We start from the raw sequence: 113,680 nt of genomic DNA on the forward strand, positions 1-113,680 counted from the left end.
ATAGCCGTGGAAAGCTCGTTTTTGAGGCTATATCGGGTGGTATAGGCGAAAAAAGCGTGTACGAAATGAGCTTCCAGCGGATTTTTGCTTTCAGAGAATGCAGGCGGTGGAAATTCAGGGATTTTTCACCACCCTGTTAAGGATACGGATCACCGCCATCGCCCGCTCGCTGTCCAGCGGCGCGGTCGGCTCATCCGCCAGAATCACCGGCGGCCGGTTGACCAGGCCGCGCGCAATCGCTACCCGTTGCTGTTCGCCCCCGGAAAGCTGTGACGGCATGGCCTTGGCCCGGTGCTGCACATCCAGCGCCGTCAGCAACTCCAGCGCTCTGGCCCGCGCCGCCCTGTTGGAGACACCCGCCAGCATCGGCAGCAGCGCGACATTGTCGGTGACATCCAGAAACGGAATCAGGTACGGGGCCTGAAAGACAAAGCCGATCTTGTCCCGGCGCAACGCCCGCAAGTCACGCGCCTTCCAGCCGTTGTCGTAAATGACCTGATCGCCCAGCACCATGCGCCCGGCGGTGGGGTCAATCACCGCCCCCAGACACTTCAACAGCGTGCTCTTGCCGGAACCGGAAGGGCCGATCAGCCCCACCACTTCGCCCGGCGCCACGGCCATGTTGACGCCCTTCAGCGCATCCACGGCTGTGTCGCCACTGCCGTAACGCTTGGTCAGCCCCTCAATCAGAATGCCGTTGCCGCTCATCTCAACCTCCAATGGCTTCCGCCGGATCAACCCGTAGCGCCATGCGGATCGACACCAGGCTGGCCAGCACGCAAATGGCCATCACCACCAGAAAGCCGGTGATGGAGTCCTGCGGCACCAGCAACACGTATTTGGGAAACAGCGGTGCGGCAAAGGTGGCGGTGATCTTGCCGACCACGAAGCCGATGAGCCCCAACGCCACGGCCTGCTGCAAAATCATCGCGGCGATGGTGCGGTTGCGGGTGCCGAGCAGCTTCAGCACCGCGATTTCGCGGATCTTGTCCATGGTCAGGGTATAGATAATGAAGGCGACAATGGCGGCGCTGACTACGGCCAGGATCACCAGGAACATGCTGATCTGCTTGGCGGAGGTGGCAATCATCTTGCCGACCAGAATCTCCTCCATCTGCGGCCGCGTATACGCCGTGAGGCGCTGCCAGCGCCGGATACCGGCGGCGACGGCTTCCGGGGCTTGGCCCGGTTGCAGGCGCACCAGCACGGCATTGACGTAGGCGTTACTGGTCTGGGATGCCATCACCGCTTCCAGCAGGCCGGGTGCGCCGGGGTGGTTGAAGGCCGGGTTGGCTTCGGTGCGGCGGCGGCCTTGAAGCACGGCGTCGTTATCCTTGAGGAATTGCGCGGTCTGGGCATCCTTGAGCGGAATGAACACCATGGGATCGCCGCCGGACGACACCATGCGCCGGGTGAGCCCGACAACGGTGAACAGGTTGCGGCGGATGCGGATGCGGTCGCCAAGCCGGAAACGGGTGGCGAGATCCGCCACGGCTTCGTAATGGCTGCGCGTCATGTGCCGTCCGGCCACCAGATACGGCGGCCGTCCGGGGGTGTCCGCTTGTCCGGGAGCCATGCCGACCACCATTGAGCGCACATCACGGTCGCCCTGCCGCACCTGCATCGTCTGGTAGGTGACATTGGCCGCCTGCGCCACACCCGGCAGGCCGAGCAGGCTGAGATAGACGTCATCGCGGATACTGGAGGATTCGGCATACGGCCCCAGAGTGTCCTGCTGCACCACCCACAGGTCGGCGCCGCTGTTATCCAGCAGGGCGCGGCCGTCATCCACCATGCCCCGGTACACCCCGGCCATGATCAGCGTCACGCCGATCAACAGCCCCAGCCCCATGCCGGTGAAGACGAACTTGCCCCAGGCATGGAGAATGTCCCGCCCGGCAAGGCTGATCATTTTCCGGCTCCGGGGATGCGTTCCACGATCGTGATCCGGCTGTCCGCCTTCAGCGCCTTTGCGCTGTAAACCACCACCCGGTCGCCGCGCGCAACGCCGGACAGCACCTGCACCCGGCCCTCCAGATCACCGGCTCCCAGTTGCACCGGGGTGAACCGGACTCCGCCCTCCACCACCTTCCAGACCCCGGTTTCCCTGCCGTCCCGCCGCACAGCGGCATTGGGCAGAACCGGTGTTGCCGCCAGTGACGGCAAGGCCAAGGTGACTTCGGCCAACTCCCCCAGAGGCGGCAGGGGCGCAGGCAGTGTCAGGAACAGCACCTTGGCCCGGGTTTCCTCGGTCACGGCGTCAGCCATCGGCTCCACCCGCAATACGCGGCCGGCCAGTACCTGTCCGGCCCGCGAGCGCAGCTCGATGCGGGCGGGCAACCCGGCGCGGAGACCGGCGGCGGTTACCTGATCAAAACGGGCGTTGACCCACAATCCGGCGGGGTCTATGACTTCGATCACGGCTTGTCCGGCAACGACGGTGGCGCCGGGGTCGGCATGCCGCGCCACCACAAGACCGTTCACCGGCGCGGTCAGTTGCAGGTTCCGCTGCTGCGCCGCCAGCGCCCCCCGATCAGCCGTGATCCGGCTCTGGTCTTCATGCAGGGCGGCCAGTCCGGCATCGGTAATCTGCAACTCCTGGCGCTTGGCGGCCAGCATTTCCTCACTGGTCAGGTTCGCTGCAAACAACTGCTCGTAGCGTTTCGCCTGGGCTTGTGCGTAGGTCTGCCGGGCCCGCGCTTCGCGAAGCTGGGCCTGGATGCGGCGGAATGCGGCGTCCTGAGCAAGCAGCCGCTGTTCCAGGTCCACCGGGTCCATGCCGCCAATCACCTGCCCGGCCTGCACACTGTCGCCCACATCCACTTCCAGCCGTTGCAAACGACCGGCGGCGGTGGGGCCAATGCTGACGAGATGACGGGACTCGACAACTCCCAGGCCAAAGAGCGACGGCGTCACGGCCGCCGTTTCCACCGTCGTCACCGTAACGGCCACCGGCGCAAGCGGCCCGGAACGCAGGGCGACAAAAATGAACAGGCCCAGCAGCGGCAGGATGACGGCCAGCAGCGCCAGCGCGCGGCCGGAGAAGGGAAAGCGTTTCATGCCGGACTCCGGATACCGCGCAGGTAAATGGCAAAGACCTTGGGCGCATCACGGCCAATGCGCTCCTCATCCCCGGCCAGCAGGGACTGCATCACCAGCCCCTGCAGCGTGCCGATAAACAGCGTGGCCGCCGCCCCGGCATCCAGAGTTTCCGGCAGCTCCCCGCAGGACTTGCCCTGCGCAATCAGTCGGTGCAGGCGTTCGCTGTACCCGCCAATCAGCCGTAATACCCGGTTTTTGGCGGGGGTGTCTTCCGCGTGCTGCAACTCGCCAAAAATCATCCGGGGCACGCCGGGATGCTCCACCACAAAGGCGGCATGGGCCAGAAACATCGCTTGCAGGGCTGCCAACGGTGAATTCGGCCCTTGTGCTGCCTGGTCCAGACGTTTCATCAGGTGTTCCGCCACCCAGTCCATCACCGCCAGCCACAGTTCATCCTTGGTGGGAAAATGACGGAACAGCGCGCCTTGCGTCAGACCCATGTAACGGGCGATTTCGGTGGTGGTGATGTCGGCGGGATTTTGCCGGGCGGCCAGTTGAATGACGGTTTGTATAGTGAGGGATCGCCGCTCTTCTGCGGGAAGTTTACCGGAGGTCATGCAGGGCGCCTGCGCTATAGTAAGTGACTTATTACTTACTATAGCATTGATGGATTAAAGTTCAAGGTGAAAAACGGGCTGGCCAACTTTATATGGCAGGAAACCTATAAGTGCTTTTTGACTCTACAGCCCGTCAACTGGAATGCGGCAACCCCCAGCGCCACCAGAACCAGCCCTGCCGCCACCGAAAAGGTGGCACTTAAACCACTCGTCATCGCCAGCGGCACGTCCGGCAAAGCTCTTTCCGAAGCCCTTACAAACACAGCACCCATCACCGAAGCCCCCGTCACAAAACCCAAATTGCGAGACAGGTTTAGTAAACCGGAAATGACGCCGCGCTGCTCCGGCCGGGCCTCGGCCAGCACTGCCGTATTATTCGCCGCCTGAAACAGCGCAAACCCCGCAGTCAAACTCATCAACGGCAACACATAACCGGAAACTCCCCACCCGGAGGGCGCCATTGATAGCATCACTACCCCGCTCAACATCACCATCAGTCCAGCCAATGTCATCAACGGCGCGCCAAAGCGGTCAACCAGGCGGCCGGACGGCACCCCCGCCAGCGCAGCCGATGCAGGTCCGGCGGACATGACCATTCCCATCATAGACGTCGACAAGTCCAGACTGCAGGAGAGATAAAACGGCCCCACCACCAGCGTCGCCATCATCACCGTTGTCACCAGAGCGCTCATGATGAATCCGCTGCTGAATACCGCGTTCCGGAACAACGACAATCGGATAAGCGCTGAATCGGTTCGGGTTTCCACCCACAGAAACAAGGCCAGTCCGACCGCTGCAGCCATCAGAAGCGGCAGGTTGATCAAGCCTGCATTTCCCCGCCCCGTGGTCATGGCCAGCGCATACGCCGCCAGTGTCATAGCCAGCAGCATCATGCCGGGCAGGTCTAAACCGGCACGGCCGGTTCTTGCTGCAGTCTCATCGGCCGGAAGGTAACGGGAAGCAAGCCATGCAGCAATAAGACCCAATGGAAGATTGATCACAAACAGAAACCTCCAGTCGAACGTGGCAATCATCAGCCCGCCCAGCGTGGGCCCCAGTGCAGTGCCTACGGCTGACATGGCGCCCAGAAAGCCCATGGCGCTGCCTGTCCGTTGCTTTGGCACTGTCTCACCGACCAGGGCCAGAGTCAGTGCCATCATCACGGCAGCTCCCATTCCCTGCAGTGCGCGGGTGGCAATCAGCCATCCCAGCGACGGGGCCAGACTGCACAGAGCCGAGGCCACCGTAAACACCCCTATACCGGTCAGCAGCACGCGCCGACGGCCCAGCAGGTCGCCCAACCGGCCCGCACTGACTACCAGCGTAGTGACTGACAGCAGATAGGCAATAACCACCCACTGGACATCGGCAAAGGGCGCATCAAACACCCGCGCCAGTGTCGGCAAGCCAACATTGGCGATACTGGATGCCAGCGAGGACAACAGCACGATCAGCGACAGGCTGGCCAGCGGCCGGTTGCTACGGGATTCGGCTCCAAGGTGCGTGGCGGTCTTGGGGAGAATGGATAAGGACATGGTGGCTGGCTCCTGAAAAATTCATGGTTTCCAGCAGCCTAATGCTCCATCTGTCGTGGCGGAAGACGCAGCATTTGCAGTTTAATAGTGCACTAAACGCCATATATTCGAAATTTGCCTGAGGAATGCATCATGTCATCGCCGGATTTCAATCTGCTGCTAACGCTGGATGTGCTGCTGGCGGAAGGCAATGTGGCGCGTGCGGCGCGTCGCTTGCGACTGAGTCCGTCCGCCATGAGCCGGGCGCTGGCGCGCTTGCGGGAAACCACCGGCGATCCTCTGCTGGTGCGGGCCGGGCGCAGCCTGACGCCCACGCCCCGCGCCCTGGAGTTGCGGGCACAGGTCAGCCGTCTGGTGGAAGAAGCAGAAACGTTGCTTCGACCGGCGGAACAGCCGGATCTGAAGCAGGTGGTGCGCAGTTTCACGCTGCGCACCCGCGAGGGCTTCGCCGAAAATTTCGGTCCGCCGCTGATCGCCCGCGCCGATCAGGAAGCTCCGGGTGTGCAGTTATGCTTCCTGCCGAAACTGGACCGGCATAGCACCCTGCTGCGCGACGGCACGGTGGATCTGGAAACCGGGGTGGTGGATGCGGCGCTGGGGCCGGAGTTGCGGGCGCAGGCCTTGTTCCACGACCGTTTTATCGGCGTGGTGCGCGAGGGGCATCCGCTAAGCCGGGGGAAGGTCACGGTGGAACGTTATACCGGCGGGCGGCATGTCGGCGTGTTGCGCGATGGTATGGATCACGCACCGATTGACGCAGCGCTGAATCCGCTGGGGCTGGAACGACGAGTGGCGACGATGGTCGGCGGTTTCGCCACCGCGCTGGCGCTGGCGCGGTCATCCGATCTGATCGCCACGGTGCCGGAGCGGCATTCGGGCAATCTGCGGCAGGGCATGTTCAGTTTCACGCTGCCGGTGGCGGTGCCGGAGTTCGCGGTGTCGCTGTTGTGGCATCCGCGCCTGCAGGCGGACCCGGTGCATCGCTGGCTGCGGGAGATGGTCAGGGACGTGTGCGCCGGGGAATAGTCCGGACTTCCACAAGCCCCCCCATCCCGGGGGTACACGCCCCACACCTCCCTTCTTACACTTCCCTTACCCACACGGGCCCCACGCCCGTCTTCAGGGCGACCGGCCGACCGCAACGGCGCCCTTCTATTTGGAAGTCACGGAGACTGATCATGCCCAACAACAAAAATCTTCTGGCCGCCGCCATTGCTGTCGCTCTGGTCACTCTCGTCAGCGGTTGCGTGTCCAACGCCGCCAAGACCGGAGGCGCGGACAGTGCGGCCCCGGCGGCTACGGCCACACAGTCCGCACAGGCTCCGGCAGCGGCCTCCGTCAGCAAGGGCAACGCCTCCGGGATTTCCGTACCTGTTACCGCCGTCAACCCGGAAGACCTTCTCGACTACAACAAGACCATCGTGGTGCCCACGGCCTACGTGAAGTTCGTGGTCGATGGCAAGGTGGGGGTTTCCAAGCAAGGCAGCGCCCTGTCCACGCTGGGCGGCGGCAGCGCCAATTCGGTCAAGGCCAGCGCCAAATACCATCTCAGCGGCCTCGACAAGTCGCTGGCGCAGTCCATCGCCAAGAAAGCCTATGACGATTTCGTCGGCCAACTGCGCGCCGCCGGATACACCGTGCTGACCTGGAACGACATCAAGGGCCGCGATTACCTGCAAGGCATTGCCTTGGCCAAGACCGACGCCAAGTGGGGGCTGCCGGTGGAGTCGCCGGTGGGCAGCCCCGATACCCTGCTGGTGGCCGCGCCCAGCGATGAACAACAGATCAAGATAGGCTTTACCGGTCCGTTCTCCGAGTTCATCAGCATGGGCAAGCCGAAGATCAAGGATGCCACCATCCTTATTCCTACTTACACCATCGTCGCCCCGCAAATTTGGGGGGAAACTGGCGCTTCTTACTCCACCATTTCCGCCGGTATCCAGACCGCGCCGGGCATGAACCTGCAAGCTGCGTCGGTCACCTGGATGGGCAAGCCGAAAACCCGCATGATGCGTGGCATTCCCGGCGTGGCGACGAAAGCGCCAGTGCTGAATATCAGCACCAATGCCGGGACACTCAGCAAGACTGACACAACCTCCAATGCCGCCAATGCGCTCAGCAAGGGGCTGTCATTGTTGTCCGGTGCGGGCAGCATTTCCTCCACCAGCGCCGATTACACCTTCACTGTCAATCCAGCGGCCTACACCAACGGCGCCATGAAGGGTATTGCCGCTTTCAATGCCGAAGTGGCGAAGGTGGCTCGCGAGGCCAAATAAACACGGCCATTCAGCCAACAAACGGGCGGCCCTTGAGCCGCCCTTTTCATGTCCGGTCGGCCGGACTATTTGCGGATCAGCCCCAGGCGCGAGGCGCTCAGGCTGGCTTCCGCACGCGAGGAAATTCCCAGCTTGCGGTAGATGTCCTTCACATAACCGCGTGTGGTGTGTGCGGAAATGCCCAGGCTGGCAGAGGCCTCGGCCACGCTCAGCCCGTTGGCGATCAACACCAGCACTTCCTTCTCGCGTCCGGTCAGCTTTTCGGCTTCCGGGTTTTCGCGCAGGCGTTCCTGCTGCACGAAGAAATCCATCATCCGCCGGGCGACGCTGGGGGAAATCGGCGGCACACCTTCGCGAATTCCGGCCAGGGCGCGTTCAATGTCATCATCGCCCTGATCCTTAAGCAGATAGCCGCCCGCCCCGGCCCGCAGGGCGCTGAAGATGTGGGCGTCATCGTCGTAGATGGTGGCCACCACCACGGTGATGTTGCGTACCGCTGTCAGTTCCGGAATCAGTTCGACGCCGTTGCCGTCCGGCAGACCCAGATCCACAATCGCCATACCGAAGCTTTCGCGCTGCAACAGTTTGCGCGCAGCCGCCAGCGTGTGCGCCTGCCGCACCGTCCGGGTTGCGCCGCAGGCGGCCAGCACGCGCGCGGCCAGCCAGTCGGCCGTTTCCTTCACGTCCTCTACAATCAGCACCTGTTCGCGGTCTGTCATGTTGTTTCTCCTTGTCCTTCTGTCCGCACCGCCACCGGAATCCGGATATTCACCCGGCAACCGCCCTGCGGCGACGGACGCCACTCCGCCTGCCCGCCCAGTTCATCCACGCGGGAATGAATAATGTGATGCCCGCGCCCGCCAAGTTCCAATTGCGCAGGGTCGAAGCTTCCGTCATCGCTGACGGTCATGCACAGCCAGTCGTCTTCCAGCGTCATCGCCAGCTCCAGCCGCGACGCACCGGAATGCTTGATGGCGTTGGTGATGCATTCGCGCACCATGCGTTTCAGGTTGGCATACTGCCGTGCCGACAGCATGACGCCCGACATGGCCTGCACCGGCGGCAACCTGATACCGAATGTGATCCCGGCGCGTTGCAGCCGCTCCGACGCTTCCTCGCGCATCAGCTGCGCGGCTTCGCTCAGGATGACGCTGCGTTCATCCAGCGTCGCCAGCATTTGCCGCAAATCGCGGATCGCCAGCCGCGCTTCCTCGCGCATGCCCGCTTCCTGACGCCCGTGCAAGATCGACAGCAGTCGCGCGCCCAAGTCGTCATGCAGGTCGCGTTTGATGCGGTCGCGTTCCAGTCGCGCGCCCTGCTGTCGGGCCGCCAGCGCCTCGCGCGCATGGCGGGCAATACCGTACAGTTCGCGGGCGGTGGCCAGATCGTCACGGTTGAACAGGCGGCCGCCGCGTTCGCAATAGGACAGCATCACATGCCGCCCGTCCTCGACATCCGGCAGGCATAGCAGCAGGCCGTTGTCGGTCACCATGAAATCGCGGTCACCGTCGCGCCGTTCCATCACCAGAGGGCTGAAAATGCTGCGTATCACATCCGGCCAGTGCGCGCACAGCGCCTCGTCGGTCGGCAGGTCGAACAGGTGGCGGATGGCGCCCGCCTGCAGTTGTCGCGTCGAATTCCCACGCTGCAACAGACGCTCCACCAACCATTGCCGCAGCGGGAAGTACAGCCATCCTGCCACCCCGACGGCCAGGCTCAGCGCCATCCAGCCGTCGGTGCGCAGGAACCACACGGCAATGCCGTCCACCAGCAGCACCAGGATGCCGCCGAACAGCCAGCTCCATGCGGCCAGCCACCAATGCTCCAGCTGGAACAGGCGGTACCTGCTGATCCCGGCCGCCAGCCCCAGATACACAATCAGGAACACTCCCGATGACAGGCTTTGCGGCACCGGCGTCTTTACGCCCATCATCAGTGGCACCACTTGCAGCGCCACAAACGCGCCGCTGCCCAGCAGGAAGGACAGCAACAGCCAGCGCAGGGCCATGCGCGACACCGGGTCGCGGCGTGACAAGCGCCACTGTTGCCAGGCACACCCCGCCCCCATCAGGAAAATCACCAGCAACCACAGATAGAAGCCTTGACTGAAGGTATCCGTCACCTGCCGGATATCCGCGACCCAGGCCAGCAGCCCCAGCAGCAGCGCCAACACTGCCACCGGCCGGCGGGCCAGTGGCCGGGGGTAACTCCACAGCAGCGCCAGCATGGCGCAGTCAAACAGCAATGCGCCGCCATGATTGATGATGGACAGCAAGCGGAACAGGTCCGGATGCATCAGCAACTCGCGCGAGCTGTACAGGCTGGCCGACCAGGTGCCCGCCGCAAAACCAGCTGCCGTCAACAGCAGCAGGTTGACCACGCGCTGGCGCGGCCGGAATACCCAGATGCCGCAACCGATGCCCAGCGCAATGAGTCCGAAGCCCAATTGCAGCCAGAAAACGGCAGGAATATCCAGCGGTCCGCGCGGCCGCATCACCACCGGAAGTTCGCGGCCGTCCTGCAGCACCAGCCGTGCGCGGCCGCTTTGCCATTCCGCCAGCAGCGGTGCCTGGACCTTCATCAGGGTGTTATAGGCGCTGACCTTGTCCAGAAAGTCAGGCTCTTCCACCGCCAGCCAGGACGGCAGGGGCCGCAGGCGGCCGTCGGACTGGCGCAGTCCCGCCACGGCGGCTGGTTGCGGCTGGGATTCCGTGCTGACCAGCAGCACCTCGCCGTCGGCATGAAACCGGAATCCGGCCCAGGGCTGCAACAGCATGACACGCACCAGCCCGGTCACCATGATCGCCAGCAGGAAGGCAAGCACAAACCCGCGCGAAGCGGGAGACATACCGTGCCGGGCCTCTGGCGTAGCCGTTGATGCCGGGGATTGGGGTTGAACCGGGAGCATGAATAGTTCCGTTGTGCTGATGGTCAATGCTGACAGCATGGCAAATCGGGAAGCACCCCGCAAACTGGGGGGGCAATTCAGTGGTGTACCCGCCAATCCGTAGTCAATCGGTGGAAGAGTCACGCTTCAAGGAGGCAATAAATATCGCCGCCAGAATCAGCGCAGACGCCACCGCAAACGTCATCCGCATGCCCGCTGCCACTGCCTCCGGTGCTGTCACCTGCGCATTCACCATCGTCCAGGCAAAAACTGCCCCCATCACAGTCGCCCCAGTGATAAAGCCCAGATTGCGCGAGAGGTTAAGCAGGCCTGAAATTACCCCGCGCTGTTGCGGCCCGGTGTTGGCCAGCACTGCCGTGTTGTTTGCCGCCTGAAAAAGTGCAAACCCTGCCGTCAGGCACATCAGCGGCGCCACATAACCGGGAATTCCCCAGGTGCCAGATAGTATCGACAGCAGCATCGCCCCGGCCAGCATGGCTGCCAGTCCGCAGACCGTCATAGGGGTTGCGCCAAAACGGTCCACCATCAGGCCAGACGGCACGCCCGCCAGCGCCGCCGCCGCCGGTCCGGCGGACATGACCAGACCCGTCAGCACTGGGGACAAGCCCAGCGCTCCGTCCAGGTAGAACGGTCCCACCACCAGTGTCGACATCATCACCGTTGTCACCAGGGCGCTCATGGCGAATCCCCTGCTGAATACCGCCTGCCGGAACAGAGACAGCCGGATCAGCGGAGCCACGGTTCGGGATTCCACCCACAGAAAAAGGCCCAGCCCGACAGCGGTTGCCGTCAACAGCAGCAGAAGGACCGACTCGTCGCGTACCGTGGTCATGGCCAGGGCATACGCCACCAATGTCACAGCCAGCAGTACGGCGCCCGGCACGTCGAAACGGATGCGTCGGGTCTTCGGTAAAGTTGCATCCTGTGGCAGATAACGCGATGCCAGCCACACAGCCAGCAGTCCCAGGGGCAGATTGATGACAAACATAAATCGCCAGCCAAATCCGGCAATCAGCAGCCCGCCCAACACCGGCCCCATCGCGGTGCCGACGGCGGACATCGTGCCCAGAAAGCCCATGGCGCTGCCGGTTTTCGCTTTGGGTGCTGTCTCGCCCGCCAGTGCCAGGGTCAGCGCCATCATTACTGCCGCGCCGATGCCCTGCACCGCCCGGGCGGCAATCAGCCAGCCCAGCGATGGGGCCAGGCCGCACAGTACCGAAGCCGCTGTAAACAGCCAGATGCCGGCCAGCAGCAAGCGGCGGCGGCCCATCTGGTCGCCCAGCCTTCCCGCACTCACCACCAGAGCGGTGACAGACAGCAGGTAGGCAATCACCACCCACTGCACGTTGGCAAAGCTGGCATTGAAGACCTGCGCCAGCGCCGGCAGACCGACATTGGCAATGCTGGACGCCAGCGACGACAGCAGCACAATCAGCGAAAGGCTGGCCAGCGGCCGGTTGGCCGCAGAGCCAGTAGGCCGGCCGGTGGATGCAACGGCTGGAAGATTTATTCGCATGGCGGGAAGCTCCTGAGTGGGAATGTTCAGAAGCGTAGTCAGTTGCAGGTAGTGGCGGAAGACGCACCATTTGCAGTTTAATGGTGCATGAAACGCCATCTGTCCGTACGGTCTACCTTGGGAGTCACACCATGTCTTCACCGGATTTCAACCTGCTGCTGACGCTGGATGTGCTGCTGGCGGAAGGGAATGTGGCGCGTGCGGCCAGACGTTTGCAGCTCAGTCCCTCGGCCATGAGCCGGGCGCTGGCGCGACTGCGGGAAACCACCGGCGACCCCCTGCTGGTGCGCGCCGGTCGCGGCTTGGCGCCCACGCCGCGCGCTTTGGAACTGCGGGACCGGGTCAGCCGTCTGGTCGAGGAAGCCGAAGCCGTACTGCGTCCTACGCAACAGCCTGACCTGCGGACCGTGGTCCGCAGCTTCACGATCCGCACCCGGGAGGGATTTGCTGAAAATTTCGGTCCGGCGCTGATTGCGCGTATTGGCGAAGCTGCGCCGGGGGTGCAGTTGTGCTTTCTGCCCAAGCTGGACCGGCAAAGCACCCTGCTGCGGGATGGAACGGTGGATCTGGAAACCGGGGTGGTTGATGCCGCAATGGGGCCGGAATTGCGCACACAAGCCTTGTTCAGGGACCGTTTCATTGGCGTGGTGCGCGCAGGACATCCGCTTTGCGAGGGGGAAATCACCCCGGAACGGTATACCGGCGGCAGGCATATCCAAGTATTCCGGGACGGGGCGGATTATGGGCCGATTGATGAGGCTCTGAACCCGCTGGGCCTGGAGCGCCGGGTGGTGACGATGGTCGGGGGCTTTGCCACGGCGCTGGCGCTGGCAAGGTCGTCCGACCTGATTGCCACGGTACCGGAACGGCATTCGGGCAATCTCCGGGACGGCATGTTCAGTTTTGCGCTGCCGGTTCCGGTGCCGGAATTTGCGGTTTCACTATTGTGGCATCCGCGACTGCAGGCAGACCCGGTGCATCAGTGGTTGCGCGACCGGGTGCGGGAGGTTTGCGCCGGGGGATGACGAACAAGCCACGGCGCACGGTCCATCCCGGTTGAAATCGAATCAGACAGAACAATCACTTTCTCACGGGGCCACCACACAAAACCAACAGCCCAACCGAGACTTCAAGCAGCGAACTTCCGGCACTCCCGGACACAAGCCTCGCAACTCTCCATGCAGGCTTTGCATTCCGCATGTTTTTCCGCAAATTTCTTGCACTCCTCACCGCAGTCCCTGCATGTCTCCAAGGCAAGTTTCGCCATTAGCGGCAGGTATTTTGACTTTGCGTTAGCCAGGCTTTGCAGCGCGCCGCACACCGACAGCAACTCCATGACCGACCGGGCGCAAGCCGCCATGCTCTTGTCACCCTGGTTCAGCAGCACCAGACAATGGTTGAGGCAAATCTGGCCGGTTTGCACGCAATCGGCTGCAGCGGTCGCCAGACCAGCTGTCTGCGGTCCCATGTCATGATGGTGGTGTTCGTGGCTACCGGCCTCAGCCGCTGTGGCAGTTTTACTCAGCGCCAGTGATGCCAGGGCGGCAGCGCCGCCCGCCAATAATTCCCGACGGTCCATGATGAAGCTCCTCGCATTATTGATGTCGGTTTTCATCATGGCACCGGGTAAGGACGGATGCAATATTCAGTCCCTTCTATCCTTAGGGTTACAGTCAGGCTATTCACCAGGCATGATGCTGGCCAGTGTCGCCCGGCAGCACACCAGAAACCGGTACAATCCCCAACCGGCCGCACCCGCTACCAGCAGCAATAACCTGACAGAGTGGCTGGAGAAGACTGTGGGGGGATTGTGTATCTGGCGTGGAAACGCGAAGATAACAGCCGGGTTAAACCACTGATGATTGTCAGGCTGTTGTGTGGCTTATTTGGAGATGGATATGGAAGTGGAAATAACATGGGGTAGGGTTTTTCGCATTTGGTGGGCATATTTATGGCGAAATTTGATTGCCATTATTGCAGCCATGATAATTGGCGGAATTATAGGCGGCATTCTTGGTGCTATATTGGGGGCCATGGGAGTATCACTTTCAACCATTCAAATGATTGCCGGACCGATAGGGCTTATTTGTGGCTTGATGATTTCAGTTTTCCCAATAAAAATGATATTGGGCAAGGATTTCGGTGACTTCAGATTGGTCTTGATTCGTAAGTAACCAAAGCCTGCTTGGATCATAGCAGGCTATTTGCCGGGGGGGGGGTGCTGCCCAGTTGCACGCCCAACAGCATCACCAGCCCCAGCAAGACGGCTTCCAGCAGGGCAATCAACATGAAGCGATTCTGAAGCTTGGACGACGCCCCTACCCCCGGCATCACCAGAAACCGGTTCAATCCTCCCAAACCGGCCGCACCTGCTGCCAGCAGCAGTTTCACACCCAGGTCTGCCGCATAGACAGAGGTGAGGAACGATGTCTTTCCGGAAGCCTCAACTATCCGCAGCACATCCGCCAGTCCGGTAAACATCACCGTCAGCAGGCATAACAAAGCCATTTCCGAAAGGTAGCGAATTACTTCGCCATGATTGGCTAAAGCCGCCTTGTTGCCAAGCGTCAGGTACGCCACCAGCAAGCCTGACCAGCTGCAGGCGGCCACAATATGCAGGGTGTGGATCATGACGGCTGCCGTGTACAAGCCGCTGTCTCCGGCATGTCCGCTTGCCGCACGCGCCCAGGCGGCCAGGACAAAGCCGCTTAATGCCGCAACCACGGCCGCAATCCGGGAAATGCGTCCGGAGACCGCCATGATCATGAGCAGCCAGCCCGCGATCAACGGCCAAACCAACCGCCCGGTCTGGGAGTGCGTCAGCACCAGCGGAATCTGGCCTATGGCATTCGGTAAGGGCTGGTCGGTGAACAATGCCGCTGTCGCCAGCAAGTAAACCGGAATCATCACCGCCAAAAGCATGAGCCCGGCAATGGCAAGCTTTCGCAAGCGCAGGTGTTTGGCTTTGACATAGAGGATTCCGCTTCCCGCCAGCAAGGCCAGCGACAGGTCCATCAGCCAGATGCAAATGGTTCTGGCGGTTTCCACATCGGGAAAGTTCATTTCACGCCGAAGGTGTACTGGCCTTTGATGCGATGACCGTCAACGGAGACCACAGCCCATTTCACCGTATAGCTGCCCGGGGCCAGTTTTGGCACAGGAACACTCAGGGTTTTATGGGTGGCTTCGTCCACGCCGGCTTTTTCAGTGGCAACACGGACTCCTTGCGAGTCCAGTACGGTCAGTTGCGAGAAGGCGGGTTCCAGGGCTTCGTTGAAGCTGACCGAAACGGCTGCGGGAGCATCAACTACCGCATGGGCGGCGGGATAGCTTTGCATCAGCTTGGCATGGGCCAGGGCCGTCCCCGCATGCAGTCCGGACATCAAGATCAGGGCAACGGAAAGTTGATGGCGGTTCATGGAAGTTCCCCTGAAGTATAAAAACCTGAATCCAGGTCATTATCTCACAGCATGAATGCCTGCACCGGCAGGCATTCATGCCCTGTGTTGCTATTGCGGCGGTTGCAGGTCTGCCGGAAGTACATCCCCGGCAGGCGGTGTATCCAGCGCGGCAACATCGGCCCCGGGTGTCAAGGTATCCAGTGGAGTTGCCACCGCAGGAGGTGTAGTTGTGTTCTGGGGAGTGTCGGCATTGTCGTCCCAGAAACAACCGGACAAGGCAATGCCCGCCACCGCCAGTATCATTAGTCGGATCATGACCGCCCCGCCTTAGTACTTGACCAGGATTTCGGTGTTGGCGGGAACCTGCTTGAGTTCCAGGCCCTTCTTCTGGATCAGTCCCAGCGTCAGCGGGTTGATGCTCCAGGCGGATTTACCTGACCAGACGATCTGCGCGTCGCTCAGGAAGCTTTTGTCGGCGCCCGTCAAATCCAGGGCGACCGGGGTAATGTACTTGTTCCAGCCGGGGGTGCGGCCGGGTACGGTGCGGAGGGTCGGTGCGTCGGCGCCGGACCAGGTCTGGGTCAGTTCATTGCCGGAGCCGTCGCGGCAGTACTGGACCGTGGTAAAGGCTACGGACTTGAAGGCGGTGCCCGGCATGGTGCCGCGGAAGGTGAATTGGTAAAGCTGGCTGTCATCGGCCAGGATATCGCTGTCGGTCTTGGTCCAGACCAGCTTGGTGACGTTGCCATTGCCATCCTTCAGAACACCGGCCTTGCCAAACACCGCGCTCATGGGACGAACGCCGCCGAACTCGGCGGGAATGCTGATTTCCACCTTGTAGGAATCATATTGCTTGGCATTGGCGTCCTCGCAGCCATGCGGCACATTCAGCGTGGCCACCATGCTTTTACCGGCCGTGCCGGTGGAGGTGACAAAACTGGCGTGGGCAAAGGCGGCCCCGGCGTGAAGCAGGGCGTAACTCAGGATGGTGAGGGAAAATACGGGGCGAATCATGGCGGCAGGTCTCCGATGCGGTTGTGAATGAGACGCATTCTATAGGCCACTGGGAAGGTCTGGGATGTGACATGTTGTCGCACCCCGGCTTGACCTACGGCATTTTCCGCTTGGACAACCAACCCCCCAAATCCACCTGGTAGCGGGTCAGAAAAATCAGGTTGGCCTTGGCAGCGCCGGTATCTTCCTGATGCACCTCCAGACTGATCCGCTGGACGGAATCCGGCCGCCAGTTCAAGCCCAGGCCGACCCGGGTCAGGGTGTTGTCAGCATTACCGAGTCCCGCTTCATTCGCCACCAGCGCCGACCCGGGGCCGTTCAGGCGATGATTGGCGCTCATGCCCTCCCCCCGCAGCATGGCTTGCCAGCCGGTACAGAATGTCCAGTGGGCGGTAACCCAACCGCCTTCAACGGTTCCCTTATATTCGGCATTGCCATTGGTGCTGAACAAATCGCCGGTTTCCCGCTTGATCCAGGCCTCGCCATCCAGCGACACCGGCCATTGCCGGGAGGTCCAGACCCCTGCCAGGGACGCCAGCTCACTGCGTCCTTCCAGACAGACTTCATTGGCCACGGGGGCATGGCAAACGCTCTGCCCGTGTGAATGTCCAATCAGGCTGGTGCTTTTGGTCGGGCGTCCGTCCGCTTCCAGCCGGGCGAAGCTGACCATGAGTTTGGCATCGTCCTGTTCCCAGCCGCCTTGTAACAGCGCGGCTCCGGGGCCGGATGCGGATGCACCGGGGAAACTGTCACCGGCGTAGAGACCGCCGCCCGCAAACCAACCGGATTCCCAATCCAGGCGGGCATTTAATCCGTCATCCCGCCAGCCTTCGCCAATTGCGGCCCTGTAGACCAATGGAGCCAGACCGAAATCATGGTTGTGGGCGTGTTCGCGGTTCAGCAGGCCAAACGGAACCTGTGAACGACCGGCGCGGACCGCCAGTTCCCGGTCCTCACCCGCTGCAACACTCCGCTGCACCCACGCTTGCTCAATCGAAAAGTCATTGCCGCCATCGGGTCCGTGCCAGGAGCCCTTCAGCATCGCCCGCCACTGCCGCCAGTCCGCCTGCACACCGATATCGGCATATTCCTCTGCCAGCCCCTGTTTCCAGGCCGCCTGACTGCCGCTTTCCAGCACGCCCGGCAGCCGCGCACCCGGCCAAGGCAGATCGGAATCTAGATAGCGCGCGCCCACGGTCAGGATCGGGGTGAAGGAATGACCGGCATCCGGTGCGGTCTCATGGGCCTGTGCGGTCACGCTGCCCAAGGCCAGCAACAGGCACAGCCAATCAAGGCGCAGCAAAGGGGTCGGCAAATCGCGGGTCATGGATAAACTGCTCGTCGGTCAGGGTCTTGAGGAAGGCAATGATGTCAGCCTTGTCCTGGTTGGTCAGCTTGATGAGGCCGATCAGGTCGCTCTTGTGCGGGTTACGGCGGCCGTCTCCAGCCTCGGGGCCGCTGGTGATGTTGCGGCCCCCGGCGGCATAGAAATCCAGCACTTCTTCCAGCGTGGCCAAGGAGCCGTCATGCATGTAGGGCGCGGTCAGGGCAATGTTGCGCAGGCTTGCGGCGCGGAACTTGCCCATGTCTTCCGGCTTGCCGCTGGTCTCGAAGACCCCGCGGTTGGGAAACGGAAATTCCCCCGTGCCGCCGATATTGAACAGCCCGGTGTTGTGGAACGGCGTTTCCACCACGCGGCTGCCTGCGTGGACTATCTGGTCATTGAAATTGAAGCTGCCATGGCAATGGAAGCATTCTGCCTGTTCGCCGTTGAACAGCTGCATGCCACGCTCCTCCCCGGGGGTCAGCACGGTTTCGCGGCGGAGATACTGGTCATAGCGGGAATTGCCGGAAATCAGCGTGCGCTGGAAGGAGGCAATGGCCTGGATCACATGTTCGTAGGTGACAGGGTCCGCATCGGCAGGCCATACCGCGCGAAACCTCGCGGCATAGGCAGCATCCGCCTTGATGCGGTCCAGCACGGTGGCCTTGTTGCTGTCATTGATACCCATTTCCACCGGGCTTTCCCCGAACAGCGGCACCAGCATCTGTTGCTCCAGCCGCGTCAGCGCCGGGTTGGCCCAAGTCAGGGTGGCGTTGTAGACGACGTTGTGCAACGGTTGCGAGTTGCGCGGATGAAGATCGCCGGTGGAGCCGATGGCGACCCGGCGGCCGTCCGTAAAGGCTTTGGCCTGCAGGTGGCAGGAGCCGCAAGACTGCGTGCCGTTGCCGGACAGGCGCTTTTCATAAAACAGGTGACGGCCCAGTTCCACCTTGTCAGCGGTCAGCGGGTTGTTCTCGGGAACCTTTGGGGTCGGGAAGAAAGCCGGAAGACTCCAGGTCCAGCCCGATGCCGTCAGGGAGGGGTCGGTGGTGGTGGTTCCGGTGTTGCAGGCTGAAAGGCCGAAGCCCAGCAAGCCGGGTAACAGCATTCGGGCGATATGGCGCAGCATGCTGGGCGCATCCTCCTTGGTGAAGTTGAAATGCGCCGGGCCGTCGCTGACGGCCCGGGTGCTACATGATGACCGTTTAAGGCTTATTTGGCGACAGCCTTGAAGACAGTCTGTGACGTTCCCAGATTGATTGGCTGGCCGTTCGCCTGATCGATCTGCATGGCCGTAAAGATGGGCGTGCACTCAGCATCAGCGCCTGACATGCAGCCAACCGGGCCGCCCTCGTCCTTGGTCAGGTTTGAGTTACCCAGCAGGCCGTTCAGGTCCAGGGCCGCCTTCTGGGTGGCGATGTTGAAGGAGGTCAGTCGAACGCTCATGCGGTTGGGCTTGGTGCAGGTCACCGCCTCGCCACCCGCCGGGTTGCCGGTGCAACCGGTGGAGCCCAGATGCACGTTGAATGTCGGCGCCACCGTGGTGTCGGGCTTGGTGACGCCGCCCACGGGATTGACTTCCAGCTTGAGGAACTTGCGGCCGGACTGCCAGCTCCAGGCCAGCGCCTGTGAGTCCAGCGGAGCCGGTGCGGTGGCGTAATCGCTGTGGTTGAGCGAGACGGTCTTGCCGTCGGCATCAACGGCGCTAACCGGCACACCGACGGTAAACATCAGGCCGGTGTAGGTGCCTGACGGAACTTTACCGGTGATGGTGGTATTCGTTTCAGCCGAGCCGCCCGCGCAACTGTTCAGGCCGTTTTCAAAATCCAGCATGGCCACATTCAGGTATTGGTTGGGGTTGACTGGGTTCTGGTCCAGCTTGACCGCCACTTCTTCACCTTTGTTATTGATCAGGCGCACATCGGAAACATAGTAGCGCAGGTCCTTGAGCGTCATGGCGGGGTTGCCCGCGCTGATGGCGGCGATGTTGCTGGCACAGGTGATGTCAGCGCCATTGGCCTGTGCGGCAAACTGGATGCTCACGGCTTGGGTGGTGGTTACGACAGCCGTGCTGTTGGAGTCCGAGGAGCCGCCACAGGCAGCCAGAAAAAGGGAAGGAATGATAGTGGCGGAAACGAGAGCGCGCATACAGCACCAAGGTTGAGGTTAATTGATGCTGTATATCTTAAGGGTGCGGCCATTCGGGGGGAATGCGACATGTTGTCGCAGGGGGGTTATGTGACCCTTACATATTCCGGAAATAACCGCTGATTACGATCCGGATACCGGACTTCCGGTGTCACAGCCATCACCCGCTCCAGCACCACCGCCAGTTTTGCCCTGTTTTCCAAGGACATCGGCAGCATGGGCAGGCGTAATTCTTCCCGGATGAGACCCTGCATGGCCAGTGCGGCTTTAACAGGACCGGGATTCGGCTCGCTGAACAACGACCGGATTAAAGGCAGCAAGGCGTTGAAGATCAATCGGGCTTGCCCGATTTCCCCTTCTTGCACCAGATCAAACACCTGTACAAACAAATCAGGTCGAATATGGGCTGCCGCCGCAATCGCGCCATGACCACCCAGCCGAAGCATCTCGAAGAGTGAGGCGTCATCACCGGACAACACCGTCAACGGGGTTCGGCTGAGCAGATCGGTCACCGACGAATGATCAATGCCACCGCACTTCTTGATGGCGACAAACTGTGGGTTCGCCGCCAGCGTGGCTACCGTCGCCAAGTCCATCGCTACGCCTGTTCTGGCGGGAATGTCATAAAGAATGATGGGGCGAGTGGTCGCCGCCGCCAGCGCCTGAAAGTGCAGGATGACTCCTTGCTGAGACGGGCGGACATAGGCAGGCGGCGAAATCAGAAAGCCGTCAACGCCAAAATGGTCCAGATACGCCACTCTTTTGGTCATTGCCCTCGTGTCGCTGCCACTGATACCCATGATCACCGGGCAGCGTCCGCCAACGGCTTCCTGTACGGCCCGCAATACAGCGGTCTGTTCGTCATCGTCCAGCAGTGCGGCTTCCCCGGTTGTGCCGCAGGCAACCAGACCGTGTACGCCCTTGTCTGCCATACGTGCGGCCAAGCATTGCACTGTATCAAGGTCAACCGCTCCTTCCCGGTACGGTGTGACCAATGGCACCCAGATGCCGCCAAAGAATGGAGTCGCAGTTTTGGAAACCATAGTGATGATCATCCGGTCAGGCTTGCGTGATTCGGCCGAATTCGGCGCTGGGCAGACCACACATGACAGTATGCATGATCGAATCGATGATGGTTTTTTTCAGGCTGAGGAGCACCTGGATTTTCTCGGAGCGGGCGACCGGCTCTGCGCGAATGAACGCGGCCTGATCGCCGCAGGTCCCCTTCAGCAGTTGTTGAAGCGGTGTGACCAGGCCCGGCTCAAGAGTGATGGTCATCAACAGTTCATGGGCGACCGGGCAAGTGTTCGGACTGGCCAGGGAATGAACTGATTGTTGATTGCCTGTGGACGTCGGTGTAATTAGTCCCGGCGTCATGAACGTGGTTTTGATTTGTGAAGACATGCCTGCGGCAAGGGGGGAATTGCGGGTGGATCTGGCGGAATACGGTCGGGATCTGTCGGCTCGCACCGGGGAACGGGATTGCGACCGGATCGTGCGGTTCATTTCAAACCTCTGCTTGTTGTGATCGATGCGCCGAGATTAACCACCTTCCTGTAAAAATTTTCTAAAAATAGCGATCTCTGACCGGTATCAATTTTTGCACCCTTTTTACACCCCGACTTCTACAGTTACCCCATGGCTGCCACCCGGCAGCGCCTGTTAACCACGGGGTGACCTGAAAATGACTTACTTCTACTGGCTGGGCGGCATCACGTCGGCCCTCCTGTTCGGCTATCTGCTTTACGCCCTTTTCCACGCGGAGGATCTGTGATGACAGCTATGTCCTGGGGCTTGCTCCTTATTTTTCTACTGACGTTGTTGATGCTGGCCTTGCCCTTGGGGCGCTATCTGGTCAAGGTGGCGGATGCCGGCTGGCGGCCACGGGTGATTGGGGCGGCTGAAGGTCTTCTGTACCGCACCGCCGGTGTAGCGCCGCAGGCGGACATGACCTGGAAACAGTATGCCGGGGCGGTGCTGGTCTTCAACGTCCTGGGCATCCTGGCGGTGTTTGCCGTGCAGATGGCTCAGGCCGCCCTGCCGCTTAACCCGCAGCAATTCGGCAACCTCACCTGGGATTCCGCGCTCAACACCGCCGTCAGCTTTGTCAGCAACACCAACTGGCAGGGTTATGCCGGTGAAACGACCATGAGCTACCTGACGCAAATGATGGCGCTGACGGTGCAGAACTTCCTGTCCGCCGCGACCGGCATTGCTGTCGCCTTTGCGCTGATTCGCGGTTTCGCCCGTCGTCAACAGCCGGGTGTAGGCAATTTCTGGGTGGATGTCACCCGCATCACTTTGTACGTGCTGTTGCCCGTTTCCCTGGTCTTTGCGCTGGTGCTGGTCTCGCAGGGCGTCATCCAGAATTTTGACCCTTACGTGAGTTACACCACGCTGGAAGGCCATGCACAAACGCTGGCGATGGGACCGGTGGCTTCACAGGAAGCCATCAAGATGCTGGGCACCAACGGCGGCGGTTTTTTCAACGCCAACTCCGCCCATCCCTTCGAAAACCCGAGCGAGCTGACCAACTTCCTGCAAATGCTGTCGATCTTCGTCATTCCGGCCGCGCTGTGCTTCACCTTCGGCAACATGACCGGCGACCGTCGTCAGGGCTGGGCTGTCCTCGCCGCCATGACGCTGATCTTCGTGCTGGGCGCTGTGGCATTGACCTCCGCCGAGCAACAGGGCAATCCGCTGTTCACCCCGTTGGGCGTGGATCAGCAGGCCGGGTTGCTGCAATCGGGTGGCAATATGGAAGGCAAGGAAGTGCGTTTCGGCATCGCCGCCAGTTCACTGTTCGCCACCATCACCACGGCGGCCTCGTGCGGGGCGGTCAACGCCATGCACGATTCACTGACCCCGTTGGGCGGCATGGTGCCGACCCTGATGATGCAGTTGGGTGAAGTGGTGTTCGGCGGCACCGGTTCCGGCCTGTACGGCATGCTGGCGCTGGCAGTGCTGGCTGTGTTCGTCGCCGGGCTGATGATCGGCCGCACCCCGGAATACCTGGGCAAGAAAATCGAAGCCTTCGACATGAAGATGGTGGCGCTGATTATTCTGGTGACGCCCTTGCTGGTGCTGACCGGTACCGCGCTGAGTGTACTGGTCGAGCCGGGTCTGGCAGGCATGCTCAACCATGGCGCGCATGGCTTCTCGGAAGTGCTGTATGCGCTGTCTTCCGCGGCCAACAACAACGGCAGCGCCTTTGCCGGGCTGTCCGCCAACACGCCTTATTACAACCTGTTGCTGGCCGTGGCCATGTTCGTCGGCCGCTTCGGCGTCATCCTGCCGGTGCTGGCACTGGCCGGGTCGCTGGCCGCCAAGAAGTATGTCCCGGTGTCGGCCGGTTCGCTGCCTACGCACGGCCCCTTGTTTGTCGGCCTGCTGGTGGGTGTGGTGCTGCTGATCGGCGCACTGACCTATCTGCCCGCGCTGGCGCTGGGCCCCATTGTCGATCATCTGCAGTTGCACGGCATTCGCTGAAATATCCGGAGGCCCTTCCGGGCCCCGGATCACCATAATTTGGAGTGTAAATCATGAAAAGCTCAATTCCTGGAATCGCAATGCTGCTGGCCGGTGCTGTCATGTGTTCCGCATCCGCCCAGGCCGCCGATTCCGCCATCACAACTTCGGCCAGCGTCGCCTTAACTTCTGACTACCTGTTCCGGGGGGTGTCGCAAACGTCCAACAATGCCGCCGTACAAGGGGCGATGACGATCAATCATGCCTCCGGCGCTTATCTGTCGTTCTGGGCATCCAGCATCGCCAGCGCCGCCGGCGGCCAGGAACTGGATTCGCTGCTAGGGTATACCGGCAAGTCCGGGGATATGGGTTATGACCTGGGGGTCATGCGCTACAACTATCCCGGCGCCAATAAAGCCAGTAACGGCTTCAACCCCGATTACAACGAGATTTACGCTTCCATCAGCGGGCTGGGCGGCAAACTCGGTCTGAACTACAGCCCTGACTACTACCAGCAGTCCGATGCCTACCTGTATGTCTACGCCGGGTATGGCGCGGACGTCGGCGGAGTGACGGTTTCCGGTTCCCTGGGCCTCAACCGTTTTGACAGCCCCGCCATGATGACCCGTGCGCTGGCCCTGAATCCGGCCAACAGCAATGACTCCTACATGGATTACAAGCTGGCAGTGGCGAAGACGGTCGGTGGTTTCGGCATCGAGGGCGCCATCATCGGCTCTGATATCGACGAGGTGGATTGTGACGGCGGGCTTTGTGACGGTCGCTTTGTTGTGACCATCTCCCGCAGTCTTTAAGGAGTACCCGCCATGAGCCAATCCAGTCTTCCCCTATTCGACAAGGCCCTGCTGCGGCAGGCCGTTTATGCTTCTTTCGCCAAGCTGTCGCCACGCGTGCAGTTTCGCAATCCGGTCATGTTCGTGGTCTATATCGGCAGCCTGCTGACCACCGCGTTATGGGTGCACAGCCTCACAGCCGAAGGCGACGCCTCCAGCGGCTTCATCGCCGCCAACGCCATCTGGCTGTGGTTTACGGTATTGTTCGCCAACTTTGCCGAAGCGCTGGCGGAAGGCCGCAGCAAGGCCCAGGCCGCCAGCCTGCGCGGTTTGAAAGGCACCGTCTGGGCCAAGCGTCTGCATGAGCCGAAACACGGCTCCACCTGGTACACGGTGCCCGGTGATGAGTTGCGCAAGGACATCGTGGTGCAGGTGGATGCCGGGGAAATCATTCCCTGTGACGGTGAAGTGATTGAAGGCGTGGCCTCGGTGGATGAAAGCGCCATTACCGGTGAATCCGCGCCGGTAATCCGCGAGTCCGGCGGCGACTTTTCCTCCGTCACCGGCGGCACCCGCGTGCTGTCGGACTGGCTGGTGATCCGCTGCACCGTCAATCCCGGCGAAACTTTCCTCGACCGCATGATTGCCATGGTGGAAGGCGCGAGCCGCCGCAAAACCCCGAACGAGATCGCCCTGACCATCCTGCTGATTGCACTGACGCTGGTGCTGCTGCTCGCCACCGTCACCCTGCTGCCGTTCTCGTACTACGCCGTCACAGACGCCGGACACGGACAGGTGGTGTCGATGACGGTGCTGGTGGCGCTGCTGGTCTGCCTCATCCCCACCACCATCGGCGGCTTGTTGTCGGCCATTGGTGTGGCGGGCATGAGCCGCATGCTGGGGGCGAATGTCATCGCCACCTCCGGCCGCGCCGTCGAAGCGGCGGGTGACGTCAACGTACTGCTGCTGGACAAGACCGGCACCATCACCCTCGGCAACCGTCAGGCCTCCGACTTCTTTCCGGCGCCCGGCGTGACCGAAGAGGAACTGGCGGATGTGGCGCAGCTGTCCTCCCTGGCCGATGAAACCCCGGAAGGCCGCAGCATCGTTATCCTGGCCAAGAAACTGTTTAACCTGCGCGAACGTGATATCCATGCCATTGGCGCGACATTCGTCCCGTTCTCGGCGCAGACCCGCATGAGCGGCGTCAATGTCCTGCACCGCCAGATACGTAAAGGTGCGGTCGATGCCATCCGTCAACACCTGATCCTGCAAGGCTCCGCCCTGCCGGCGGAGGTGTCCCGTATGGTGGACGATGTGGCCAGGCGCGGCAGTACACCGCTGGTGGTCGCTGATGGTTCCCGCGCGCTGGGGGTCATTGAGTTAAAGGACATCGTCAAGGGCGGCATCAAGGAACGCTTCGCGGAACTGCGGCGCATGGGCATCAAGACAGTGATGATTACCGGCGACAACCGCCTCACCGCCGCCGCCATCGCCGCCGAAGCCGGAGTGGATGATTTCCTGGCCGAAGCGACGCCGGAAGCCAAGCTGAAGATGATCCGCGACTTCCAGCAACAAGGGCAAATGGTGGCCATGACCGGTGACGGCACCAACGACGCCCCGGCGCTGGCGCAGGCCGACGTCGCGGTGGCGATGAACAGCGGCACCCAGGCCGCCAAGGAAGCGGGGAACATGGTCGACCTCGATTCCAACCCCACCAAGCTGATTGAAGTGGTGGAAATCGGCAAGCAGATGCTGATGACGCGCGGTTCACTGACCACGTTCAGTATCGCCAACGACCTGGCCAAGTACTTCGCCATCATCCCGGCTGCTTTTGCCGCCACTTACCCGGAACTTAACGTACTGAACGTGATGGGGCTGGCGACGCCGAATTCCGCCGTGTTGTCGGCCGTGATCTTCAACGCCCTGATCATTGTGGCGCTGATCCCGCTGGCGCTGCGCGGGGTGGCTTACCGGCCGCTGGGCGCGGATGTGCTGCTGCGCCGCAACCTGCTCGTCTATGGCCTGGGCGGCGTGCTGCTGCCTTTCATAGGCATCAAGCTGATTGACCTGACGCTGGTCGGCCTTGGCCTCACCTGAACCCGGAGAACGAACATGAACCTGAAATCCACATTACGCCCCGCCCTGGTGTTGTTCACCGGCCTCACGCTGCTGACCGGGCTGGTCTATCCTCTCGTGGTCACCGGCCTCGGCCAGGTGATGTTTCCTGCCGCCGCCAACGGCTCGCTGGTGCAGTCGGACGGAAAAACGCTGGGTTCCGGACTGATCGGCCAAAGCTTCACCCGGCCGGACTATTTCTGGAGCCGTCCGTCCGCCACGGGGCCGGAACCCTATAATGCTGCCGCTTCCGGCGGTTCCAACCTGGGGCCGAACCACCCGGATCTGCGCAAGGCGGTGGCGGAGCGGGTAGCCGCCCTGCGCGCCGCCGATCCGGGCAACCTTCGCCGGGTCCCGGTGGATCTGGTCACGACTTCGGCGTCAGGTCTGGACCCGCATATCAGCCTCGCGGCGGCGGAATACCAGCTGGGCCGGGTTGCGCGGCTGCGCGGTGTTCCCGAATTGCAGCTGCGCCATTTGCTGGGCGGGCTGGCCACGCAAACGGTCTGGGGCGAAGCCCGTGTTAATGTCCTGGCGCTGAATATGGCGCTGGACCGGCAATATCCCGTACGCTCACAGCCGTCTGATGCGACACCGAGGACTTGAACATGGTGGATGAGGGACAACGCCCCGATCCGGACCGACTGCTGGCGGAAGTGACTGCAGAACGGGAGAAAGCCGCCCGCGGCCGCCTGAAGATTTTCTTCGGCGCCTGCCCCGGCGTCGGCAAGACCTACGCCATGCTCACCGAAGCCACACGATTGCGCGAGCAGGGACTGGACGTCGCCGTCGCCATTGTCGAAACCCACGGCCGCGTCGACACCGCCGCCCTGACGCAAGGACTGGAGATACTGCACCGCCGGTCCGTGGCGCATCAGGGCCGGCCGCTGGAGGAAATGGACTTGGAGGCGGTATTGCGCCGCCGGCCGGCGCTGGTGCTGGTGGACGAGCTGGCGCACAGCAACGCGCCCGGCTCGCCGCACCCCAAACGCTGGCAGGATGTCGAAGAGTTGCTGGCGGCGGGTATTAATGTCTACACCACCCTCAACGTGCAGCATCTGGAAAGCCTGAACGACATTGTCGGCCGTATCACCGGCATCCAGGTGCGTGAAACCCTGCCCGATCATGTTTTCGACGAAGCCGACGAGATCATGCTGGTCGATCTGCCGCCCGACGACCTGCTGCAACGGCTCAAGGCCGGTCAGGTTTACATGGGCGAACAGGTCGAGCGCGCCGCCGGCAACTTCTTCCGCAAGGGCAACCTGATGGCCCTGCGTGAACTGGCGCTGCGCCGCACGGCCGAACGGGTGGACCACGCCATGCGCGCCTACCGGCAGAAGCAGCCGGGGGCCGAAGTCTGGCCCGCTGACGAGTCGTTGCTGGTGTGCATCGGCCCGCAACCGGGCATGGACACGCTGGTGCGGTCCTGCGCCCGGCTGGCCACCCAGCTCAACGCCCGCTGGCATGCCCTGTCGCTGGAAACGCCGGAACTGCAATCCCTCAGTGAGCAGGACCGCAAGACCATTCACGATGCCCTGCATCTGGCGGAAACCCTGGGCGCGGAAACCGCTATCCAGACTGCTCAGAGCGCGGCGGAAGGCACCATCCGCTACGCCCGCCAGCACAATCTGTCGCGGGTGGTGCTGGGACGACGGCGCGGCGGACCCGGACGCTGGTGGCGGAGCAGCCTGGCCGACCGCATTGCCACGGAAGCGCCCGATCTGGATATCGTCTGGATTTCCCGGGGCAAGGAAACCCTATCTTCGGCCCCCAAAGCCAAAGATGCCGTCCGGATGGTCTGGCGTCATTACCTGCTGGCCATGCTCATCCCGGCCGTCACCACGGTGCTGGCCATGCCGGTGTTCCGGCTGTTCGACATCGCCAACATTGTTATGTTGTTTCTGGTCGGGGTGGTGGCTGCCGCCATGCGTTGGGGCCGTGGACCGGCGGCGCTGGTTGCTGTGCTCAATGTCGCCGCCTTCGATTTTTTCTTCGTGCAGCCGCGCTTTTCCTTCGCGGTCACGGACGTGCAGTACCTGTTCATGTTCGCGGTGATGCTGCTGGTGGGGCTGGTGATTGGCCAGTTGACCGCCCGGTTGCGGTTTCAGGCGGAATCGGCGGGACTGCGCGAACAACGCGCCACCGCCCTGTATGAAATGGCCCGCGAAATGTCGTCCACCCTTACGGATGACAGTGTGGCTGAAATAGCCACCCGCCATCTGTCGCGGGTGTTACAGGCACGTGCGGCGCTTTACCTGCTCGACCTGAGCGATCAACTGGTGCTGATTCATCAGGACGCAAACCCCATCGCCACCGACGACGCCATTGCCCGCTGGGTGCTGGACCACACCGAACCGGCGGGCTGGGGCACCGACACCCTGCCCGCCACCCCGCAGCTGTACATGCCGTTGCGCGCGCCCATGCGCACGCGCGGGGTGCTGGTGATTGACAGCGAGCAACCGGAAAACCTGCGCAACCCCGAGCAGTACCGGCTGCTGGAAACCTTTGCCGCGCTGACGGCCATGGCTTTTGAACGGGTGCATTTCGTCACCGTGGCCCAGCAGACACTGGTCAATATTGAGTCCGAACGCCTGCGTAACACTTTGCTGGCGGCGCTGTCTCATGATCTGCGCACACCGCTGACCACCCTGGTCGGTATTTCCGAGAGCATGGCGCTGGACCCGGCGCTGACTTCCCCGGCGTTGCAGGCCCAGGCCAAGACCCTGGCGATGCAAGCGCGCGGCATGGCGCGGCTGGTGCACAATCTGCTGGACATGGCGCGCCTGCAATCCGGAGAGCTGCAACTGAAACCGGACTGGCATTCCTTCGAGGAGCTGGCGGGCAGTTCGCTGGCGCTGATAAGAAGGCAACTGGGTGAACGGGAAGTCCGTTTGAATCTGGATCCGGATCTGCCGCTGGTGTGGTGTGACGGCATCCTGATGGAACGGGTGCTGGTCAACCTGCTGGAGAATGCCGCCAAGTACACCCCGGTGGATGCCTCTCTTGGGCTGGATGCCTGGGTTGAAGGCGAGTCGGTCTGCTGGCGGGTGTGGGATAATGGGCCGGGCTTTCGCGTGGAGAATCCGGAAAGCCTGTTTGGCAAGTTTGTGCGCGGCCAGCCGGAATCCGCCGTGGCCGGGGTTGGTTTGGGGCTGGCCATCTGCCGCGCCATCCTGCAGGCGCATGGCGGCTCCATACGGGCGTTTGCGCATCTGCCGTCCGGCGCGGCTTTTGAGTGTCGGGTGCCGCGTAAGGAACCCCCTGTTTTTGAGTTGGAATGCCCGGCCGAACCGGGACAGGACAAATAATGGAAACGCCATTCACCGTGTTGCTGGTTGAGGACGAGGGAGAAATCCGCCGTTTTGTGCGTTCGGTGCTGGAACAGCAGGGATTCCGGGTGTTTGACGCCGAAAATCAGCAACGCGGCCTGATTGAAGCTGGTTCGCGCAAGCCGGATCTGATCATTCTTGATCTGGGGTTGCCGGATGGCGACGGCATGGACGTCATTTCCGGCGTGCGGGCGTGGTCTCAACTGCCAATCCTGGTGCTGTCGGCGCGGGTGGATGAAACCGACAAGGTCGCGGCGCTGGATGCCGGGGCGGATGACTTCCTGACCAAACCGTTTGGTGTTTCGGAGTTGCTGGCGCGGGTGCGCGCCCTGCTGCGCCGCCGCGCGTCCAGCGTGGATGCAGAGTCTCCGGTGCTGCAGTTCGGGACAGTGCGTCTGGACCTTGCCAACCGGGTGGTGGAACGTGACGGTGAGCCGGTGCACCTCACCCAAGTGGAATTCCGGTTGTTGCAAATGCTGGCCACCCACCCCGGCAAGGTGCTGACTTACCGGCAGTTGTTGCGGGAGGTATGGGGACCGCAGCATGTTGAAAGCAACCACTATGCGCGTATCTACATGGGGCATCTGCGGCAGAAACTGGAGGAGAACCCGGCCCAACCCCGGTTCTTTCTGACGGAAACCGGGATTGGGTATCGGTTTATGCCGTGAAAGCGTTCCTCAGGTTTGTTTCCCCCCTTGAAACACGATGATGGCCTCACGCCCGCTACTTGAAAAGAGAGGTAGTGAGATTATGCTCTCTTTGGCTAATGGGCGTCCCTATTTTCTTGATGCTGGCACCAGGCAAAGGCCCGGATTGCAATGCGGACGAATAACTGGCGGCTGAGGCGGTGTTGCTTGTCCACGCGGTACATTTCGCCAGCCAGGGCGGACAGCAGGATAAGCAGGCACACGAACCAGACCGGGGCGTCTTGTACCTGGTCTTGCAGGGTGGCTTCGGGCATGGTGGTTCTCAGGGGGTTTGCAGCCAGGCGCGAACATCGAAGCAGGGGCAGTCTTTGGCGACGTTGGGAAAGTCGCGGTGGCCCTGGACGATGGCTTGCGGGTAGCGGGTTTTCAGTTCGGCCAGCAGTTGCCGCAGGGCGTCGAGCTGGGCCGGGGTGAAGTTGTTCTGTGCCTTGCCCTGGCAGTCGATGCCGCCCACCAGGCAGATGCCCAGGGCTTTGCTGTTGTAACCTTCCACATGAGCGCCTGCGTTGCGTTCCGGCCTGCCCTTTTCCACGGCTCCGCTGCGGCGGATGACGTAGTGATAGCCGATGCAGGCGAACTTGCGGGCGCGGTGCATGGTGTCTATGTCGGCGGCGCCGATGTTGGCGGTGGGCCGGGTGGCGCTGCAATGCACGGCGATGTACTGGACGCGCTCCATGAGGGCCAGGCGCATTAGCGGCAGGCTTACGGGGCACGGCAGGATTGTCATGGGGGCGTTCCTCGGGCATAAAAAAACCCGCCAAGACAGACTGTGTAAAAACACTCGCAGTTTGAATAATGAGCGGCGACAATGCCCGTACACCAGTACGGGCATTGTCATTTATGAGCTATGTCAAAGGCGAAGCGCCGGGCCAAACCAGCCTGTTCCCGGTATCCCTCGATGAGCTGATTCCGGAAGATCATCTGGTCCGTGTCATCAGCGCCTATGTCGGCCACCTTGATCTGCCCGCCCTGGGCTTCACAAGGACCTCGCCCAAGCGTACCGGCCGTCCGCCTTACGATCCCGCCGATTTGCTCAAGCTTTATCTGTACGGCTACCTGCACCGCATCCGCTCCTCGCGCCGCCTGGAAGCGGAGTGCCAGCGCAACGTCGAGGTCATGTGGCTGCTGGGGCGCTTGGCTCCGGATCACAAGACCATCGCTGACTTTCGGCGCGACAATCACGCGGGCTTCACCGCCCTGTGCCGGGCTTTTGTCCGCTTCTGCCGTCAGGCCGGTCTGGTAGCGGGGGAACTGGTCGCCATTGACGGCAGCAAGTTCCAGGCCGTCGCATCGCGGCGGCAACTGGTCACCCCGGCCCGACTGGAGCGGCAAGAGAAAGCGCTGGAGAAGCGCATCGCCGACTACCTGCAACAGATGGAGGAAGCAGACCGGCAAGAGGCGCGTACCGAGATTGACCGGCGGGCGATGAAGGAGGCCTTGCAGTTGCTGAATGACCGGCGCGCCGATGTCCAGGCCACCCGCGCCCTGATGGCGGAGTTGGGGTTGAACCAGTTGGTCGCCACCGAACCGGACGCCCGCGACATGCGGACCGCGCAGGGGCAACGCGTGGCCTATAACACGCAAACGGCGGTAGACGGACAGCACGGGCTGATCATCCATCATGAGGTGACGCAGGCGGGGAGCGATAACACGCAGCTGGAGCCGATGGCCAAGGCGGCGATGGCGGTGCTGGAGCAGGAGGCGTTGCGGATGCCGGGTATTCCAACCTGAACCAGTTCCAGAACTGCGAGGATGCCGGAATTACCCCGTATGTACCGCCCAACCGGTCGGTCAACACCCAGGAGGACGGCCGGTTGTTTGACCGTTCACGCTTTGACTACGATGCGGAGCAGGACGAGTATCGTTGCCCGGCCGGCCACCGGCTGGTGTTGAAGCAGCAGAATGCGCGTGACCGGAACCGTATTTATGCGGCCAACGCGGCAGATTGTTCGGGATGCCCGCTAAAGTCGCAATGCACGAAGGCGGAACGGCGTCATGTCAGTCGCCATGAACACGAGGCGGCAGGCGAGCGCATGGCGGCGAGGATGGCGGGATCACCGGACAAGATGGTGGCGCGGCGATCCCTGGTGGAACACCCGTATGCGGTATTGAAGTATTGGATCATGGGGCACGGCCGCCTGCTGATGCGGGGGCTGCGGGGAGCGGGAACCGAGATGGCTTTGGCGGTTAACGTATTTAACCTGAAACGGGCGATCAATATCCTGGGCGTGGCCGGTATGCGGGAAAAGTTGCTGTCAGCGGCCTGAAGTCGTGCGGTAGATCCGGATCCGGCCGGAAACCCTGCCAATGACGGAGCTTCCAGCCTGATACGGATGCGTGGGCAGGCAGGAAGGCTGATGAAGGTCGTTCGTCCGAAAACAGGAACGCCCCAATAATGATGGGGCGTTCTGTTCAGCCGCTAAACGAGACAGTGTTTTTACACAGTCTGAAGAGGCGGGTTGATGGGGTTACAAGTGCGTTGGACGGACTTGTCCGAGGGTTATGCTACGACAGGACGGGGTTCTACGGCGGATGTTGAATATATTAAGGATGGAAGTTAGACTCAGAAGAATCTATGAACATCAAATTGCAAGGAGCACCCATGGCCTAGATATCAATTCGCTTCGACGGAGACTTGGTCACCAACAACCAAATCTCCATGCGTACACTTGGTAAGACGCTTCAGAACTTGCAGACTGTTTTTGATCGCGCTGCAATCGAATACCATGAGAAGAAGCTCGAAAAAAACAAAAAAATGAACCCGAAATATTATTCTGATGTTGAGTTCATTGTACAACAACCAAGACCCGGCAGCTTTATACTTGACCTTACATCAATTAGTACTACAACCAAGAAGATAATTGATCGGGTTGCTAATGTTTTAAAAGCATCTTTCGATGATGCGATGGGAGATGGAATCAAAGAAGCAAATGCAATCACCAATCAAATTCATGAAATTAAGGCAAAATTAGCAATCGGAAATGATCTTATTGATAAACCAACTGAAGATAACGACTATAAAGATTATGCAGAGTATGCTATTGCCAGCAATTTCAATCATATATTATCGATCATTAGGGCTGATTCCTCCGGAAAGACAACTTTTGAAATTACGTTAGAAGGAACCCAAAAAACAACATTGACCTTTGACCGTGAAAAAGCAGAAAAGTTTGGATTGGCCATAACTGAAAGACGCCTTGGCCAGCCAAAGCTTTATATTGCAAAAGTAGAAGAAATGAATAATGTAATGTTGAAGGCAAAGGTTTTTAATGTACAAACCCAAAAGAAATCATCACTCAAATTTGTAGGAGGGGCTGATTTAATATCTGTCATTCCGTACTTTGAAAAAAAGAAGCTGATGAGGTTTGTCGCCTGCCCATTAATACAGTATGATGCAATCGACAACAACGCTGGCGATCTTGTTTTTGTGAAGGTGATTGAAGATGGACTCACTGATCGATAAGTATCTCAATGATATAACCAGTAAGTACCCCCCTCACCGCCTGGTTGTATTCTTTATTTATCTCTTTTCAATATATTTCTACAATTATAGTCAATCAAGCCTCCGGTTGGCACACGAAATTTCCATCTTTAAGGCAGCTGACCTCGGCTCGTTGATCTATGGCGAAGAATCATTCTTCACAATCTTTCATTATATTTTTGCCTTTTTTCTATGTATGGTAACCACGTTTTTCTACAGCAGCTTAAAACTTAGAACCTTTAAAATACTCACTTCATATTTTGAAAAAAGACAATCCTATATTGATGTATTAGTCAATATAATCAAGCCTGAACTTACTGCCAACTCGCCAGCTGTTAATTCCACCATACTCAATCAGACAGCGGCAAGTTTATTAAGGGCCAAACTTGACGTTCAGAGGACTTACGCTTACGGTGAAATTTGCGCAGCATCGTTGTGTGTATTTATTTGGGGTGCCAATAAGTTCATTCTTAATGACTGGTTTTATACTTTGACTCTCTTGGCTCTAGTTTTGTACTTTCAATTTAAAAGTTACAGAATTTATATTTCCAAGCTTACCCCACACCACGTTACTTTGAGCCTTCTACTCAATAGAAAAATTACTTTCGAATATGAAATTGCAGAAATAGCTCAGGATTCTTCCTCAATTTAAATTTTCTTAGCGACATCAATTACCGCATCATTCTTCATCTTTCTTAAAAGTGCTATAAATTGCGACTTCAATTCGGAGTCCATATTTTCTTTATGAAATATCATCAAACGAAGGCAACAAATGCAATCAATCAAGTTGCATCGCAAGGACAACCAAAATATATCCCTGCTAAGCTCCTTAATAGACTCATCAATTGCATGGCTATTACTATAATCCAGCGCAATATTTGCTGTATCAATGTGCTCATGCCCATCAATCATTTCCAAAACCTTCGCTCCATATTTCTCCATTGCCACAAATGCGTCTTTCGTGAATGAATTTGAGCTGAGTCGAAATGCCAATAATGGTGAAACAGGAGCTAGCTTCTTAATAACACCAACATATTCGTCAAAATCTATGTCAGCTTTTTTCCCAATAGAAGCCGCAAAGCCAGCTTTAATTATGGGGGTAAGAAAATTCTTTATTTCGGCGCGATTCACATCGATTGATCGGTCGTCGGGAAAAACTTCTTTGGCAGCCTCAAGATAAATATCGACGCATCGATTCACATCCGGAAGCTTTAATCGATTTAAATTTGCCTGCAGTCGAAGCAATGAATATAAAGACTCATTCAATATTGCCAAGCCATCAAGCCTGCGCTTATAAAAAAATGAAACAAATGATGCAAGTAAACCAAGTACTGCACCAGCAAGCAAATAAAACTCTTTTTCCATTTGTTAACGCTCCATTTTAACTATTATATTCACAGACATTTCCATATTCAGGGCAAATCCGTGTAAGGCTTCACAATCTTTGAATTTTGCCCTGATACCCATGAAATAACAAGAGTAAATTTCAAGCAAAGAATGCCAGTTGCGTCACAACAACCTCTCACCCCAATCCACAACCACCTCCTCCTACCTCCCCGCCGTAGTCGCCTGTCCCGGCATCCCCTCCGCCATCACCTCCTCCAACTCACTGAATAACCCCACAATAAACCCCTTCGCAGCTTCTGGTTGGTGTTCATATCCTTAACAATCCAACAAAGCCTTGATGTAAGCCACTGGACTCCTTTTTGTCAAGCGTTGGCGCACACAAAGTCGATCAAAGCAATCGACTCTGAAAACTTTTCAGTTAGAGGCTTGGCAAAGTATGCAAAGCGATCCTTCGAGATTTCTATGACTTCACCTGTACCAGGTTGCTCTGGACCACCGGGGATGCAATATGTCTTGTTGTGTTGAAGGCGTGCTGTTTCTTTATCCTTACTTAAGACAACGTACTCTTTGACCTCGTAATAGCCTGTCCCAAAGATATGCGACGGTACGTAAACCATTCTACCCACTGAAAAATTTTCATCGTACGACATCTCGTTCACCTATATCATAGTTGTTGACGAAAGACTTAGCTGATCAGTCTGCATAGATTTTGCCGTGTTTTCATGCCATGTCAATCAACTGCAGCGGCATCAAATCTAGGTAGGGATGCTGCCCTGCCAACCTCATGGAAGCGGGCGGTGACCACCGCTCACATTACTAACATCTGGGTTGTAGCTTAGCAGGTGAAGGTAAAGCTGGCGTATCCTCTAACCTGGCGGGTAAGCTCGGTATCGTCTGCCGCTGCAGCCTCTAACCCACCCCAGCTCCAGAATTTCCTTCTCCTGCAAGCCCTCGCAACAACGCGAGATCGTGCCATTTCATCTGTTGGATCCTAGCATTCACCTTCCAGGCGTAATCCATCGGAGAAAGCGCCATTTTCTTGCCAGCATGTCGCCGACGATTGCAGATCGAACACGCCGCCACAATGTTGTCAGCCTTGTCCTTCCCACCATCACAACGAGCATGTAAATGTTCAGCTGTACACTGCAGTCCTTTGACTTGGGCAAGTGTCAAGCCATGAGCTTGGGCGAAGACTTCGGGTTGAGATTGCCACATCGGAAGGCCACAGTAGAAGCAGCGGCCGGATTGACGTTGAAAAGCAGTGATTCGGTGTTTCTGGATAGCGGTTTTCATCGCCGACTCCAATTAAAAAATAATGGAAGTCCGCTCGAAAACTCGCTGTTTCCTGCGGTACCGGCAACGGCTTAGCCTGCCAGCCCTTCAGATTTAGGGGTCTACGCCACCCGATCTAGAGATTTCACGCTTGATAATCTCCGTTCATTAATTTAGCCCACCGACTGGTCATTTGCAAGCAGGTGGGCTCACCCTCACATCAACAACCCCACCTACCCTACCCATCCACCACGCCCCCCAACCATCTTGATTGCTGTTCTGCCAATTCCTAGAATCCGCGCCCTGTCATGGAGACTACTGGATGAACAACATGAAATCGAAGAAGCCGGGGCTTACCCAGGAAGATGTGGTCTTTTTTGTGGCTTTTGGCATGCTAATGCTGATTACCGGGGCATCGGCCTGGTTGGAGTGGATGAAGCAGGAGCTTATGGTGTTGGGCCTTCTATAGCATATTCGACCGTCAAGGTCTGGATGAGCGACTTGGAAACGAAGAAGACCGGACTTACTCCGAATTATTTACTTTGTATTGCAATGTCTTTTTCGCTTGTATTGATAAGTTGGGCTTTCGGGTGTTTGGAATGGATGAATAAAATCATCAATTTCAGATTAAATTGATATTTTCCGACGGGACATGCAAATGAAGTTGAATTTTCTTTATAACTTCCTCAACTTCAGACTCATTATCAATCAAGTACGTTATATTCACTAACTCCTCATTCATAACTTCAACATCATCACAGACAACCCGAGCCACTCTTCTTAAATCCGTATTTAAAATAGGCTCACTCACCACCACCACTTTTCTTTTGAATGACAAATCAAATAATGATCTGATTAATTCGATAGACTCACTCATCAACCCTAATATCATTCCATAATCATCATCATCACTTACAATTGACTCCTCTACAATAATCATGCTTTCAGCCTTTTTCAATTTTTCGTATTCAACTTCGTCAACCACTTTATAATCATGCATGACATCGATTAATTCGCCAGCCGACTTTCTAAATTCTATCGGATGACGTGATCGCCCTAGATAACTTTCTATTGATACTGGCAACCCAATAAACACACAATAATCCTCTATTAAGCCATTCATGGTTCGCCTCATTGACAATATATTCATAGATTTATCTTTAATAATGCCATCAAAATCCTCATCAGCCTTCTTTATTCCTAACGATGTAAAATCAGGAGTTTTAATCTTATCAATTGAATCATCAAATATTCTATTGAAAGCACTTATCAAGTCCAAGGCTTCATCATAATTTCTGCGTGTGAACTCGCGATTGTGAGCAATCAAGTTTCGCAAAGTTTTCAGTCTTTCCCATTGGTATTTTATTTGCTCTTCATTCATACCTTCAACAATATCTTGAAAAGACTGATTCCAATGTGACCTAGGAATAAAATCCAGCAGCTTGTTGATTGTATGATCAGCCGTTTCAACTGAAGCAGATCGCTGGTAATCAACCAACAACTTATCAACCAAATCACAAGACATCCCACGGTAACTATCAAACAAGAATGATGATAACGTTTCGAAATTTGCATTCTGTAGAATATTGTCCCTACCTTTATTTCCATCCGAATCGCCACATTTTTGTTTTTTTTGCAAATCCTCTTTGAAAGCCTTAGGTACTTTAACTGAAGCCCAATTAGAACCATGAGCCTTATACATAATATAAGTTATAAGATGACGAAGCTTATTCTCAATCAGATTAATCTCCGAATAAATTAGACATGAATAATGATGCGATAAATCATCATGAAGCATATCAACCCTAAACCCCAATTGACCAATCACCCTCCTAATTTCATCAATTATTAATCCTGCATTTTCTATTTTCTCCTTGGAAATTTTTTTATGAATACATAGATGAAAACATCTATCATCGCCTGGAAGTTCAAGAACTATAATTTTTAGATTGCATACAAACCCTTTACCACAACTAACGGTGCCTCTCTTGATGATTAATTTTGTGCTTTTCGTACATAGAAGCCGCAAGAAATCATCATTATTATTTAACCCTAAAAATCCGTTATGGCTATTAACCATGAATTCCACTTTGAAATCCATATTACTCACTTTAACCCTGTCGACTAAAATAATTTATAAGCAATTTCCCCGTCATCGCCACCCTCGGCCCCAACGAAGACCTCACCTTCCCTGCCCGCTCCAGATAGTTCAACCGACTGGCCACCCCCGAAGCCTCCACCGCATCCGGCAACGCCCGGCGGATCTCAATAGCCGCCAAAGGACGCCCCGCCACAGCCAGGACTCTCAGAATCCTATCATTCAAACTTTACTCACGCATAGCTCTTTTCCTCCAACTTCTCCAGCACAAACGCCTTCCCACTAACCAGAAGTGCCCTGCTGTGCAGAGCCCATTCCACCGCAGCAAAACCCGCCGCCAATCGCCAGGCATACCCTCCAGCAACCGCTCCACCATCATCCGCAGCGCATCGTCCGCCACCGCCCTCATCCCACACATAGCGGGACGAATGGTCGTTCCACTTCCGCTCGGCACTGCCGCACTCCACCGCCACCTACCGGACAATATGGAGACGGCTAATGGGTGCCCACATTTCCAGTCTTATTCCATTTAGGAACTACCATATCACCCCAAAGTATTTTTAATTATTTAAGGAATTGCCTACATTGCCCTCAAGCGGTCACCACGACCCAGAACAATGATCTTGAGGAATTTTGCAATGAACAAGACCCTGCTGGCATTTGCCCTGACCCTCGGCCTGGCCGCCCCGGTACTGGCCGACGTTTCCCTGCTAAACGTCTCCTACGACCCCACCCGCGAACTTTACCAAGACTACAACGCCGCCTTCGCCAAATACTGGAAAACCAAGACCGGCGAAACCGTCACCTTCAAGCAATCGCATGGCGGTTCCGGCAAGCAGGCGCGCGCCGTCATTGACGGCCTGGAAGCCGATGTAGTGACGCTGGCGCTGGCGGGAGACATCGACCAGATCGCCAACCGCGGCATCATTGCGCCGAACTGGCAAAAGCGTTTGGCCAACAGCTCCTCGCCTTATACCTCCACCATCGTCTTCCTGGTGCGCAAGGGCAACCCCAAGAAAATCCTCGACTGGAACGATGTGGTTCGTCCCGGCGTGGATGTCATCACCCCGAATCCCAAGACCTCCGGCGGCGCCCGCTGGAACTACCTGGCCGCCTGGGGCTACAAGCTGCGTCAGCCCGGCGCCAATGCAGACCAGGCCAAGGACTTCGTGAAGAAGCTGTTCAAGAACGTCAAGGTGCTGGATTCCGGCGCGCGCGGGTCCACCACCACCTTTGTGGAGCGTGGCATTGGCGACGTGCTGCTGGCCTGGGAAAACGAAGCATATCTGGCCGTAAAGGAACTGGGTCCGGACAAGTTTGAAATTGTCACCCCAAGCGTTTCCATCCTGGCCGAACCGCCGGTAACCGTAGCTGACAAGTACGCCAAGAAGCACGGCACCACCAAGGTTGCCCAGGCTTACCTGCAATATCTGTATTCCCCGGAAGCCCAGGAAATTGCCGCCAAGAACTACTATCGCCCCACCGATGCGGCCGTTGCTGCCCGCTACAAACAGCAGTTCGCCTCGGTCAAGCTGTTCACCATCAAGGATTTCGGCGGCTGGTCGGTGGCTCAGGACGCGCACTTCGCCGATGGCGGCATCTTCGACCAGATTTACCAACCGGGCCGATAACCTCAGACTGACGGGAGCACATCATGAAACGACGTGTCTTGCCGGGTCTGCCGTTGACCCTGGGCTACACCCTGACCTATCTGACCCTGATTGTGCTGATTCCGCTCAGCGCTGTGTTCCTGAAAACGGCCACGCTGGACTGGAGCCATTTCTGGGATGTGATCACCGCACCACGGGTTGTGGCTTCGTACAAGCTGACCTTCGGCGCTTCGTTGCTGGCGGCGCTGATCAACACGGTCTTCGGTCTGATATTGGCCTGGGTGCTGGTGCGCTACACCTTCCCCGGCAAAAAGCTGGTGGACTCGCTGATTGACCTGCCCTTTGCCTTGCCAACGGCAGTGGCCGGTATCGCGCTGACGGCGCTGTATGCCCCCAACGGCTGGATCGGCAGCATCCTGGAACCCTTGGGCATCAAGGTGGCTTTCACGCCGCTGGGGGTGCTGGTGGCCTTGATCTTCATCGGCCTGCCCTTTGTGGTGCGCACGGTGCAGCCGGTGCTGGAAGACATTGACAGCGAGCTGGAAGAAGCCGCCGCCAGCCTCGGCGCCAATCGCTGGCAGACCTTCACCAAGGTGCTGCTGCCGATCATCTCTCCGGCGCTGCTGACCGGCTTTGCTCTGGCTTTTGCACGCGCGGTGGGGGAATACGGCTCCGTCATTTTCATCGCCGGCAACATTCCGCTGGTATCCGAAATTACGCCGCTGATGATTATCAGCAAGCTGGAACAGTATGACTATGCCGGGGCGACTGCCATTGCTACGGTAATGCTGGTGATTTCCTTCGTCCTGCTGCTGGTGATCAACGGGCTGCAGGCCTGGACCAAGAAAAGCCGGGAGACCATATAAATGGGAGCCGCCATTGGAGCGCGCCACAAGGTTGGCGCTTACAGCAACAAGCTCGCCACTCGTGAACCGGCCTGGATCAGGGTGCTTCTGTTGACGCTGGGACTGGGTTTCTTCGCCTTGTTCCTGCTGATGCCCCTGATTGCTGTGTTTGGGGAAGCCCTGCGCAAGGGCTGGGATGTCTATGTGGCTTCGCTGGTGGAAGCCGATGCGCTGTCCGCCATCAAGCTGACGGTGCTGATTGCCGTGATTGCCGTGCCGCTGAACCTGGTGTTTGGCGTGGCGGCGGCCTGGACCATCGCCAAGTTCGATTTTCGCGGCAAAAGCATCCTGACCACGCTGATTGACCTGCCGTTCTCGGTGTCGCCGGTGGTGGCGGGTCTCATCTATGTGCTGATCTTCGGCAGCCAGGGCTGGTTCGGGGAGTGGTTTTATGACCATGACATCAAGATCATCTTCGCCGTGCCCGGCATGGTGCTGGCCACGGTGTTCGTCACCTTCCCCTTTGTGGCGCGGGAGCTGATTCCGCTGATGGAAGCCCAGGGCCGTGACGAAGAGGAAGCCGCCGTGGTGCTTGGCGCCAACGGCTGGCAGACCTTCTGGTATGTGACGCTGCCCAACATCAAGTGGGGGCTCATCTACGGGGTGGTGCTGTGCAATGCCCGGGCCATGGGCGAGTTCGGCGCGGTGTCGGTGGTGTCGGGCCATATCCGCGGCGAAACCAATACCATGCCGCTGCATGTCGAGATCCTCTACAACGAATACAACTTCGCCGCCGCCTTCGCCGTGGCCTCCCTGCTGGCCTTGCTGGCGCTGCTGACGATGGTGATCAAGGTCTTCATCGAGTGGCAGGCCAACCGTCAGGCCCAACCGGAATCCGAATGAGGTGATGAAATCATGAGTATTGAAGTCAAGAATATTTCCAAGCGCTTCGGCAATTTCGTGGCCCTGGACAATCTGAGCCTGGAGTTCCCCACCGGGGAGCTGGTGGCGCTGTTGGGCCCGTCCGGATGCGGCAAGACCACCCTGCTGCGCATTATTGCCGGTCTGGAAAGCGCCGATGCCGGTGACGTCTATCTGGAAGGCGAAAACGCCTCCGACGCGCATGTACGTGAACGTCAGGTGGGTTTCGTGTTCCAGCACTACGCCTTGTTCCGCCACATGAGCGTCTATGACAACGTCGCCTTCGGCCTGCGCATGAAGCCGAAGAAGATTCGTCCGAAGGAACCGGAAATCCGCAAGAAGGTCATGGATTTGCTGAAGCTGGTGCAACTGGACTGGCTGGCCGACCGCTACCCGTCACAGCTGTCCGGCGGCCAGCGTCAGCGCATCGCCCTGGCCCGCGCCCTGGCGGTGGAGCCGCGCGTGCTGTTGCTGGATGAGCCCTTTGGCGCGCTGGACGCCAAGGTGCGCAAGGAACTGCGCCGCTGGCTGCGCCAGTTGCATGACGAGCTGCACATCACCAGTATTTTTGTGACCCACGATCAGGAAGAAGCCCTGGAAGTGGCCGACCGCGTGGTGCTGATGAATAAGGGCCGTGTGGAACAGCTGGGCTCGCCGGACGAGGTCTATGACCACCCGGCCACCCCGTTTGTCTACGGCTTCCTGGGTAACGTCAACCTGTTCCACGGCCGCATTCACGGTGACACGCTGCAAACCGATGACGCCATCCTGGCCATTCCCGGCCATGAGCTGAACCATGGGGATGAGGTGGTGGGTTTTGTGCGCCCGCACGATCTGGAAATTGTGGTGGATACCAGGGATGGAACCGGCGGCGTGCTGGCGACCGTGAGCCGGGTGCTGGCCTTTGGCGCCAGCGTACGCGTGGAACTGACCGGTCTGGATGACAAGCTTTATGAAGTTGAACTGACGCGCACCCAGCGCGAAACCCTGCAACTGCGCAGCGGCCAGCAAGTGATTTTGCGCCCGGTGCAGGTCAAGGTGTTTGATAAGAAGGCGGGGTAAGTCAGGGTGAATCCCGTGTTCCGGCACGGGGAATAGAGCGACGCCGGTCTGCTCGGGGTTCGTGTTGCCATTCGGCCTCTCCACCTTATAATGCTAAGCCATCCTTGGGTAAGCCCCCGATGAATAATCCCTACAGCCCCCCTCACAGCCAACTGGAACCGGACCTTTCCAACCACCGAACGCCATCAGTATTCTGGAAGATCTTCTTTTGGTTCAACATCCTGCTCTGCGGAATTGTTTATCCGTTCGCCATTGCCGAACAGACGATGAGTGCTTTGGATACCATAGACATGGTGATGACTTTGGCTGGCCTGGTGGGTATCTATGGCTATATCCGGCAAAAATGGCTGAATTACAGTCGCTTCTGGAAAGGGCTAACCATCGCTTATGTAGTCTGGTTCATGCTGTACACCTGGATTCTCCCCATGGCTTTCGAAACCTTGGTTTATGGCGAAAACCCCGAAATGGATATCATCATGATCATAACGGTCCTGATTAGTGGCTGTACCGTATTCGGCTTGTACAAGTTCGCTTTTACTACTAAATGAAAAAAACAGGAGGGCGCATCGTGTGCGCCCTCCCGTATTCAAAATGCAAATAGCTTACCGATTGGACAAATACTCTACCCTCCAATACTGGTTGCAATCCGTTCCAAGTGCAGGATCAGAATTTGTGATCGAAACCGACGGCCAGCACTTGTTCGTCGATGTCGTTTGCATTGCCCTTCAGCACATCTTCACGCGTGGTGTAAAAGGCAAAGGCTTTGGTCTTGGAGGTGAGGTTATAGTCGCCGCCCAGCGAAATGGACTTGCGTTCGGTGCTCTTGCCGGCGGCGACCTTGGCGTCATCGTCCGAAGCCGCCGTGCTGTATTGCGCCTTCAGAACAAAATCATCCAGCTTGTAGGCAGCGCCCAGCAGGTAGGATGTTTCACCATCCTTGCCGTCATACTTTTCACTGGTGCCGTACAGGGCGTTCAACGTCAGGTCAGATACCTTGTAGGAAACCACCAGACGGATGTTGTCGCTTTCGCGGGTACCGGCCACCAAGGCAGCCTTGCTGTCAATGCCGAAGTCAGCGGCCAGGGCGGCATACAAGCCTTGCTCTTCATTGGTATAGGCCACAGACACAGAGGAGCCGTTCTTGGCGCCGGCAGCCACATCCTGGGTCTGGCTCAGCAAGCCGATCTGAATGTTGGAAAAGACCGGGGCTTCATAGGAAATGACGTTGTTGATGCGGTTTTCACCGGCTACCGTCCACTCAATGTCACCGGAGTAGTCGTTGAACAGGTCAATTTCGCCCTGGGCGGTCTTGACGAAAGTGTCCAACTTGCCGAACTTCAGTGTACCCAGCTTCTTGCTTTTAACACCCAAAAAGCGGTTACGTTCTGACAAATCAGCACCGGTATCGCCGTCAGCGCGGACATGCCATTCAATGCCGTAAACGGCGCTCAGGTCGGCAGTCAGCTCATCTTCACCCTTCACGCCAAAGCGGGAAGCATTGCTTTGCAGCCGGGTATAGTTTTCGTCCACTTTGGTTCCGTCTTCAAAATCCTTCTTGTAGGACTCAACGGAAACGTTCAACTTGCCGTAAACCTTGGGGGCAGCGTTAGCCAGCGGAGCTGCCAGGGCGGCGGCAATGCTGAGAGCGATAAGCGACTTTTTCATGACCGGGTCTCCTCGAAACTTCGATTGAATCCGCTGTAACACGGGTGTCACAACGATGATGTAAAAATGGCGGACCCTGAATGCTGAAGCTTACTTCAGTTTTGATATATCAACAGTTTTCAGGATTAATTCCCGCAACAGTTGCAACTTTATCGCTCAGCTTTAATTCTGCAAAATACTTATATATTTTATTGTTATTCGATTATGGAATAACTCAGGCCATAAAAAACCCGCCGTGCGACTGGTTAATGGTAATGACCCTATGCTTGGGGTCGGCCTGCCATACTTTCTGGAAGGCGGGATCGGTGGATGATCTTCAACTGGATATCGGTCGGGCGGTGATTGCGCTGATCAAGTCGACGGAGGTGTCGATTGCGGTGATATGAGCGGGAACTTGTTGGAGCCTGCGGAATTTATTATTGCGGGATTTCAGGAAATTCCGACCATCATCCATGGCGGTAACTTTCGTCCAGACGGGGGTTGTAAATTCGAAAGTAATATCTAAGATTAAGTCAATTAAACAAAACTGAATTTTAGCCATGAAAAGTTCAGGGTGATCGACATGGATGCTGACCGCAGTAACACGGCTGAGCCGGATTTCAGGGCGCTGTTTGAGTCCTCCCCTGGGCTGTACCTGATTCTGACACCCGAATTTCGCATCGTGGCAGTGAGTAATGCGTATCTGGCTGCAACCATGACACGGCGCCAAGCCATACTCGGGCGCTCTTTGTTTGAAGTGTTTCCCGACAACCCGGACGACCCTGCCGCCGATGGCACACGAAATCTCCATGCTTCGTTGTTGAGGGTTATACAGACGCACGCTCCCGACACCATGCCCATCCAGAAATACGACATCCGCCGCCCTGAAGCTGAAGGCGGTGGCTTTGAGGTCCGCTACTGGAGTCCGGTTAATTCCCCCCTGCTGGATCAGCACGGCCTGCTGGTTCATCTGATTCACTGCGTCACAGATGTCACCGACTTTGTCCGGGTTCGTGATGAAGGGCTCCGGCAAGAAGCGTCAGCAGTCGGCCTGCGTCTGAAAAACGAGCAAATGCATATCGAAATATTCCAGCGCGCCCGCGAGATTGCCGAGGCCAATCACCAGTTGCACCGCCTTAATGACGACCTTGAAATCGCCAATCAGGATCTGGAGAGTTTTACTTATTCGGTTTCCCATGATTTGCGGGCGCCGTTGCGGGCCATTGACGGTTTTGCCGGCATGTTGATGGATCGGGCATCCGTGCGTCTGGACAGTGAGGATTTGCGCTTGCTGGGCATCATGCGCCAAAGCAGCAGCAACATGGGGCAGTTGATGGACGATTTGCTGCAGTTTTCCCGCTTTGGACGTGCGGCGCTGCGCAAGCAGGATCTGGATATGGGCGCCTTGGTTGCCGATGTCTGGCAGGAGATCAAGCCGGGCTTTCGCGGCATTTTCAGACTGGAGCCCCTGCCCCGGGCCTATGGCGACCCGGCCCTGCTGCGGCAGGTGTGGGTGAACCTGTTGTCCAATGCCGTCAAGTTTTCCGGCAAGGTTGAGTCTCCTTGCATTGTGGTTTCCGGTGAATCCGAAGCGCAGATGCAGCGTTACCGGATCAGTGATAACGGCGTCGGCTTTGCCTCCGGTCATGTTCACAAGCTGTTCCAGGTTTTCCAGAGGCTGCATGCCGCCCAGGAATACCCGGGTACGGGCGTCGGTTTGGCCATCATTGCCCGTGTGATCAGCAGGCATGGGGGTGATGTCCGGGCCGAGGGCGAAGCCGGTAAAGGAGCGTGTTTCCAGTTCGAACTGCCTGTCAAGGATATGAATGAAGGAGTAAGTAACCATGCAGAAAATCAGGGTGTTGATGCTTGAAGATATGGCCACTGACGCTGAGCTGGTCAGGTTGGCGTTAGGACGGGCCAACCTTCCCGTCGATATCCGCTGTGTCGCGGATGAAAGCCTGTATCGGGAGGAGTTGTCGTCATTCCATCCGGATATCGTGCTGGCGGATTACCATCTCCCTGATTTCAGCGGACTGAAGGCGTTGCAAATCCGCAACGCCGAAAAACCGGACATCCCTTTCATCTTTGTGACCGGGTCGCTGGGCGAGGAGCGCGCGGTGGAAACCCTGCGCGAGGGTGCCACGGATTTTGTGCTGAAGGACCGAATGGCGCGCCTTGGCGCGGCGGTCACACGGGCGCTGGACGATGCCCGTCGGGAAGCCGCACAGAAAGCGGAGCAGGTGTTGCACAACACCATCCTGAACACCGCTCAGGCCATGATTGTGGCGCTGGATGAACATGGGCGGATTCTGCACGCCAATACCGCTGCGGTTGCCCTTGCACGCCCGTCCGAAACCGGCATTCTTGGCCTGCCATTTTGGGATTGTTTCGCCGAGGTCCGCGACCTGGAACAGACCCGCCTCAAAATCCTGTCCCTGACTGAAGTCATACAGGAGGCTGAGACGGTTTGGCAAATGTTCGGCCCGCGAGGCCGCATCATTGTCTGGACGGCCGGTTCCCTGCATGGCCATCATCCTCTGGCCCGTTGGGTGCTGAGCGGTATCGATATTACGGATCAGCAGCATGCGCAGGAAAAAGCCTATTTCCTTGATCATTTTGATGCGGCCACCACCCTGCCGAACCGCCGCCTGTTCCAGCTGCAATTACAGCAGTACTGTGACAATGCCCCTGCCGGAGCCAAGGTTCAAATTGTCACCGTCATTGTCGGGTTGGGCCGCATTCAGGATATCCGCGACAGTTATGACGAAACGATCATCCAGAAGATACTGATGGAGATTGTGCAACGCCTGCGTACCTGGCAGGTTAATCATGAATTGCTGGCGCGACTGGGTGACGTGGATTTTGCGCTGGCCTTCGAAGTTGAGCAAAACTCCGATCTGGAAAGCACCCTCCCTTTTATCCTGCACGAACTGCATGAACCCATTGAGGTGGATGGCGCGTCCTGGGTGATTCCCTGTCATATGGGGGTGTCGGTGCATTATCCGGGCAAAAAGCCTTCGCTGCTGATCCGCGAAGCGGAGGCGGCGCTGCACGACGCCCAAGCACGTGATGCGGCCTATGTTTGTTACAACCCCCATCTTTCCAGCAAGGCCCGGGAACGCCTGCAACTGGAAACCGAGCTTCATCAGTTGATTCAGCATCCGGAGCAGTTGGTGATGTATTACCAGCCCCAGGTTGATGCAACTACCCACCGCCTGATCGGGCTGGAGGCATTGGTGCGCTGGCGGCATCCCCGCCTGGGCCTGATGCTGCCGGTACGATTCATTCCGGTGGCGGAACTGGCGGGCTTGATGCCTGCCCTGGGAGGGGAAATTATCCGCAGTGTCTGCCGGCAGATTGCCGATTGGCAGCAGGAAGGGCTTTCGCCACCGCCCGTCGCCGTCAACATTTCAGCGGACGAATTCTCATCACCCGATTTGATCGGTCGCCTGAAAGAAGCCATGACCGATTTCAATGTCGCCCCGCATAACCTGGAGCTGGAGTTGACCGAGTCGGCCAGCATGAAGAACCCGGAGCAGACCATAGCTACCATGAATCAACTCATCAGCATCGGCATCCGCCTCGCCATTGACGATTTCGGAACCGGCTACTCCAATTTGAGTTACCTCAAGCGTTTCCCGGTCAACCGGCTGAAACTGGATCAGGCTTTTGTCCGGGACATCCTGACTGACAGTGATGATCTGGCCATTTCACAAGCCATCATTGCCATGGCGCACCAACTGCGCCTGGAGGTGGTAGCCGAGGGCGTGGAGAGCCTTCAGCAACTCAAGGTTTTGTCACAGGCGCGTTGCGACCACATTCAGGGTTATCTGTTCAGCATTCCGCTGCCGGGTGATGCCTGCAAGGCCTGGTTGCAGCAAGGGGTGGTTTCGCCAACCACGCCGGTATTGCCAGTTTGACCGAACCAAAGTCAGGGCGGTTTTTGTCAGTCAGGGTGTCGCTTGGGTTGCGGAGCCTCCGTTAACCCTGCCCCCTGAAACACCTTCAACGAGGCATACGCATCGTTGGCGGCATACAGCAACTGCTGCGGGGAAAGTTCCCTCACGGACCAGTTGGACGTTGTCACCCATTTCGGCTTCTGCATTTTTTGCCCCAGTACCACCGCTACAGCGGATTTGACACCCAAGGCATTCTTGTAACGCAGTGAGCGCAGCGCCACTGACAAGTCCACCGCAGCTCGCAGGCTGATGCCTAGTTTTTTGAACAGGGGGCCGCGGTCGGAGTTGAGGCCGAAACCGACCTTGATGATCTCGTCCGACTCAATCACGGCCTTGAGGAAATCCAGCGGCGTGGCGGGGTTGACCTGGATGATGTAGGCGCAGTCGTCAATAGCCAGCTGGATGACATGCGGCCCGGTGCTGACTTCCCCTTTGCTAAAGGTGGGTTTGGATTCGGTGTCGAAGCCGACATGGCGCGCCAGCCGGATGGCGATGAGGGCTTCGGTGAAGTCGGCGTCGGTTTGAAGTATCCGGATACGGTCGAGGGGCAAGCCGGGGAAAACCGGGAGTTCGGCGATTTCGGCGCTGGAGGGCGGAGTTTTCAGGGGGAGGTTTGACATGCTGAATTCAGCCTCTGGCCAGAGGCCTTAGTTTTTTCATTATTGCAGATTTCATGAATTAATGGAAAACGGACAGTATGAAGAGGGCCACTTCAAGCAAAAATGGCGGGCTACTGACGCTTCTGGAAAGGGCGACCCATTGCTGACGTGGTATGTCTCCTGCAGTACATCTGGATTCTTCCCATGATTTTCTGAACCTTGGTCCTGGGTGAAACACCGGAATCGACACCCTGGTGGCGGTTGTCAGGCAACTGGCCGGAAGTTATGTTGATGGTGTGCAAAATGAACCCCGCTTCGGCGGGGTTTGTTATTATGGTGCCAATATTCATCCTCTCGATCAGCACTATTGTCATGCCTGCCAGACCCACCGGAATTTTCATGGAACAGAAACTGCCAACTTCCCGACACCCTTATCCACTGGCCCTGCTAATACCGGTTGCTGCTTTGTTAGCTGCTTGCGGCGGCAACAGCGATAGCGGTGCGGTGAACACCGGCAATGTCAGCGTCAGCGGCGTGGTGGTAGATGGCGCGTTGCAAGGCGTCACGGTATGCCTCGATCTGAATGACAATCTGGTGTGTGACCCGGCTGAGCCCCGTGATATCACTGACAGCCAAGGCAAGTACAAGCTGGACACCCTGACGCAAACAGCCCTGGACCGGCACCGGTTGATTGCCAATGTTCCCGTCGGCGCTGTGGGTGCCGATGACCCGGCTAACCCGGTCGCCACTGCTTATACCCTGACCGCACCCATCGGCAAGCATGCGGCTATTACCCCCATCACCACCCTGATCAGCCTGACCATGGACGATGATGCCGGGCTGACAGCGGATGAGGCTGCGAAGGTTGTGGCGGCACGGATCAACCTGGCGGCTACCCCTGCGGAGCTTTTTGCGGATTACACCCGGTCGGGGGGGAGCAAGGTCGGCGCGTATTCATAATGTCGCCCGGGAGATTGCCGGGCGGATATCAGAAAATCTTCATGTAATCAGCCAGCAGTCCGACGCATCGTCCTACCCTGCAGCGGCCAGGCTGACGTTGGCTGTCCGGTTCACGTTGTTGCAGAACTGGTTGTTTCTGGAAAATAATCCTGATTCCAAAGCAGATTTCTTATTAAGGCCACAGTTGCAGGGAAATGCAGCCGAACTGCTGGCAATCCAGCAGTCTGCCGCCTCTCCGGTTTCCTTCATGAACCTGCCGGATACCCTCTTTGCACTGGAATGTTTTGGCAGTCCCTGTAAATCAGACCCGGTTGCGGGCAAAGTCCCGGTGCTGGTCAATACTTTGACTGTCAGCCGCCAAAATAACACTTTGTTGCTGCGGGACAATCCGGTGCTGTTTGAGCCTTCCGCAAAATCCACTACGCCAGCGGTATCGGCCTTCGAAAACCAGGAGTTATCCCCCGATGGCTGGTTGTCGCGCACGGGCCTCAGCCTGCCCTATGATGACACCCGCATTAGACGTTTCCGCCTTGAAGGCCGTGATATCAGCGCAGTGATCGAATACTTCGGGTTGTATCATTGGGTTTCAATCAGCCAAGGGGCAACCTTTGGTGCCGGTGCGGAAATTTTTCGTGTGGACCTGCGGTTGAGGAACGAATCTTATCGGACAACAGGGATAAGTCCCGAGGCTGGGGAAGTATCGGCCAGCCTGACCGAATTCACGTCAAGGCATGGTTTGTCGGAAAGCAACTGGATGTCCTCCCCGCTCTGTTCACTTGATATGGAGATTGATTGGCAAAAGGACGGCCAGCCAAGAATCAAGGACGATTACCGTGTCCGCTCCGAGATGTTGTTTCAACCGAATGGTATCTCTCTTAACAGAAAATCTGTGTATCACGATATTTACAATCCCTTTCCCGGTGAGCTTAGCTCAACCGAAAACCGGCAAACCGAACTGGCCAACGGTACTTGGCAAATCCGTAACGTCAATGGGCAAACCCTGCTGAAGGTGGAGCCAGGCGCAGATCTCAACTGCCTGAGTGCCGGGCAGAATTTCTATTTCACCTTGCATAACGGTCGTGTTGAGAATGTCTTCTCGCTTCCCGCGGGCACCATCCAGACCTTCTATTTGCTGAATCAGGCTGCCATGGATCAGTTAAAGGCCAGTGTCTTGCCGCAAAACGCCACGGAGTGAAACACGGGCCAAATGGTTTCTGATTCACATATTCCCCGCCCCGGCGGGGTTTGTTTTTGGTGGCCTTCAAGCACAATTCCCGGCATTATTCCCCCATGCCGCCCACAAAACCCGAGGCCCCATCATGACTCCCGAGCAAACTGTCACCGCCTTCCTCCATGCCCTCGAAGCCCAGGATCACACCCTCGTCGCCACCCTGCTGGCTCCCGACCTGCGCTACACCAACGTCTCGCTGCCCACCATCAAGGGCGGGCAACGGGTCGCCACCCTGTTCGAGAAAGTTCTGCGGCGCGGCACCGGCTTCGGCGTCAAGATCCACAGCATCGCAACCAGCGGCGACACGGTCATGACCGAACGCACCGACATCATCAAGGTCGGGCCGCTGTACGTCCGCTTCTGGGTGTGCGGCACGTTCCAGGTACGGGACGGTCAAATTGTCCTCTGGCGCGACTATTTCGACTGGTGGGACATTACGCGCGGCACCCTGCGCGGCATGGCCGGTATCGCCCTGCCCGCCCTGCGTACGGATATGAGCACCTTGTAACGCACTGGAATTTGGAGATCACTAAAGCCTCTCCGGCCATCTGATCTCCTTTTTTCCTTCTGAACTGAGTCTGTTTTCGCCCACGGCTTGACCATCATCATGGCAACATCTCCCTGCTGATGGTTTTTTCCGCCATGACCGAACGAATACCCACCCGCAACATTCCCATCGAAGCCTCTGGCAACATCCATACCCGCCGCTTCACCGGCTTTTACCGCAACCTTCGGCTGTATGGCGCCGGTGTACTGATGCTGTTCTTTTTCGGCACCGCCTGGTTGAACTGGCAAGGCCGGCAGGCGGTGCTGTGGGATCTTGCCGACCGCAAGTTCTACATCTTCGGGGCCACCATCTGGCCGCAAGACCTTTTCCTGCTGGCCGCCCTGCTGATGATTGGCGCTTTCGGCCTGTTCACGCTCAGTGTCTTCGCCGGGCGCGTGTGGTGCGGTTACGCCTGCCCGCAAAGCGTCTGGACCTGGATGTTCATGTGGGTGGAGCAAATCACCGAGGGCGACCGCAACCAGCGCATCAAGCTGGATGCCCAACCCTGGTCGGCCGCCAAGCTGGCCCGGCGCAGCGCCAAGCACAGCCTGTGGCTGTGCATCAGCCTTGCCACCGGCCTCACTTTCATCGGCTATTTCACGCCCATCCGGCCCTTGGTGTCGCAATTGCTGCACCTGACGCTGGATCTGGAAACCGCCGCTTGGGTAGGCTTCTTCGGCCTCTGCACCTACATGAATGCCGGTTGGTTGCGCGAAAAAGTGTGCCGCGACATGTGCCCCTATTCCAACCTGCAAAGCGTCATGTTCGATGCCGATACCCTGATCATTACCTATGACACCACCCGGGGTGAAAGCCGTGGCGCGCGCCGCAAGGATGAAGACCCGAAGGCGCTGGGTCTGGGTGACTGCATTGACTGCACGCTGTGTGTCCAGGTGTGCCCCACCGGCATCGACATCCGTGACGGTCTGCAACTGGAATGCATCAGTTGCGGAGCCTGTATCGACGCCTGCGACAGTGTCATGGACAAGATGGGTTACGAGCGCGGTCTGGTGCGTTACAGCTCGGAAAGGGAAATGACCGTGGGCAAAACGCATTGGCTGCGGCCGAAGATGGTGGCGCAGGTGGCCCTGTTGTCTCTGCTCTCTATCGGCTTTGTAGTGGCATTCCTCAACCGGCCGCTGGTAGCGTTGGATGTTTACAAGGATCGCGGTCTGTATCGGGAAAACAGCGAGGGCCAGATTGAGAATATCTATAGCTTGAAGGTGATCAACAAGACACAGTCGCCGCACCGTTATGCCGTGTCACTGCACGACGACGACGGCCGGTTTGCCCTGCAGGGAGCACGTGATTTGGAGTTGCAGCCGGGGGAAATCCAGGTGCTGCCGGTCAGCGTGGTTCTGCTGGGAAAGCTGGAGCACGGAAGTTCAACGTCATTGCGTTTTGAGGTGCGTGATCTGGAAGATGATGATATCCGCATAACCACAAAAAGCCGCTTTGTTGCCCCGGCCGGCAGCCTTTGACCGGGCATAACCCGCTAGAATCCCCGGAATCCTTGCTGAATCCGGGGCCAGACCCAACCATGAAACGCTACGAGCAGTTTGCCGAGCGGATTGCCGAATTGATCCGCAGCGGCGTGCTGTCGCCAGGACAGAAAACGCCCTCGGTGCGCCAAGCAGCGCAACGCTATGGCGTCAGCCTATCCACGGTGTTCGAGGCGTATTACCTGCTGGAAAGCCGTGGCCTCATTATGGCGCGCCCCCGCTCCGGATATTACGTACGCGAACGGGCGCAGCATCCCCTGCCGGAACCGGCGCTCACCGCCCCGCAAGTGCAAACCAGCGATGTGGATGTCAGCGAGCTGGTGTTTTCGGTATTCGGTTCGCTGAAGGACCCGGACATTGTGCCCTTCGGTTCCGCCTTCCCCAGTCCCGACCTGTTTCCCCTGGCGCGGCTGGCGCGCTCCATGACCCATGCCCTGCGCAACCTGCCGCCCGCCGCCATTGTGGCCGAAATGACCGAGGGCAACGCCGGGTTACGCCGCCAGATTGCGCTGCGCTACACCGGTTGCGGCGTACACCTGCCGCTGGAGGAGCTGGTCATCACCAGCGGTGCCATGGAGGCGCTGAACCTGTGCCTGCAATGCGTCACCGTACCCGGCGATTTGGTGGCCATTGAAGCCCCGGCCTTTTACGCCACGCTGCAGGTGCTGGAACGGTTGAAGCTGAAAGCGGTGGAAATCCCGGTGCATCCGCGAGACGGTATGGACCTAACCTGCCTGGAAGACAGCCTGCAACGGCTACCGGTCAAGGCCTGCTGGTTCATGAGCAGCCTGCAGAACCCGTTGGGGGCCAGCATGGGCGATGAAAAGAAACAGGCGCTTTACGACTTGCTTGTGCGGCATCAGGTGCCCATGATCGAGGACGATGTCTATGCCGAATTGTATTTCGGCGACCGGCCGCCGCGACCAGTGAAAAGCCTGGACCGCGAAGGATTGGTGATGCATTGCGGTTCGTTTTCAAAGTGCCTGGCGCCGGGTTACCGCATTGGCTGGGTGGCCGGGGGCAGGTTTGCCGAAGCCATCCAGCGACTGAAGCTGATGACCACCATTTCACCATCGGTGCCCGCCCAAGCCGCCATTGCCGACTACCTGCAGCATGGCGGTTACGACCGGCATTTGCGCAAGTTACGGCATGTTCTGGAAAGCCAGCAGGAGTCGATGCTGGCTTCGGCGGCGCGACATTTTCCCGAAGGCACGCGGGTCACGCGGCCCATGGGCGGCTACCTGCTGTGGTTCGAATTTCCGGAACCGGTGGACTCCCTGCAATTGTGCCGACAGGCGCTGGCGCAAGGCATCAGTCTGGCTCCAGGCCCCATTTTCTCCGCCACCCGGCGTTTCCGGAACTGCGCCCGCCTCAACTACGGCTACCCGTGGGATGAGCGCAGCGAACAGGCCATGGTTGTGCTGGGGCGCTTGTTGGGGGAGTTTTGAGGTCGGAAAGTCAGGACTGGTTTTGTTCACGCCGCCGGTTTGCCGGGTTTTATGCTGACTCCGTGTGCTGCGCCGGGAGTGATGTTGATTCAGGATGGTCTGGGTTATGATGAAAGCTGGATACGGACATTGTCCGCCATTAAATTAAGCTCAGTTCCGGAGTAAGAACCATGAACCACAAGATCTGGATGATGTTGGCGCTCACCCTGTCAGCCACTGGCGCGCAGGCGGCTGATACCTATGCTGGCGTTGATTTCCTGATAGCGGACTATCAGGAATCCGCGATGAGTGATTCTGTTGCGCCAAAGGCCATTGAGGTCAAGTATGGCATCCAGATGGATCAGAACCTGGGCGTGGAATTCCGGTTGGGTACCGGAATTTCCAATGGCAAGACCTCAAACTTGTTGATTAATCCTCCTTCCGGCCCAAGAATAGTCCCGAGTTTTGAAGCCAGCCTGGATTTGCTGCTGGGGGCATATGGGCGTGCAGCCTTGCCTGTGACAGAAAACTTTCAGGTCTATGCCCTTGCAGGGGTAGCCTCGATTGAAACCACACATATCGTTCCCGGCGTCAATATCACCAACACGGATACTAACTTTTCCTATGGTGCCGGTTTTGCGTTCAAGCCCAATGAAACAACTACGATATCCACAGAGTACATGATGCTGGTGGATAACAACGACCTGCAAATCACCTCGCTGAACCTCGGTTTTGCCATGAAGTTCTAAGGTATGCACCAAGCAGGGACAAGCCCGCCTTGTCCCTGCCCGTTTACTGTGCCGCCGCCCGCCATTGTCTTGCCAAATAACGACTATACCGTTTGCAATATAGCGCTGTTCCTTAACATTTCCACGCAATTCGGCTAGTATTCCGCCCACCGTTTTTCTCCGTCCAAAGCCGGTATGCCCTTTGCATCACCAGCCGGACCGGAACACCCCCGATTGACCAAGAGGAAACCACCGTGCTTGAAGCCTACCGCCAACATGTCGCCGAACGCGCCGCCCAAGGCGTCCCCCCGAAGCCGCTTGATGAAAAGCAGACCGCCGACCTGGTTGCTTTGCTGAAAAACCCGCCCCAGGGCGAAGAAGCCTTCCTGGTTGACCTGCTGGAAAACCGCGTTCCCGCCGGTGTGGACCCCGCCGCTTTCGTGAAGGCCGCCTTCCTGGCAGCCGTCACCAAGGGTGAAGCCGCCTCCCCGCTGGTGACGCCGAAGCGCGCCGTGTACCTGCTGGGCACCATGCTGGGCGGCTACAACGTCGAACCGCTGGTTTCCCTGCTGGACAACGCCGAGCTGGCCGCCGAAGCCGCCACCGCGCTGAAGTCCACCCTGCTGATGTTCGATTCCTTCCATGACGTGGAAGAAAAGGCCAAGGCCGGCAACGCCTTCGCCAAGGACGTGATCCAGTCCTGGGCCAATGCCGAATGGTTCACCAACCGTCCGGAAGTGCCGAAGCAGATCACCGTCACCGTGTTCAAGGTTACTGGCGAAACCAACACCGACGACCTGTCCCCCGCCCAGGACGCCTGGAGCCGCCCGGACATCCCGCTGCACGCCAACGCCATGCTGAAGAACGTGCGTGACGGCATCAACCCCGACAAGCCCACCGAAATCGGCCCCATCAAGCAGATCGAAGCGCTGAAGGCCAAGGGTAACATCGTCGCTTACGTCGGTGACGTGGTCGGCACCGGCTCCAGCCGCAAGTCCGCCACCAACTCGGTGCTGTGGTTCACCGGCGACGACCTGCCGCACATCCCCAACAAGCGTGACGGCGGTGTCTGCATCGGCTCCAAGATCGCCCCCATCTTCTTCAACACCATGGAAGATGCCGGCGCCCTGCCGATCGAGCTGGACGTGGGCAACATGAACATGGGCGACGTGATCGTCCTGAACATCAACCACGACACCGCCGAAGTCAGCGCCACCAAGGACGGCGTGGAAATCGCCAAGGCCCCGTTGAAGACCCCCGTGCTGCTGGACGAAGTCCGCGCCGGCGGCCGTATCAACCTGATCATCGGCCGCAGCCTGACCACCAAGGCGCGTGAGTCGCTGGGTCTGCCCGCCTCCACCCTGTTCCGCCTGCCGCAACAGCCCGCCGACACCGGCAAGGGTTACACCCAGGCCCAGAAGATGGTCGGTCGCGCTTGCGGTCTGCCGGAAGGCACCGGCATCCGTCCGGGCACCTACTGCGAACCGAAGATGACCACCGTCGGCTCCCAGGACACCACCGGCCCCATGACCCGTGACGAACTGAAGGATCTGGCCTGCCTCGGCTTCTCCGCCGGTCTGGTCATGCAGTCCTTCTGCCACACTGCCGCCTATCCGAAGCCGGTGGACGTGCAGACCCACCACACCCTGCCGGACTTCATCATGAACCGCGGTGGTGTGTCCCTGCGTCCGGGTGACGGCATCATCCACTCCTGGTTGAACCGCATGCTGCTGCCGGACACCGTCGGCACCGGCGGCGACTCGCACACCCGCTTCCCGCTGGGCATTTCCTTCCCGGCCGGTTCCGGTCTGGTCGCCTTTGCCGCCGCCACCGGCGTCATGCCGCTGGACATGCCGGAATCGGTGCTGGTTCGCTTCAAGGGCGAAATGCAACCCGGTATCACCCTGCGTGATCTGGTGCATGCCATCCCCTACGCCGCCATCCAGCGCGGTGAACTGACCATCGAGAAGAAGGGCAAGAAGAACGTCTTCAACGGCCGGATCCTCGAAATCGAAGGCCTGGAACACCTGACCGCCGAACAGGCGTTCGAGCTGTCCGACGCCTCCGCAGAACGTTCCGCCGCCGGTTGCTCCATCACCCTCAGCGAGAAGTCTGTTGCCGAATACCTGACCTCCAACATCACCATGCTGAAGTGGATGATCTCGGAAGGTTATGGCGACGCCCGCACCATCGGCCGTCGTATTGAAGCCATGCAAGCCTGGCTGGCCAACCCCAGCCTGCTGCGTGCCGATGCTGACGCCGAATACGCCGCCGTGTACGAGATCGACCTGAACGAGATCAAGGAACCGATCCTGTGCTGCCCGAACGATCCGGACGACGCCAAGCCGCTGTCGCAAGTGGCCGGTCAGAAGATCGACGAAGTGTTCATTGGTTCCTGCATGACCAACATCGGCCACTTCCGCGCCGCCGGCAAGTTGCTGGAGAAGGTGGAAGGCGGTTCGCTGAGCACCCGTCTGTGGCTGGCCCCGCCCACCAAGATGGACGAGCACCAGCTGATGGAAGAAGGCTACTACAACATTTACGGCCGCGCCGGTGCGCGTACCGAAATGCCGGGTTGCTCGCTGTGCATGGGTAATCAGGCGCGTGTGGCTCCGAACACGACTTGTGTGTCCACGTCCACCCGTAACTTCCCGAACCGTCTGGGTCAGGGCGCCAATGTGTATCTGGCCTCTGCCGAGCTGGCTTCCGTGGCTGCCGTGATTGGCCGTCTGCCGACCGTGGAGGAGTACATGCAGTACGCCGCCAAGATCAACAGCATGTCGGCGGATATCTACCGCTATCTGAATTTTGACCGCATGAGCGAGTACACCGCGAAGGCTGACAAGATTGATGTGGCGCAGTTGACTTGAGCTTAGGCTGAGGTTGATTGGTAAAAATAACCCCCGCGAAATCGGGGGTTATTTTTTGGATTCGTGCATTACCATCACGGGTGAAACTCATTTAACTCCTTAATCCGTTGTTGAGCACGAGTGGACATGCATTCGATATACATGGCATTCCGTATCGTCCCATCTGACCACAATGTATAAATGGCTTGGCAGTCCGCTTTGCGGAACTTCACCCACACTCTTTGGGCGTCAATTAACTGCTTTTTCAAATCGGACTTGTCTGTCATGGATGCTTCGTGACTGAATCTATCAATGGCTTGTAATGTGCTCTGGTATGTTTTATTTAACCGTTTTTCAATTTTATCAAGTTCAATCTGACTGCATTCATCTGTGTCAGGTGTGCTATACGCTGTCTTGCAATCTAAGCCAAAAGCAAGGTTGGTTGCCAATATAGAAGCTCATCAATACATACTTCTTCAAGATTGCACTCCTTTTGGAATTTGTTCCGGTAAATGCTAAGGCTAAAGCGGAAATGCGGGACAGAGGGTCAACGTCCCTCCACATCCACCCAATTCTCCACCACCAAGCCCGGAACCCGCCCGAACTCCCGAACATTGTCCGTCACCAGCACCATGCCCAACGACCGTGCATGCGCCGCAATCAGCAGATCATTAGGACCAATCGGCTGCCCCGACATCTCCAGAAAACACCGGATGTCCGCATATTCCCGATCCACACCGCTTTCCAGCGGCAGCACCGGAATCAGTGACAGCAACCGTTCAATCCGCTCAGACAGTGCAGTTGACTGACGCTTGGCGGCTCCCAACCGCAACTCACAGGCCACCACCACGCTGACAAATACCGCTGACTCCCCGACCTCGGAAACCCTTTGCATAACAGCGCCCTGAGGCTGCCGGATCAGATGAGAAACAATATTGGTATCCAGCAGATAGCCCGGCATCATAGCGGTAAGTTCGCCTCGTCTACAGGCAACAGCCCCTCATCCACATCGGGAAAATCCACATCCAAAGGCTCCATCCCGGCCAACATCGCCAGCAAAGATGACTTCTGAACCGGAACAATCACCAGCGTATTCCCTTCCTTGCGAATCAATACTTCATCCTCCACAAATTCAAATTCGCGCGGAATACGGATGGCCTGGTTACGACCATTGCGAAACAGGCGGGCGTGACGTTCAAGGTTCATGACTAGTATCTCAACAGGCATATGTCAAAGCATATGCCTGCAAGGCTACTGCGTCAATTTAATCGGTAGATGAGTCGAGCATCATTTACCTGTAACACCATTATCGTGCCACACACCTTGCCCCTTTTGTTTGCCCGGAATTGAGGACTATCCGGCTTTCCGTTATTCTCGTTTCCGGTAAAATCGACTGCATTCCGCCAACATTGACAAGCAAGGAGAGGCTCTTGTTTAAACAAGGAAAAATCGTCAACTGGAACGATGATAAAGGCTTCGGATTCATTGAGCCCGCTTTGGGCGGCAAGCAGGTCTTTGTCCATATCAGAGCCTTCCCCAGAGGCGCTTCAAGACCTGTGGTCGGAGCCAGCGTTCAATACCAGGAGTCGCTGGATGCCCAAGGCCGCTTGAATGCCGGCAAGGCTCGTTTTCCCCAAACCGGTACTCCGCTTAACGCAACCATGCAGGCATGCCTGGTCAGCTTTTCTTTCCTCACGGCTATTGGCATTGGGGTTGCGATGGACATGCTGTCCCAGCCCGTGCTTTGGCTATACAGCATCATGAGCCTGTTGACCTACGGCAGTTACGCCATGGATAAGGCCGCCGCCAAAAAAAGCGCGCGCCGTACACCTGAAAATTCACTGCATCTGATGGCGTTGCTGGGGGGATGGCCCGGAGCCCTGGTTGCGCAGCAATATTATCGGCATAAAACCAGCAAGCAGCCGTTCCGGACGATATTCTGGATCACGCTTGGGTTGAATGTGGCGGGTTTGGTTGTGCTGGTTTCGGACTCTGGAGCGCGGGTGGTAAAACAGCTTGGTGTCACTCTTATTGGATAATGCAAATCAGTCAATGAAGTTTGTCCAAGGCTGGAGGACAAACCGAAAACGCCGCATGACCTGATTGAATCGTCAACGGCGCTCCGGCTGAAGTTCTCCCTCTCAATTCGGCGCCAGCTTCCTCACCATCCACGACGTAAACGACTGCAACACCGACGCATCATTCATTTTGCAACGCGGGTCGGTCTTCTGTATCGAATGGATCACGTATTCCGGAATCGGCAGCTTTTCGCAGCCATGACTGTCTTCGCAAATCATGTCCCATTCCGGTTTTGCCGCCACATGGCACGCAAAACAGTTCTTGTCGAAGCGGTTGTTGACATCAGCAAAGCCGCGTTTGCGGATCTTCGAACCATTCTTGTCGACATCCAGCTCAAAAAACTCCCAGTCCTTGGTCACCGGGTTGAAGCCGGGCTCACGCTTCACCATCACTTCCGTGGGCACCAACTGCACCACAGAACCCGGAGGGTACACACCACCGGTGGACGACTTGGCAATGGCCAGGGTGCCTTCGAGATTGCCGCTCAGGTTGTCCACGAAAAATCCGCGCACCGGTGTCATTTCCTGCAGGCATCGGAAGGATTTTTCCGAAATTTCGGCAGTGGCGGCCGTGACGTTGACGGCGGAGAGGGAAAGCAGCAAGGCCAGGCTCAGACGGGCGAATCGGGAAGTCGGGGTCATAGAGTTTCCGGATGAGAATAAGTGGAGTCACCTGACTTTGATGCGCCGGGTCGGCCGATGTTACACCCAATTTCAGTCAAACATGCCCGGTTTCCAACCAACGACCGGCCAGTCGTAAGGCTCGGGTGGCCTCTGGTACCAAGGGCGCAAACATCGCAAAGGCATGCCACATGCCATCCCAGACAATCAGTTCGCAGGGCGTCCCCGCCGCCGCACAACGGGTGGCCAGCAGGCGGCTGTCATCCAGGAACACTTCGTCCGAACCGGTATGTACCAGTATTGGCGGCAAGCGATCCACTTCTGCGAACACCGGAGAAACAGCCGGATCAGTGGCAGGGTGCCTGCCAAGGTAATGACGGGCGAATACCCGGTGAATCCATTGGGCGCGATGCCGGTGCCTGCCCGTAAAACCGTCATACAACGCCGGGTCGCGATAGCTGTGCCCGGACAGGCTGAGGTCCAGCCAAGGTGAATGCAGGTATAGGCGCACCGGCTGGGGCATGCCCTGATCGCGCAGTTGCTGGCTCAGGCCCAGGCACAAGCCGCCCCCGGCCGACTCTCCCGCCAGATAGAGCTGCGAGGGATCATGCGTCTGCAGCAGCGCTTGCCAGAACGACCAGATATCTTCCCGGCCTGCGGGAAACGGATGTTGTGGCGCCCGGCGATAAGACGGCAGCATCACCCGGTCAAATTTCCCGGCCAGCATCAGTCGGGCCGCCAGCGCACGGTGGGTTCGCGGATTGCCGGTGTTGTAGCCGCCACCGTGGATATACGCCAGTACCCGGTCACGATGGCGGTTGAGCCGGTGGTTATGGACAGTCACCACTTCCCGCCCGCCTACTGTCGAATGGATAGCAGATGTCAATCCGGGCAGAATCGCTGTCTTCTCCAACAGGGGTTCCAGCAAGGATATCTGGCGGGGATGATGCAAACGGCGCAGCAGGGGATGCTGGGAGCGCAAGAACCATTTGACAGCATAGGCGGAGGGACTGTTCATGACCGAATACTGACCATGCGCCGCAACGATGGACAGTGCCGATGCGGACAGCCCGCATACCGATGGTGACATCTGTTCCAAATTTAGCCTTATTTCGGATAATTTTTCCCTTGATCATTCTTTGGAATCAGCAATTTCACTACTATGGAAAGGCATGTGCAGGAGATGCACATCTTTGTTGATACCTCACCAAGACCAGGAATGCTTTCATGAAAAAAACAGTAGCAGTTATCGCCTTTAGTGCTGTATTGGGAACGCTGCAAGGTTGCGCTACCCCCGCTACCACGCAGGGCATGACCACCACCCGCACCGTTGTCAGCCAGTCGCCTCTGGCCAACAGCATTTCAGTGACCGAAGTGGGCGGCGGCAAGAAGACCAACCCGCTGTGGACTTCGCAAATTTCCTCCGAAGACTTTGATGCCGCCCTTAAGGCATCCCTGAAAGCGGCTGGATTGCTGAGCAGCGACAAGGGCCGTTACACCCTGACTGCCACGCTGGTGGCGCTGGAGCAACCGATGTTCGGTATGGACATGACGGTGACCTCGCACGTGATGTACACCCTGACCGACACGGCTTCCGGCAAAAAACTGCTGGAAGAAACCGTGGTGGCACCGCACACCGCCACCGTCGGTGATGCCTTTGTGGCCATCAAGCGCCTGCGCCTCGCCAACGAAGGTTCGGTTCGTCAGAACATTGACAACCTGATCGCCAAGATTGAAAAACTGAAGGTGGATGGCGTCAGCGTCAAATAAGCTTCTGCTTCAACCCCTGCCGGTTTGCTGAACTCCTTCGTCAAACCGGTTTCACCCCGGCCGCACATATTCCGACGGCGGCACGCCAAACCAGCGTTTAAACGCCCTTCTGAACGCCGTGGCATCCTGATAGCCCAGCGCCAATGCTACCGATTCCACCGTATGCCGCTCCAGCTTCAGCAAGTCCAGCGCCTGCCTCGCCAGTTCCCGGTCCAGCAACTCCTGATAACTCACCCCTTCCGCCTTCAGGTAACGGATCAGCGTGCGCGCAGACACATGAAAATGCTCTGCCAGTTCCGCCAGAGTCCATAACTTGCCGGGATGTTGCCGCAACAGGTGCAGGATGCGCGGGCTCCAGTCCGGTTGTTGCTCGCTGCGGATTTCCTGCTCCAGCTGTTCGCATTGGGCCAAGGCTTGCTGATACACGGTTTTGTCGCGAAACGGATTGGGTTGTGACAGCAAGGCCAGAGGGATGCTCACCCGGTTCTCACCGGACAAAAAGTGACAGGGACTGTGCAGGAAACGCGGATATTCCCCAACATGCACAGGAGCAGGTCCGGCGAAATAATAATTTGCCTCCCGTAACTTGCGGCCAATCACCAATTCAATGCCGCGTTGCACCGTCACCACCATCGCCTCAATGAGGAATTGACCCAGATCGTCGGAGGGCATCTGCAGTTCCAGGCAGATATCCAGGGCGTTTTCCGTAAAGCGCCGTTTCAATTGCACCAGCGGCACGCGCAGGGCATGAAAGCGCTCCAGCGCTTCCCAGGCCTCTCCCAGGGTGGAACTGGACGACAGCAACTGCCCCAGCGGGCCATGGGCGGCAACGGACAAGCGGCTACTGACCTCCAATGCGAAGGTTGGTCGGTTGGCCAACTGCATGGCATTGCGGCCGATCCTGGCCTGTTGCTCGGCGCTGATCAGCAAGTCCAGCGTCATCAGGTCGGACGGCGACAGCCCGGTGCCTTCCAGCAACCGGCGCTGGCCGCTTTCATCCAGCCGCAGTTCACGCGCCAGCAGACGCGAATAGGTGACGGGATACCGCATGATGTCCGCTTCCAGCCTGAAGGATTTCTGAAGACTACTGTAAGGCGGGCGCCGTGTCACTTATTGCATGTCTATTGTCAGCATCTCCCCTTTCATGAATGGCATTTATGGATGATGATCGCCATCATCGACAACTGCGAGTTTTCCTGTCATGTCCGTGCAAATTCCTGTCCGCCTGCTGACCGAACACAAGGCCACCATCAGCGCCATGTTGCTGGGGGGTGCGCGCTCCGTACTGCCCTTCGTCAAGAAAAGCCAGGGCGGTGTCTTCATGAACCGCCGCCTGTCTTCGCCTTCGCCGGAACTGGTGCAGGCCTTCAATGTCTGGGCTGGTGTCGCACGCCCCAGCGGTGACCTGCCGCCGCCGCTGATGGTGGCGCAGACCGCCTTGTCGGTGGTATCAGAGCTGACAGCACAATGCCCCTACCCGCTGCTGGGTGTGCTGAACCAGGGCTTGCGCATTGTCATTCACCAGCGGCTGCCGGTGGGCGGCAAGCTCAACCTGTCGGGCGAACTGGTAGATGCCTCGGATGACGGCTATCGCGCCCGTATCCACTCGCATGTTGAGGTCGGCACCGACAGTTGCCCCAACGCCGTCAGCATTGATGCTTACGCCGCCGTGGTGCTGAAGAAGCGCACCGACAGCGCGTCTTCCAACCGCGTCGAACCCTCTTGGGAAACCATCGGCCACTGGCAAGCCGGGGCTGACGAAGGCGTGAAGTTCTTCCTGCTGACCGGCGACTTCAACCCCATCCACACCCTGCCCGCTGTGGCCCGCCGCACCCGTTTCAAAGGCTGCATCATGCACGGCTATGGCGCGTTCTCGCAGATTTACGCCGCGCTGGAAAACACCGGATGGCAAATCAAGGACATTGAAACCCGTTTCGTGAAGCCGCTGCCGTTGCCCAGCCCTGCGTTGCAGATCCAGATTGCCCGCACCCGCAATGACGAAGGCCGTTTCCCCTTCCGCCTTACCGACGCAGAGGGCAACCTCTATCAAGTCGGCAGCTTCATACCGGTGGAGAACGCCTGATGAGCCAAATTTCTTTTGACCGCCTGCCGGTGTTGGTCGAAGGCGTCCGCACCCCCTTTCTGGACAGCGCCGGGGCCTATTCCCCGTTGATGAGCTACGAATTGGGGGCGCAAGCCATTGCCGGTCTGGTGAAGAAATCCGCCGTGGATACCGGCAAGCTGGGTTTGGTGGTGATGGGCACGGTGCTGCATGAAATCAACACCACCAATGTGGCCCGTGAGTGCATGCTGGCCGGTGGCCTGCCCAGCCGCATTCCGGCCTATACCGTCGCCATGGCGGGCATTTCGCCCAGCGTCGGCGTGGCCAATATCTGCGACATGATTGCCCTGGGCCGACTGGAGATGGGCATTGCCGGCGGCACCGAGAACTTCTCGGACGTGCCGGTGCGCCTGTCACAAAATGTCCGCCGCAGCCTGATGAAGATCCGCCAGAGCCGCTCCACCCGTGACCGCCTGGCCGTGCTGGGTTCGTTGCGCCCGCGTGACCTGTTGCTGGACGTCCCTACCAGTTCCGATTTCACCACCAAGCTGACCATGGGCGAAGCCTGTGAAGCCATGGTGCGCAAGTTCGGCGTCACCCGCGAGGCCAGCGATGCCTTTGCTGCCGCCAGCCATGCCCGCGCCGTCGCAGCTACCGATGCCGGTTTCTATCGCGAGCAGATCCTGCCGGTTTCTGTCGGCAACCTCAGTGTCACCGAAGACAATACCGCTCGCCGCGATACCACGCCGGAAAGCCTGTCGCGGCTGAAGCCGGTGTTTGACCGTGAGCACGGCATCATTACCGCCGGCAACTCCTCCCGCTTCTCCGATGGTGCCGGTGCCTTGCTGTTGTCCAGCATGGGGGCCGCTCGCGCTGCCGGTCATCGGGTCAAGGCTGTGATCCGCGACTACCAGTTTGCCGGGGTGGACAGCCTGGAAGAGGAAATGCTTCTGGGCCCGGCCATGACCATCCCCCGCCTGCTGCAACGCAACGGCCTGACGTTTGCGGACGTGGATGTCTGGGAAATCCATGAGGCCTTCGCCACGCAGGTGTTGATCAACCGCGCCTGCATGGCGTCGCCGGAGTTTGTGGCCGAGCGTTTCGGAGCCGGTTCCCCCAGTGGCGAGATTCCACTGGACAAACTGAATATCTGGGGCGGTTCGCTGTCCATGGGTAATCCCTTTGCCGCCACCGGCGTGCGCCTGTTCATGACAGCGGCTCAGCGCCTGCTGCGTTTCAACCAGCGCTATGCGGTGATATCCACCTGCGCCGGCGGCGGTCTGGGCGCGGCTTTCCTGCTGGAAAATCCTGACTTCGTGAAGGCCTGATCCTCAGGTTTTCATGGTGGCGGCATCCGGTTCTTGATACGCTGTGCGGGTTTTTCCGCCCGAATCCTGATCCCGGAGCCGCCATGTCCCAAGACCCCCTGCACGGTCTGACGCTTGAAGTCATTCTTAACCGCCTTGTGGAATTGTATGGCTGGGAAGAAATGGCCCGTTTCGTGAAAATCCGCTGCTTCAGCAACGATCCCAGCATCAAGTCCAGTCTGGCTTTTTTGCGGCGCACGCCATGGGCGCGAGCGGAGGTTGAAGCGGTTTACTGCAATTTCGGCCATGAAGACTGGCAGGATCTGGAACAGGAAAAGGCGTTGAAGCGCGAGAATCCTGTCTAATGCGGGGTTCTGCCAGTACAATAGCGCCATGTTTGTCTTTATTTCGGAATGCTGATGAAAATCCTGATTCGTAATCTATCGCGTGAAACGACCGAGGCTGAGCTTCGGGCCATGTTTGAGGCCTTTGGTTTGGTGGAGGCCTGCAATCTGGTGATGGACAAGGAGACGGGCAAGTCGAAAGGGTTCGGGTTCGCTGAGATGCCGAAGCATATGGATGCAAAGACGGCAATCAAGCGTTTGAATAACCAGAATGTGAAAGGCAGCGTGATCCGTGTCAAGGCCGCTGATGTGCCGGGAGCTTCCTCATGACCGCGAATGACGTGCTGCGCAGCCTGCGCTATACCCTGAATCTCAGTAATCGCGGTCTGATCGACATCTTCCGTTTGACGGGCTATGAGATGCCGGTGGATGAACTGGAGGCTTTGCTTAAGGCAGAAGACGATGAGGGCTTTGTGTCATGCAGCCATGCGGTGCTGGTGCATTTTCTGGATGGGTTGATCATTCAGCGTCGCGGCTTGCAGGCCGGCAAGCCTTATGAGCCGCCCAAGTCGCGCATACGCTTGACCAATAACGATATTTTGAAAAAAATCCGTATTGGTTTTGAGCTGCATGAGGACGAAATGCTGGATACGTTCTATATGGCCGGGATGGTGGTGACGAAGCAGGAACTGGCTGCTTTGTTCCGCAAGGAAGGTCATCATAATTATCGGGAGTGCGGCGACCAGTTTCTGCGCAATTTCCTGAAGGGACTGGCGATTCGGTATCGGCATGGAGAGGAAGGCGCGAAGTAGAGCTTCGCACAGGATGCCTAGCATGAAGCTTGAGTGATGCCCATGTCAGGACAGAAATAAGGGAACCTGCCGCCGAGTGTCAACTAACCCACCCGGCGACAGGCCTCCCATTTACCCCCTCAAACCGTAGCCGCCAACCTCGCCCCCTGGCCAATAGCCCGCTTCGCATCCAGCTCCGCCGCCACGTCCGCCCCGCCAATCAAGTGCACGGTCTTGCCCATGGCCAGCAGCGCTGCCTGCAACTCGCGCTGCGGTTCCTGGCCTGCGCAAATCACCACCGTATCGGCCGGTAACAGTTTGTCCACTCCGTTCACCGAAATGTGCAAACCCTCATCATCAATCTTCTTGTACTCCACCCCGGTCACCATCTGCACCTGCTTTTTCAACAGCGCTTCCCGGTGAATCCAGCCCGTCGTCTTGCCCGGCCCGGTAATCTTCTTCGCCTTGCGTTGCAGCAACCACACCTCGTGCGGGCTGGGGCTCACTTCCGCCTTCACGCCCTCAATGCCGCTGCGCGCCTCCAGCGTCATGTCAATGCCCCACTCCTTGCAGAACTCGGCCACATCCAGGCTGGAAGGCACATGGCTATGGTCATGCACCAGATACTCGGCGGTATCCATGCCGATACCGCCCGCCCCCACAATCGCCACGCGCTTGCCCACCGGCTTCTTGTCACGCAGCACATCCAGATAACTCACTACCTTCGGATGATCCAGCCCGGGAATATCCAGCTTGCGCGGCACAATGCCGGTGGCCAGCACAACTTCGTCAAAGTCCTTCACATCTTCAGCCGCCACACGCTTGCCCAGCGACAGCTTCACTCCGTTCTTGTTCAGCATGGTGCCGAAATAACGCATCGTCTCGTTGAACTCTTCCTTGCCGGGAACCAGCTTCGCCACATTGAACTGACCGCCAATCTTGGTGTCGGCATCAAACAACGTTACGTTATGGCCGCGCTCTGCCGCCACGTTGGCGAAGGACATCCCGGCCGGTCCGGCGCCAATCACCGCAATGTTCTTCGGCTTGTCAGTCTTGACATAGATCAGCTGGTCTTCATAACAGGCTTGCGGGTTCACCAGGCAGGTGGACTGCAGCAACTGGAAGGTATGGTCCAGACAGGCCTGATTGCAGCCGATACAGGTATTGACCTCTTCTTCCTTGTTGGCAGCCGCTTTCTTCACCCAGTCGGGGTCGGCCAGCATCGGGCGCGCCATGGAGATCATGTCGGCATCGCCACGGGCAATAATGTCCTCGGCATGGCTGGGCATGTTGATGCGGTTGGAAGCGGACACCGGAATATTCACGGCTTCCTTCACCTTGCGCGTCACCCAGGTAAACGCACCGCGCGGCACCATGGTGGCAATGGTGGGAATCTTCGCTTCGTGCCAGCCGATACCGGTATTGATGATGTTGACCCCGGCCTTTTCGACTTCCTTGGCCAGCGTAATCACTTCCTCAAAGGTCTGGCCGTCCGGCACCAGGTCCATCATCGACAGGCGGTACACCAGAATGAACTTGTCGCCCACACGGGCGCGGATGCGACGGATCAGTTCCAGCGGGAAACGCATGCGGCGCTGGAAGTCGCCACCCCACTCATCATCACGCTCGTTGCCGCGCGTGGTCAGGAACTGGTTGATCAGATAGCCTTCCGAACCCATGATCTCAATGCCGTCATAACCGGCGTGTTGCGCCAGCGCGGCGGAGTTGGCCCAGTTGTCCAGTTCGTTCTCGATCATTTCTACCGTCATTTTTTGCGGCGGAAAAGGATAGATCGGCGACGGCTTGCCGGAGGGGGAAACATTCATGGGGTGGTAGGACTGACGACCGGCATGCAAGGTCTGCATGCAGATGCGGCCACCGGCATCGTGCACCGCTTTGGTGATCACGCTGTGCTTTTTGGCTTCATCTTCGTTCGTCATCTTGCACATGCCGGGGCCAAGCACGCCGGTTTCAGAGGTGCCGATGCCGCCGGTGATGATCAGGCCAACGCCGCCTTCGGCGCGCCGGGCAAAAAACGCCGCTTGGCGTTCGGGGGGGAATTCTTCAAGACCGGTGTGCATGGAACCCATGATCACGCGGTTGGGCAAGGTTACAAAGCCAAGGTCGAGGGGCTGTAACAGGTGCGGAAATTGGGACATGGCAAACCTCAGCAAGCGCTTGTTAGGGTTGCCCGACAATATCCGCATCACTCAGCTTAGACAAGGGGGAAACATGTATATCGGGTTCGCATTTGATTCGCGTTAACCGATGGCTTCTGCTGCCAATGAAACAGTAGCCATTGCTTGTCTTTCAGCAGTGTTTACAGCTCAACAGCATCATCCACATAGTAGTCACAGTCATCGGCCAGAATCAGTTCGTCTTCCAGCAGTTCTTCACGCCATTCCACAAATTCCATCATCATTCTCCTCGGGTTTGTCTGAATCGTAGTTAATCCTCAAGCAATGAATGTGCCATGACAGGCCCATTGCAGTTTCATGAATGGATAAGCCCTAGTGTTACAGGGATGAATAAGGTTGACTGCCATGGCTTTGCTGCATTAGCGTTATGGTTTGTAAATGACGCGGATGTGGTTTCATGAAAACCGTTTATGTGAAGCGCGATGAAAGCCTGAAGGACCTGTTTTCCGTGTTCCAGGCGTCTCCCACACCAGCTAACCGCCAGGCATTGTATGCCGTGCTGACGCAGGCGCAGGTGTATGTGGGGTCGCCGTTGATGGATGCGGATATCCTCAAGGGTGCCGGGGCTTCTCCGGCAGAACACAAGCTGCCGTTGATGACGGCGGTGGCGAAGGACGGCTCCCGCGCGGTGGTGGCTTTTTGTGACGAGGCGTCGTTGCGCCAGGAAAACCGCGACCTCTACCCCATTACCTTGGAGGCGAAGCAATTAATGCGGATGGCGCTCAACGAAGGAGTGGATGCGCTGATGCTGAAGCAAGGCGATTTCTGGCTGGGGGTTCCGAAGGCGGATTTGCAGCGGCTCGTCGGTTAACTATCTGAATCATGGATTTGTAGGTCGGGTTTCAACCCGACAACTGTCCTTCGATCGGAGAGAGTTGTCGGGCTGAAGCCCGACCTACAGGTTCAGCGGCCAAACACCAGCCGCACATTCAGGCCCTTATCGGTCTGTTCAAAATGCACTTCCTCTGATTTCACACCCTGCCGTTCCAGGGTATCCAGCCATGCCGCCACCTTGGCAAAATCTGCACTTTCCAGCCATACCCGCACCCGTGTGCCGTCCGGTTCAAAGCGCTGCATGGTCACGCCCTGACCCGCTGCTGCGCTGCTGACCATGTCCACGACCGAGAGGCCGCCGTTGCTGAGGCTGCCTCCGGCCAGTTGCGGAGCGGAGGCCTGTAGCCACGTCAGGGTGTCGCGCTCCTGCATGGCCTGCTGCTGAGCTTTGTTGGCGGCCTTGTTCAGGGTCCAGCCCGCCAGCCACACCAGTGCGGCGGAAATCACGGCCACCATGATGAAAAGCGCCAGGCGGTCACGCGGGGGAAGACGCTCCAAGGTTTGTTTCAGATCAGCCAGCATGTCAGGAACTCTCGCTTATTCGCAGTCGGCCGCGCACACCGTCGCCCTGGCTGTTGGCGCTCAGGGTTTCGCTGGTAATGCCCAGTCCGTTCAGTTGTTGCCGCAGGCGGTCCAGTTCACTCAGGCTCAAGGCATCCACTTCCAGCAACAGGCCGTTGTCATCAAAATCAATGCGGCGCGTGTTCCAGTTGCCCTGCCCCAGCACCTCGCCCACACGGGTCATCAACGGCATGAAACCGGCCTGCCGGCTTTCCTTTTCCACCAAGTGCGCTTCCGCCTGGCGCCGCAGGTTGACGATGCGCTGTTCATCGGGAAACCAGCCGCGATAGAGTTGTACGGCCTGTTCCTTGTGCATGGCCGCCTGTTTCTTGTAGTGCATCAGCCGCAAGCCGTCATACATGAACTGTACGCCCAAGGCCACGGCCAGGAAGATGGCGGCGTAACGCCAGTGGCCGGACAGCGAGGTGGCTGTCTTTACCGCCTGGTCGCCCTGCAACAGGTTCATCGGGTGGCGGGCGTTGAGCTTGCTGAATTCTTCCGAAAACTGCAGGGGTGGTAAAAAATCCACTTCCAGCGCTTCACCTTTGGTGGCCAGCCAGCTTTCAATTTCCACTGGCACATCCCCGTAAACGCGCACCGAGGCCGGAGCCTTTTCCTGCCAGGCCGTCTGCAGCAGGCTCAGGGCATTCACGGCCTCCAGCCGCAATCCTGAGTAAGCGGACAAGCGCAGCCAGCAGTCCAAGGCATCCACAACCAGTGACCAGCCGTCGGGATTGGCGGGAATCAGGAAAATATCTGGAATGGCGGCCTGCAACTGGCAGTTGGCGGCCTTGAACGGCTCCAGCAGCGTTTGCAATTGCTGCTGGTCAATGGCGACGACTTCGACATGGGTGTCACTCACCGGCTGAAAGACGCCGTGCAGTTTTTCCACCGGAGTCAACGCCTGGTCTTCCAGCAGATAAAGCACCTCGTCGGCGCCGATTTGCCGCAATTGCTGGCGGGAAACCGGCAGGGTCGACATGATGCAGGCGGTGGTGGGCACCAGCAGCACAATGCGGCGTGTTTCGGCATTGGCTGACATCAGCGCTTCCAGGTCGGCTTCAAACAGCGGGAATGTGCCGGCGTCGCTTTGCTGCCAGCCTTCCCAGCGTCCACCCAGTGCAGTGATACGGATAAAGAGGGTTTCCATTACGGATTATCTTTCTTGTCGGATGATTCAAGGGTTGCGCCGGCTTTCCATTGCCGGCTCCAGTCACGGTCCAGGGTCTTGATGCCGTCGTCACCGCGTTGCAGTCGGGCGGACAATACCCGCCGCCGGCCGTCAATTTCAGCTTCGGCGAGCACTTCAAAATAATCGGATTTGACACTCAGCATTTGTCCCAGCGCCTGGCGTTCTTCACTGCCCAGACCGCTGAACCCCGGCTGTTGCATAAAGTTGTCAATGGATCCGTAGCCTTCGGAGGGTCGGGTTTTGCCCATCTCTTTGGCCATGTTGAAGCTGATACTATCACTTAATGACGCAATCAGCATCGGATCGGCGGTGTTGACGTTGATGGTTGTTGCAGCGGGCAGCGTTGTCACATAAGGGGCGATTTTTTCAACAGCCTCCGCCGTGTAACCCCGCAGCAATGACAGTTCGGAAATACTGACCATGGCGCGGTTGGCGTTACGGTAGGCGGGCTTCAGGCGCAGGTACCAGTCTTCTTCCGCGCCTTCGCTGTCATAGGGCAGGCTGTCAGGGTCCAGCCAGTCAATAACCGGTGAAGCCAGTCCGGGCGAAAGGCCGGCCTGCTCCAGCAAGCGCTGGTAGATACGCAGCGCGGACATGTTCACCTGATTGTCTTTCCACAGGGTATTGAGATTGAATTTGCCCTGCTGGTCAATCAGCCGCGCCTGCACCGCTCCGCCCTCTACCGGAAACGGCGGCACCCGCCTTGCCCAGTCTTCCGCCAGGCTGTCCTGGGCCTCACCGCCTTTTTGCTTGTCGTTGTCCAGGTCTTCCTGCAAGACCGTGCGCGCCAGGGTTTCAGCACCCAGTGTGTAGAGATAGGCCTGGTCCTGGGTAAACACGCTGGCCGCCCGTTGCAGCAGGGATTGCTGGGCCTTGATCATGGTCACCGCCAGGATACTGGCCATGGCCACCACCAGCAAGACGGTCAGCAGCGCGACGCCGCCCTGACGCTCAGGGTTGTTCGCCATTCTTGCTCACCTCCAGGCTGTCCGGCAGGCGGAAGATGCGGCGTATTTCCCCCCAGGGTTTTACGCTCATGATCCATTCAACGCCGGTAGGCATGACCGCCAAGGCATCCGGGTTGTTGCTGTACTGGCTGTTTTGGGAAGGCCATTCGGTTTCCTGTTGTCCGGCAGCGGTGGTCAGGCGGATTTGCAGGCCTTCCACGCCTTCCAGCAGCATGCTTTTGCCGGGCTCCATGCCGCGCTCGCGGTCCAGTTGCGACCAGGCCAATCGCCATAATTCACCCTTGGCATTGACTTCATAACGCACGCGCTGCAATTCACTGCGACTGGCCTGCAACGGATTGGGCCAGCCTTGCCGTGAAAACTCCAGGATGTTGTTGCGCAGGGTCATCGCGCCCACGGCATCGCCATAGTCATTGCGCACCGGACGCGGCACGGCCTGCGCCATGTCCCGTTGCAGGATGATGAAGGCTTTTTGCAAGCGGATCAGGTCGTTGTCATGGACTCTGGCGGCATCTCGGGTGGCAATGGTGGAAGCCAGCAAACGATAGCTGCCCACGCCCAGCATGGCGAAAATTGCCACCGCGACCAGCAGCTCCAGCAGGGTGAATCCACGTTCGGTGCGGGTATCGGACCGGAACATGATCAGTTGACGCCCGTGGTTTTCGGGCGCTCCAGAAAACCGGTGAGGCTGGTCAATACCGGGGAGTCCTGCATCATGTTGTCGCTGGCCTCGCGCACCGATACCTCAATGCGGCGCATGGCCGTTGCCGTGGTCGGTGAGGTCTTGACAATAATATCCCACTGGCGGCCGGCCATGGGCGAGCGCCCGCGCTCTTCACCGGTATCCGGCCAGGCGCGGCGCAACTGCATTTCCGTAATCTGGTTCAACGCCACCCAGTGAGCGAAGGTCTTGTCTTCAATCTGGCGGCTTAACGTCAATTGGGATTCGTTGACACGAAGCAGTGCTACCGCCGCTACCGAAAACACGGCCAAAGCCACCAGCACTTCCAGCAGGGTGAATCCCCGGGAACGGCACATCATGGGGCAGCTCCGGCATCCGGGTTACGCAGCAGATTTCCAATGTCGTCCATTTTCAGTTTTTCGGGAAGAACGCCTTCGGCGCTGACTTCAAGGAGTGTGGCCGTGGATTCGCCACTGGAGAGCAGCAGCATTTGAGGTTTCAGCGCTTCTTTGCCTCCCTTGCCTTGCAGGGGGCGAGCGTCGTTTTTGCCGTTGCCGGCAGGAGTTTCGGCTGCGCTGATTTCCAGGATCACCTCTTCCGGAAGCTTGTAGTTGGCAAAAGCCGGATTACCGCTGGGCAGCCACTGCCGGCTCTCATCATCGTAAACCAGAAACTGGTAACCGTCTTCTGTGGCTAGCAGTCCGTACTGTTCATTGTCATTGATGGCCGAATCCTGGGCCAGGCTGATGGCTTCTTCCAGCCGGTCGGCCTCACCGGCCACCACCCGCGACGGATCGCTGGGGTTGGCGGCCAGCAAGACGATGCCGCTGACAATACCCATCAACAAGACCACCAGCAGCACTTCAATAAGGGTGAAACCCTGATGACGGCCGGGGAAGGTAATGGATTGAGGAAGTCCGGCCACTATGGCTTGGCCTTAATCGCTGTAAATATCAGCGTTTTCACCTTCACCACCTTCCTGCCCATCGGGTCCGAAAGAGTAAATGTCATATTTCCGGCCGCTGCGGCCCGGAGCAACATACTGGAACGGGCTGTCCCATGCATCGCTGGGCAGGCTCTTCAGGTAAGGACCGTTCCAGACCTTGGCCGAAGCGGGTTTGTTCACCAGCGCATCCAGCCCTTCCTGGGTGGTGGGGTACTTGTGGCTGTCAAGCCGGTACATTTCCAGCGCATTGCCGATGCTGCCCAGGCTGGACTTGGTGGTGGATATCCGCGCCTGTTCATCCTTGCCGATCACGTTCGGCACAATAATGGCGGCCAGAATGCCCAGGATAACAACCACGACCATCACTTCGATCAGGGTAAAACCGCGCTGCTTCAACATAGGGGACCTCAAAAGCCGGGGTGGTCCGGTGTGCGGCCGGACCGGTCAGGGGTTAGCGGTTCACGGTTCAGTGAACCAGGTTGTTCATGCTGACAATGGGCAGCATGATCGCAAGGACAATCAGCAGTACCACGCCCGCCATGACCAGCAGCATCAGCGGCTCGAACAGGCCTACCAAGGTAGTGATCAGGGAAGACAGTTCCCGTTCCTGCATGGTGGCGGCGCGACTGAGCATTTCGTCCAGATCACCACCGGATTCACCGCTGCGCAACATCTGCACCATCATTGGCGGAAAATAACCGCTTTTTTCAATGGAGTGGCTGAGGCTGCCGCCTTCCGTCACCTTGAGGGCGGCATCCTTGATGGCGTCCCGGATCAGCCAGTTGCTGCTGACGGAGGCTGAAATGTGCAGGCCCTCCACCAGGGGCACGCCGCTCTTGCTGAGGATGCTGAGGGTGCTGGCGAAGCGGGAGGAGTTGGCTCCCCTCACCATGCGTCCCACCAGCGGCAGTTTCAGCATCAAGGCGTCAAAGGCATAGCGGCCGCGGTCGGTGCTGATGAAGCGTTTCAGCATCCAGCCGCCAATGCCCATCAAGACCAAGATATAGGGGCCGCCGCTCTTGATGCCGTGACTGAGTGAAATCAGGCCACGGGTCAGCAAGGGCAACTGCTGGTGCGAATTCTTGAAGACCTTGACGATGTCCGGCACTACATAAGCCAGCAATCCGGTGACGATCATCAGCGCCAACGTGGTCAGGATGATCGGGTAGATCATGGCGCCCTGGATCTGTTTCTGGGTGGTGTAGCGGTTTTCGGTGTAATCGGCGAGTTGCTGCAACACCAGATCCAGATGTCCGGATTTTTCACCGGCGGCGACAGTGGCCCGATACAGATCGGGAAAGGCTCGCGGATAACCGGACATGCTTTGCGCCAGCGGGTACCCTTCCAGCACTTTGCCCCGCACCGCCAATAGCAGGCTTTGCGTGGCCGGTTTTTCGGTCTGGCGGGCAACGGCGCGCAGGGTTTCCTCCAGGGGAATGCCGGCCTGGATCAGCGTCGCCATCTGCCGTGTCACCAAGGCCAGTTCATACGCGCCCATGCCTTTACGCGACTGCAACAGGCCGGTTTTTTCTTCGCGGCTCTGCTCCCCCGCCGCCGGATCGACCGACACCGGCAGCCAGCCCTTTTCACGAAGTTGCTGGCGGATCTGGCGTACGCTGTCACCGTCCAGCACGCCTTTTTGCTTGCGTCCTTGGGTGTCAACCGCTACGAAATCAAAGGCGGGCATTTTTGCTTAGCCCTCCCGGGTGGCGCGCAACACTTCTTCCAGTGTGGTAATGCCCAGAATTGCCTTGCGCAGGCCGTCGGCGCGAATGCCGGGCCCCATGGTGCGGGCGTGGGCTTCCAGTTCGTGCTCACCGGCATGGCTGTGGATCAGGCGGCGCATGGTGTCGTCCACCACCATCAACTCATAGATGCCGACCCGGCCGCGATAACCGCTGAAGTTGCATTTGTCACAGCCTACCGCCCGGTAAATGGTTGGCGGATGCAGCGGATTGACTCCCATCAGGCCGCATTCTTCGGCATCGGCTGTCACGGCCAGGCGGCAATGGGTGCATAACACCCGCACCAGCCGCTGCGCCAGGGCGCCCAACAGCGAGGAAGACAGCAGGAACGGTTCAATCCCCATGTCCTGCAACCGTGTCACCGCACCGACCGCCGTGTTGGTGTGCAAGGTAGACAAGACCAAGTGGCCGGTCAGCGAGGCCTGCACGGCAATCTCGGCGGTTTCAATGTCGCGGATTTCCCCGACCATGACGACATCCGGATCCTGGCGCAGCATGGCGCGAAGACCGCGGGCGAAGGTCATGTCGACCTTGGTGTTGACCTGGGTCTGGCCGATACCTTCCAGCTGGTATTCGATCGGGTCTTCCACGGTCAGGATATTGCGGGTCTGGTCGTTCAGTTCGGTCAGCGCGGAATAAAGGGTGGTGGTTTTGCCGGAGCCGGTGGGCCCGGTCACCAGAATAATGCCGTGCGGCTTGTAGATCAGCTCGCGCAGCCGCTTGTGGTCATGGCCCAGCAGGCCAAGATGGCCAATGTCCAGACGCCCGGCCTGCTTGTCCAGTAAGCGCATGACCACGCGCTCACCATGGCTGGCAGGCATGGTGGAAACCCGCACGTCAACTTCCCGTCCCGCCAACCGTAATGAAATGCGGCCGTCCTGCGGCACCCGTTTCTCGGCAATGTCGAGCTTGGCCATCACTTTTATCCGGGAAACAAGCAACGGCGCCAGTTCGCGCCGGGGCTGCACGATCTCACGCAACTGACCGTCCACGCGCATGCGCACCGATAACTTCTTCTCGAAGGATTCCACATGGATGTCGGAGGCGTTGAGGCGGATGGCCTCGCTGAGCATGGCGTTAATCAGGCGGATGATCGGGGCGTCGTCCTCCTGTTCCATCAGGTCTTCGGTTTCCGGCACGGATTCGGCCAGGCTTTCCAGGTCGGGATGGTCTTCCAGACCGGCCACGGCCTGCTGGGATTCGCCACCGTCCCCTTGATAAGCCCCGGCGAGACGGACATTGAAATCCGCCACGCTGACGGTTTCATGGTTGTGGATCATGCCAAGTGCACGTCGCACCTCCATCAGGCTGGAAGGGCGCGCGTCTTCACGCACCAGCAAGGTTGTCGGCTGATCAGGCAGATTGACCAGCAGGACACCGTGGCGTTTGGCGAAACTGTAGGGTAATTGACCCTGACGGGACATGGCGCTTTTCTCGTAGTTTTGACGGCATGTATATGCCAAGCAAGCATACTGGATGAAAGACCTTCTGCTCAATCAGGCTATGGTGGCATTTTGGTGAGGGAAGCAGCAATCCGCCTTGTTTTTTCGCTGCGGATGCGTAGTCTTGGCGAAATTCCGGTAATTGGGTGCAATCGCGTGAATCAGGGCAGTTGGTGGGGCGAATTCCGTTTTGAGGCCGGTGAAAGCCGTTGCTGGCGGCTGGCGGGCCTTGATCTCCGGGTGACCCGCAGTGACCGGGAGTGGCAGATCGAGTCCCTGCGCAGCCCGTTGCAGCATGAAGACGAGCAGCCGTGGGACGTGGTCTCCCCGGCGCCGCTGCCTCTGGAAAATGCGGTTCCGGGTCGTCACCTGTTCAACCGAACCTCACCTTTGCTCAGGATTCTGCCGGCGGCGGCTGACCGTTCGGTCGTTATCAAGCCGGTCAACCCGCTGTTCATTCCCGGCGGACAGTCAGCTGTTCTGTATGTCAGTACGCCGTTATGGGTGCAGGTTCGTACTGAAAAAGAGCCTTTCCCCTTGCTGGATGAGCCGGTCATACGACCCAGCGACACCTGGTTTGGTTCATCTCCCGCCCAAGGGCGCTTATGCTATGGCACCAAGGTGAGCGGCCGCACCGATTTGGCCCAGTTGCCGATCAGGGCTTTTCGGGTTGTGACACCGGTCAGTATCCGCAACGACGCCCAGGATCCCATGCCGGTTGAGCGTCTGAGCATGCCGATGCCGCTGCTGGATTTGTATGCCGCTACCGATGGTCGCCTTTGGACACCGGGCCTGCTGGTGGATCGACATCCCGGCGCCCGCCAGCCACGGGTGCGCATTGACCCGCAGATGAATGAGGCGGCCGGAGTGGTCCGCCTGGTCAACCGGGCTCGCGAGCAGGATGTTGATACCTTGTCCCGCATGTTCGAACACTTAATGAATTAATTGGAACCAACGTCAAACATGGCTACCAAGGAAAGCTTTCTCGACCGCCTGATCAATTTGCCTGTCAGTGACCGCATTGAAGGCTTCATCATCGGCGGATTGCTGTTATTGGTTGGCTATTTTCTGGCCTGGCTGGTGACTAACGCGTTCATACGCACCATGCGCTACCGTCTGACGGCGCATCAGTTGCTGGTATGGCGGCGCGCCATTTTCTACTTCCTGTTGCTGCTGTTCGTGATGTCGGCCTTGCATGAGGCGGGCTTCAAGCTCAGTGTCCTGCTGGGTGCGGCCGGGGTGTTCACGGTCGCCATCGGCTTTGCCTCCCAGACATCGGCGTCGAACCTGATCAGCGGCCTGTTCCTGATCGGAGAAGGTTCCATTGCCGTGGGTGACATCATTCAGGTGGACAACACCCAAGGTGAGGTGTTGTCAATTGATTTGCTGTCGGTCAAGTTGCGCACGGTGGACAATATCTTTGTCAGGATCCCCAATGAGCAGTTGATCAAGTCCGAAGTTCGAAACCTCAGCCGTTTCGCCATTCGCCGTATTCCGATAGAGGTGGGCGTGGCTTATGGCGAAGATGTCGGCAAGGTGCGAAAGGTTCTGATGGATCTGGCCGACCGGCACCCTTTAGTGCTGGATGAGCCCTCGCCGCAAGTGATTGTCCAGGCCTTCGGTCCCTCCTCCATCGACTTGCTGTTTGCGGTATGGACACGCCGGGAAGTGTTTGCCGACGTGAAGGACGCTTTACAGGAGTCCCTGAAACGCAGCTTTGACGAGCACGGGATATCCATTCCCTTCCCGCAAATCAGCATCAACAGCGGTGACCTGCAGGCGCTGCCGGTCGTGATCCGCAATGAAGGCAACGGAAACACGACATAAAGCCGTCTTAATGCGCCAATCCGGGCTTAAATAGTTGCTGACTTTGGGCTAGACTTGGAAACCCGGCTTGAATAACTAGAAATTTACTGCCTCCCGGCAGTCTCCATTGTCGAGGACGACCCATGTCGCAGCAAGATCCCGCACTTGCCCAGCTTGAAAACCAGCTTGCCGCCCTCTCACGGCGGCGTTTTCTCAGAACCGGTCTGGTGCTGGGAACGACTGCCGCCACTGCCATGACCTTTCCGGTGCGCGCCTTGGCCGATGACGCGCTCCCGATCGGAATCCGTCATCTTAGCCTGCTGGAATTCAAGGTCTTTGACCGCATGCGGACGATTTTCCTGCCAACCCAGCGTTTCGAAAAGCTGCCCAGCACCACAACGGTGCCGGTCATGGAAAACCTGGATCGCATGGTAGGCCGTTTGAACGCCGACACCCGTTTCCTGTTGTCCCTGGGGTCCAGAACCCTGGAATACACCACGCTTTACAAGCTGCGTCGCTTTTCATCCCTGAATGACGAGCAAGCCCTGAAGCAGGCACGCGCCTGGCAGTCCGGACTTTCCTTCCAGGGTGGTCTGGTGGTCAGTATGAAGACCCTGCTGGGTGTCGCCTACTGGCGCGATCCGCGAACCTGGGAGGCGCTGGATTATGACGGCCCGGTGTCGGCCAAGTGGGGCATTCGCCGTTTGGGGAACCTGCCGCTGCCCATTGACACCGAACTTGACCTGAACGTCTGATACTTACATGCATGGTCCCGCTCAAGAAGGAACCGGAATAATATGATTTATAAAGAAATGTCCAAAGAGGGCCTGACCGTTATCCAGGCCCGCGACTTGCGCAGCAGTGATGACATTGTCCTGAATGCTGATGTGGTCGTGGTGGGTTCTGGCACCGGTGGCGCTGTGATCGCCCATGAACTGGCGGCATCCGGCAAAAGCGTCGTGATACTGGAGTCGGGCCGTTATATTCCCAGCAGCCAGTTTACCGAGGACATGGCTTGGGCGCTGGAAAACCTTTACAAGGACGTTGGCACCCAGACCAACACCATTGGCGACATGGTGGTTCTGGAAGGTCACTGCGTCGGCGGCTCATCGGTCATCAGCAGCGCCATTGCGGCGCGAGTTCCCGAGGAAGTGCTGAAGGACTGGGTTAAAACGTATGGCTTGACCGCTTTCGAGCCGGAAACTTTCAACAAGTATTATGAAAAAGTTGAGAAGAGGCTGCACGTCCACCTCAATGAGCCCCATGAGATCAACGATACCGCCAACACCGTGATTCGCGGTTGTGAAGCGCTGGGCTGGTCTTGGCGTCCCCAGTCACGTAATGTCAAGCAATGTGCCTTGACCGGCCACTGTCTGGCGGGTTGCCCTTCCGACCGCAAGACCTCAATGCAGGTCAGTTACCTGCCGTGGGCCATTGCAGCCGGCGCCCGCCTTTATGCCGATACCTATGTCGAAAAAATCATTGTCAAGAACGGCCGGGCCATGGGTGTCACTGGACAGGTGCGTGATCCGGATAATAATGACGTAGTCTGCAATATCAAGGTCAACGCCCAGTTGGTGATTTCGTCGGCTGGAGCCATTCAGACTCCCCTGCTGCTGCAACGCAGCGGTATGCCCAACCGCAGCAACCAGCTGGGCCGTAATCTGGCCCTGCATCCTGTGGTCGTGGTGTTGGGCAAGTTCCCGGTGCCGGTTTACGGCTTTCGCGGTGCTTTCGCCGGCATGCATGTTGACCAGTTCCTCTCCAAGGAGTCCGGCCGGATGTTGATGGAGTCCGGATTGGTGGCTCCGGTGCAGTTGATGGCGCAGAACGAATTGTCGATGGGCGTGGACCATATCCGCTTCATTGAGGAGTTCAAGTACCTCTCCGGCCTGAACGTGCTGGTTCCGGACAGCAACCATGGCTTTGTGCATTGGAGCGGCCCCGTGCGCGGCGGTTCACGTCGTATTGAATGGAACATGACCAAGGACGAGTTTGAAGTCTTCAAGTTGGGGTTGAAGCGGGCGGGCCGTATCTTCTTCGCCGCTGGCGCCGAGCGGGTTTATCTGCCCACCTATCAACGGCTTCAGGCCAATTCGCTGGAGGAGCTTGATCAGGTGGTGGACAGTATCGAATATGGGTCGCTGGGGATTTTCTCCATGCGCCTGCTGTCATTGAATGCACAAGGCAGTTGCCGCATGGGGGCCGATCGTGAAAAAGCGATTGTCGACCCGTTTGGTGAAACCTATGAAATCAGCGGCCTGTTCGTATCTGATGCCAGTATATTGCCTTCCATTGCTGTCCAGCATCCGTTGCTGACGGTCGCAGCCCTGTCGCATTATATTGCCGACAATATCATTAAGCGTCAGAAGAGTTATTTCTGGTCCTGATGCGACGTTTATGACCTGATAAATCAGGGGGCTTTCAGCCCCCTGATTTATTATATTCTGTAAGCAGCGGTTCGTCTCAGACCGCGCCCCACTGCTTCTCGGCAGCCATGACCGTCTGCGTCATCAGCGTGGCGATGGTCATCGGCCCAACCCCGCCCGGCACCGGTGTCACAGCACTGATGCGTTCACCCAGCGCGGACAGTTCAATATCCCCCACTCCGCCGGGGTGATAACCGGCATCCACCACCACGGCCCCATCCTTGATCCATTCGGCTTTGATGAATTCGGGTTTGCCGACTGCACCGACAATGATGTCGGCGCGGCCGACATGCCCGGCCAGATCACGGGTTCGGGAATGGCAAACGGTGACCGTCGCGTTGGCGGCCAGCAGCATCAGCGCCATCGGCTTGCCCAGGATGGGGCTGCGACCCACAACCACAGCATGTTTCCCTTCCAGTTCAATACCGTAGTGTTGAAGAATGGTCATGATGCCTTGCGGAGTCGCCGAGCCGTAGGCGGCTTCGCCCATGCTCATGCGGCCGAAGCCCAGGCAGGTGACGCCGTCCACATCCTTCTCAATGGAAATGGCGTCAAAACACAGACGCTCGTCGATCTGATGCGGAACAGGATGTTGCAGCAGGATGCCCTGTACCAGCGGGTCCGCATTCAATGCATCAATACGCGCCAGCAACTCTTCGGTGGTGGTGGTCGATGGCATGGGTACAGAGAGTGACTCCATGCCGATTCGGCGGCAGGCGTTACCCTTCATCTTGACATAAGTGGCGGATGCAGGGTCATCCCCCACCAGGATGGTTGCCAGGATAGGGGTGCGTCCGGTGCGGGCCTTGAGGCCGGCGACACGCATCGATAAATCCTGTTCAACCAGGGAAGACAGTTTTTTTCCATCCAGAATCAATGGCGGCATGAAGGTTTCCTGAAGAGTTACCGGGCTACGGCAAAGGGGGCAAATTGTCGCATAACGCGGGCTAGGGGCCAATTCCTATGCAATTGATTGTTGAAAAATCGATTTTTTCTTGACGGGAGGCGGCGGCATTACTATGATTTGCGCTCTCTTGGCTGGGTAGCAAAGAGGCCATGCAGCGGACTGCAACTCCGCCCACACCGGTTCGAATCCGGTCCCAGCCTCCAAAATCTGTTTCTGCAAGACTTACATCCTGCCTGGATGGTGAAATCGGTAGACACAAGGGACTTAAAATCCCTCGGCGGGTGACCGCCGTGCCGGTTCGATTCCGGCTCCAGGCACCACATTCCGCCTGATTCCCTCTTTCTATATCAAGCAGCCTTCACCCGCATCTCGCGGAATATAATGAGCGCTGTCCCGGATATATCCATTCCATCCGGAACAAAGGCTCAATCGGTGATGTTACTGGTTGGAACCGCGCTTACGGTGATCGCGACGTCCCCACGCAATCAGTTCATCAATGCCCAAGCCTGCGCGCGAAGCAATCTGCAGAACGTCAATATAAGCCTTTCGAATCTCAGCCTGTTGTTTTTTCTCTATCATTTCTTTGGCGTCAATTATTAATTGCTGCAACTCGGCATAGGAAAGATCGTTGAAGTCGAAACGGGAGGAATTCTGACTCATGAAAAATAACCCGATGATTATGGTTGGTAAAACGATCCCGATTATAAAGCGTATTTATTCTTCCTGAAAGCTTCTTGGCGGTAGATATGCCGCTCAGAAGCTTCCATAAGCCGGCATCCGGCGTTTGTGATGAAAATGATGCTGAGACAATAGCTTTTTGCAGCCATCTTTCGTATCTTAGGCCGCACTATTTGGACGTTTGTACAACAACCTGATGAGGCAAGATGATGACTGCACTGGCTGGATTGAAAGTTCTGGACTTTACGGGCCTGCTGCCCGGCCCTTTCGGCACCCGACTGCTGGCGGACATGGGCGCGGAGGTGCTGCGTGTTGAGGCCCCGGTACGCCCTGATATGGTGCGGATCATGCCGCCGTTTGACAGCGACGGGCTTTCAGCCTGCCATGCCAGCCTGAACCGTAACAAGAGCGGTATTGCCATTGACCTGAAGACGCCTGAGGGGCTGGAAGTTGTCCGCAGCCTGGTCAAGGAATACGATGTGGTGGTCGAGCAGTTCCGTCCCGGCGTCATGTCACGGCTTGGGATTGGTTATGAAGAACTGAAAGCGATTAATCCGAAGCTGATTTATTGCGCCATTACCGGTTACGGGCAAAACGGGGTTTACCGGAACCGCGCCGGCCATGACCTGAATTATCTGGCTGTGGCCGGAATCATGGACTATACCGGTCGCCAGGATGCCGGCCCCCTGCCCTTGCCCATTCAGGCTGCTGACGTCACCGGCGGGCTCTATGCGGTTGGCGGCATATTGGCGGCGGTTATCCACCGTTTGAATACGGGTGAAGGCCAGTTTGTTGATATTTCCCTGACGGATGCCGCTTTCAGCCTGCAAGCTCTGACTGCACCGCCCGCCCTGGTTGGCAATGAGCAGCCCAAACCGGAGACAGATGGTCTCAATGGCGGTTCTTTCTATGACTGCTACCGTACAGCGGATAATCGTTTCCTGAGTATTGCCGGACTGGAGCCTCAGTTCTTTTCGGGTTTCTGCATGGCTATTGAAAAACCGGAGTTGCTGTCGCTGGGAATCAGCAAGCAGCCGGAAACGGTGAAGCTGGTCAAGTCAACCATTCAGGCCGTGATCATACAGAAGCCTCTGGCGGATTGGGTTGCCCGGTTTGCGGCACTGGATGTCTGTGTCGAGCCGGTGCTGACTTTTGCTGAAGCTTGCGAACATCCGCAAATGCGTGACCGCAACATGGTGGTAGATGTTCCGATGGCTAATGGCGAACGGCAAAAACAAATCGCATGCCCGGTGGTTTTCAGTGCAACACCAGTAAAGTACAACCTGACGGGTGGCCATCTGGGTGCAGAGACTGACCGGGTGATGCAGGCTCAGGGTTATTCCCCCGAACAGATTGCCGACCTCAAAAAGCGGGGTGTCTTGGCCTGATCTGTGTTTGGTTTTGCTGCACGGTTGCAGGCCTTCCTGCAACCGCTACCCTCTTCAGCGGCATAATTCTCTGCTGCGCCCTCACCCTTATAGAACCATTAATTATCCGGATGGACGTCCCTGTTTCGTCGGCTTCTGGTCAGGACGGGTCCGACAGGTTATTGTATCTGCCAGAATAAGGCCGATTCCGTTTGCCTCTCCGCAGGACTGATACGGAATTAAGCCGGTTTTTCGTCAGGAGTTCCAAGGCTGGAACTCTGGTATCCGGCAGGAAAAGGATCTGTTGATGGTTGACTGAGTCAACAGGCCTGAACAATAACTAATTTCAAGACAAGGCGTTATCATGGGTATTGCAGACATTTTAAAGCGCTGGCTGGGCTGGTCCGATTCCAAACCTAAACCGGCACCCTCCCGACAGGCGCCAGTGCGGCCAGCCACACCGTCAAAGCCGGCGTCACGCCCTGATCTAAAGGAAATGGCCAAGGGACGTGATACCCAGACACGCCAGAATGCCATTCCGCCCACCGCCAATATCGGTCAATTGATCCAGAAGCACCGCATGAGCGGTGCGGCTGCCCGCAAAGCCATCGAGCAGCGCTTGGGGGAATTGCTGGTAGTGGACAACAACAATCCTGATTTCTACCAGCAGCAGGACATCGATCGCCTGCAGGCCCTCGCCCTGTTCGGCGCCACGCCGGAGATTCGTGAAGCGGCCCTGAGCCGGATTCACGATCAAAACGTGTTGGCCTCAATTGTCAGCGAGCATGCCAGTTCCCGCATTCGCCAGTTGGCAGCCGCGCAGATTACCGATGACACCCTGCTCGCCTTCGCCGCCGATGCCATTCGTCATAAAGACAAGGGCTTATACAAGCAGATCCGGCACCGTCTGGATTCGGCGCAGGCGGATATCAAGGCGCAGGAACAAAAGCAGAAGCATCTGGACAAGCTCTGTCATGACATGGAGGCACACAGTCGCCACTCCGTGTCTCCATTGTTCGCCGCCAAGCTGCAAAGCATTGAGCAGCAATGGAAAGAAGCGACGATCCGCCCTGATTCCGGTGTCACCCCCGATCTTCAGCATCGGTTTGAGGCGGCAACCCAGTCTGCCCGGTTCGCCTTGGCGGAGTCCACCCGCGCCTCGGAGGCGGAAGTCATTGCCCGGCAGGAACAGCATGACCTCGTTGAGGCCCTGCAATTGCGCCTGGAGGCCTTGACCGGCTCGGAAGTATGGGTTTCCCCTGCCGACTACACGGCCGCCCTTTCCCAGCTGGAAGGTCGTTGGGGTATTGCCCTGGCAGTGATTGCGCCGGAGTCCGGATTGCGCCACCGCTTTGAAGCCCTGCAAAAGGAAGCGCGTCAATTGGCGAAGTTGCTAGAGCAGGCTGACAGTGTTCAGGTTGAAGTCGGTACCCTGTTGGCCGGCCTGACTGCCCAGCCGGAAGATGCCGCTGGCTTGTCCCGTCTTGCCGATGTATTGAAGCCCCTGTCACTGAACCGACAGGCGCGGGTGCCCCGGCTGTTGAAGCAGGCGCAAGCGCTTGTGGAACAGGCGCAACTGCATGCCCCCCGCAAGAAGACCTCCGCCCGTGTCGAGAAGGCCCCGAAGGCTCCCAAGGAAGTTCCGGCTGAAGTCGTGGAACTGCTGGACAAGATTTCCAGCCTGGTGCAGGAAGGTCATGTGCTGGAGGCTGAAAAGGCCTTGAAGGAGGCGCGGCAGCTGCTCAAAACCCTGAAGCTGAAAAGCGCACGGCTTCAGGAGCTTGGAGACGAAGTTTACAAGTTGAAAGACTGGGCGCGTTTCGCCATCCTGCCCAAGAAAGAAGCCTTGGTAGCGCGTATGGCGGCCCTGGTAACGGAAGAAATGACTGACCCTGACGCCCGTCAGGAGATCATCAAGGAGATTCAGGCCGAATGGTCGGCGCTGGGCAAGGTCAATAATGACGAAGAGCGCCGGTTGTGGAAGCAATTCCAGGATCTGGGCCAACAAGCCTGGGAGCCTGTCAAAAAGCACCTTGATGAACAGAAATCCCGCGAAGACGCCAATGCCGAACGGCGCACCGCCCTTTGCCAGGAACTGGAAGAGTATTCGGCCAATATGCCCGCCGAAGTTAATTGGCAGCGCCATGTCGCCATTTTGCGCGCCGCGCGCGACGAATGGCAGCGCCATCACCCCGTCAGTTCCAAGGTGCACAAGGCCTTGCAGGCGCGCTTTTCCAGCGTCCTTAATGCCCTGGAAGCCAAGTTGCAGGCAGAGTACAGCCGGCATGAGGCAGGCAAGCAGCAACTGATTGCCCAGGCCGCCGCCCTGAGGGACTCTGATGATGTTCGCGGGTCTTGCGAGGCAGCCAAGGGCCTGCAACAAGCCTGGAAGGAAACCGGCTCTTGCGGTCATGCCCGCGATCAAAAGCTTTGGGAAGAGTTCCGCGAGCATTGCGATGCGCTGTTCGCCCGCCGTGAAGACGTCAAGACCCAGCAGAAGACTGAAGACCAGGATATGGTCGAACAGGCTTCGAAACTGCTGGATCAGGTGGAGGAAGTCATGGCGACCGAAGGCGGCGGTGAAGTTGCCGTGGCCCTGATGGATGCTTTCGAATCCCTGAGCCTGACCGTGCCCCGGGATCAGCAAGCCGTACTCCGCACCCGCCTGGCGGATATTCGCCAGCGACTGGCCGCTGAGAGAAGCGCCGCGAGGCAGGCGGATTTCCGGTCTGACTTGCAACGGTTGACCCAACTCATGGAGTTTTGCCTGAAAGCCGAGCATGCGGTGATGGCCGGTGATACGGCGGAGTCCCTGCAGGCCGGCTGGCAGGAAGACGCCCTGCCAGCCAGTTTTTCCGAAGAACTGGTCAAGCGCTGGTCGCATTTGCCGCGCACCCTGGAAGTTGAACCTGGACAGCAACTGACTCTGTTCAACCAGCATTGCCTGCTGCTGGAAATCCTGCTGGATTTACCCAGCCCGGAGGAGGAGCAGGATCTGCGCATCTCCCGGCAGATGACCCTGTTCAAGCTTCAGCGGTATCCGAAAACGGATGATGAGAAGCGCAAGCTGGTGCGTAACACCCTGCGTGCGGCCATTGTTTGCCCGGCCCTGCCGGAAGCCGAGTATGCCTACGCCATGGAACGCTTCAGTCGCATCATTGGCAGCGGGCCCTTCTTGTCCTTGTTCTGAACCAAATGCACCGGGGCGGGCCGCTCGGCCGCCCCGGCTTCGCGGCTTTCGCCCCTAAGTCACGGAATGCTTTGATGCCCATTCGCTGGCATGCCCTGAAACAACACCGTCATGAAGCACCATGGCTGGTGGTCGACCTGTTCGTACTGCTGCTGGTTTCAGTCAACCTGCTGTGGTTGCTGGCGGACAATCTGCTGCTGGACAGCGGCGCCGGTATCCTGCTCAACCAATTCCGGCCGGATATCGCCCCATGGTATGAACAGCACTGGCACCGGCCCGCCCTGCTCTTTGATACCGTGCTGACCGGGTTGCTGATTGGTGAGTTGCTGTTGCGCTGGGGTATTGCCGTTCGCCGTAAAACTTATCACCGCTGGTTTTTCTATCCCTTCATACATTGGTATGACGTGCTGGGTTGCCTGCCAGGACTGCAAGCATTGCGGCTGTTCAGGCTGGTGTCGATTTTCTACCGTCTCAATCGCATGGGCCTGCTGCTGTTTGGCACCGGTTTGATTGATACCGTTCAGAAGTACTACAACGTCATTCTGGAAGAGATTTCCGACCGGATTGTGCTGAACGTCCTGGAGGGCGTGCAGCAGGAAATCCGTTCCGGCGGACCGGTTTCCGAACAGGTGCGCGCACGCATACTGGACCCGCACCGGCAGGCGCTGGTGCAATGGGTCTCGGTCAGCCTAAGTCAGGTAACGGCCCACAGTTACCGGCAGCATGAGCAGGCGCTGGCCGTTTATCTGGAGCAGGTCATTGCCGAAGCGGTCAGGCAAAGCCCGGAGTGGCAGGCGCTGCGCCGGAAACTTCCGTTGGTGGGCGGCCGCGTGGAGCAGGAAATCAATGAGGTGGTTTCAGGCCTGGTGAATGCCATGACTGCGCGGATACTGCGGGATCTGGGGCAGCCGGACAATCAGGCGCTGGGGATATTGTCCGGGTCGCTTTATGACAATTTCACTCGTCCCGATCCGCAACTTTCGCATACGGTCGAGCAGATTGCACTGGAGGCCATTGATCTGATCAAGGCCCAAGTATCCATTCAGCATTGGAAACGCGAGGAAGCCGGGGAAAAATCGTAAAAGGGTGTGCCATTCGTCTTGTCTTGCCTCTAAACTAGCAGTATCTTCCGCCTTTCGCCTGCTGCTTTACGGGCAACTTCATCCAAGACGATTATACCTATGGAAGAACAACGGGCCTTGCGCTTGATGGGTCGTATCCTGACCCTTTCCCGGCTGAAAGTTCAGTCGGACAACACCCAGACGATCATTGAAGACCTGACCCAGTTGACGGTGGATAACCCCAACCTGAAACAGGGTCTGCCGGTCATCATTGAGTCCCAGATTGACATCGATCTCGCCTGGCTGGTCAAGATTCTGCGCAAGACCGGGCTGCAAATCCTCGGAGTGTCCGACGGCATACTCGCCCCGCAGGCAGCCGCACTGGATTTACCCATTCTTCCCCCGGACCATACCCAACCGCGTACGGTGAAAGCACCTGTCGCGGCAACGCCGAAGGCCAGTGCGCCTGTCGCGGCGGCGCCCGCCCTGCCGAGTCGTATCATCACCGAACCGGTTCGCTCCGGCCAGCAGGTCTATGCCGAGAACAGCGACCTGATTGTGCTGGCGCCGGTCAGCGCCGGAGCCGAGCTGATAGCCGACGGTTCCATCCATGTTTACAACACTTTGCGGGGCCGCGCCATTGCCGGTGCGGCCGGAAATCCTGACGCCCGGATCTTTTGCAAGAAGCTGGAGGCCGAATTGCTGGCCATTGCCGGTGTATATATGGTTTCTGAACAAATTCCGACACAATTGCACGGTAAAGGAGTGCAGTGCCGACTGTCTGCGGACAGTCATTTAGAGATAGAATCGCTCGATTGATCAACTGTACTTTTTACTGGGGGAAATGGAACCGTGGCCAAAGATAAAGCCAAAGGCAAAGTCATCGTGGTTACTTCAGGCAAGGGTGGTGTCGGCAAGACGACAACCAGCGCCTCGTTCGCCACCGGACTCGCCAAGCTCGGTCACAAGACCGTCGTCATCGATTTTGACGTCGGCTTGCGTAACCTGGACCTGATCATGGGTTGTGAGCGCCGCGTGGTTTTTGACTTCGTTAATGTTATTCACAACGAAGCCCGTATCCAGCAAGCGCTGATCAAGGACAAGAACCTTGATAATCTTTATGTCCTGGCGGCATCCCAGACCCGCGACAAGGATGCCCTGACCCAGGAAGGTGTCGAGCGCGTGCTGAATGAGCTGAAGCAGGATTTTGATTTCATCATCTGCGATTCCCCGGCCGGAATTGAGAAAGGCGCCCACTTGGCCATGTATTTTGCCGATGAAGCGCTGGTGGTAACCAATCCCGAAGTTTCGTCCGTTCGTGACTCTGACCGCGTGTTGGGCCTGCTGGCCAGCAAGACGAAGAAAGTCGAGTCCGGACAGGGCCGTTTGAAGGAACACCTGGTTCTGACCCGGTACAACCCCAAGCGTGTCGAAAACGGCGAAATGATGTCGGTGCAGGACGTCCAGGACATTCTGTCCATAGATCTGCTCGGTGTCATTCCGGAGTCTCCGGCTGTCCTCACCTCTTCCAATGACGGCTCGCCCGTGATCAATGACCAGAATAGTGACGCCGGTAAGGCTTACGACGATCTGGTCGCTCGTTTTCTGGGCGAGGATCGCCCGCATCGCTTCATGAATGTTGAGAAAAAAGGATTGCTCGCCTGGTTGCTGGGGGGTTAAGTCATGGCTTGGTACGAAAAGATCTTCGGCACAGAAAAGAAGAGCACGGCATCCACCGCCAAGAATCGCTTGATGGTGCTGGTTGCCACCGACCGCCCTGGCCGTGATGGCAATGGAGCGGCTTATTTGCCCAAGCTGCGTGAGGAAATCCTCGCGGTAGTCCGCAAGTATGTTCAGGTCGCCGACAGTTCGGTGGAAATCAGCCTGCAAAAGAAGGATGGCATGGAGGTTCTGGAAATGGACATTACCTTGCCTGAAGAAAGCAGCGCCCCATCGAAGTCCTGACTGTTTCAGGCCCGTCATTCCTGACGGGCCAAGGCTGCTTCACGCAAACTCCCTGCATATTTCTTTCTGGAAACTCTTACATGGCTTTGTCACAACCCGCCCGTTTCGGCGAAGACTGGAATGACGACCGCGTGCGCGGCTATCTGGACCGCCAGCCTCCTGCCGGTGTTTCGGCGGATTTCCATGTGCTGCACACAGCTTACAAGCACATGCGCGCTTATGATTTCGAGCGGTTCATCGCCCTGTTCCTGGAGGACGGACGCAACATCAACGCCCTCAATGAGAACGGCAAGACCCTGCTGGACCTGGTGCGGGAAAACCCGGTATCCGTGGATTTCGTGCATATTCTGGAAGACGCGGTCCAGAAATCCGCCGAGTGACCGATGACGGGCCGGACAAGATTTCGGCCTGTATCTCCCGGACTGTTCCTCGCTTTATCCTTCCCTGCCCACCGACTGCAGTGACAGACTAGCCGGTAAACATGGCCCAGCAGGCCTCCTCTGCTTTCTCCATCACCTCAACATCCAGTGTCAGGTAGCCGGTATAGGCCGCTTTGCGCAATCCGACAAACGCCCCCCAGATCAAGGCCATCAATGCGCCAGGTTCCATGTGCCGGGCCGTGCCTTTCTTTCGCGCATCCAGGCAGAATTGCCACACGGGCAGCAATACCTGCAATTCAATCTGGCGGCTGATGTCATCCAGGTACGGTGCATGATCCTGCAATTCCAGAAACCGGAACTCCAGGGGATAACTGTCGGCAAATTGCACCAGGCGCTGCCAGAACAGGTGAAACAGGTCCCGTGGCGGCAGGCTGACATCGAAACTGTCGACCCTGAGGGTGTCGCGAAGCAAGGTTTTGGCGCGCTGGAAGACGGAATTCACCAACGCTTCCTTGCTGTCGAAATAGCGGTAAATGGTGCCGGTTCCGACGTCGGCCAGTTTGGCGACATCGGGCACCGCCGTGCCGTGAAAACCCCGCTGCGTAAACAGCGTCAGGGCTGCTTTGAGAATGGCGTCCTGTTTCAGCTGTTGTTTGGCGGGCAAGTGTGTTGCAGGTGAAGTCATGATGATCGTGGCAATCCATGAATGAATGTTCATTCATGGATTGCACGCTTTCCAGACCTGCTTGTCAAGCCGGTATGCCGGGGTTGTCAGAAACGCACCAATTCACTCATCAGGATTTCAAGGCGGGATTGCACCACCATGAAGGCGGCATAGCTGCCCAGCTCATGATCGTTCAGGCGCTGGTGGAAAAGCTCCCATTCCTTCAGCGTCTTGATATGCAATCCTAACCATTGACTGATCCAGTCCTGGGCGTCTTCGCCGGTAGGTTGCCATTGCCCCAAAGTATGGGCGGTCAGGCGCGCCATTTGCTGTTGAAATGCGGAGCGCATGGCGTCACGGGCCTGAGACTCCCAATGGCTGGCCACGGGCAGCGCCTGCAAGGCACGTTGTACCTGCGCCAAACCCAGTTGCTCTTCCAGGGACACATAAAAGTGAGCCGCCACCTGTACCGGAACATCGCGTTCCCGCGCCAGCCGGCAGATGTCCAGCATATGCACTATCTGATCCAGTGCAGACAAACGGCCTGCCAAGGCTTCCGGAAAGCCCTGCCCTGTCAGGGTCTGGCGCAACTTCAACCAGTCTTCGCGGCGCTGGCGGTTGAAATGATCCGGGACGTGGTTCAGCAAGTCGCCGAGGATGGCGAAGCTGGCAATGCGGCGAAAACAGGGTTGATCCCCCTGGGCGTCCAGTAACCAGTCACAGGTGCGGCGGGTCACTTTTTGCAGCATCGAAAACTGCCCCGTCACCGTTGCCGGCGGCAGTTGCGCCGACATAGCTTCCAGTTGCAGCCACAGGTCGTCCAGATCCAGGATTTGTTTGGCGGTGACCCAGGCTTGGGCGATGCGGACTCCGGTAACACCGGGCTTGCGCAGCAGGCGCGCCAGCGCCCCCATGCCCAGTCGTTCGGTCAACTGGCCGGCGAGGCGGGTCGCGGCCAGCGCCAGGGCCAGCGGGTGCTCCCGCAGGCGACCGCCAAAGCGGCGGACGGCCGCCTCAGGGAACGCGCCGTCCAGTTCGGCGGTCAACAAACTGTCAGCGCCCAATTCCGCACTGGCCAGTGACGATTTCAGCCAGTTCTTGGTATAGGCCATCAAGACGGCCAGCTCGGGACGGGTCAGGGGTTGGCGGTTTCGTGCACGTTCCTCCCAGCCGCGATGGTCAGGCAGGAATTCCAGTTTGCGATCCAGCCCTGCCCGTTCCTCCAGGAATTCAGCCAGATTGCCATATTCACGGTGACGGTGTTCGGCATCATGGGCGGCAATGCCCAGGCAACGCACCTGTCCGTGGTTGTTGGCCAGCACCGCCGCCGAGACTTCCTGTTCCCATTCATGCAGCCAGGCGGAGGCTTCGTCCGGCGTCAGCCGTGCGGCGCGGATTTCACGATGCAGGAAGATCTTGAGATTGACTTCATGGTCCGAGCAGTCGACGCCGCCGGAATTGTCGATGGCATCGGTGTGGCAACGTCCACCCTTCAGGGCATATTCAATGCGGGCGCGCTGGGTCAGGCCCAGATTTCCGCCTTCACAAACGATTCGGGCGCAAAGCTGCCCGGCGTCAATGCGCACCGTGTCATTGCTGCGGTCGCCTGCCTGGGCATGGGTCTCCTCAGAGGACTTGATGTAAGTGCCGATACCACCATTCCAGAGCACATCCACACGCATGGCGAGCATGGCGCGAACCACTTCATCCGGGGTGGCGGTGTCCGCAGACAAATCCAGCATCTGGCGGACTTGGGGCGATAACGGAATCTGACGGTTTTGCCGTGAAAACACCCCGCCTCCGGCGGAAATGCATTCAGGGTTATAAAATTCCCAGCTGCCCTGACGGCCGGTGAACAACCGCTGCCGTTCTTCCCAGGCAATTTCCGGTTCGGGATCGGGGTCGAGGAAGATATGGCTGTGACTGAAGGCAGCTTTCAATTTCACGGTTCGAGATAGCTGCAATCCATTGCCGAACACATCCCCTGACATACTGCCGATGCCGCACATGCTGAAACTGTCTGTCAGCGGATTGAAGCCGCACTCCCTGGCCAGCGCCGTCAGGGCGACAAAGGCGCCGCGAGCGGTAATGCCCAGTTCCTTGTGGTCATAACCGTTGCTGCCGCCGGATGCAAAAGCGTCGCCCAGCCAGAAATTATATTCAGCCGAAAGCGCATTGGCCGTGTCGGAAAACGAGGCCGTTCCCTTGTCCGCGGCCACCACCAGATAGGCGTCGTCGGGGTCCATGGCAACGACACCTGAGGGCGGAACCAATCGGTCGTCTACCCGGTTGTCGGTCAGGTCCAGCAGGCCCCGGATGAATATCCGGTAGGCATTGAGGCCGCGTTCCTGACGAGTCTCACCCGGACAGTTCTCCCTAACCACAAACCCGCCCTTGGAGCCCACCGGAACAATCACGGCATTTTTCACTTGCTGGGCTTTGACCAGTCCCAGTACTTCCGTGCGGAAATCCTCGGGTCGTTCCGACCAGCGCAAGCCGCCGCGCGCCACCGGCCCAAAGCGCAGGTGGACTCCGGAAACCTCCGGCGCATGCACAAATATTTCACGCCAGGGCCGTGGCTCGGGCAACTCGGGGATTTCACGGCTGGCCAGCTTGAAGCTGAGGCGGTTGTGGCGAATGCTGTCCTGACGGTAAAACGAGGTGCGTTGCATGGCCTGAATAAGTGTCCGGAATTGCTGCAGAATCCGGTCATCCGATTGACCCGCCACCAGGCTCAGCGCCTTGTCCAGGGCGGCGGCAACGTCCTGCTGCCTGCGTTGGCGCTCGCCGTTCAGGGCCGGATCAAAGCGGGCGTGAAACAGATCCAGTAACAGCCGCCCCACACCGGGATAGCGGGTCAGGGCATCTGCCTGGGCCTGCGCAGACAACGGAAACCCGGATTGCTTCAACCAGGCGGACAGCGCCCGGAACAGGTTGGCTTCCCGCCAGCGACAGGGAAGCAGGGTGACCATGCGGTTGAAAACATCGGCTTCCGCCTCGCCCCTCCACAGCACCTGCATCGCTTCACGCACACAGGACAAGGATTGCACCTGGGACTCCTTGGCCAGGCTTTCCGGCAATTCCGTACGGAAATCATGCAGCCACAGGCAGCTGTCCTGAAGCAGCAAGCCATAGGTGTTTTCGTTCAGCACCTTCAGGCCGAAACTTTCCAGAATGGGCATGACACGCGACAGCGACAATTGCTGGTGCCAGTTCAGCAGCTTGAACCGTGCGCACCGGCCCTCTGCCGGAATGACTTCAACCGCCAGGGGGGCGTCCGGACGCTGTGTTTCCAGCCAGCCGATATCCACGGCGGCATCCAGGGCGCGGTAGTGGTCTTTGTAGTTGTCGGGAAAGACCGTCTGGTAGCGCCGAAAAAGCTGGTTGGCCAACACGGGCGGATACTTGGCAATCAGTGCGGTCAATAATTCATCGTCCCAAGTGCGGGCCAAGCGCTTGAGCACGGCTTCCGTTTCATCCACATTGATGGCTGGCGGTGACAAATGCGCAAATACCAGCAACAGGTGCAGCCGGATCCAGCGGTGCTCGGACACAAACGGAGTCACTTCGACATCGGTAGCGTTAAAACGGGCCTGCAGGAACTCGGCGGTGCGGCTGACGAAGGCTTCGTTGAAAACCGGCTTGGGCAGGTAGATGAATACCGAGACAAAACGCTTCCAGGGGTCCAGACGCCAGATGAAGCGCAATTCATTACCGTACTTCTGCTTGACCATGGGCAGAAAGGCTTCCAGCAAATCAGATTCGCTGGCGAGCAATAGTTCGTCACGGGGGTGGGTGCGCAGCAGGCGGTCGAAGTTGCGGCCCTCATGGCTCAGCTTGCGCAGTCCGGAAACGATATCCAGCCCCGACAGTTTCTGGCGCAGCACCGGCATGGTCATGGGATCATGCTGCTGCACACGGCTGGTGTAGAGGCCCATGATGCGGTAAACGCTGCCGTCCGGGGTGGGGATGATGATGATATCGGCTTGGCGGTCATGGTGGATGGGCGAGCGGCTGAGGGACTTGGCGAAAAAAATGCCGGGATGCTCTTCGGGAACCGGTTGTTCAGTCAGCCAGTCCGGCTCCATGCCCGGCCATGACGCCAAACCGCACTTTTCAATTTCGCCGTCGGGCTTCTGGTAAAGCATGGCCAGAAAGGTGAAGTGACTGCGCGCCAGCCATTGCAGGAACGCATGGCTTTCCATGCGATTGACCGCTTCGTCACTGCCTCTGGGCAGGTTTTCAATCAGGTTTTGCCCAATCTGCCGGCACAGTGTCTGCATGCGCGGATAATCAGTGACGACACTGTGCAGCATGCCCAAGGCATTGCGGATGTCCGCATCCAGCGCTGTCAGCGCCGGTCCTTCGTAGAGCCCGGCCAGCTCGATATGAATGAGGGTGCGGTATTCCGAGGCCTGCGCCTCCAGCGGAGAAGGAATGCCCTGGATACGCAGCCCCCGGTCGCGGCGCAGCGGCAGGTTCAAATCCATCAATGTCAGGATTTCGCAATCACTGCGGTTGAGGATAATTCGCAATGTGTTCAGCAGGAAAGGCATTTCCCGGGCGCAGACTTCCACCACGGTTCCGTCCGCGCGCCATCCCTCCTTCACTACATCGGGGTTGAAAACGCGCACTTCAATGTCTTGCCGAGCTTCCTCCGCAAACCGCCAGAAATCCAGCAGGCAGGCGCTCAATGAGTGCGGGGTGTATCGCCGCAGTTCATCGGGCAGCAAGGCCCGCACCCCATGTTCCCCGAACTGGCGGAAAACCTCGCCTCCCGCCGCCGAGCAAGCGTCCAGACAGGCTTGTCGGGTCTGCTGCAACCAGGCTTCGGTCGTGGTGATCATGAGGCTCTCCTTGTTGTTATGCCGGGCGGACCGGGGGGAATTATGTGCCCTAAATATAGCCCAACGGCATGATAAAAACGGCTTTATCTTTGAGCACTCGTGCAAGGTTTGCTTTAATGTCAGTCAACTCCTGACTCTGAACGGCTTTCCGATATGACCAACCTGATTCCCGATTCGCTGATGTCGGCCCTGATGGCGTCCTGGCATCACGAATACCTGAACGCCTTGCTGCTGATTGCCCTGTCACTGGGCATTCTGGCGCGGTTCCGGTCGGAAGGCCTGTCCATTGTGCGCAACTCGCTGATCATGGCGCTGATCAGCTTGTTGCTGGCCGTGGCCGGCGGCGTCTGCCGCTTTCTGGATCTGGCGCTGGCGGCGCGCGTTCTGGATGAGATTACCGTCATCCTGGTGGGCGTACTGACCTTGCGGGTGACCGGACTGGCGTTGTTCCGGGTGTTCATGCCGCTGCTGCGGGTAACCCCGCCGCGCATCCTCGAAGATATTTTCCTGGTGCTGGCCTATATCGCTTGGGGCATGGTGCGCCTGAGCCAGGCCGGCGTTAACCTTTCCGGGCTGGTGACGACATCGGCGGTGATTACCGGGATCATCGCTTTCTCGATGCAGGAAACGCTGGGCAACATCCTGGGCGGTCTGGCGCTGCAGCTGGATGACTCGCTGACCATTGGCGACTGGATCAAAGTGGATGATGTCAGTGGCCAGGTGGTGGAGGTTCACTGGCGGCATACAGCGGTGCGCACCCGTAACGGGGAGATCGTAGTGCTGCCCAACAGTTTGTTGATGAAGGCCAAGGTGATTATTCTCAGCAGTACCGATGTGCCGCAGTGGCGGCGCTGGGTGTGGTTCAGCCTCAGTAACCGGGTATCGCCGCAACGGGTGATTGATGCCGTGGAGAAGTCGCTGGACGAAGCCGAGATTCCGTTGGTCAGCCGCAATCCCAAGCCTAATTGCGTCCTGATGGACTTCAAGGACGGCTTGGCGGTCTATGCGGTGCGATACTGGCTGACGGATGCCCAGGTGGATGATCCCACAGACTCCGCCATCCGTGTGCATGTGTTTGCGGCGTTGTGCCGTCATGGCTACGGGCTGGCCTCGCCGGTGATGGATGTGACGATGACCGCGCAGTCACTGGAAAATGATAACCGTCGCCGCGATGCCGAAGCTGCCGTGCGGGTACGCACCCTGCGCGGCATGGAGTTGTTTTCCAGCCTGTCTGATGAGGAGTTGCAGCATTTGGCGCATACCTTGACTTGGGCGCCGTTTGCCAAGGGCGATGTGATTACGCGGCAAGGGGCGGTGGCGCACTGGTTGTATGTGCTGGTGAACGGGGAAGTGGATATCTGGTACGAAGTGAACGAGCATGAGCGCCGGTTCCTGACCACCCTGCCCTCCGGCCGGGTTTTCGGCGAAATGGGCCTGATGACCGGTGAACCACGTCGGGCGACGGTGATTGCGCGCTCGGATGTGGAGTGCTATCGAATCGACAAGCCGAGTTTTGAATTGATCATGCATACGCGCCCGGAACTGGCGGAGGAATTTGCCCGGATTCTGGCTGAGCGCAGCGTGCAGTTGGTGGCGGTAAAACAGGATTCCAGCGGCCATGAGCAGCATCAGGCCAAGATTCTGGACGGGATCAGACGGTTTTTCAGGCTGGAGGGGAAGTAATAAACACGCCTCGCTCAGGTGGCTGGCGCAGACTCGCGCCAGACCGGCTTGAGGGCATGGCGGAGAAAACGGAGTTGGTGCGGGTGATAGGACTTGAACCTACACGGGTCTCCCCGCCAGAACCTAAATCTGGTGCGTCTACCAATTTCGCCACACCCGCAACAGGGGCGGTATCATACCAGAAATACCGCCCGCCGCTAGTCCGCCTTTGCGGACAGACGATGCAATAGTCCGAATAACACGCCCAGCAACATCCCCACCACCAGACCCGAGGCATGGGCGGCATTCGCCATTTTGCCCAGCACATTGTCCAGCAGTCCGGTATAACCCAGCAGCAGCCAGCCCACCATGAAGATCACGATTTCCTTGCGCAGGCGGAAGCCGATACGAGGGTTCACCAGAGGATAAATCCAGATGTAGCCCAGCAAACCGTAAACCACCGCTGACAAGCCGCCAAAACCGCTGCCGCTTTCCCGGAACTGCCAGAAATTACTGACCAGCGCCGTCACCAGAAAAACCCCCAGCAATTGCAGGCGTGACTGCGTGCGCTCAACCAGCCCGCCCAAGTCCCACCACCACAGCAGGTTGAAAAGCAGGTGCACCAGATTGAAATGGATGAAAACCGGCGTCAGGAAGCGCCAACCTTCAGACATTGACTGTGCGGGGGCATCCGGAAAACGCAAGGCTTCAAACACCTGTTGCGGATTGGCGCTGAACACGAGGAAAACCCCGATGCAGGCTACCGTGACCACCAGCGTCAATATCCCGCCGCGCGCCCATAATCCTTTCAAAACGCCGGCGGCACCGCCCTTCCGACGGTTGACCGGTTGTTGCACCACCCGCCCGCTTTGCCAGGAGGACTGCCAGTACTTGTTGTCTTCCGGATTATCCATGAACTCTTCCAGCTCCAGCCGGGCTCTTTCGGCATCGCTGTCGTGGTTCAGGAAAATGGCAAAGCGATCGGTTTCAACCTCCACCCGATTGGGAATGCCCAGACTGCTGAGGTAATCGCTGAAGGCCAGGGCAACTCGGTGCTCGGCAAAGGCGGCCAGTTCAATCATGCAGTAATTCCACCTGTGAGCGGGAATAGTTCAGGATACGGTAGCGCTCGGCCTTGGGTAGTTTCTCCATGGCCTTGCACTTGGCAAAAAAAGCAGGCAAGTCGTTGCCGGTTGAAGCCAGCAAGGCATCCAGCGCCGGCACCAGGTCGTGATACACCGAGACGCTGTTGATGCGGGCGTTGTTCACCCCGGCAAACCAGCCATCATACCCGGCAAAGCCCGACCATTGGCTGGTCTTGAGCTGTTGATACGCATGGCGCAGGCTGTCCAGTGTTTGCTGCTTGCCGCTGCGTTTCTGTTCTGCGGAAAGCGATGACTGGTAAAGTGCGTTCAGTTGCTGCCGGTATTGTTGCACCATTTCGGCAAACTGGTGCTGCCGCTCCAACCGTTTCAGGACAGCGTCAAGGTCGTCGGGGCGACCGACCAGATACCGGCGCAGCGATTCATGCGCCACCACTTCGGCGAAACTTTCGTTGAATACCGGGTCGTCCTTGGCGTACACCACCTGATGCGCCAGTTCATGAAACACTAGCTCGGCCAGATCGGGCGCCCGCCGCTCCAGCTGGCTGCTGAGCAGTGAATCGCGGAACCAGCCGAGGGTGGAATAGGCCGCGACCTTGCCGATATGCGTGTCATAGCCCTGCGCTTGCAGTTGCGCGGCAAAGTCGTTGGCGAGGCTCTCGTTAAAATAGTTACGGTAGGCCAGGCAGCCGACAACCCAGTAGCACCAGCTTTTGGCTTGCAGGGAAAGTTCGGGCGTGGCCGCCACGGACCACAGGGCATAGGGTCGGCGGATATCGACATAGGTGTCGAATTGCTTGTCGGCGGGAAGGCCGAGGCTGGCGGCGAAGGTCCGGATTTCCTGCAACGCCATCAGGCGTTCGTTGAGTTTGGGCGGGGTATGGGGATTGGCCAGCAGCTTGCTGACGGATTGGCGCTGGCTGAGCATTTGCCATTGCCCCTTGCCCAGATGACCGAAGTATGCGGCGGACTGGCAACCGCTCAGCAGCAGGGTTATCAGGCCGCCCATGGCCATTCGCCACTTGCTCATTGTGTTCGATGTCTTGTCTGGAAGTTGGCGGATTCTAGCAGGTTTTGGGCGGTAGCCAGCTTCTGCAGGCTTAGAACAGCATTGGGTTTTTGAATAAAAAAGCCGTCTTGCGACGGCATTCCTCACGGACAACGCTGTGTTATCTTATTGTTTTAATTATTATTTTAATCAGTGAAGCTTAAAACTTGTAAGCCATCTGCAGCCAGGTCTTCTTCAAATCCGTATTCTTCGTTGTCCCCGCCAAAGTCAACGCCGTATCATCAGACTGATAATCCGCAAACTTCAGCAACAACGACAAATTGCGATTCACCGGCTTCATCACCGAAAAATTCAACTCCTGACCAAAATCCAGCCCCCCGTCATTCGACTTGAAACTGTGCGCCGCCACCACAAAATTCAAACCCCAATACTTCGCCAGCAACTTCAGATTGGTATCTTCCAACCCCTTGCCCGGAGTCGCCAAAAACCGGTCCGCCCAACCATTAAAGGCATGCAGCGTCGCCAACGGCGTCTTGAACCCGGGCTCCAGCACCTCCTGCTGTACCTTCACCGTCACCGGCCCAAACTTGTAACCCAACTGGATATCCACATAATTCGCATCCAGAGTCGCCACACCGTCCTGATAATCCCCCTGCTTGGCAAAAGACACCTCGTACAGCGCATCACCCACCGACCCTTCCACTCGCGCCCCGGTATGCTGGAAGGACGTAGTCGGATTGAATGCCCCCACGGTTTCCTCTTCCTCCACCGCATAATAGAACCCGGAGGCGGTAACACCCCAGTTACCAAACACCTTGCTGTAACGGACATTGGCCATGGGCGCATTGACGCTGCGGGCCATGGTCATGCCCTGAATGGGATTGACCTTGTTGACATAAGCCAGGGTGAAGGTGGTGGCGGGCAGCAACACTTTGTTGGTATAGCTGAGGGCGTCAAAGGTCTGGTCATTCTGGCGCCAGCCGACATCGCCAATGAACCGGGCGTTATCCAGAACCAGCTTTTGACGGCCCAGCTTGACGCCATACCCTTCCAGAAAGGCCTGATTGACCTGCGTCACCATCACATCGGCAATCACCGGGAAATTCTTGCGCACCGCACTGGCGGTGACGCCGTCGTAGTAATCGTCCTGACCGAAGTCACTGACGTTTTCAAATTCAACCAGTCCGGTGACGCCCTTGTAATCGCCGGTCTTGTAGCCCAACACGGTGCGCAAACTCTGTGCATTGGCAGTTTCAACCTTGCCGGAGTCCTCCACCTGTTCGGCGCGAAGCCGTAGTTCGAGCGATGACTTGCCGCTGCTGAGTGCGGTCATGACATCGTCCAGCCCTTCGGCCAGCACCAGGGAGGGAAAAGCCGAAGCCACCATAACGGACATAGCCAGTAACTTGTTCATATGACACCTCGCGATTAGCCTAATGGAAGGCAAAATTCATCCAGACCAGCCCCCGCAGGGGCTGATGGAAGTCACAGCAAAGAAAGGGTTTGAGGGAAAAATCAGGCGGCTGCGGGCCGTAAATGCTTGCGGTAGAGGAAGTCCAGCACCACCGAGCGCAGTTGGTGATAGTGCAGATCGTTGGCCAGCGCCATGCGTTCACGGGGCTTCTTCAGGTCGACATCCAGAATCTCGCCAATGGTGGCGGAGGGGCCGTTGGTGAGCATGACGATGCGGTCGGAGAGCAGCACTGCCTCATCCACGTCATGCGTTACCATCACCACGGTCGCTTTCGTGGCGGCGACAATTTTCAGCAGCTCATCCTGGAGGTGGGCGCGGGTCAGGGCGTCCAGCGCGCCAAAAGGCTCGTCCAGCAGCAGCACCTTCGGTTCCATGGCCAAGGCGCGGGCAATGCCCACCCGCTGCTTCATGCCGCCGGAAATTTCCTTGGGGTACTTGTGGACGGCATGGTCCAGCCCCACCATTTTCAATGCGCTCAGGGTGCGCTCATTCAATTGCACCTTCTGTTCCTTGTCGCCAAAAACCCGTTCCACGGCCAGGAAGACGTTTTCATAACAAGTTAGCCACGGCAACAGCGAGTGGTTCTGGAAGACCACGCCCCGCTCCGGTCCCGGCCCCGAAATTTCGCGGCCGTTACAGATCAGGTAGCCTTCGCTGGGCAGCGTCAGCCCGGCAATCAGGTTGAGCAAGGTGGACTTGCCGCAACCGGAGTGGCCGATCAGGGAGACAAACTCGCCTTCACTGACGGTCAGGTTGACCTCTTTCAAGGCTTCAAAGGTGCCCTTCTTGGTCGGAAAGCGCATGCTGACGTTTTCAATACTCAGGTATTTGCTCATGATGGCTCTCCCCGCTTAGTTGTCGTAAGAGAAACGGTTGGCGATCTGGATCAGCATCTGTTCCAGCAGCAGGCCGACGATGCCCACCACAAAGATGGCGATGATGATATGTTCAACGTTGAGGTTGTTCCATTCGTCCCATACCCAGAAGCCGATGCCCACGCCGCCGGTCAGCATTTCCGCCGCCACAATCACCAGCCAGGCCACGCCTATGGAGAGACGTATGCCGGTCAGCAGGAACGGCAGCGACGCCGGGAACAGGATCTTGGTAAACACCTTCCATTCCGAAAGCCGCAACACGCGGGCCACGTTCAGGTAGTCCTGCGGCACCTGCGAGACACCGGCGGCCGTATTGAGGATGATGGGCCAGATGCTGGAGATGAAGATCACCCAGATGGAGGCCGGGTTGGCCGACTGGAACACCAGCAGGCCGATGGGCAGCCAGGCCAGCGGCGACACCGGCCGCAGCAGCGAGATCACCGGCGCAAACATGTCACCCAGAAACTTGACGCGGCCGATCAGGAAGCCCAGCGGGATGCCGATCAGGGCGGCCAGGCCGAAGCCCAGCCCCACCCGGCCCAGTGAGTTGAGGATGTTCCAGCCGATGCCCTGGTCATTGGGGCCGTTGTTGTAGAACGGATCGGAGAACAGTTCCACTGCTGAGTGCCAGGTGGACAACGGCCCCGGCAGTTCATGGCGGAACTGCGACAGCATGGCCCAGGCCAGAATGAACAGCGCCATGCCCAGCACCGGTGGAAAAGCCCAGCGTACAAAGGCCGCCGGTTTCAGGGCAATGGCGGGCAATGCCGGTTTCTTCATCGCAGGCGCCTTCTTGATGGTTTCAGTCAGGGTTGCAGTCATGTTCAATACTCCTGTCAGTCACTCTCAAACCTTGATCGCGAAGCTGGAGGCGTAGGCCTTGGGGTTGGAGCCGTCCCAAACCTTGCCGTCAAACAGCTTGCTGGTGCGCATGGGGCTGGCGGGTATGGCCACACCGACTTGCGAGGCTGCCTGTTTATACAGTTCGATCTGGTTGATGCCCTTGGCGACTGCCAGGTAATCCGGGTCGGACTTCAGCAGGCCCCAGCGGCGATGCTGTGTCAGGAACCACATGCCGTCGGACAGGTAAGGGAAGGTGACCTGGCCATTGTCGAAGAATTGCATCGGATGGGCGTCTTTCCACTTGCGGCCCATACCGTTGTCATAGTTGCCCAAGAAGCGCTGCTCGATGACCTGTTCCGGTGCATTGACGTAGGACTTGTCGGCAATCAGCTTGGCCACGGACGAACGGTTCTTCATGTCATCAATGTAGCGGGCCGCTTCCAGCACCGCCATCAGCATGGCGCGGGCGGTGTTGGGGTATTGCTGTACAAAGGCGCGGGTACAGCCCAGCACTTTTTCCGGGTGGTCGGCCCAGATGTCCTGGGTCGTGGCGGTGGTGAAGCCGATGTTGTCGTGAATGGCGCGTGCACCCCACGGCTCGCCCACACAGTAACCGTCCATGTTGCCGATACGCATGTTGGCCACCATTTGTGGTGGCGGCACCACGATGGTCTTCACATCCTGCATCGGATGGATGCCGTAGGCGGCCAGCCAGTAGTACAGCCACATGGCGTGCGTACCGGTGGGAAAGGTCTGGGCGAAGGTGTATTCGCGCTTGTTGCTGTCAATCATGCGCTTCAGGGACTTGCCGTCGACAACGCCCTGCTCTTTCAACTGGTTGGACAAGGTAATGGCCTGACCGTTCTGGTTCAGCGTCATCAGCACCGCCATGTCCTTGGCGGGGCCGCCGATGCCCAGTTGCACGCCGTAGACCAGGCCGTACAGCACATGGGCGGCATCCAGTTCGCCGTTCAGCAGCTTGTCGCGCACACCGGCCCAGGAGGCTTCCTTGCTGGGAGTGATCTTGATGCCGTACTTCTTGTCAAAGCCCAGAACCGAGGCCACGACAATCGGCGCACAGTCGGTCAACGGGATGAAGCCGATCTTGACTTCGGTCTTTTCCGGCTTGTCGCTGCCGGCGGCCCAGGCCGTGCTGCTGTGACTCATGGAAACCCCTCCCAGTAATCCGGCTCCGGCGGCCATGACGGATTTCCTCAGGAAATCACGGCGGGATTGACCCTCGGCGGCAACCTCGGCCGGTGTATCGTTTGACGTGGTCATGTGGTCTTCAGGAAGCTGCACCATGATAAATACCTCTGGGTTGTCAAAAAAAAGGCAAAAAAAAGGCGTCCCTCGGCTGCAAGCCTGAGGACGCCATTGTCCCAACCATGTTGCAGATGCCCAGGAACGCATGCCTGACATCGGAGCAAAGCCAACGTTGGCCAATTTTACTCATGCCATAACACAAGCAAGAGGCGTGCCAAGTGGTGTTGTGGGGTTAAAAACATCGTATTCACCACAATGGTGCCGGTTTTGCCCGATATTGGTGACTGCACCGGCACTGGGCGGGTGTTTTGGAGTGCTGTTACGGTAATGGATGTTGCTTTTAGGAGCAAAACAGGGCATGGCTGAGATCTGTTAGGGCATATGATTATTTAATAATCAAGTTTGCTTTGGCGATCGTGTTGGGAAACCGTGAATAACGACGCCGGAGTCAAGCCATCCCTTATTCGGTGCATGAATGAGACATAACCGCGCGAGGTGGAAGTTTCTGGTGCATGGAAATGAATAAAAAACCGCCCAAGGTGGGCGGTTGATGTTCTAGAAGTAGATAGCCGGGATTTCGTCAGGCCAGTAACTCATTCATGGCCAGCAGTTTCTGAGCGACATCAATGATGCGGATATTGCGATCCATCGCCATTTTCCGCATGGCATGGTAAGCCTCGGCCTCATTCATGGAGCGCAGCTGCATCAATATGCCCTTGGCGCGTTCCACGGTCTTGCGTTCATTCAGTTTCAGCTCAGCTTCACGTATTTGCGACAGCAGTGCCTGATCCTGCTCGAAACGGGCTTGCGCCACTTCCAGGACTGCACCCAAGCGATGCTGATCAATGTCTTCCACTACATAGGCTGACACCCCGGCCTTGATGGCGGCCTTGATGGCTTCCGGCTGGCGGTCCTCGCTGACCATGACGATGGGCCGAGGCTCATCCTGACTAACGACGCAAATTTGTTCCAGTACATCGCGGCTGGGGGACTCGGTGTCAATGATGACTATATCGGCTTTAAGTTCGGCAACGCGACGGGGAATCATCAGGGCGGAAGTCACCTCCTCCACGACTTCGCAACCCGCCAGCACCAGCGCAGTGCGCAGGCGGCCGACCTGCTTGGGGGTATCATTGACCAAAAGGACTCGCAACATCGCCCTGCTCTCCTGAGTAATGCCTAACGGGAAGCAAAGGACGTGCCAAAAATAAATTTCTCAGGGAAATACAGGGGCAAATGCACCATGAGTCGGTATTACCGGTTAAGGAGCGGCCCAAAACGACAAACCCGCCGAAGCGGGTTAGTCGAAGTGAGGCTTTTGGATAATCAACTTTGTTCCAAAATTTCAGCCTTGTCCTCCGGTACTTTCTTGCCCTTGTCCCGCAACAAAATCTTTTTACCTGCCTGCGGTTGCAGTTCATCAAATATCTTCAGCGTGACCGTCGCCTGTTCCAGCAGCATGCCAAAAGGGCTGTCGTAAGGCTGGTCGTCCGTCAGCACTTCCCAGATCCGTGCATGAATCCAAGGATGCGCTTGAATGGTGACATGTAGCTCACCGGCTTTCTTGCCGCGCATGCTCATCCAGTCACGTAATTTGCGGTGCATCCTCTCCCGTTTTTCCTTGAACTCTTCATAGTCGTCGCAGGAAAACGACAGGGTATAGATGTATTTACGGAAAAAGAAGTTACCGCCGATCTGTTCATCAAATTTGAAGAACGGCTCATAAGGTTTCTTCTCGGCTTCGGTCGGCGGAGTCAGGGACTCCAGCGCCGACGGTACGCCCAGTGATAAACCGGCGGCCGGCTTGCTGACTGGCTGGGGTTGGGGATGCGCCTGTTGGGCAGCAGCCCTCTGGACCGGGGCGCGAAGCAGGTTATCAATGGCTGTCATCACTTCCGTACCGTTCTGGAAGCGGTTCTTGACATCCTTGGCCAGCAATTTGTCGATCAGCCCCTGATAGCGGGAAAGATCACCCTGCAAACGCGGAACCGGCTCCTGGCAATGCTTGATGGCCAGGGAAATGGTGTCCGGTGCTGAAAATGGCGGCTTGCCGGTCAGCATTTCAAACAGCATGATGCCCAAGCTGTAAAGGTCCGCGCGACCGTCGACTTTCAGGCCGCGTGCTTGTTCCGGACTCATGTACTTGGGCGTACCCACCGTTGAGCCGATCTGGGTCAGGTTGCTTTCCGCCCCCATGTCCCGGGCAATGCCGAAATCAGTCAGGATGGCGTCATCGTTGTGGGCGCGAAAGAGGACGTTATCGGGTTTGATATCCCGGTGCACTACGCCCTTGGAATGAGCGAGGCCCAAGGCATCGGCCAATTGCCGGGTAATGCGCAGGGCTTCGTAGGGCGTCAATCCGCCACTGGAAATACGGGAACTGAGATCGCCGCCGGTGTGATACTCCATCGCCAGATAATGATAGTTGTTGTGCGAGGCGACGTCATAGACGGTAACAATATGCGGGTGTGACAGTGCGGCCACCATGCGGGCTTCACTGTTGAACCGTTCGGGGAATCCGGGTTCAGCCGCCAGATGCGGAGCCATGACCTTGAGCGCCACTTCGCGGCCGAAGGATATCTGGATAGCCAGATATACGGTCGCCATGCCGCCTTTGCCTAACTCACGGCTAATCTTGTACCCGGGTAATTCAATACTCATGATTTCTGACGGAACCTTTCTTGTTGTCTCTGCTTAAGTGCTATCCCAGCTGTGCTTTATGACGGCGACGGGTGTTTAGATGGATAATCTTGCCCGAACGCTGTTCTTCCTGTTGTTGCAATTGCTGCGAAATCCTGGTCAGACAGCGATCCAGGGTCTGACCGACCTTGGCGTGGGTCTGGATCATGGCGATTTTCGGCCAAGTGACCCGTTCAGCCTGCGTCCGGAACCAGACCAGTGTCTTTTTATCCAGATTTTGCAGCATATAGGAATAATGCCGTGGCGTGTAGCGGGCAATGATGGTGACGTCGCCGTAATAGCGCTGGCCGATGATGCCGTAACCATGATCCATCAATTGCCGCAACACTTCGATGCCGGTGCGCTGCCGCATGAAATCGAGCATGCCCATCCCCACCATCTGCACTTGGGCGCGCGCCACTTTTTTCGGCCATGACGCTAGCTTGCCCTTTTGAAGTCGGTCCTTGTCAGACTGCATGAAAGGTACAATGTGCGGGTTGACCTGACTGGCGATAAAGAAATTGACATTGAACAACCGGGCCAGACGCTGGCGCGGCAAGTCAGTGCGCACCGAACCATCCACCCACTGCTTCAGAGGCATATAGGGCTGATAGTCGCCTTGGTCGGTCTTGGTCGTGAGCGTCACCGGGGGGAAGAGAATGGGTACTGCGCACGAGGCCAGCGAGGCGCTCCACATCAACAGGTAGGGCGAGGTCAGTTCATTCATCAGTCGTGCTTTGTTGTGCGTGGCATGCACCGGCGAAACCGTGATGTTTACATGACGGCCGGTGCGGGCAAAGCCCTCTTCAAAGGTGTATTCGCCGATGTTGTTGCGCAGGAATTTTTCCAGTTGGCGCTGGTCGGCAAAACCCTGGCCCAGCAGGCCGTCACGAATGCGTTTCCAGGTCCAGGCGTGCAGATAAAGGCCGTCGCCATCGTAAAACCCTTCCAGCTCGGCATCTGTATGGGTGCCGATGATGGAGGCGACAATGGACCCGGCGCTTGAGCCGGAAATCACCTTGGGCAGCAGGCCCTGTTCATGCAGCGCCTTGCAGACGCCGATATGCCACAAGCCCAGCGTGGCGCCGCCGGACAGCATCAGCGACGGCTGACCATAACTGTGGTAGGTGTCCTCAAAGAAGCGGCGCTTCTGCTCCAGCGTCATGAAATCCAGCGGGGTATCGCACAGATGATCCAGCGACAGGCAAACCTGATCAATATAGTCTTCAATCAGGCGTTTGGTGCCGACATGGGCGTAGGAATACAACAGCGGATTGCCGATATTGCCCAAATCATGGTGAAGGCCTTCCCGCAAGGAGCGCATCAGCTGACGGTCATCCTGCTGGCGCAGGTTGCGGCGCAGGCTCATCAACCGGTCACGAATCAGTTCGTGGTTGTAATGCTCAGAAGCATTATCGAGCTTCCAGAGATCCAGTCCGGTCAGTGCATCCAGCTCCAGGCCGATTTCCCGCCACTCGGCATAGGAACCGGCCTGATCCAGCGCCTGTCGTAGCAGGCTGATCTTGTTCTTCAGCAACATGAGCGTTTGCTCCCGCGAGGCAGGTTCATGACAGTCAGCCGGTTCCGGGAATCCTTGATGCCGATTCCCGATATCGATCCCTTACCATGCCGGACAGGCTTAACGGAAAATACAACAATTCAACGGTTCTAGACAGAGGGAGCAGACAAAACCCGGTGTTTAATCGACCGGAAGAACCGCGTTTATTGCAATAAATATCAAATATGAAGCGTTACTGGATTCCAGGTGGCCTCAGTGTGACTTTTCCCAATCGGCCAGTGCTTTGCGGGCGAAGGACAGCGTGCCCTCCCCAAGGTTGATTTCCAGCACATCCCGCGCTTGTGCAGCTTCAGGAATGCGGTCTGCCGCCAGGCTCAGGTATAGCCAAGCCTTGACATCGTCGCGGGCAATGCCATTGTCGCCCAGATAAATCAATCCCAACTGGTACTGGGCCGTGGCGTTGCCCATTCCGGCAGCCCGCTCATAATAGGGCACGGCGGATTTTTGATGATTCAGGTCGGCGGTATAGTGCTGGGCCAAGGCAATCAGCGCCTCTTCGTTGTCTTTCTCGGCGGCTTTTTCATACCACAGAACAGCGGTCTCGATATCCTGGGGCACACCCTCCCCGGCGTCATACAGCTCGGCCAGTTGCAGTTGCGCTTCGGCATAGCCCTTGACCGCGGCCTGCCGGTACCAGATGAAGGCCTTGGAGGGCTGGTGCATGCCTTCGTCCAGAATGCGGCCCAGCAAGGTCATGGCCGCCGGATCACCGGTTTTGGCCAAAGGCTCCACCAGGGACAGTGCCGCCGGATAATTCCGGTTCTCAAACGCCAGCATGGCATCTTCAAAACCGGCAGCCACGGCCAGAGCGGGAATCAGGGCAAGCATTGACAAACTGCGGCGAAATAAGGTTTTCATACGATCCGGTCGAAAACGTAACGATTTGTGTATTATAGCGATGCACCTGCAATTCCGGATACGCCGAAATGAATTTACCTGCCGATTTCCTCGAAGAATTACAATTATTGGTCGCCCAAGCGCGGCATCTGTTGCCGTCTGTTCCGGCCGCCACCGACTGGGAAAACGGTCGCGCCTTCCGCTGGCGCGTTGACGGACGCCAGGGTACGCTGGAAACCGTAAGAGACCTTAGCCCCATTCGTCTGGATGACCTGTGCGGCATTGACCGGCAGAAGGCCGAAATCACCCGCAATACCCGTCAGTTTGTGCATAAGCGGCCCGCCAACAACGTCTTGCTGACCGGCAGTCGCGGCACTGGGAAGTCTTCGCTGGTCAAGGGATTACTGAATGCGTTCGGCGATGAAGGTCTGCGTGTTATTGAAGTGGACCGCGATCACCTGAATGACCTTTCCGACATCATCAGCCTGGTTTCACACAGGCCAGAACGCTTCATCATTTATTGTGATGACTTGTCCTTCACGGCGGACGACGCCAGTTACCGCGCCCTGAAAACCACCCTGGACGGCAGCCTGCACGCGGGCAGTGACAATGTCCTGATCTATGCCACCAGCAATCGCCGCCACCTGTTGCCGGAGTTCATGTCCGACAACCTGCAAACCAGCGCCGGTGAAGACGGTGAACTTCATCCGGGAGAGGCCGTGGAGGACAAGATTTCGCTGTCCGACCGTTTCGGGCTGTGGCTGTCTTTCTATGCTATGTCCCAGGATAACTATCTGGACATTGTGCGGCATTGGTTAGGCAGTTACGGACTGGAACTGGATGAAGCCGCGCGCATGGCTGCCCTGCAATGGGCGCAGGGTCGGGGTAACCGCTCCGGGCGCAGTGCGGCGCAATTTTCCCGTGACTGGGCAGGGCGAAACCCAGTCGCCTGATCAGGCGTCGTTGCGCTGCCGCGCCAGTTCGTGCTGGCGCTGGCGCATGCGAAACCGCGACTTCTGATCATCCGTGGTCTTGTCGTGACACCAGGCGCAAGCTACACCGTCTTCAAAATGCGGGCTCTGCAAGTCTTCCTCCTGCAAAGGATGGCCGCAACCAAAACACATGCGGGTATGGCCGGGACTTACGCCGTGCTCCACCCCCACCCGGCTGTCGAAGACAAAACACTCCCCTTTCCACAAACTTTCCTGATCCGGAATTTCCGCCAGGTAGTTCAGGATGCCGCCCTTCAGGTGGTAAACCTCGCGGAAGCCTTCCTGCAGCAGATAACTTGTGGATTTTTCGCAACGGATGCCACCGGTGCAGAACATGGCAATCTTCTTGTCCTTGGCGGCGGCCAGTTCCTTGGCCACATATTCCGGAAACTCGCCAAAGGTGCGGGTTTTGGGGTCGATAGCGCCCTTGAAGGTGCCGGTCATGACTTCGTAGTCGTTGCGGGTATCGATGACCAGCACATCCGGTTGCTGAATCAGTTCGTGCCATTGCTGCGGATTCAGGTAAGTGCCCACATGCTCGCGCGGGTTGACTTCGACACCCAGCGTCACGATCTCCTGTTTCAGCTTGATCTTCAACTTGCGGAAAGGATGGGCCTCAGCAAACGACTCCTTGTATTCCATGCGGGAGAAGCCATGCTCCAGTAATAACCGGTGCAAGTTCGAAATAGCCTCACGGCTGCCGGAAACGGTGCCGTTAATGCCCTCTCCCGCCACGATCAGCGTGCCAAGGATGCCCTGTTCCCGGCAAAATGTCCGTAAAGACTCCTGCAGCATGGCGGGGTTTTCGACGGGGCGGAACTGATAAAGCGCAGCAATAACGACTTGACTCATGACGTATCCGGAACAGGGAAAGGCGGATCGGGCGCAGGCCCGGTGCGAATGGGGCGCATGATATCAGAACTGAACAGCCACGGTTCAGGGGCCTGATCTGCAGAAATTGACCTGATTTGCCGTGTCAATCGGATTCCTGCCACTGACAGGTCACTCTCCCTCGCCTATGATGAGCGCCGTACATACTGCCGGAAGTTATCGCATGACCAACACCGCCGCCGTCCGCAAACTCAAGCCCGTCCGGAAAAACGCCCGCCGCGCCGTTCGCAACCTGTCCGACCGACTGCTGAAACCGCAGGACATGGTACTGGCCGGACGCAGTCCCTACGAAGTCATCCACGACAACGGTCTGGTGCGCCTGCGACATTATCATCCGTTGGCAGGTGACTACATCCTGCTGGATGGCGTCAAGGTGCCGGTGGCGCAGGAGCGTCATGCCGTGCCGCTGGTGATTGTGCCGCCACTGGCCGTGAACATGTACATCTATGACTTGTTCCCCGAACGCAGCATGATCCGCTACCTGCAGGCGCGCGGTTATGACATCTATCTGATTGACTGGGGGGTGCCGCGCCGGCGTCATGCCCATTACAACCTGGCCACTTACTGCGGCGAGTTGATGCCCGAGTTTCTGGCCAAGGTGCGCGAGCACAGCGGCTCCCTGGATTTGTCCCTGCACGGCTGGAGCATGGGCGGCATCTGTGTGCTCTGCTATACCGCCCTCAATCACGACAAGCATATCCGCAACCTGATGGTGCTGGGTTCGCCCATCAACAGCCATGCCTCCGGAAAGCTGGGCAAAATGTACCAGATGCTTAACCGTCAAGCGGAGTGGGTGCGTAATAACACCGGCTTCCGCATCCATAATCTCAATCCGCAGTGGCTGCACACACCGGGCTGGATGAACACCCTGGGCTTCAAGCTGATGGACCCGGTCAGTAATCTGCGAGGGTATTGGGAACTGCTAGGCAAGCTGGCGGATCGGGATTTTGTCATTAATCATGCAACCACGGCTTCGTTCCTGGACGGCATGGTGGCTTACCCCGGCGGCATTGTTCAGGACATGTCGGTGCGCATCTGGATCGACAACGAGTTGGCCAAGGGCTACATGACGATCGGCGATCGGGAAATGCGTCTGTCCGACATTGATTGCTCACTGCTGGTGTTTGCGGGCAAAACGGACAACATGGTTACCCCGGCCGCGGTCGAAACCCTGCTCGACTTCGTGTCTTCCACGGACAAGGAATTCCGGGTGGCTCCAGGCGGTCACTTGGGGTTGGTGCATAGCAGCAAGGCGCCGGAACACATCTGGAAAACCATCGGTGATTGGCTGGAAAGCCGCTCTGATTAAGGCGGTATGTCCGGCCAATCCTGGATTGTCGGGCATTTTCTTTTGCT

General features: G+C 58.1%; 107 protein-coding genes, 3 tRNA genes and 2 pseudogenes. 54 read left to right on the forward strand and 58 right to left on the reverse strand.

Going from position 1 to position 113,680, the window contains the following annotated elements; translation table 11 throughout:
* Positions 1–123 precede the first annotated feature (123 nt).
* From Q7T36_RS00015 to Q7T36_RS00035, 5 genes and pseudogenes are all read right to left on the reverse strand, one after another.
* Positions 124–708 (reverse strand): annotated as a pseudogene (locus tag Q7T36_RS00015) (ABC transporter ATP-binding protein); the annotation flags it as partial.
* Between the two features lies 1 nt (position 709).
* Positions 710–1,912: an ABC transporter permease gene (locus Q7T36_RS00020; protein WP_304842679.1), complete on the reverse strand. Its 1,203-nt coding sequence runs from the start codon at positions 1,910–1,912 to the stop codon at positions 710–712.
* On the reverse strand, positions 1,909–3,060 hold the full coding sequence (locus Q7T36_RS00025; RefSeq protein ID WP_304842681.1) for an efflux RND transporter periplasmic adaptor subunit: 1,152 nt from the start codon (positions 3,058–3,060) through the stop codon (positions 1,909–1,911). Before Q7T36_RS00025 ends, Q7T36_RS00020 begins: the two co-directional genes overlap by 4 nt.
* Positions 3,057–3,659, reverse strand: a complete 603-nt coding sequence (locus Q7T36_RS00030; RefSeq protein WP_304842683.1) for a TetR/AcrR family transcriptional regulator — start codon at positions 3,657–3,659, stop codon at positions 3,057–3,059. Before Q7T36_RS00030 ends, Q7T36_RS00025 begins: the two co-directional genes overlap by 4 nt.
* Positions 3,660–3,763: 104 nt before the next feature.
* Complete coding sequence (locus tag Q7T36_RS00035) at positions 3,764–5,194, reverse strand: MFS transporter (RefSeq protein ID WP_304842685.1); 1,431 nt, start codon at positions 5,192–5,194, stop codon at positions 3,764–3,766.
* Positions 5,195–5,326: 132 nt separating this feature from the next.
* Here Q7T36_RS00035 and Q7T36_RS00040 point away from each other — a divergent pair, with 132 nt between their 5' ends.
* Positions 5,327–6,220, forward strand: a complete 894-nt coding sequence (locus Q7T36_RS00040; RefSeq protein WP_304842688.1) for a LysR family transcriptional regulator — start codon at positions 5,327–5,329, stop codon at positions 6,218–6,220.
* A gap of 152 nt (positions 6,221–6,372) precedes the next feature.
* The gene (locus Q7T36_RS00045) at positions 6,373–7,470 is read left to right on the forward strand and encodes a hypothetical protein (RefSeq protein WP_304842689.1); all 1,098 of its coding nucleotides are present in this window, start codon (positions 6,373–6,375) and stop codon (positions 7,468–7,470) included.
* Positions 7,471–7,535: 65 nt separating this feature from the next.
* Here Q7T36_RS00045 and Q7T36_RS00050 read toward each other — a convergent pair whose 3' ends face one another.
* From Q7T36_RS00050 to Q7T36_RS00060, 3 genes are all read right to left on the reverse strand, one after another.
* Positions 7,536–8,189 (reverse strand): response regulator transcription factor, encoded by a 654-nt coding sequence (locus Q7T36_RS00050; RefSeq protein WP_304842692.1) that lies wholly within the window; start codon positions 8,187–8,189, stop codon positions 7,536–7,538.
* Positions 8,186–10,318: a sensor histidine kinase gene (locus tag Q7T36_RS00055; RefSeq protein WP_304842694.1), complete on the reverse strand. Its 2,133-nt coding sequence runs from the start codon at positions 10,316–10,318 to the stop codon at positions 8,186–8,188. The genes Q7T36_RS00050 and Q7T36_RS00055 overlap by 4 nt, the downstream gene beginning before the upstream one ends.
* A 163-nt stretch (positions 10,319–10,481) precedes the next feature.
* Positions 10,482–11,894 (reverse strand): MFS transporter, encoded by a 1,413-nt coding sequence (locus Q7T36_RS00060; protein ID WP_304842696.1) that lies wholly within the window; start codon positions 11,892–11,894, stop codon positions 10,482–10,484.
* 131 nt (positions 11,895–12,025) lie between these two features.
* Here Q7T36_RS00060 and Q7T36_RS00065 point away from each other — a divergent pair, with 131 nt between their 5' ends.
* Entirely contained in the window at positions 12,026–12,919 is an 894-nt protein-coding gene (locus Q7T36_RS00065) for a LysR family transcriptional regulator (RefSeq protein ID WP_304842698.1), read from the forward strand.
* Positions 12,920–13,023: 104 nt separating this feature from the next.
* Here Q7T36_RS00065 and Q7T36_RS00070 read toward each other — a convergent pair whose 3' ends face one another.
* Positions 13,024–13,473 carry a four-helix bundle copper-binding protein gene (locus tag Q7T36_RS00070; protein ID WP_304842700.1) on the reverse strand — a complete coding sequence of 150 codons (450 nt, stop codon included), beginning with the start codon at positions 13,471–13,473 and terminating at the stop codon, positions 13,024–13,026.
* 319 nt (positions 13,474–13,792) lie between these two features.
* Here Q7T36_RS00070 and Q7T36_RS00075 point away from each other — a divergent pair, with 319 nt between their 5' ends.
* The gene (locus Q7T36_RS00075) at positions 13,793–14,068 is read left to right on the forward strand and encodes a hypothetical protein (protein WP_304842702.1); all 276 of its coding nucleotides are present in this window, start codon (positions 13,793–13,795) and stop codon (positions 14,066–14,068) included.
* Between the two features lie 16 nt (positions 14,069–14,084).
* On the opposite strand, the gene Q7T36_RS00080 is transcribed toward Q7T36_RS00075, so the two are convergent.
* The 9 genes from Q7T36_RS00080 to Q7T36_RS00120 all read right to left on the reverse strand — a co-directional run bounded on the left by Q7T36_RS00080 (position 14,085) and on the right by Q7T36_RS00120 (position 21,287).
* Positions 14,085–14,957 carry a CopD family protein gene (locus tag Q7T36_RS00080; RefSeq protein ID WP_304842705.1) on the reverse strand — a complete coding sequence of 291 codons (873 nt, stop codon included), beginning with the start codon at positions 14,955–14,957 and terminating at the stop codon, positions 14,085–14,087.
* Positions 14,954–15,313, reverse strand: coding sequence for a copper homeostasis periplasmic binding protein CopC (gene copC, locus Q7T36_RS00085; protein WP_304842707.1), 360 nt, complete (start codon positions 15,311–15,313; stop codon positions 14,954–14,956). Before copC ends, Q7T36_RS00080 begins: the two co-directional genes overlap by 4 nt.
* A 90-nt stretch (positions 15,314–15,403) precedes the next feature.
* On the reverse strand, positions 15,404–15,610 hold the full coding sequence (locus tag Q7T36_RS00090) for a hypothetical protein (RefSeq protein ID WP_304842708.1): 207 nt from the start codon (positions 15,608–15,610) through the stop codon (positions 15,404–15,406).
* A 12-nt stretch (positions 15,611–15,622) separates the two neighbouring features.
* On the reverse strand, positions 15,623–16,309 hold the full coding sequence (locus Q7T36_RS00095) for a DUF1775 domain-containing protein (protein ID WP_304842710.1): 687 nt from the start codon (positions 16,307–16,309) through the stop codon (positions 15,623–15,625).
* Between the two features lie 94 nt (positions 16,310–16,403).
* Entirely contained in the window at positions 16,404–17,636 is a 1,233-nt protein-coding gene (locus Q7T36_RS00100; RefSeq protein WP_304842712.1) for a hypothetical protein, read from the reverse strand.
* Entirely contained in the window at positions 17,599–18,762 is a 1,164-nt protein-coding gene (locus tag Q7T36_RS00105; protein ID WP_304842714.1) for a methanobactin export MATE transporter MbnM, read from the reverse strand. Before Q7T36_RS00105 ends, Q7T36_RS00100 begins: the two co-directional genes overlap by 38 nt.
* A gap of 83 nt (positions 18,763–18,845) precedes the next feature.
* Entirely contained in the window at positions 18,846–19,781 is a 936-nt protein-coding gene (locus Q7T36_RS00110; protein WP_304842716.1) for an MbnP family copper-binding protein, read from the reverse strand.
* An 86-nt stretch (positions 19,782–19,867) separates the two neighbouring features.
* Positions 19,868–20,836, reverse strand: coding sequence for a 4-hydroxy-tetrahydrodipicolinate synthase (gene dapA / locus Q7T36_RS00115; protein WP_370690005.1), 969 nt, complete (start codon positions 20,834–20,836; stop codon positions 19,868–19,870).
* Positions 20,837–20,840: 4 nt separating this feature from the next.
* Positions 20,841–21,287: a hypothetical protein gene (locus Q7T36_RS00120; RefSeq protein WP_304842719.1), complete on the reverse strand. Its 447-nt coding sequence runs from the start codon at positions 21,285–21,287 to the stop codon at positions 20,841–20,843.
* 178 nt (positions 21,288–21,465) lie between these two features.
* Here Q7T36_RS00120 and kdpF point away from each other — a divergent pair, with 178 nt between their 5' ends.
* From kdpF to kdpE, 7 genes are read left to right on the forward strand one after another with little or no spacing between them, the layout of a single operon-like run.
* Positions 21,466–21,555, forward strand: a complete 90-nt coding sequence (gene kdpF / locus Q7T36_RS00125) for a K(+)-transporting ATPase subunit F (protein ID WP_304842722.1) — start codon at positions 21,466–21,468, stop codon at positions 21,553–21,555.
* Positions 21,555–23,270: a potassium-transporting ATPase subunit KdpA gene (kdpA, locus tag Q7T36_RS00130; RefSeq protein WP_304842724.1), complete on the forward strand. Its 1,716-nt coding sequence runs from the start codon at positions 21,555–21,557 to the stop codon at positions 23,268–23,270. Before kdpF ends, kdpA begins: the two co-directional genes overlap by 1 nt.
* Positions 23,271–23,323: 53 nt before the next feature.
* Positions 23,324–24,061 (forward strand): TorF family putative porin, encoded by a 738-nt coding sequence (locus tag Q7T36_RS00135; RefSeq protein ID WP_304842726.1) that lies wholly within the window; start codon positions 23,324–23,326, stop codon positions 24,059–24,061.
* A 12-nt stretch (positions 24,062–24,073) separates the two neighbouring features.
* Positions 24,074–26,140, forward strand: coding sequence for a potassium-transporting ATPase subunit KdpB (gene kdpB / locus Q7T36_RS00140; RefSeq protein ID WP_304842728.1), 2,067 nt, complete (start codon positions 24,074–24,076; stop codon positions 26,138–26,140).
* Between the two features lie 15 nt (positions 26,141–26,155).
* Positions 26,156–26,764 (forward strand): potassium-transporting ATPase subunit KdpC, encoded by a 609-nt coding sequence (gene kdpC / locus Q7T36_RS00145; protein ID WP_304842730.1) that lies wholly within the window; start codon positions 26,156–26,158, stop codon positions 26,762–26,764.
* Positions 26,765–26,766: 2 nt separating this feature from the next.
* Positions 26,767–29,466, forward strand: a complete 2,700-nt coding sequence (locus tag Q7T36_RS00150; protein ID WP_304842732.1) for a DUF4118 domain-containing protein — start codon at positions 26,767–26,769, stop codon at positions 29,464–29,466.
* Positions 29,466–30,155 carry a two-component system response regulator KdpE gene (gene kdpE / locus Q7T36_RS00155; RefSeq protein WP_304842734.1) on the forward strand — a complete coding sequence of 230 codons (690 nt, stop codon included), beginning with the start codon at positions 29,466–29,468 and terminating at the stop codon, positions 30,153–30,155. Before Q7T36_RS00150 ends, kdpE begins: the two co-directional genes overlap by 1 nt.
* A 95-nt stretch (positions 30,156–30,250) precedes the next feature.
* On the opposite strand, the gene Q7T36_RS00160 is transcribed toward kdpE, so the two are convergent.
* Together Q7T36_RS00160 and Q7T36_RS00165 are read right to left on the reverse strand one after the other, a co-directional pair.
* Positions 30,251–30,448, reverse strand: coding sequence for a hypothetical protein (locus Q7T36_RS00160; protein ID WP_304842736.1), 198 nt, complete (start codon positions 30,446–30,448; stop codon positions 30,251–30,253).
* 8 nt (positions 30,449–30,456) lie between these two features.
* Complete coding sequence (locus Q7T36_RS00165) at positions 30,457–30,921, reverse strand: N-acetylmuramoyl-L-alanine amidase (protein WP_304842738.1); 465 nt, start codon at positions 30,919–30,921, stop codon at positions 30,457–30,459.
* 113 nt (positions 30,922–31,034) lie between these two features.
* On the opposite strand from Q7T36_RS00165, the pseudogene Q7T36_RS00170 reads away from it, so the two are divergent.
* The 3 genes and pseudogenes from Q7T36_RS00170 (at position 31,035) to Q7T36_RS00180 (ending at position 34,327) form a co-directional block, all read left to right on the forward strand.
* Positions 31,035–32,461 (forward strand): annotated as a pseudogene (locus tag Q7T36_RS00170) (IS1182 family transposase).
* Positions 32,462–32,829: 368 nt separating this feature from the next.
* The gene (locus Q7T36_RS00175) at positions 32,830–33,657 is read left to right on the forward strand and encodes a hypothetical protein (protein ID WP_304842740.1); all 828 of its coding nucleotides are present in this window, start codon (positions 32,830–32,832) and stop codon (positions 33,655–33,657) included.
* On the forward strand, positions 33,638–34,327 hold the full coding sequence (locus Q7T36_RS00180; RefSeq protein ID WP_304842742.1) for a hypothetical protein: 690 nt from the start codon (positions 33,638–33,640) through the stop codon (positions 34,325–34,327). Before Q7T36_RS00175 ends, Q7T36_RS00180 begins: the two co-directional genes overlap by 20 nt.
* On the opposite strand, the gene Q7T36_RS00185 is transcribed toward Q7T36_RS00180, so the two are convergent.
* From Q7T36_RS00185 to Q7T36_RS00195, 3 genes are all read right to left on the reverse strand, one after another.
* Positions 34,324–35,040, reverse strand: coding sequence for a hypothetical protein (locus tag Q7T36_RS00185; protein WP_304842744.1), 717 nt, complete (start codon positions 35,038–35,040; stop codon positions 34,324–34,326). The two genes, Q7T36_RS00180 and Q7T36_RS00185, sit on opposite strands and share 4 nt — an antisense overlap.
* A gap of 344 nt (positions 35,041–35,384) precedes the next feature.
* Entirely contained in the window at positions 35,385–35,672 is a 288-nt protein-coding gene (locus tag Q7T36_RS00190) for a hypothetical protein (protein ID WP_304842746.1), read from the reverse strand.
* Between the two features lie 259 nt (positions 35,673–35,931).
* A complete protein-coding gene (locus Q7T36_RS00195) occupies positions 35,932–36,315 on the reverse strand; it encodes an HNH endonuclease (RefSeq protein WP_304842748.1) in 384 nt (127 codons plus the stop codon).
* 246 nt (positions 36,316–36,561) lie between these two features.
* Between Q7T36_RS00195 and Q7T36_RS00200 the strand changes: the two genes are divergently transcribed.
* Positions 36,562–36,930, forward strand: coding sequence for a hypothetical protein (locus tag Q7T36_RS00200; protein ID WP_304842750.1), 369 nt, complete (start codon positions 36,562–36,564; stop codon positions 36,928–36,930).
* Here the strand turns inward: Q7T36_RS00200 and Q7T36_RS00205 are convergent.
* Positions 36,917–38,395 carry a hypothetical protein gene (locus Q7T36_RS00205; RefSeq protein WP_304842752.1) on the reverse strand — a complete coding sequence of 493 codons (1,479 nt, stop codon included), beginning with the start codon at positions 38,393–38,395 and terminating at the stop codon, positions 36,917–36,919. The two genes, Q7T36_RS00200 and Q7T36_RS00205, sit on opposite strands and share 14 nt — an antisense overlap.
* Positions 38,396–39,030: 635 nt before the next feature.
* On the opposite strand from Q7T36_RS00205, the gene Q7T36_RS00210 reads away from it, so the two are divergent.
* From Q7T36_RS00210 to Q7T36_RS00235, 5 genes are all read left to right on the forward strand, one after another.
* A complete protein-coding gene (locus tag Q7T36_RS00210) occupies positions 39,031–40,023 on the forward strand; it encodes a sulfate ABC transporter substrate-binding protein (RefSeq protein ID WP_304842753.1) in 993 nt (330 codons plus the stop codon).
* Between the two features lie 23 nt (positions 40,024–40,046).
* Positions 40,047–40,868 (forward strand): sulfate ABC transporter permease subunit CysT, encoded by an 822-nt coding sequence (gene cysT / locus Q7T36_RS00215; protein ID WP_304842755.1) that lies wholly within the window; start codon positions 40,047–40,049, stop codon positions 40,866–40,868.
* On the forward strand, positions 40,869–41,750 hold the full coding sequence (cysW, locus tag Q7T36_RS00220; RefSeq protein WP_304842757.1) for a sulfate ABC transporter permease subunit CysW: 882 nt from the start codon (positions 40,869–40,871) through the stop codon (positions 41,748–41,750).
* A gap of 12 nt (positions 41,751–41,762) precedes the next feature.
* Positions 41,763–42,830 carry a sulfate/molybdate ABC transporter ATP-binding protein gene (locus Q7T36_RS00225; RefSeq protein ID WP_370690007.1) on the forward strand — a complete coding sequence of 356 codons (1,068 nt, stop codon included), beginning with the start codon at positions 41,763–41,765 and terminating at the stop codon, positions 42,828–42,830.
* Positions 42,831–42,949: 119 nt separating this feature from the next.
* Positions 42,950–43,378: a hypothetical protein gene (locus tag Q7T36_RS00235; RefSeq protein WP_304842759.1), complete on the forward strand. Its 429-nt coding sequence runs from the start codon at positions 42,950–42,952 to the stop codon at positions 43,376–43,378.
* Between the two features lie 115 nt (positions 43,379–43,493).
* Here the strand turns inward: Q7T36_RS00235 and Q7T36_RS00240 are convergent, their stop codons facing one another.
* Complete coding sequence (locus Q7T36_RS00240) at positions 43,494–44,495, reverse strand: porin (RefSeq protein WP_304842761.1); 1,002 nt, start codon at positions 44,493–44,495, stop codon at positions 43,494–43,496.
* Between the two features lie 80 nt (positions 44,496–44,575).
* Between Q7T36_RS00240 and Q7T36_RS00245 the strand changes: the two genes are divergently transcribed.
* The 3 genes from Q7T36_RS00245 to Q7T36_RS00255 all read left to right on the forward strand — a co-directional run bounded on the left by Q7T36_RS00245 (position 44,576) and on the right by Q7T36_RS00255 (position 48,397).
* Positions 44,576–44,881, forward strand: coding sequence for a hypothetical protein (locus Q7T36_RS00245; protein ID WP_304842763.1), 306 nt, complete (start codon positions 44,576–44,578; stop codon positions 44,879–44,881).
* 176 nt (positions 44,882–45,057) lie between these two features.
* Complete coding sequence (locus tag Q7T36_RS00250; protein ID WP_304842765.1) at positions 45,058–46,347, forward strand: ATP-binding protein; 1,290 nt, start codon at positions 45,058–45,060, stop codon at positions 46,345–46,347.
* A complete protein-coding gene (locus Q7T36_RS00255) occupies positions 46,319–48,397 on the forward strand; it encodes a bifunctional diguanylate cyclase/phosphodiesterase (RefSeq protein WP_304842767.1) in 2,079 nt (692 codons plus the stop codon). Before Q7T36_RS00250 ends, Q7T36_RS00255 begins: the two co-directional genes overlap by 29 nt.
* Before the next feature lie 26 nt (positions 48,398–48,423).
* Here the strand turns inward: Q7T36_RS00255 and Q7T36_RS00260 are convergent, their stop codons facing one another.
* A complete protein-coding gene (locus tag Q7T36_RS00260; RefSeq protein WP_304842769.1) occupies positions 48,424–49,056 on the reverse strand; it encodes a 3'-5' exonuclease in 633 nt (210 codons plus the stop codon).
* A 378-nt stretch (positions 49,057–49,434) separates the two neighbouring features.
* Between Q7T36_RS00260 and Q7T36_RS00265 the strand changes: the two genes are divergently transcribed.
* From Q7T36_RS00265 to Q7T36_RS00295, 7 genes are all read left to right on the forward strand, one after another.
* On the forward strand, positions 49,435–49,995 hold the full coding sequence (locus Q7T36_RS00265; RefSeq protein ID WP_304842771.1) for a hypothetical protein: 561 nt from the start codon (positions 49,435–49,437) through the stop codon (positions 49,993–49,995).
* A gap of 118 nt (positions 49,996–50,113) precedes the next feature.
* A complete protein-coding gene (locus tag Q7T36_RS00270) occupies positions 50,114–51,190 on the forward strand; it encodes a hypothetical protein (protein WP_304842773.1) in 1,077 nt (358 codons plus the stop codon).
* A gap of 124 nt (positions 51,191–51,314) precedes the next feature.
* Positions 51,315–51,734: a limonene-1,2-epoxide hydrolase family protein gene (locus Q7T36_RS00275; RefSeq protein WP_304842776.1), complete on the forward strand. Its 420-nt coding sequence runs from the start codon at positions 51,315–51,317 to the stop codon at positions 51,732–51,734.
* Positions 51,735–51,868: 134 nt separating this feature from the next.
* The gene (ccoG, locus tag Q7T36_RS00280) at positions 51,869–53,254 is read left to right on the forward strand and encodes a cytochrome c oxidase accessory protein CcoG (protein WP_304842778.1); all 1,386 of its coding nucleotides are present in this window, start codon (positions 51,869–51,871) and stop codon (positions 53,252–53,254) included.
* A 59-nt stretch (positions 53,255–53,313) separates the two neighbouring features.
* The gene (gene mapR, locus Q7T36_RS00285) at positions 53,314–54,723 is read left to right on the forward strand and encodes a GntR family transcriptional regulator MpaR (RefSeq protein WP_304842780.1); all 1,410 of its coding nucleotides are present in this window, start codon (positions 53,314–53,316) and stop codon (positions 54,721–54,723) included.
* Positions 54,724–54,893: 170 nt separating this feature from the next.
* Positions 54,894–55,451, forward strand: a complete 558-nt coding sequence (locus Q7T36_RS00290) for a porin family protein (RefSeq protein ID WP_304842782.1) — start codon at positions 54,894–54,896, stop codon at positions 55,449–55,451.
* A 233-nt stretch (positions 55,452–55,684) separates the two neighbouring features.
* Positions 55,685–58,300 carry a bifunctional aconitate hydratase 2/2-methylisocitrate dehydratase gene (locus tag Q7T36_RS00295; protein WP_304842784.1) on the forward strand — a complete coding sequence of 872 codons (2,616 nt, stop codon included), beginning with the start codon at positions 55,685–55,687 and terminating at the stop codon, positions 58,298–58,300.
* 74 nt (positions 58,301–58,374) lie between these two features.
* Here the strand turns inward: Q7T36_RS00295 and Q7T36_RS00300 are convergent, their stop codons facing one another.
* The 3 genes from Q7T36_RS00300 to Q7T36_RS00310 all read right to left on the reverse strand — a co-directional run bounded on the left by Q7T36_RS00300 (position 58,375) and on the right by Q7T36_RS00310 (position 59,485).
* Positions 58,375–58,728, reverse strand: coding sequence for a lysozyme inhibitor LprI family protein (locus Q7T36_RS00300; protein WP_304842786.1), 354 nt, complete (start codon positions 58,726–58,728; stop codon positions 58,375–58,377).
* Between the two features lie 98 nt (positions 58,729–58,826).
* Positions 58,827–59,243, reverse strand: coding sequence for a type II toxin-antitoxin system VapC family toxin (locus Q7T36_RS00305; protein ID WP_370690008.1), 417 nt, complete (start codon positions 59,241–59,243; stop codon positions 58,827–58,829).
* Positions 59,240–59,485 carry an antitoxin gene (locus Q7T36_RS00310; protein WP_304842788.1) on the reverse strand — a complete coding sequence of 82 codons (246 nt, stop codon included), beginning with the start codon at positions 59,483–59,485 and terminating at the stop codon, positions 59,240–59,242. The genes Q7T36_RS00305 and Q7T36_RS00310 overlap by 4 nt, the downstream gene beginning before the upstream one ends.
* Before the next feature lie 224 nt (positions 59,486–59,709).
* On the opposite strand from Q7T36_RS00310, the gene Q7T36_RS00315 reads away from it, so the two are divergent.
* Positions 59,710–60,318, forward strand: a complete 609-nt coding sequence (locus Q7T36_RS00315; protein WP_304842790.1) for a cold shock and DUF1294 domain-containing protein — start codon at positions 59,710–59,712, stop codon at positions 60,316–60,318.
* Positions 60,319–60,420: 102 nt separating this feature from the next.
* Here Q7T36_RS00315 and Q7T36_RS00320 read toward each other — a convergent pair whose 3' ends face one another.
* Together Q7T36_RS00320 and Q7T36_RS00325 are read right to left on the reverse strand one after the other, a co-directional pair.
* Positions 60,421–60,999, reverse strand: coding sequence for a hypothetical protein (locus tag Q7T36_RS00320; protein WP_304842792.1), 579 nt, complete (start codon positions 60,997–60,999; stop codon positions 60,421–60,423).
* Between the two features lie 76 nt (positions 61,000–61,075).
* Positions 61,076–61,996, reverse strand: a complete 921-nt coding sequence (locus Q7T36_RS00325) for an alpha/beta hydrolase (protein ID WP_304842794.1) — start codon at positions 61,994–61,996, stop codon at positions 61,076–61,078.
* 209 nt (positions 61,997–62,205) lie between these two features.
* Here Q7T36_RS00325 and Q7T36_RS00330 point away from each other — a divergent pair, with 209 nt between their 5' ends.
* Complete coding sequence (locus tag Q7T36_RS00330) at positions 62,206–62,748, forward strand: hypothetical protein (protein WP_304842796.1); 543 nt, start codon at positions 62,206–62,208, stop codon at positions 62,746–62,748.
* Positions 62,749–62,799: 51 nt separating this feature from the next.
* Here Q7T36_RS00330 and Q7T36_RS00335 read toward each other — a convergent pair whose 3' ends face one another.
* The gene (locus tag Q7T36_RS00335; RefSeq protein ID WP_304842798.1) at positions 62,800–63,798 is read right to left on the reverse strand and encodes an AraC family transcriptional regulator; all 999 of its coding nucleotides are present in this window, start codon (positions 63,796–63,798) and stop codon (positions 62,800–62,802) included.
* 151 nt (positions 63,799–63,949) lie between these two features.
* On the opposite strand from Q7T36_RS00335, the gene Q7T36_RS00340 reads away from it, so the two are divergent.
* From Q7T36_RS00340 to Q7T36_RS00360, 5 genes are all read left to right on the forward strand, one after another.
* Complete coding sequence (locus Q7T36_RS00340) at positions 63,950–64,831, forward strand: MaoC family dehydratase (protein WP_304842800.1); 882 nt, start codon at positions 63,950–63,952, stop codon at positions 64,829–64,831.
* The gene (locus tag Q7T36_RS00345) at positions 64,831–66,138 is read left to right on the forward strand and encodes a thiolase family protein (protein ID WP_304842802.1); all 1,308 of its coding nucleotides are present in this window, start codon (positions 64,831–64,833) and stop codon (positions 66,136–66,138) included. Before Q7T36_RS00340 ends, Q7T36_RS00345 begins: the two co-directional genes overlap by 1 nt.
* Positions 66,139–66,221: 83 nt before the next feature.
* Complete coding sequence (locus tag Q7T36_RS00350; RefSeq protein WP_304842804.1) at positions 66,222–66,482, forward strand: VF530 family protein; 261 nt, start codon at positions 66,222–66,224, stop codon at positions 66,480–66,482.
* Positions 66,483–66,536: 54 nt separating this feature from the next.
* On the forward strand, positions 66,537–66,791 hold the full coding sequence (locus Q7T36_RS00355) for an RNA-binding protein (protein WP_304842806.1): 255 nt from the start codon (positions 66,537–66,539) through the stop codon (positions 66,789–66,791).
* On the forward strand, positions 66,788–67,273 hold the full coding sequence (locus Q7T36_RS00360) for a DUF1456 family protein (protein WP_304842808.1): 486 nt from the start codon (positions 66,788–66,790) through the stop codon (positions 67,271–67,273). Before Q7T36_RS00355 ends, Q7T36_RS00360 begins: the two co-directional genes overlap by 4 nt.
* A 119-nt stretch (positions 67,274–67,392) precedes the next feature.
* Here Q7T36_RS00360 and Q7T36_RS00365 read toward each other — a convergent pair whose 3' ends face one another.
* Positions 67,393–69,411, reverse strand: a complete 2,019-nt coding sequence (locus Q7T36_RS00365; RefSeq protein WP_304842810.1) for an NADPH-dependent 2,4-dienoyl-CoA reductase — start codon at positions 69,409–69,411, stop codon at positions 67,393–67,395.
* A gap of 436 nt (positions 69,412–69,847) precedes the next feature.
* Here Q7T36_RS00365 and Q7T36_RS00370 point away from each other — a divergent pair, with 436 nt between their 5' ends.
* Positions 69,848–70,261: an SseB family protein gene (locus Q7T36_RS00370; RefSeq protein WP_304842812.1), complete on the forward strand. Its 414-nt coding sequence runs from the start codon at positions 69,848–69,850 to the stop codon at positions 70,259–70,261.
* A 92-nt stretch (positions 70,262–70,353) separates the two neighbouring features.
* On the opposite strand, the gene gspM is transcribed toward Q7T36_RS00370, so the two are convergent.
* The 9 genes from gspM to gspE form a co-directional block, all read right to left on the reverse strand.
* Positions 70,354–70,806, reverse strand: coding sequence for a type II secretion system protein GspM (gene gspM / locus Q7T36_RS00375; RefSeq protein ID WP_304842814.1), 453 nt, complete (start codon positions 70,804–70,806; stop codon positions 70,354–70,356).
* Between the two features lies 1 nt (position 70,807).
* Positions 70,808–71,995, reverse strand: a complete 1,188-nt coding sequence (gene gspL, locus Q7T36_RS00380; RefSeq protein ID WP_304842816.1) for a type II secretion system protein GspL — start codon at positions 71,993–71,995, stop codon at positions 70,808–70,810.
* Positions 71,995–73,005, reverse strand: a complete 1,011-nt coding sequence (gspK, locus tag Q7T36_RS00385) for a type II secretion system minor pseudopilin GspK (protein ID WP_304842818.1) — start codon at positions 73,003–73,005, stop codon at positions 71,995–71,997. Before gspK ends, gspL begins: the two co-directional genes overlap by 1 nt.
* Positions 72,989–73,645 carry a type II secretion system minor pseudopilin GspJ gene (gspJ, locus tag Q7T36_RS00390; protein WP_304842820.1) on the reverse strand — a complete coding sequence of 219 codons (657 nt, stop codon included), beginning with the start codon at positions 73,643–73,645 and terminating at the stop codon, positions 72,989–72,991. Before gspJ ends, gspK begins: the two co-directional genes overlap by 17 nt.
* 2 nt (positions 73,646–73,647) lie before the next feature.
* Positions 73,648–74,046 (reverse strand): type II secretion system minor pseudopilin GspI, encoded by a 399-nt coding sequence (gspI, locus tag Q7T36_RS00395; RefSeq protein ID WP_304842822.1) that lies wholly within the window; start codon positions 74,044–74,046, stop codon positions 73,648–73,650.
* Positions 74,043–74,612, reverse strand: a complete 570-nt coding sequence (gspH, locus tag Q7T36_RS00400; protein ID WP_304842824.1) for a type II secretion system minor pseudopilin GspH — start codon at positions 74,610–74,612, stop codon at positions 74,043–74,045. Before gspH ends, gspI begins: the two co-directional genes overlap by 4 nt.
* A 12-nt stretch (positions 74,613–74,624) precedes the next feature.
* Positions 74,625–75,032: a type II secretion system major pseudopilin GspG gene (gene gspG, locus Q7T36_RS00405; protein WP_304842826.1), complete on the reverse strand. Its 408-nt coding sequence runs from the start codon at positions 75,030–75,032 to the stop codon at positions 74,625–74,627.
* Between the two features lie 67 nt (positions 75,033–75,099).
* On the reverse strand, positions 75,100–76,320 hold the full coding sequence (gspF, locus tag Q7T36_RS00410; RefSeq protein ID WP_304842828.1) for a type II secretion system inner membrane protein GspF: 1,221 nt from the start codon (positions 76,318–76,320) through the stop codon (positions 75,100–75,102).
* A 6-nt stretch (positions 76,321–76,326) separates the two neighbouring features.
* On the reverse strand, positions 76,327–77,802 hold the full coding sequence (gspE, locus tag Q7T36_RS00415; protein WP_304842830.1) for a type II secretion system ATPase GspE: 1,476 nt from the start codon (positions 77,800–77,802) through the stop codon (positions 76,327–76,329).
* Between the two features lie 174 nt (positions 77,803–77,976).
* Between gspE and Q7T36_RS00420 the strand changes: the two genes are divergently transcribed.
* From Q7T36_RS00420 to Q7T36_RS00435, 4 genes are all read left to right on the forward strand, one after another.
* The gene (locus tag Q7T36_RS00420; protein WP_304842832.1) at positions 77,977–78,765 is read left to right on the forward strand and encodes a hypothetical protein; all 789 of its coding nucleotides are present in this window, start codon (positions 77,977–77,979) and stop codon (positions 78,763–78,765) included.
* 18 nt (positions 78,766–78,783) lie between these two features.
* The gene (locus tag Q7T36_RS00425) at positions 78,784–79,647 is read left to right on the forward strand and encodes a mechanosensitive ion channel family protein (protein ID WP_304842834.1); all 864 of its coding nucleotides are present in this window, start codon (positions 78,784–78,786) and stop codon (positions 79,645–79,647) included.
* A 122-nt stretch (positions 79,648–79,769) separates the two neighbouring features.
* Positions 79,770–80,381 (forward strand): hypothetical protein, encoded by a 612-nt coding sequence (locus Q7T36_RS00430; protein WP_304842836.1) that lies wholly within the window; start codon positions 79,770–79,772, stop codon positions 80,379–80,381.
* A gap of 42 nt (positions 80,382–80,423) precedes the next feature.
* Positions 80,424–82,016, forward strand: coding sequence for a GMC family oxidoreductase (locus Q7T36_RS00435; RefSeq protein ID WP_304842839.1), 1,593 nt, complete (start codon positions 80,424–80,426; stop codon positions 82,014–82,016).
* 76 nt (positions 82,017–82,092) lie between these two features.
* Here the strand turns inward: Q7T36_RS00435 and folD are convergent, their stop codons facing one another.
* Positions 82,093–82,941, reverse strand: coding sequence for a bifunctional methylenetetrahydrofolate dehydrogenase/methenyltetrahydrofolate cyclohydrolase FolD (gene folD / locus Q7T36_RS00440; protein WP_304842841.1), 849 nt, complete (start codon positions 82,939–82,941; stop codon positions 82,093–82,095).
* A gap of 150 nt (positions 82,942–83,091) precedes the next feature.
* Here folD and Q7T36_RS00445 point away from each other — a divergent pair.
* Positions 83,092–83,165 (forward strand) — tRNA-Cys (locus tag Q7T36_RS00445).
* A 28-nt stretch (positions 83,166–83,193) separates the two neighbouring features.
* Positions 83,194–83,282: transfer RNA gene (locus tag Q7T36_RS00450), tRNA-Leu, on the forward strand.
* A gap of 118 nt (positions 83,283–83,400) precedes the next feature.
* Here the strand turns inward: Q7T36_RS00450 and Q7T36_RS00455 are convergent.
* Complete coding sequence (locus tag Q7T36_RS00455) at positions 83,401–83,622, reverse strand: hypothetical protein (protein WP_304842843.1); 222 nt, start codon at positions 83,620–83,622, stop codon at positions 83,401–83,403.
* A gap of 224 nt (positions 83,623–83,846) precedes the next feature.
* Between Q7T36_RS00455 and Q7T36_RS00460 the strand changes: the two genes are divergently transcribed.
* The 7 genes from Q7T36_RS00460 to Q7T36_RS00490 all read left to right on the forward strand — a co-directional run bounded on the left by Q7T36_RS00460 (position 83,847) and on the right by Q7T36_RS00490 (position 91,603).
* Positions 83,847–85,028, forward strand: a complete 1,182-nt coding sequence (locus Q7T36_RS00460; protein WP_304842845.1) for a CaiB/BaiF CoA-transferase family protein — start codon at positions 83,847–83,849, stop codon at positions 85,026–85,028.
* Positions 85,029–85,503: 475 nt separating this feature from the next.
* Positions 85,504–88,197: a DUF349 domain-containing protein gene (locus Q7T36_RS00465; RefSeq protein ID WP_304842847.1), complete on the forward strand. Its 2,694-nt coding sequence runs from the start codon at positions 85,504–85,506 to the stop codon at positions 88,195–88,197.
* A 74-nt stretch (positions 88,198–88,271) separates the two neighbouring features.
* Entirely contained in the window at positions 88,272–89,279 is a 1,008-nt protein-coding gene (locus tag Q7T36_RS00470) for a hypothetical protein (RefSeq protein ID WP_304842849.1), read from the forward strand.
* Positions 89,280–89,378: 99 nt separating this feature from the next.
* Entirely contained in the window at positions 89,379–90,077 is a 699-nt protein-coding gene (gene minC / locus Q7T36_RS00475) for a septum site-determining protein MinC (protein WP_304842851.1), read from the forward strand.
* Between the two features lie 33 nt (positions 90,078–90,110).
* Complete coding sequence (gene minD, locus Q7T36_RS00480; RefSeq protein WP_304842853.1) at positions 90,111–90,938, forward strand: septum site-determining protein MinD; 828 nt, start codon at positions 90,111–90,113, stop codon at positions 90,936–90,938.
* A gap of 3 nt (positions 90,939–90,941) precedes the next feature.
* Positions 90,942–91,223, forward strand: a complete 282-nt coding sequence (minE, locus tag Q7T36_RS00485; protein WP_304842855.1) for a cell division topological specificity factor MinE — start codon at positions 90,942–90,944, stop codon at positions 91,221–91,223.
* 80 nt (positions 91,224–91,303) lie between these two features.
* A complete protein-coding gene (locus tag Q7T36_RS00490; protein ID WP_304842857.1) occupies positions 91,304–91,603 on the forward strand; it encodes a PA4642 family protein in 300 nt (99 codons plus the stop codon).
* A gap of 88 nt (positions 91,604–91,691) precedes the next feature.
* Here the strand turns inward: Q7T36_RS00490 and Q7T36_RS00495 are convergent, their stop codons facing one another.
* Together Q7T36_RS00495 and Q7T36_RS00500 are read right to left on the reverse strand one after the other, a co-directional pair.
* Positions 91,692–92,321, reverse strand: coding sequence for a TetR/AcrR family transcriptional regulator (locus tag Q7T36_RS00495; RefSeq protein ID WP_304842859.1), 630 nt, complete (start codon positions 92,319–92,321; stop codon positions 91,692–91,694).
* A 53-nt stretch (positions 92,322–92,374) separates the two neighbouring features.
* Positions 92,375–97,114 (reverse strand): NAD-glutamate dehydrogenase domain-containing protein, encoded by a 4,740-nt coding sequence (locus Q7T36_RS00500; protein WP_304842861.1) that lies wholly within the window; start codon positions 97,112–97,114, stop codon positions 92,375–92,377.
* 153 nt (positions 97,115–97,267) lie between these two features.
* Between Q7T36_RS00500 and Q7T36_RS00505 the strand changes: the two genes are divergently transcribed.
* Positions 97,268–98,797 carry a mechanosensitive ion channel family protein gene (locus Q7T36_RS00505; RefSeq protein WP_304842863.1) on the forward strand — a complete coding sequence of 510 codons (1,530 nt, stop codon included), beginning with the start codon at positions 97,268–97,270 and terminating at the stop codon, positions 98,795–98,797.
* Between the two features lie 75 nt (positions 98,798–98,872).
* Here the strand turns inward: Q7T36_RS00505 and Q7T36_RS00510 are convergent.
* The 11 genes from Q7T36_RS00510 to Q7T36_RS00560 all read right to left on the reverse strand — a co-directional run bounded on the left by Q7T36_RS00510 (position 98,873) and on the right by Q7T36_RS00560 (position 110,432).
* Positions 98,873–98,957, reverse strand: a tRNA-Leu gene (locus tag Q7T36_RS00510).
* A 37-nt stretch (positions 98,958–98,994) separates the two neighbouring features.
* Entirely contained in the window at positions 98,995–99,858 is an 864-nt protein-coding gene (gene glpG, locus Q7T36_RS00515) for a rhomboid family intramembrane serine protease GlpG (protein ID WP_304842865.1), read from the reverse strand.
* The gene (locus Q7T36_RS00520; RefSeq protein WP_304842867.1) at positions 99,851–100,909 is read right to left on the reverse strand and encodes an aminopeptidase; all 1,059 of its coding nucleotides are present in this window, start codon (positions 100,907–100,909) and stop codon (positions 99,851–99,853) included. The genes glpG and Q7T36_RS00520 overlap by 8 nt, the downstream gene beginning before the upstream one ends.
* A 178-nt stretch (positions 100,910–101,087) precedes the next feature.
* Positions 101,088–102,302: an alginate export family protein gene (locus Q7T36_RS00525; RefSeq protein ID WP_304842869.1), complete on the reverse strand. Its 1,215-nt coding sequence runs from the start codon at positions 102,300–102,302 to the stop codon at positions 101,088–101,090.
* 101 nt (positions 102,303–102,403) lie between these two features.
* The gene (locus Q7T36_RS00530) at positions 102,404–103,198 is read right to left on the reverse strand and encodes an ABC transporter ATP-binding protein (RefSeq protein ID WP_304842872.1); all 795 of its coding nucleotides are present in this window, start codon (positions 103,196–103,198) and stop codon (positions 102,404–102,406) included.
* A 15-nt stretch (positions 103,199–103,213) separates the two neighbouring features.
* The gene (gene ntrB, locus Q7T36_RS00535; RefSeq protein ID WP_304842874.1) at positions 103,214–104,059 is read right to left on the reverse strand and encodes a nitrate ABC transporter permease; all 846 of its coding nucleotides are present in this window, start codon (positions 104,057–104,059) and stop codon (positions 103,214–103,216) included.
* A 24-nt stretch (positions 104,060–104,083) separates the two neighbouring features.
* The gene (locus tag Q7T36_RS00540; RefSeq protein ID WP_304842876.1) at positions 104,084–105,385 is read right to left on the reverse strand and encodes a CmpA/NrtA family ABC transporter substrate-binding protein; all 1,302 of its coding nucleotides are present in this window, start codon (positions 105,383–105,385) and stop codon (positions 104,084–104,086) included.
* 541 nt (positions 105,386–105,926) lie between these two features.
* Complete coding sequence (locus Q7T36_RS00545) at positions 105,927–106,502, reverse strand: ANTAR domain-containing response regulator (RefSeq protein ID WP_304842878.1); 576 nt, start codon at positions 106,500–106,502, stop codon at positions 105,927–105,929.
* Between the two features lie 170 nt (positions 106,503–106,672).
* Complete coding sequence (locus tag Q7T36_RS00550; protein WP_304842880.1) at positions 106,673–108,007, reverse strand: serine/threonine-protein kinase; 1,335 nt, start codon at positions 108,005–108,007, stop codon at positions 106,673–106,675.
* A 40-nt stretch (positions 108,008–108,047) separates the two neighbouring features.
* On the reverse strand, positions 108,048–109,565 hold the full coding sequence (locus tag Q7T36_RS00555; RefSeq protein ID WP_304842882.1) for a DUF3336 domain-containing protein: 1,518 nt from the start codon (positions 109,563–109,565) through the stop codon (positions 108,048–108,050).
* Positions 109,566–109,796: 231 nt separating this feature from the next.
* Positions 109,797–110,432, reverse strand: a complete 636-nt coding sequence (locus Q7T36_RS00560) for a tetratricopeptide repeat protein (RefSeq protein WP_304842884.1) — start codon at positions 110,430–110,432, stop codon at positions 109,797–109,799.
* A gap of 98 nt (positions 110,433–110,530) precedes the next feature.
* Between Q7T36_RS00560 and Q7T36_RS00565 the strand changes: the two genes are divergently transcribed.
* Complete coding sequence (locus tag Q7T36_RS00565) at positions 110,531–111,394, forward strand: ATP-binding protein (RefSeq protein WP_304842886.1); 864 nt, start codon at positions 110,531–110,533, stop codon at positions 111,392–111,394.
* On the opposite strand, the gene Q7T36_RS00570 is transcribed toward Q7T36_RS00565, so the two are convergent.
* Entirely contained in the window at positions 111,395–112,285 is an 891-nt protein-coding gene (locus Q7T36_RS00570) for a rhodanese-related sulfurtransferase (protein ID WP_304842888.1), read from the reverse strand.
* 202 nt (positions 112,286–112,487) lie between these two features.
* Between Q7T36_RS00570 and Q7T36_RS00575 the strand changes: the two genes are divergently transcribed.
* Positions 112,488–113,633 carry an alpha/beta fold hydrolase gene (locus tag Q7T36_RS00575; RefSeq protein ID WP_304842890.1) on the forward strand — a complete coding sequence of 382 codons (1,146 nt, stop codon included), beginning with the start codon at positions 112,488–112,490 and terminating at the stop codon, positions 113,631–113,633.
* The last annotated feature ends 47 nt before the right edge of the window (positions 113,634–113,680 follow it).

It is taken from the genome of Fluviicoccus sp. (assembly GCF_030646115.1).
Taxonomy (GTDB): domain Bacteria; phylum Pseudomonadota; class Gammaproteobacteria; order Pseudomonadales; family Moraxellaceae; genus Fluviicoccus.

Bases quoted from the DNA above. Each gene is read 5' to 3' on its own strand.
- Q7T36_RS00020 (WP_304842679.1), bottom strand. From the start codon at position 1,912: ATGATCAGCCTTGCCGGGCGGGACATTCTCCATGCCTGGGGCAAGTTC.
- Q7T36_RS00025 (WP_304842681.1), bottom strand. From the start codon at position 3,060: ATGAAACGCTTTCCCTTCTCCGGCCGCGCGCTGGCGCTGCTGGCCGTC.
- Q7T36_RS00030 (WP_304842683.1), bottom strand. From the start codon at position 3,659: ATGACCTCCGGTAAACTTCCCGCAGAAGAGCGGCGATCCCTCACTATA.
- Q7T36_RS00035 (WP_304842685.1), bottom strand. From the start codon at position 5,194: ATGTCCTTATCCATTCTCCCCAAGACCGCCACGCACCTTGGAGCCGAA.
- Q7T36_RS00040 (WP_304842688.1), top strand. From the start codon at position 5,327: ATGTCATCGCCGGATTTCAATCTGCTGCTAACGCTGGATGTGCTGCTG.
- Q7T36_RS00045 (WP_304842689.1), top strand. From the start codon at position 6,373: ATGCCCAACAACAAAAATCTTCTGGCCGCCGCCATTGCTGTCGCTCTG.
- Q7T36_RS00050 (WP_304842692.1), bottom strand. From the start codon at position 8,189: ATGACAGACCGCGAACAGGTGCTGATTGTAGAGGACGTGAAGGAAACG.
- Q7T36_RS00055 (WP_304842694.1), bottom strand. From the start codon at position 10,318: ATGTCTCCCGCTTCGCGCGGGTTTGTGCTTGCCTTCCTGCTGGCGATC.
- Q7T36_RS00060 (WP_304842696.1), bottom strand. From the start codon at position 11,894: ATGCGAATAAATCTTCCAGCCGTTGCATCCACCGGCCGGCCTACTGGC.
- Q7T36_RS00065 (WP_304842698.1), top strand. From the start codon at position 12,026: ATGTCTTCACCGGATTTCAACCTGCTGCTGACGCTGGATGTGCTGCTG.
- Q7T36_RS00070 (WP_304842700.1), bottom strand. From the start codon at position 13,473: ATGGACCGTCGGGAATTATTGGCGGGCGGCGCTGCCGCCCTGGCATCA.
- Q7T36_RS00075 (WP_304842702.1), top strand. From the start codon at position 13,793: ATGGAAGTGGAAATAACATGGGGTAGGGTTTTTCGCATTTGGTGGGCA.
- Q7T36_RS00080 (WP_304842705.1), bottom strand. From the start codon at position 14,957: ATGAACTTTCCCGATGTGGAAACCGCCAGAACCATTTGCATCTGGCTG.
- copC (WP_304842707.1), bottom strand. From the start codon at position 15,313: ATGAACCGCCATCAACTTTCCGTTGCCCTGATCTTGATGTCCGGACTG.
- Q7T36_RS00090 (WP_304842708.1), bottom strand. From the start codon at position 15,610: ATGATCCGACTAATGATACTGGCGGTGGCGGGCATTGCCTTGTCCGGT.
- Q7T36_RS00095 (WP_304842710.1), bottom strand. From the start codon at position 16,309: ATGATTCGCCCCGTATTTTCCCTCACCATCCTGAGTTACGCCCTGCTT.
- Q7T36_RS00100 (WP_304842712.1), bottom strand. From the start codon at position 17,636: ATGACCCGCGATTTGCCGACCCCTTTGCTGCGCCTTGATTGGCTGTGC.
- Q7T36_RS00105 (WP_304842714.1), bottom strand. From the start codon at position 18,762: ATGCTGCGCCATATCGCCCGAATGCTGTTACCCGGCTTGCTGGGCTTC.
- Q7T36_RS00110 (WP_304842716.1), bottom strand. From the start codon at position 19,781: ATGCGCGCTCTCGTTTCCGCCACTATCATTCCTTCCCTTTTTCTGGCT.
- dapA (WP_370690005.1), bottom strand. From the start codon at position 20,836: ATGATCATCACTATGGTTTCCAAAACTGCGACTCCATTCTTTGGCGGC.
- Q7T36_RS00120 (WP_304842719.1), bottom strand. From the start codon at position 21,287: ATGAACCGCACGATCCGGTCGCAATCCCGTTCCCCGGTGCGAGCCGAC.
- kdpF (WP_304842722.1), top strand. From the start codon at position 21,466: ATGACTTACTTCTACTGGCTGGGCGGCATCACGTCGGCCCTCCTGTTC.
- kdpA (WP_304842724.1), top strand. From the start codon at position 21,555: ATGACAGCTATGTCCTGGGGCTTGCTCCTTATTTTTCTACTGACGTTG.
- Q7T36_RS00135 (WP_304842726.1), top strand. From the start codon at position 23,324: ATGAAAAGCTCAATTCCTGGAATCGCAATGCTGCTGGCCGGTGCTGTC.
- kdpB (WP_304842728.1), top strand. From the start codon at position 24,074: ATGAGCCAATCCAGTCTTCCCCTATTCGACAAGGCCCTGCTGCGGCAG.
- kdpC (WP_304842730.1), top strand. From the start codon at position 26,156: ATGAACCTGAAATCCACATTACGCCCCGCCCTGGTGTTGTTCACCGGC.
- Q7T36_RS00150 (WP_304842732.1), top strand. From the start codon at position 26,767: ATGGTGGATGAGGGACAACGCCCCGATCCGGACCGACTGCTGGCGGAA.
- kdpE (WP_304842734.1), top strand. From the start codon at position 29,466: ATGGAAACGCCATTCACCGTGTTGCTGGTTGAGGACGAGGGAGAAATC.
- Q7T36_RS00160 (WP_304842736.1), bottom strand. From the start codon at position 30,448: ATGCCCGAAGCCACCCTGCAAGACCAGGTACAAGACGCCCCGGTCTGG.
- Q7T36_RS00165 (WP_304842738.1), bottom strand. From the start codon at position 30,921: ATGACAATCCTGCCGTGCCCCGTAAGCCTGCCGCTAATGCGCCTGGCC.
- Q7T36_RS00180 (WP_304842742.1), top strand. From the start codon at position 33,638: ATGGACTCACTGATCGATAAGTATCTCAATGATATAACCAGTAAGTAC.
- Q7T36_RS00185 (WP_304842744.1), bottom strand. From the start codon at position 35,040: ATGGAAAAAGAGTTTTATTTGCTTGCTGGTGCAGTACTTGGTTTACTT.
- Q7T36_RS00190 (WP_304842746.1), bottom strand. From the start codon at position 35,672: ATGTCGTACGATGAAAATTTTTCAGTGGGTAGAATGGTTTACGTACCG.
- Q7T36_RS00195 (WP_304842748.1), bottom strand. From the start codon at position 36,315: ATGAAAACCGCTATCCAGAAACACCGAATCACTGCTTTTCAACGTCAA.
- Q7T36_RS00205 (WP_304842752.1), bottom strand. From the start codon at position 38,395: ATGGATTTCAAAGTGGAATTCATGGTTAATAGCCATAACGGATTTTTA.
- Q7T36_RS00210 (WP_304842753.1), top strand. From the start codon at position 39,031: ATGAACAAGACCCTGCTGGCATTTGCCCTGACCCTCGGCCTGGCCGCC.
- cysT (WP_304842755.1), top strand. From the start codon at position 40,047: ATGAAACGACGTGTCTTGCCGGGTCTGCCGTTGACCCTGGGCTACACC.
- cysW (WP_304842757.1), top strand. From the start codon at position 40,869: ATGGGAGCCGCCATTGGAGCGCGCCACAAGGTTGGCGCTTACAGCAAC.
- Q7T36_RS00225 (WP_370690007.1), top strand. From the start codon at position 41,763: ATGAGTATTGAAGTCAAGAATATTTCCAAGCGCTTCGGCAATTTCGTG.
- Q7T36_RS00235 (WP_304842759.1), top strand. From the start codon at position 42,950: ATGAATAATCCCTACAGCCCCCCTCACAGCCAACTGGAACCGGACCTT.
- Q7T36_RS00240 (WP_304842761.1), bottom strand. From the start codon at position 44,495: ATGAAAAAGTCGCTTATCGCTCTCAGCATTGCCGCCGCCCTGGCAGCT.
- Q7T36_RS00245 (WP_304842763.1), top strand. From the start codon at position 44,576: ATGCTGAAGCTTACTTCAGTTTTGATATATCAACAGTTTTCAGGATTA.
- Q7T36_RS00250 (WP_304842765.1), top strand. From the start codon at position 45,058: ATGGATGCTGACCGCAGTAACACGGCTGAGCCGGATTTCAGGGCGCTG.
- Q7T36_RS00255 (WP_304842767.1), top strand. From the start codon at position 46,319: ATGCAGAAAATCAGGGTGTTGATGCTTGAAGATATGGCCACTGACGCT.
- Q7T36_RS00260 (WP_304842769.1), bottom strand. From the start codon at position 49,056: ATGTCAAACCTCCCCCTGAAAACTCCGCCCTCCAGCGCCGAAATCGCC.
- Q7T36_RS00265 (WP_304842771.1), top strand. From the start codon at position 49,435: ATGGAACAGAAACTGCCAACTTCCCGACACCCTTATCCACTGGCCCTG.
- Q7T36_RS00275 (WP_304842776.1), top strand. From the start codon at position 51,315: ATGACTCCCGAGCAAACTGTCACCGCCTTCCTCCATGCCCTCGAAGCC.
- ccoG (WP_304842778.1), top strand. From the start codon at position 51,869: ATGACCGAACGAATACCCACCCGCAACATTCCCATCGAAGCCTCTGGC.
- mapR (WP_304842780.1), top strand. From the start codon at position 53,314: ATGAAACGCTACGAGCAGTTTGCCGAGCGGATTGCCGAATTGATCCGC.
- Q7T36_RS00290 (WP_304842782.1), top strand. From the start codon at position 54,894: ATGAACCACAAGATCTGGATGATGTTGGCGCTCACCCTGTCAGCCACT.
- Q7T36_RS00305 (WP_370690008.1), bottom strand. From the start codon at position 59,243: ATGATGCCGGGCTATCTGCTGGATACCAATATTGTTTCTCATCTGATC.
- Q7T36_RS00310 (WP_304842788.1), bottom strand. From the start codon at position 59,485: ATGAACCTTGAACGTCACGCCCGCCTGTTTCGCAATGGTCGTAACCAG.
- Q7T36_RS00320 (WP_304842792.1), bottom strand. From the start codon at position 60,999: ATGACCCCGACTTCCCGATTCGCCCGTCTGAGCCTGGCCTTGCTGCTT.
- Q7T36_RS00325 (WP_304842794.1), bottom strand. From the start codon at position 61,996: ATGAACAGTCCCTCCGCCTATGCTGTCAAATGGTTCTTGCGCTCCCAG.
- Q7T36_RS00330 (WP_304842796.1), top strand. From the start codon at position 62,206: ATGAAAAAAACAGTAGCAGTTATCGCCTTTAGTGCTGTATTGGGAACG.
- Q7T36_RS00335 (WP_304842798.1), bottom strand. From the start codon at position 63,798: ATGCGGTATCCCGTCACCTATTCGCGTCTGCTGGCGCGTGAACTGCGG.
- Q7T36_RS00340 (WP_304842800.1), top strand. From the start codon at position 63,950: ATGTCCGTGCAAATTCCTGTCCGCCTGCTGACCGAACACAAGGCCACC.
- Q7T36_RS00345 (WP_304842802.1), top strand. From the start codon at position 64,831: ATGAGCCAAATTTCTTTTGACCGCCTGCCGGTGTTGGTCGAAGGCGTC.
- Q7T36_RS00350 (WP_304842804.1), top strand. From the start codon at position 66,222: ATGTCCCAAGACCCCCTGCACGGTCTGACGCTTGAAGTCATTCTTAAC.
- Q7T36_RS00355 (WP_304842806.1), top strand. From the start codon at position 66,537: ATGAAAATCCTGATTCGTAATCTATCGCGTGAAACGACCGAGGCTGAG.
- Q7T36_RS00360 (WP_304842808.1), top strand. From the start codon at position 66,788: ATGACCGCGAATGACGTGCTGCGCAGCCTGCGCTATACCCTGAATCTC.
- Q7T36_RS00365 (WP_304842810.1), bottom strand. From the start codon at position 69,411: ATGTCCCAATTTCCGCACCTGTTACAGCCCCTCGACCTTGGCTTTGTA.
- Q7T36_RS00370 (WP_304842812.1), top strand. From the start codon at position 69,848: ATGAAAACCGTTTATGTGAAGCGCGATGAAAGCCTGAAGGACCTGTTT.
- gspM (WP_304842814.1), bottom strand. From the start codon at position 70,806: ATGCTGGCTGATCTGAAACAAACCTTGGAGCGTCTTCCCCCGCGTGAC.
- gspL (WP_304842816.1), bottom strand. From the start codon at position 71,995: ATGGAAACCCTCTTTATCCGTATCACTGCACTGGGTGGACGCTGGGAA.
- gspK (WP_304842818.1), bottom strand. From the start codon at position 73,005: ATGGCGAACAACCCTGAGCGTCAGGGCGGCGTCGCGCTGCTGACCGTC.
- gspJ (WP_304842820.1), bottom strand. From the start codon at position 73,645: ATGTTCCGGTCCGATACCCGCACCGAACGTGGATTCACCCTGCTGGAG.
- gspI (WP_304842822.1), bottom strand. From the start codon at position 74,046: ATGATGTGCCGTTCCCGGGGATTCACCCTGCTGGAAGTGCTGGTGGCT.
- gspG (WP_304842826.1), bottom strand. From the start codon at position 75,032: ATGTTGAAGCAGCGCGGTTTTACCCTGATCGAAGTGATGGTCGTGGTT.
- gspF (WP_304842828.1), bottom strand. From the start codon at position 76,320: ATGCCCGCCTTTGATTTCGTAGCGGTTGACACCCAAGGACGCAAGCAA.
- gspE (WP_304842830.1), bottom strand. From the start codon at position 77,802: ATGTCCCGTCAGGGTCAATTACCCTACAGTTTCGCCAAACGCCACGGT.
- Q7T36_RS00425 (WP_304842834.1), top strand. From the start codon at position 78,784: ATGGCTACCAAGGAAAGCTTTCTCGACCGCCTGATCAATTTGCCTGTC.
- Q7T36_RS00430 (WP_304842836.1), top strand. From the start codon at position 79,770: ATGTCGCAGCAAGATCCCGCACTTGCCCAGCTTGAAAACCAGCTTGCC.
- Q7T36_RS00435 (WP_304842839.1), top strand. From the start codon at position 80,424: ATGATTTATAAAGAAATGTCCAAAGAGGGCCTGACCGTTATCCAGGCC.
- folD (WP_304842841.1), bottom strand. From the start codon at position 82,941: ATGCCGCCATTGATTCTGGATGGAAAAAAACTGTCTTCCCTGGTTGAA.
- Q7T36_RS00455 (WP_304842843.1), bottom strand. From the start codon at position 83,622: ATGAGTCAGAATTCCTCCCGTTTCGACTTCAACGATCTTTCCTATGCC.
- Q7T36_RS00460 (WP_304842845.1), top strand. From the start codon at position 83,847: ATGATGACTGCACTGGCTGGATTGAAAGTTCTGGACTTTACGGGCCTG.
- Q7T36_RS00465 (WP_304842847.1), top strand. From the start codon at position 85,504: ATGGCCAAGGGACGTGATACCCAGACACGCCAGAATGCCATTCCGCCC.
- Q7T36_RS00470 (WP_304842849.1), top strand. From the start codon at position 88,272: ATGCCCATTCGCTGGCATGCCCTGAAACAACACCGTCATGAAGCACCA.
- minC (WP_304842851.1), top strand. From the start codon at position 89,379: ATGGAAGAACAACGGGCCTTGCGCTTGATGGGTCGTATCCTGACCCTT.
- minE (WP_304842855.1), top strand. From the start codon at position 90,942: ATGGCTTGGTACGAAAAGATCTTCGGCACAGAAAAGAAGAGCACGGCA.
- Q7T36_RS00490 (WP_304842857.1), top strand. From the start codon at position 91,304: ATGGCTTTGTCACAACCCGCCCGTTTCGGCGAAGACTGGAATGACGAC.
- Q7T36_RS00495 (WP_304842859.1), bottom strand. From the start codon at position 92,321: ATGAACATTCATTCATGGATTGCCACGATCATCATGACTTCACCTGCA.
- Q7T36_RS00500 (WP_304842861.1), bottom strand. From the start codon at position 97,114: ATGATCACCACGACCGAAGCCTGGTTGCAGCAGACCCGACAAGCCTGT.
- Q7T36_RS00505 (WP_304842863.1), top strand. From the start codon at position 97,268: ATGACCAACCTGATTCCCGATTCGCTGATGTCGGCCCTGATGGCGTCC.
- glpG (WP_304842865.1), bottom strand. From the start codon at position 99,858: ATGATTGAACTGGCCGCCTTTGCCGAGCACCGAGTTGCCCTGGCCTTC.
- Q7T36_RS00520 (WP_304842867.1), bottom strand. From the start codon at position 100,909: ATGAGCAAGTGGCGAATGGCCATGGGCGGCCTGATAACCCTGCTGCTG.
- Q7T36_RS00525 (WP_304842869.1), bottom strand. From the start codon at position 102,302: ATGAACAAGTTACTGGCTATGTCCGTTATGGTGGCTTCGGCTTTTCCC.
- Q7T36_RS00530 (WP_304842872.1), bottom strand. From the start codon at position 103,198: ATGAGCAAATACCTGAGTATTGAAAACGTCAGCATGCGCTTTCCGACC.
- ntrB (WP_304842874.1), bottom strand. From the start codon at position 104,059: ATGACTGCAACCCTGACTGAAACCATCAAGAAGGCGCCTGCGATGAAG.
- Q7T36_RS00540 (WP_304842876.1), bottom strand. From the start codon at position 105,385: ATGGTGCAGCTTCCTGAAGACCACATGACCACGTCAAACGATACACCG.
- Q7T36_RS00545 (WP_304842878.1), bottom strand. From the start codon at position 106,502: ATGTTGCGAGTCCTTTTGGTCAATGATACCCCCAAGCAGGTCGGCCGC.
- Q7T36_RS00550 (WP_304842880.1), bottom strand. From the start codon at position 108,007: ATGAGTATTGAATTACCCGGGTACAAGATTAGCCGTGAGTTAGGCAAA.
- Q7T36_RS00555 (WP_304842882.1), bottom strand. From the start codon at position 109,565: ATGTTGCTGAAGAACAAGATCAGCCTGCTACGACAGGCGCTGGATCAG.
- Q7T36_RS00560 (WP_304842884.1), bottom strand. From the start codon at position 110,432: ATGCTTGCCCTGATTCCCGCTCTGGCCGTGGCTGCCGGTTTTGAAGAT.
- Q7T36_RS00565 (WP_304842886.1), top strand. From the start codon at position 110,531: ATGAATTTACCTGCCGATTTCCTCGAAGAATTACAATTATTGGTCGCC.
- Q7T36_RS00570 (WP_304842888.1), bottom strand. From the start codon at position 112,285: ATGAGTCAAGTCGTTATTGCTGCGCTTTATCAGTTCCGCCCCGTCGAA.
- Q7T36_RS00575 (WP_304842890.1), top strand. From the start codon at position 112,488: ATGACCAACACCGCCGCCGTCCGCAAACTCAAGCCCGTCCGGAAAAAC.